The sequence below is a fragment of the Bacteroidia bacterium genome (assembly GCA_026932145.1).
Lineage (GTDB): Bacteria > Bacteroidota > Bacteroidia > J057 > JAIXKT01 > JAIXKT01.
Genome location: JAIXKT010000054.1, coordinates 1 through 115,343, shown reverse-complemented (window position 1 = coordinate 115,343; position 115,343 = coordinate 1). Strand labels below are relative to the sequence as shown.

At 38.6% G+C, this 115,343-nt stretch carries 80 protein-coding genes (1 of these 80 running past the window's edge); 39 read left to right on the top strand and 41 right to left on the bottom strand.

The window, feature by feature from the left end:
• From rplC to gatB, 8 genes are all read right to left on the bottom strand, one after another.
• Nucleotides 1–592 carry the 5' portion of a 50S ribosomal protein L3 gene (rplC, locus tag LC115_12270; protein MCZ2357440.1) on the bottom strand. It extends 26 nt beyond the left edge of the window, so 592 of the gene's 618 nt are visible here — the first part of the coding sequence; it begins with the start codon at nt 590–592; its stop codon lies off the left edge, out of view.
• A 5-nt stretch (nt 593–597) separates the two neighbouring features.
• Nucleotides 598–903 (bottom strand): 30S ribosomal protein S10, encoded by a 306-nt coding sequence (rpsJ, locus tag LC115_12265; GenBank protein MCZ2357439.1) that lies wholly within the window; start codon nt 901–903, stop codon nt 598–600.
• Nucleotides 904–908: 5 nt separating this feature from the next.
• On the bottom strand, nt 909–3,035 hold the full coding sequence (fusA, locus tag LC115_12260) for an elongation factor G (protein ID MCZ2357438.1): 2,127 nt from the start codon (nt 3,033–3,035) through the stop codon (nt 909–911).
• Between the two features lie 6 nt (nt 3,036–3,041).
• On the bottom strand, nt 3,042–3,509 hold the full coding sequence (gene rpsG / locus LC115_12255; GenBank protein ID MCZ2357437.1) for a 30S ribosomal protein S7: 468 nt from the start codon (nt 3,507–3,509) through the stop codon (nt 3,042–3,044).
• Nucleotides 3,510–3,528: 19 nt separating this feature from the next.
• A complete protein-coding gene (gene rpsL, locus LC115_12250) occupies nt 3,529–3,930 on the bottom strand; it encodes a 30S ribosomal protein S12 (GenBank protein ID MCZ2357436.1) in 402 nt (133 codons plus the stop codon).
• A 145-nt stretch (nt 3,931–4,075) separates the two neighbouring features.
• Entirely contained in the window at nt 4,076–5,212 is a 1,137-nt protein-coding gene (locus tag LC115_12245; GenBank protein ID MCZ2357435.1) for a hypothetical protein, read from the bottom strand.
• Nucleotides 5,205–6,350, bottom strand: coding sequence for a DUF819 family protein (locus tag LC115_12240; protein MCZ2357434.1), 1,146 nt, complete (start codon nt 6,348–6,350; stop codon nt 5,205–5,207). The genes LC115_12245 and LC115_12240 overlap by 8 nt, the downstream gene beginning before the upstream one ends.
• A gap of 28 nt (nt 6,351–6,378) precedes the next feature.
• Nucleotides 6,379–7,821, bottom strand: coding sequence for an Asp-tRNA(Asn)/Glu-tRNA(Gln) amidotransferase subunit GatB (gatB, locus tag LC115_12235; protein MCZ2357433.1), 1,443 nt, complete (start codon nt 7,819–7,821; stop codon nt 6,379–6,381).
• 141 nt (nt 7,822–7,962) lie between these two features.
• Here gatB and LC115_12230 point away from each other — a divergent pair, with 141 nt between their 5' ends.
• Nucleotides 7,963–8,868, top strand: coding sequence for an OmpA family protein (locus LC115_12230; GenBank protein MCZ2357432.1), 906 nt, complete (start codon nt 7,963–7,965; stop codon nt 8,866–8,868).
• A 48-nt stretch (nt 8,869–8,916) separates the two neighbouring features.
• On the opposite strand, the gene LC115_12225 is transcribed toward LC115_12230, so the two are convergent.
• Both LC115_12225 and LC115_12220 read right to left on the bottom strand, forming a co-directional pair.
• The gene (locus LC115_12225) at nt 8,917–10,287 is read right to left on the bottom strand and encodes a 2-oxo acid dehydrogenase subunit E2 (GenBank protein MCZ2357431.1); all 1,371 of its coding nucleotides are present in this window, start codon (nt 10,285–10,287) and stop codon (nt 8,917–8,919) included.
• Nucleotides 10,288–10,435: 148 nt separating this feature from the next.
• The gene (locus LC115_12220; protein MCZ2357430.1) at nt 10,436–15,004 is read right to left on the bottom strand and encodes a GEVED domain-containing protein; all 4,569 of its coding nucleotides are present in this window, start codon (nt 15,002–15,004) and stop codon (nt 10,436–10,438) included.
• A 249-nt stretch (nt 15,005–15,253) separates the two neighbouring features.
• Here LC115_12220 and LC115_12215 point away from each other — a divergent pair, with 249 nt between their 5' ends.
• Together LC115_12215 and LC115_12210 are read left to right on the top strand one after the other, a co-directional pair.
• Entirely contained in the window at nt 15,254–17,281 is a 2,028-nt protein-coding gene (locus tag LC115_12215) for a thioredoxin domain-containing protein (protein ID MCZ2357429.1), read from the top strand.
• Between the two features lie 125 nt (nt 17,282–17,406).
• The gene (locus LC115_12210) at nt 17,407–17,610 is read left to right on the top strand and encodes a PLDc N-terminal domain-containing protein (GenBank protein MCZ2357428.1); all 204 of its coding nucleotides are present in this window, start codon (nt 17,407–17,409) and stop codon (nt 17,608–17,610) included.
• Between the two features lie 232 nt (nt 17,611–17,842).
• On the opposite strand, the gene LC115_12205 is transcribed toward LC115_12210, so the two are convergent.
• On the bottom strand, nt 17,843–21,049 hold the full coding sequence (locus tag LC115_12205) for an ATP-dependent helicase (GenBank protein ID MCZ2357427.1): 3,207 nt from the start codon (nt 21,047–21,049) through the stop codon (nt 17,843–17,845).
• 161 nt (nt 21,050–21,210) lie between these two features.
• Between LC115_12205 and LC115_12200 the strand changes: the two genes are divergently transcribed.
• The 7 genes from LC115_12200 to recN all read left to right on the top strand — a co-directional run bounded on the left by LC115_12200 (nt 21,211) and on the right by recN (nt 38,968).
• Nucleotides 21,211–22,422 (top strand): exonuclease SbcCD subunit D C-terminal domain-containing protein, encoded by a 1,212-nt coding sequence (locus LC115_12200; GenBank protein ID MCZ2357426.1) that lies wholly within the window; start codon nt 21,211–21,213, stop codon nt 22,420–22,422.
• Complete coding sequence (locus LC115_12195) at nt 22,419–25,295, top strand: AAA family ATPase (protein ID MCZ2357425.1); 2,877 nt, start codon at nt 22,419–22,421, stop codon at nt 25,293–25,295. Before LC115_12200 ends, LC115_12195 begins: the two co-directional genes overlap by 4 nt.
• 79 nt (nt 25,296–25,374) lie before the next feature.
• The gene (locus LC115_12190) at nt 25,375–27,105 is read left to right on the top strand and encodes a tetratricopeptide repeat protein (protein ID MCZ2357424.1); all 1,731 of its coding nucleotides are present in this window, start codon (nt 25,375–25,377) and stop codon (nt 27,103–27,105) included.
• Nucleotides 27,106–27,111: 6 nt separating this feature from the next.
• On the top strand, nt 27,112–31,152 hold the full coding sequence (locus LC115_12185; GenBank protein MCZ2357423.1) for a DUF4011 domain-containing protein: 4,041 nt from the start codon (nt 27,112–27,114) through the stop codon (nt 31,150–31,152).
• Nucleotides 31,153–31,296: 144 nt separating this feature from the next.
• On the top strand, nt 31,297–31,767 hold the full coding sequence (locus LC115_12180; protein MCZ2357422.1) for a nucleoside deaminase: 471 nt from the start codon (nt 31,297–31,299) through the stop codon (nt 31,765–31,767).
• Nucleotides 31,768–32,024: 257 nt separating this feature from the next.
• Complete coding sequence (locus tag LC115_12175; GenBank protein ID MCZ2357421.1) at nt 32,025–37,229, top strand: PAS domain-containing protein; 5,205 nt, start codon at nt 32,025–32,027, stop codon at nt 37,227–37,229.
• An 8-nt stretch (nt 37,230–37,237) separates the two neighbouring features.
• Complete coding sequence (recN, locus tag LC115_12170) at nt 37,238–38,968, top strand: DNA repair protein RecN (protein MCZ2357420.1); 1,731 nt, start codon at nt 37,238–37,240, stop codon at nt 38,966–38,968.
• 35 nt (nt 38,969–39,003) lie between these two features.
• Here recN and ispG read toward each other — a convergent pair whose 3' ends face one another.
• The 4 genes from ispG to rplS all read right to left on the bottom strand — a co-directional run bounded on the left by ispG (nt 39,004) and on the right by rplS (nt 44,125).
• The gene (gene ispG / locus LC115_12165; protein MCZ2357419.1) at nt 39,004–40,938 is read right to left on the bottom strand and encodes a (E)-4-hydroxy-3-methylbut-2-enyl-diphosphate synthase; all 1,935 of its coding nucleotides are present in this window, start codon (nt 40,936–40,938) and stop codon (nt 39,004–39,006) included.
• A gap of 158 nt (nt 40,939–41,096) precedes the next feature.
• The gene (locus LC115_12160) at nt 41,097–41,888 is read right to left on the bottom strand and encodes a sulfite exporter TauE/SafE family protein (protein MCZ2357418.1); all 792 of its coding nucleotides are present in this window, start codon (nt 41,886–41,888) and stop codon (nt 41,097–41,099) included.
• Between the two features lie 15 nt (nt 41,889–41,903).
• Nucleotides 41,904–43,718 carry a DEAD/DEAH box helicase gene (locus tag LC115_12155; GenBank protein MCZ2357417.1) on the bottom strand — a complete coding sequence of 605 codons (1,815 nt, stop codon included), beginning with the start codon at nt 43,716–43,718 and terminating at the stop codon, nt 41,904–41,906.
• A gap of 56 nt (nt 43,719–43,774) precedes the next feature.
• Nucleotides 43,775–44,125 (bottom strand): 50S ribosomal protein L19, encoded by a 351-nt coding sequence (rplS, locus tag LC115_12150; GenBank protein MCZ2357416.1) that lies wholly within the window; start codon nt 44,123–44,125, stop codon nt 43,775–43,777.
• Between the two features lie 364 nt (nt 44,126–44,489).
• Between rplS and LC115_12145 the strand changes: the two genes are divergently transcribed.
• From LC115_12145 to pyrH, 6 genes are all read left to right on the top strand, one after another.
• Entirely contained in the window at nt 44,490–46,499 is a 2,010-nt protein-coding gene (locus tag LC115_12145) for an OmpA family protein (GenBank protein ID MCZ2357415.1), read from the top strand.
• 71 nt (nt 46,500–46,570) lie between these two features.
• Nucleotides 46,571–48,463 carry an ATP-binding cassette domain-containing protein gene (locus tag LC115_12140; GenBank protein MCZ2357414.1) on the top strand — a complete coding sequence of 631 codons (1,893 nt, stop codon included), beginning with the start codon at nt 46,571–46,573 and terminating at the stop codon, nt 48,461–48,463.
• 69 nt (nt 48,464–48,532) lie between these two features.
• Nucleotides 48,533–51,118, top strand: coding sequence for an AsmA-like C-terminal region-containing protein (locus LC115_12135; GenBank protein MCZ2357413.1), 2,586 nt, complete (start codon nt 48,533–48,535; stop codon nt 51,116–51,118).
• 118 nt (nt 51,119–51,236) lie between these two features.
• Nucleotides 51,237–51,941, top strand: a complete 705-nt coding sequence (locus LC115_12130) for a T9SS type A sorting domain-containing protein (GenBank protein MCZ2357412.1) — start codon at nt 51,237–51,239, stop codon at nt 51,939–51,941.
• A gap of 117 nt (nt 51,942–52,058) precedes the next feature.
• On the top strand, nt 52,059–52,895 hold the full coding sequence (gene tsf, locus LC115_12125; GenBank protein ID MCZ2357411.1) for a translation elongation factor Ts: 837 nt from the start codon (nt 52,059–52,061) through the stop codon (nt 52,893–52,895).
• A 12-nt stretch (nt 52,896–52,907) separates the two neighbouring features.
• Entirely contained in the window at nt 52,908–53,615 is a 708-nt protein-coding gene (pyrH, locus tag LC115_12120; GenBank protein MCZ2357410.1) for a UMP kinase, read from the top strand.
• A gap of 1 nt (nt 53,616) precedes the next feature.
• On the opposite strand, the gene LC115_12115 is transcribed toward pyrH, so the two are convergent.
• From LC115_12115 to LC115_12105, 3 genes are all read right to left on the bottom strand, one after another.
• Nucleotides 53,617–54,504, bottom strand: coding sequence for an NAD kinase (locus LC115_12115; GenBank protein ID MCZ2357409.1), 888 nt, complete (start codon nt 54,502–54,504; stop codon nt 53,617–53,619).
• Entirely contained in the window at nt 54,501–55,790 is a 1,290-nt protein-coding gene (locus tag LC115_12110; GenBank protein ID MCZ2357408.1) for a hypothetical protein, read from the bottom strand. The genes LC115_12115 and LC115_12110 overlap by 4 nt, the downstream gene beginning before the upstream one ends.
• A 120-nt stretch (nt 55,791–55,910) precedes the next feature.
• Entirely contained in the window at nt 55,911–57,245 is a 1,335-nt protein-coding gene (locus LC115_12105; protein ID MCZ2357407.1) for an aminotransferase class III-fold pyridoxal phosphate-dependent enzyme, read from the bottom strand.
• 391 nt (nt 57,246–57,636) lie between these two features.
• Here LC115_12105 and LC115_12100 point away from each other — a divergent pair, with 391 nt between their 5' ends.
• From LC115_12100 to LC115_12025, 16 genes are all read left to right on the top strand, one after another.
• Entirely contained in the window at nt 57,637–58,200 is a 564-nt protein-coding gene (locus LC115_12100) for a cytochrome b/b6 domain-containing protein (GenBank protein ID MCZ2357406.1), read from the top strand.
• 156 nt (nt 58,201–58,356) lie between these two features.
• Nucleotides 58,357–60,462 (top strand): enoyl-CoA hydratase/isomerase family protein, encoded by a 2,106-nt coding sequence (locus tag LC115_12095; GenBank protein ID MCZ2357405.1) that lies wholly within the window; start codon nt 58,357–58,359, stop codon nt 60,460–60,462.
• Nucleotides 60,463–60,590: 128 nt separating this feature from the next.
• On the top strand, nt 60,591–60,911 hold the full coding sequence (locus tag LC115_12090) for a YtxH domain-containing protein (GenBank protein MCZ2357404.1): 321 nt from the start codon (nt 60,591–60,593) through the stop codon (nt 60,909–60,911).
• Nucleotides 60,912–60,944: 33 nt separating this feature from the next.
• On the top strand, nt 60,945–61,421 hold the full coding sequence (locus tag LC115_12085; GenBank protein ID MCZ2357403.1) for a DUF1573 domain-containing protein: 477 nt from the start codon (nt 60,945–60,947) through the stop codon (nt 61,419–61,421).
• A 3-nt stretch (nt 61,422–61,424) separates the two neighbouring features.
• Nucleotides 61,425–61,739 carry a preprotein translocase subunit YajC gene (gene yajC / locus LC115_12080; protein ID MCZ2357402.1) on the top strand — a complete coding sequence of 105 codons (315 nt, stop codon included), beginning with the start codon at nt 61,425–61,427 and terminating at the stop codon, nt 61,737–61,739.
• A 6-nt stretch (nt 61,740–61,745) separates the two neighbouring features.
• On the top strand, nt 61,746–62,750 hold the full coding sequence (locus tag LC115_12075) for a hypothetical protein (GenBank protein ID MCZ2357401.1): 1,005 nt from the start codon (nt 61,746–61,748) through the stop codon (nt 62,748–62,750).
• 132 nt (nt 62,751–62,882) lie between these two features.
• Nucleotides 62,883–66,674: a T9SS type A sorting domain-containing protein gene (locus tag LC115_12070; GenBank protein ID MCZ2357400.1), complete on the top strand. Its 3,792-nt coding sequence runs from the start codon at nt 62,883–62,885 to the stop codon at nt 66,672–66,674.
• Between the two features lie 379 nt (nt 66,675–67,053).
• A complete protein-coding gene (gene asnB, locus LC115_12065) occupies nt 67,054–68,937 on the top strand; it encodes an asparagine synthase (glutamine-hydrolyzing) (GenBank protein ID MCZ2357399.1) in 1,884 nt (627 codons plus the stop codon).
• A 62-nt stretch (nt 68,938–68,999) separates the two neighbouring features.
• Complete coding sequence (locus LC115_12060) at nt 69,000–71,936, top strand: insulinase family protein (protein MCZ2357398.1); 2,937 nt, start codon at nt 69,000–69,002, stop codon at nt 71,934–71,936.
• Nucleotides 71,937–71,939: 3 nt separating this feature from the next.
• Nucleotides 71,940–72,164 carry a CDGSH iron-sulfur domain-containing protein gene (locus LC115_12055; protein MCZ2357397.1) on the top strand — a complete coding sequence of 75 codons (225 nt, stop codon included), beginning with the start codon at nt 71,940–71,942 and terminating at the stop codon, nt 72,162–72,164.
• A 60-nt stretch (nt 72,165–72,224) separates the two neighbouring features.
• The gene (locus LC115_12050) at nt 72,225–72,872 is read left to right on the top strand and encodes a 7-carboxy-7-deazaguanine synthase QueE (GenBank protein ID MCZ2357396.1); all 648 of its coding nucleotides are present in this window, start codon (nt 72,225–72,227) and stop codon (nt 72,870–72,872) included.
• Between the two features lie 282 nt (nt 72,873–73,154).
• Nucleotides 73,155–73,490, top strand: a complete 336-nt coding sequence (locus LC115_12045; GenBank protein MCZ2357395.1) for a PUR family DNA/RNA-binding protein — start codon at nt 73,155–73,157, stop codon at nt 73,488–73,490.
• A gap of 11 nt (nt 73,491–73,501) precedes the next feature.
• The gene (gene speB, locus LC115_12040) at nt 73,502–74,428 is read left to right on the top strand and encodes an agmatinase (protein MCZ2357394.1); all 927 of its coding nucleotides are present in this window, start codon (nt 73,502–73,504) and stop codon (nt 74,426–74,428) included.
• Nucleotides 74,425–75,234 (top strand): YmdB family metallophosphoesterase, encoded by an 810-nt coding sequence (locus tag LC115_12035; GenBank protein ID MCZ2357393.1) that lies wholly within the window; start codon nt 74,425–74,427, stop codon nt 75,232–75,234. Before speB ends, LC115_12035 begins: the two co-directional genes overlap by 4 nt.
• Before the next feature lie 109 nt (nt 75,235–75,343).
• Nucleotides 75,344–76,597 carry a cystathionine gamma-synthase family protein gene (locus tag LC115_12030; protein ID MCZ2357392.1) on the top strand — a complete coding sequence of 418 codons (1,254 nt, stop codon included), beginning with the start codon at nt 75,344–75,346 and terminating at the stop codon, nt 76,595–76,597.
• 2 nt (nt 76,598–76,599) lie between these two features.
• Nucleotides 76,600–77,544 carry a hypothetical protein gene (locus LC115_12025; GenBank protein MCZ2357391.1) on the top strand — a complete coding sequence of 315 codons (945 nt, stop codon included), beginning with the start codon at nt 76,600–76,602 and terminating at the stop codon, nt 77,542–77,544.
• Nucleotides 77,545–77,632: 88 nt separating this feature from the next.
• Here the strand turns inward: LC115_12025 and LC115_12020 are convergent, their stop codons facing one another.
• The gene (locus tag LC115_12020) at nt 77,633–78,397 is read right to left on the bottom strand and encodes an IS5 family transposase (protein MCZ2357390.1); all 765 of its coding nucleotides are present in this window, start codon (nt 78,395–78,397) and stop codon (nt 77,633–77,635) included.
• A 177-nt stretch (nt 78,398–78,574) separates the two neighbouring features.
• Between LC115_12020 and LC115_12015 the strand changes: the two genes are divergently transcribed.
• Together LC115_12015 and LC115_12010 are read left to right on the top strand one after the other, a co-directional pair.
• The gene (locus LC115_12015) at nt 78,575–79,846 is read left to right on the top strand and encodes a T9SS type A sorting domain-containing protein (GenBank protein ID MCZ2357389.1); all 1,272 of its coding nucleotides are present in this window, start codon (nt 78,575–78,577) and stop codon (nt 79,844–79,846) included.
• A gap of 90 nt (nt 79,847–79,936) precedes the next feature.
• Complete coding sequence (locus LC115_12010) at nt 79,937–81,136, top strand: acetyl-CoA C-acyltransferase (protein MCZ2357388.1); 1,200 nt, start codon at nt 79,937–79,939, stop codon at nt 81,134–81,136.
• Here LC115_12010 and LC115_12005 read toward each other — a convergent pair.
• From LC115_12005 to LC115_11965, 9 genes are all read right to left on the bottom strand, one after another.
• Entirely contained in the window at nt 81,122–82,258 is a 1,137-nt protein-coding gene (locus LC115_12005) for a cystathionine gamma-synthase (protein ID MCZ2357387.1), read from the bottom strand. The two genes, LC115_12010 and LC115_12005, sit on opposite strands and share 15 nt — an antisense overlap.
• A gap of 135 nt (nt 82,259–82,393) precedes the next feature.
• Complete coding sequence (locus tag LC115_12000) at nt 82,394–83,674, bottom strand: glycosyltransferase family 39 protein (GenBank protein MCZ2357386.1); 1,281 nt, start codon at nt 83,672–83,674, stop codon at nt 82,394–82,396.
• A gap of 103 nt (nt 83,675–83,777) precedes the next feature.
• Nucleotides 83,778–84,887, bottom strand: a complete 1,110-nt coding sequence (locus LC115_11995; protein ID MCZ2357385.1) for an FIST C-terminal domain-containing protein — start codon at nt 84,885–84,887, stop codon at nt 83,778–83,780.
• Nucleotides 84,888–84,912: 25 nt separating this feature from the next.
• Complete coding sequence (locus LC115_11990; protein MCZ2357384.1) at nt 84,913–85,125, bottom strand: hypothetical protein; 213 nt, start codon at nt 85,123–85,125, stop codon at nt 84,913–84,915.
• An 18-nt stretch (nt 85,126–85,143) separates the two neighbouring features.
• Entirely contained in the window at nt 85,144–85,527 is a 384-nt protein-coding gene (locus LC115_11985; GenBank protein MCZ2357383.1) for a SpoIIE family protein phosphatase, read from the bottom strand.
• A 2-nt stretch (nt 85,528–85,529) separates the two neighbouring features.
• Nucleotides 85,530–86,597 (bottom strand): transposase, encoded by a 1,068-nt coding sequence (locus tag LC115_11980; GenBank protein MCZ2357382.1) that lies wholly within the window; start codon nt 86,595–86,597, stop codon nt 85,530–85,532.
• Nucleotides 86,594–88,012 (bottom strand): response regulator, encoded by a 1,419-nt coding sequence (locus LC115_11975; GenBank protein MCZ2357381.1) that lies wholly within the window; start codon nt 88,010–88,012, stop codon nt 86,594–86,596. The genes LC115_11980 and LC115_11975 overlap by 4 nt, the downstream gene beginning before the upstream one ends.
• A gap of 10 nt (nt 88,013–88,022) precedes the next feature.
• Nucleotides 88,023–88,415, bottom strand: coding sequence for a response regulator (locus LC115_11970; protein ID MCZ2357380.1), 393 nt, complete (start codon nt 88,413–88,415; stop codon nt 88,023–88,025).
• Between the two features lie 6 nt (nt 88,416–88,421).
• Nucleotides 88,422–91,418, bottom strand: coding sequence for a GAF domain-containing protein (locus tag LC115_11965; protein ID MCZ2357379.1), 2,997 nt, complete (start codon nt 91,416–91,418; stop codon nt 88,422–88,424).
• A 270-nt stretch (nt 91,419–91,688) separates the two neighbouring features.
• On the opposite strand from LC115_11965, the gene LC115_11960 reads away from it, so the two are divergent.
• From LC115_11960 to LC115_11945, 4 genes are read left to right on the top strand one after another with little or no spacing between them, the layout of a single operon-like run.
• Nucleotides 91,689–93,338, top strand: coding sequence for a DUF6029 family protein (locus tag LC115_11960; GenBank protein MCZ2357378.1), 1,650 nt, complete (start codon nt 91,689–91,691; stop codon nt 93,336–93,338).
• Nucleotides 93,339–93,752: a Holliday junction resolvase RuvX gene (ruvX, locus tag LC115_11955; protein ID MCZ2357377.1), complete on the top strand. Its 414-nt coding sequence runs from the start codon at nt 93,339–93,341 to the stop codon at nt 93,750–93,752.
• Nucleotides 93,749–94,330: a peptide deformylase gene (gene def, locus LC115_11950; GenBank protein MCZ2357376.1), complete on the top strand. Its 582-nt coding sequence runs from the start codon at nt 93,749–93,751 to the stop codon at nt 94,328–94,330. Before ruvX ends, def begins: the two co-directional genes overlap by 4 nt.
• Nucleotides 94,331–94,340: 10 nt before the next feature.
• Nucleotides 94,341–96,437, top strand: a complete 2,097-nt coding sequence (locus LC115_11945) for an alpha-glucosidase (GenBank protein ID MCZ2357375.1) — start codon at nt 94,341–94,343, stop codon at nt 96,435–96,437.
• A gap of 190 nt (nt 96,438–96,627) precedes the next feature.
• On the opposite strand, the gene LC115_11940 is transcribed toward LC115_11945, so the two are convergent.
• The 7 genes from LC115_11940 to atpD all read right to left on the bottom strand — a co-directional run bounded on the left by LC115_11940 (nt 96,628) and on the right by atpD (nt 104,907).
• Nucleotides 96,628–97,467 carry a universal stress protein gene (locus LC115_11940; protein MCZ2357374.1) on the bottom strand — a complete coding sequence of 280 codons (840 nt, stop codon included), beginning with the start codon at nt 97,465–97,467 and terminating at the stop codon, nt 96,628–96,630.
• A gap of 67 nt (nt 97,468–97,534) precedes the next feature.
• On the bottom strand, nt 97,535–100,162 hold the full coding sequence (locus tag LC115_11935; protein ID MCZ2357373.1) for an AAA family ATPase: 2,628 nt from the start codon (nt 100,160–100,162) through the stop codon (nt 97,535–97,537).
• A gap of 129 nt (nt 100,163–100,291) precedes the next feature.
• Nucleotides 100,292–100,696, bottom strand: a complete 405-nt coding sequence (locus LC115_11930; GenBank protein ID MCZ2357372.1) for a diacylglycerol kinase family protein — start codon at nt 100,694–100,696, stop codon at nt 100,292–100,294.
• 5 nt (nt 100,697–100,701) lie between these two features.
• Nucleotides 100,702–102,216 carry a bifunctional phosphoribosylaminoimidazolecarboxamide formyltransferase/IMP cyclohydrolase gene (gene purH, locus LC115_11925; GenBank protein MCZ2357371.1) on the bottom strand — a complete coding sequence of 505 codons (1,515 nt, stop codon included), beginning with the start codon at nt 102,214–102,216 and terminating at the stop codon, nt 100,702–100,704.
• Nucleotides 102,200–102,817, bottom strand: a complete 618-nt coding sequence (locus LC115_11920; protein ID MCZ2357370.1) for a phosphoribosylglycinamide formyltransferase — start codon at nt 102,815–102,817, stop codon at nt 102,200–102,202. Before LC115_11920 ends, purH begins: the two co-directional genes overlap by 17 nt.
• Before the next feature lie 315 nt (nt 102,818–103,132).
• A complete protein-coding gene (atpC, locus tag LC115_11915; protein ID MCZ2357369.1) occupies nt 103,133–103,393 on the bottom strand; it encodes an ATP synthase F1 subunit epsilon in 261 nt (86 codons plus the stop codon).
• 2 nt (nt 103,394–103,395) lie between these two features.
• Nucleotides 103,396–104,907 (bottom strand): F0F1 ATP synthase subunit beta, encoded by a 1,512-nt coding sequence (gene atpD / locus LC115_11910; GenBank protein ID MCZ2357368.1) that lies wholly within the window; start codon nt 104,905–104,907, stop codon nt 103,396–103,398.
• Nucleotides 104,908–105,150: 243 nt separating this feature from the next.
• Between atpD and LC115_11905 the strand changes: the two genes are divergently transcribed.
• Nucleotides 105,151–107,199, top strand: a complete 2,049-nt coding sequence (locus LC115_11905; protein ID MCZ2357367.1) for a putative porin — start codon at nt 105,151–105,153, stop codon at nt 107,197–107,199.
• A 44-nt stretch (nt 107,200–107,243) separates the two neighbouring features.
• Here LC115_11905 and LC115_11900 read toward each other — a convergent pair whose 3' ends face one another.
• The 6 genes from LC115_11900 to LC115_11875 form a co-directional block, all read right to left on the bottom strand.
• Nucleotides 107,244–109,550 (bottom strand): TonB-dependent receptor, encoded by a 2,307-nt coding sequence (locus tag LC115_11900; protein MCZ2357366.1) that lies wholly within the window; start codon nt 109,548–109,550, stop codon nt 107,244–107,246.
• Nucleotides 109,534–110,103, bottom strand: a complete 570-nt coding sequence (locus tag LC115_11895; GenBank protein ID MCZ2357365.1) for a type 1 periplasmic binding fold superfamily protein — start codon at nt 110,101–110,103, stop codon at nt 109,534–109,536. Before LC115_11895 ends, LC115_11900 begins: the two co-directional genes overlap by 17 nt.
• A 217-nt stretch (nt 110,104–110,320) precedes the next feature.
• Nucleotides 110,321–110,893: a hypothetical protein gene (locus LC115_11890; protein ID MCZ2357364.1), complete on the bottom strand. Its 573-nt coding sequence runs from the start codon at nt 110,891–110,893 to the stop codon at nt 110,321–110,323.
• Nucleotides 110,894–111,159: 266 nt separating this feature from the next.
• Nucleotides 111,160–112,194 carry a hypothetical protein gene (locus LC115_11885; protein MCZ2357363.1) on the bottom strand — a complete coding sequence of 345 codons (1,035 nt, stop codon included), beginning with the start codon at nt 112,192–112,194 and terminating at the stop codon, nt 111,160–111,162.
• Nucleotides 112,195–112,204: 10 nt separating this feature from the next.
• Nucleotides 112,205–114,082 (bottom strand): penicillin-binding protein 2, encoded by a 1,878-nt coding sequence (gene mrdA / locus LC115_11880; GenBank protein ID MCZ2357362.1) that lies wholly within the window; start codon nt 114,080–114,082, stop codon nt 112,205–112,207.
• Between the two features lie 10 nt (nt 114,083–114,092).
• A complete protein-coding gene (locus tag LC115_11875) occupies nt 114,093–115,112 on the bottom strand; it encodes a Gfo/Idh/MocA family oxidoreductase (protein ID MCZ2357361.1) in 1,020 nt (339 codons plus the stop codon).
• Between the last annotated feature and the right edge of the window lie 231 nt (nt 115,113–115,343).

The window sequence follows — 115,343 nt, the reverse complement described above, 5'->3', positions numbered from 1 at the left end:
CATTAGCACCGGGGATATTTCCGGAAACAATAATTACGTTTTTATCTGACAAGACACGCAGTACACGCAGATTAGATATTGTAGTCCGTTGATTACCCATTCTTCCGCCGAGTTTTTTTCCTTTAAATACCCGAGATGGATCTGAGCCTGCGCCCATAGAACCGGGGGCGCGTAATCTATTATGTTGGCCGTGTGTTTGGCCTCCAACGCCCGCAAAACCGTGTCTCTTAACTACTCCTTGAAAACCTTTTCCTTTAGAGGTACCAACAACATCAACTAAATCACCCTCTGTAAAGGATGATGCAGACACAGTGTCTCCTAAGGCATAAGTAGTTACATCTAATTCAAACTCAGCGAGTTTACGCTTTGGAGTCGTAGTAGCTTTCTTAAAATGCCCTAATAAAGGTTGGGAAGTATTTTTTTCTTTCTTATCATCAAAGGCCAACTGAACTGCTTCGTAGCCATCTTTTTCATTTGTTTTGATTTGCGTAACAACGCAAGGACCTGCCAAAATAACCGTACATGCTATTTGTCGGCGATCTTCATCAAATATGCTGGTCATTCCCAGCTTTTTCCCTATTATTCCCGCCATGATTACTAAACTTTAATTTCTACATCTACACCACTTGGAAGCTCTAACTTCATCAGAGCATCAACTGTTTTACTACTTGAACTTAATATATCTATAAGTCTTTTGTGAGTACACACCTGAAACTGCTCACGAGATTCTTTGTTTACGTGTGGTGAGCGGTTTACGGTAATAATTTTCTTCTCTGTAGGCAGTGGTATTGGGCCGCTAACTATAGCTTGGGTACTCTTTACTGTTTTAACAATTTTTTCTGCTGACCGATCTACCAGAGTATGGTCGTATGATTTTAATTTGATACGGATGCGCTGCTTCATGAATTTTATGCTTTTTGACTTTCTTTAATTCCCTTTGATTTAGCAACTACTTCTTCTTGAATATTTCTTGGAGTTGGTTCATAATGAGAAAACTCCATTGTAGAAATAGCTCTTCCCGAAGATAGGGTTCTAAGTTGTGTTACATAGCCAAACATTTCTGATAGTGGCACTAATGCAACTACTACTTGCATACCATATCGAGATGTCATTGAATTAATCTGGCCTCTGCGGCGGTTTAGGTCTCCTACAATGGGACCCATATAATCGTCTGGGGTTTCTACCTCTACCTTCATAATAGGTTCAAGGATAATCGGGCCGGCTTCTGAGCAAGCTGCGCGCACTGAATAACGTCCGCAGAGTTCAAAAGATAAAGCATCCGAGTCAACCTCATGATAAGAGCCGTCAAATAGCCGAACGCGAATTCCTTCAACTGGAAATCCTGCTATTACTCCGTCTGTAAGTGCGCCTCTTATACCTTTTTCAATAGACGGAATATATTCTTTGGGGATTACGCCACCTTTGATTTCATTAACAAATTCAAATCCTTTATAGCCTTCAATAGGGGAATATTCTACGTGAATATCGGCGAATTTTCCACGACCACCAGATTGTTTTTTGAATAGTTCGCGGTGAACTTTATTTTTAGTTATAGTTTCTCTGTAAGCAACCTGTGGTTGGCCTTCATTAACCTCTACTTTGAACTCCCGCTTCATTCTATCCATGATAATCTCGAGGTGAAGTTCACCCATACCGGATATAATTGTTTGTCCAGATTCTTCGTCGGTTTTTACTCGGAAAGTTGGATCTTCTTCTGATAGTTTTTGGAGAGCTGTGGACATTTTGTCGGCATCAGCCTGAGTTTTAGGCTCTACTGCAAGTTCTATAACTGGTTCAGGGAAAGATATAGATTCTAAAATAATGGGGCTATCTAATGCACACAAGGTGTCTCCTGTCCGTATATTTTTAAATCCTACGGCTGCCGCAATATCTCCAGCTTCTACGCTATCAATAGGATTCTGTTTATTAGCGTGCATTTGTAAGATGCGGCTGATACGTTCTTTTTCACCCGTGCGGGTATTTAAGACGTATGATCCACTATCTAATGTGCCGGAATATACCCTAAAAAATGCTAAACGTCCTACATACGGATCAGTCATAATCTTAAATGCTAATGCTGTAAAAGGCTCATTTTTGTTGGGGTTACGAGTAATAGATTCACCGGTTTTAGGGTCGCTTCCTATCGTTGGTGGCATATCCAAAGGAGATGGTAGAAACTTAATAACTGCATCTAACATCGTTTGAACTCCTTTGTTTTTGAAAGAAGATCCGCACATTACAGGTGTAACCTTAAATGCATGGGTCGCTTTTTTTATTGCTTCATTTAGTTCATCTTCGGTGATGGTAGTTTCATCTGTAAAATATTTTTCCATCAAGGAATCATCGAATTCGGCTACTTGTTCGATTAGGAATCTTCTCCAATTTTCTACATCTTCAACGAGGTCTTGTGGTATTGGAACTACTTCGTATGTCATTCCTTTATCATGCTCGTTCCAGATAATTGCTTGTTTGGTTATTAAGTCAACAACACCGCGAAAGGTATCTTCACTGCCAATAGGAACTTGTAGTGGGATTGGATTAGCTTTTAGGCGTTCTTTAATTTGTGTTACTACTTTAAAGAAGTCTGCGCCTGCTCTATCCATTTTGTTCACGAAAGCGAGCCGTGGGACTTTGTATTTATTAGCTTGTCTCCAAACTGTTTCTGATTGTGGCTGAACTCCGCCTACGGAGCAGAATAACGCTACTGCGCCATCTAATATCCGTAAAGAACGCTCTACTTCAACGGTAAAATCTACGTGTCCGGGAGTGTCTATTAGGTTAATTCGATAAGGTTTATCTCTATATTTCCAGTAAGTGGTAGTAGCTGCCGAGGTAATTGTAATTCCGCGTTCCTGTTCCTGTTCCATCCAGTCCATAGTAGCTGCGCCTTCATGAACTTCTCCAATTTTATGAACAAGTCCTGTGTAATACAAAATGCGCTCACTAGTAGTTGTTTTGCCGGCATCAATGTGCGCCATAATCCCAATATTTCGGGTATTATGCAGGTCAACTTTTGAGAATTTATCTTGGGACATATTTGGTTAGAAACGAAAGTGGGAAAAGGCTTTGTTAGCTTCGGCCATACGGTGGGTATCGTCTTTTTTCTTTACTGATGCTCCTTCTCCTTTGGAAGCGGCAATAAGTTCGGCAGCGAGGCGATCTTGCATTGATTTTTCACCTCTTTTGCGGCTGTAGTTGATAATCCATTTGATACCGACGGATATACGGCGGTCTGGGCGGATTTCGGTAGGTACTTGGAATGTTGCGCCTCCTACTCTACGGCTTTTTACTTCAACCAAAGGCATCACATTTTCTACGGCTCTGTGAAATATTTCTAAGCCGGGTTGTTCTAATTTACGCTCTACAATATCTATTGCGTTACAAAAAATACGGTATGAAACACTTTTTTTGCCATCAACCATCATTGTATTAACGAATCTTGCTACAAGTTCGCTGTTGTATTTCGGATCTGGAGTAATTTCTCGCTTAATAGCTCGCTGCTTTCTCATGGAAATTAATTATTTAGGCTTATTTTTTGCTTCCGGGTTTAGCGGCTGGTTTAACATTTTTCTTTGTTCCGTATTTAGAGCGGCTTTGTTTACGGTTATTTACACCTGCAGTGTCTAATGCACCGCGAACGATGTGATAACGCACTCCTGGTAAGTCTTTTACCCTACCGCCACGAATCAATACTATTGAGTGTTCTTGTAAGTTATGACCTTCGCCGGGAATGTAAGCAATCACTTCATAGCCATTGACCAACTTTACTTTAGCTACTTTGCGTAGGGCTGAGTTTGGCTTCTTGGGAGTGGTTGTGTAAACACGGGTACATACTCCACGTTTTTGTGGGCACGATGCTAACGCCGGAGACTTCGTTTTCCACGTTTTTGTCTCACGACCCGTACGAATAAGTTGTTGTATAGTTGGCATATATTCGCTTCAAAATCAGAATATCCACTTTCGGGATTTGGACTGCAAAGTTACAGACTTATTCTGTTTAAAGTCAAATTATTTTTATTTTTTTATTCACTTTTAAAAGTATTCTAAAAATTATTAGCTCTATTAATGCAATTTACTAATTAACAGTATTTTGGAGTTCTGTATATTGAGCTATAATCTCTGCTGCAATATCTGCGGTATGATTAGTGGGTACATAGTTTTGAGCATTACGGCAAATTTTTTTTCGTACTTCAGGGTTTGCTATTAAGGGAAGTATATTTTTTAGTTGGGGAATAATTTCTTGTTCTGGGTTTACTAAGAAGGCTGCTTCTGATTCAGCTGCGCGTTTTGCTCGAAAATATTGGTCATCCAATCCTCTTTGGCGCGGGATAAAAATAGTCGCTATTCCGGCGTGTAGTAACTCATGAAAGGCGTTGTAGCCTGCTGCCGATATTGCCCAATCTATTCCGCTATACCATTCTGATAGCGGAAAATAGTTCGTTTCTATAATATTCTTGGAGGTTATTTTTAAATTTTGGCTATCTAAAGGGCCTCTCCCTAATAATATTTTGGTATTTGGTAAAGCCGTTATCAGCCGCAGAATTTCTTGAAAAAGTTCTTGATTAGAGGTATCTCCGCCGCCACCTAAGGTAATGAGCACTATATTTTCATCTGGACGGGCATTTAGGTAGTTTCTAACGTCTGGTCTTGATACTGGATTCCCTGCAAAAAATAACGGCCCGCTCCAGTATAAAGGTATGTCGTGTTCTATCGGTAAAGGGATTATCTCGCTGCCTCGATAATGCGGTGCTATAATTAAGTCATAAAACCGTTGAGCTTGAATTGTTCCTGCATCGTATGCGTCTTGTTTGCGTGCACGGTGTACATAAACTTTGTAAGCATTACCAAAGCGCAGCAAATTTGCTAAGTCAAAATGAGAGCCTAACACCAACGTATCTACGATAAGTATATGCGGGCGAAATTGGTCATATACATCATTCACTAAGGCTTGATAGAGTCTTCCAATAGCCCGATAGCCCCACGTTGGGTTTTGAGAGACGGCTGTTTTAGATGGAAACTGTACATAAGGTATCTTATAGCGGCATAATAAATTACTCGCGTGTGATGTAGTTAAAAAAAAAGGTTCTATCAAATATTTCTGCTGATGCAAAAACCCCTGCCATAAAGACATCATCCGCGTAAGATGCCCTAAGCCTAAGCCGTTTACGGCATAAAATAAAACTTTCAGGCGAGGCTTAGATAACTCATCCATTTGATAATATTGAGCGAAGCCAGAGAGATAATGTTATTCCAAGATAATTTCCGATAGCAAAGCCCAAAAGCCCCATTGCAATTCCAGAAAAAAGCATTTCCGGCTTCTTAATAGCCTGAACTACCGGAGGAACAAACGCCGGATTAAATATCGCCGCTACGTTTGTAACAATAGTAACATCAGAATCTATACCTACTATCCAACAGCTTATGTAGTGAAAAATAATTGACAGCAATAGTACACTGCCCATAAACTGAGCTACTTCTCCGCCCATATTACCCATTTGCTCAAGGCTAACCATTCCGCCCATACCTACACAAAACATTAATATTAAGTATTCTCCCGCAATGTGTGTACCCGGTAATTTGTGAATAGCCGGAATTAGCGAAAAAGCTATCGCTACGGAAGTAATCCCCAAAATCACAAATACCGGATTTAATGACCCATAAATCAGCTCCGAAGCCCCAAGTGTTATTCCCGCACCAATAGCAGCGAGTATGATACCTAATACATAATGTTTCCAAGAAGGGTTTTGGATAACATTATTATCCAAAATTTGGTTAGTTTCTTGGTTAAACATCGTTTTTCCCCGAAATTCAAATATTTTTTTCAGTACTTTAGGTAATGGGCCTAATAACAGCAAAAAATACCCTCCGCCAATCAGTACATCCACCGTATTCATGTTTACCAATAATGTTTCCGGAACCTGAAGAGCCTTTCCGATAGCAATTAAATTGGGTGTGCCACCGGTATAATCTCCTACTAACATACCCGCCATTTCTGCATTATCTATATAATTTGGAAAGATTACTATACAAGTTATGATTGCTGAGGCACATACCGCTACAACCGCCAGTGCATATCCCACTAAAAACCGGCGGCTTTCCATAAACCATCTACGAACGCTTACTGAAAATAGTAAGCAAGGCATCCCTAATGATAGCGCAACTTCCGAAATCCGCTGGGCTAAATCCGTTGAAGCCTGAAATATTTGGCTTAACATAAATCCGGCAGTATAGCATAATACCACAGGGCCTACGGCATCTAAATAAACCCAACGCTTACAAGCTTTCTGGATAAAGTATGGTGAAAATATCCAGCATAAAATATAAAATACCTGACTAACAGTACTATACATTAGCTATGCAATTTAGCATTGATATTTTTTAGCTATCAAGTGCCTGCCGAACAAGCTGGTTAATCACTTTTGGATCTGCTTGCTTTAAGGTTAGGTCCATAACTTTACCTACAAAAAACCCCAATAAGCCTACCTTCCCAGCCTTAAACTCCACTACTTTTTGGGGAAATTCTGCTAAAACCTGCGCTATGGCAACTTTTATGGCATCTTCATTTACCGATAACAGCCAATTATTTTCCTTCGCAATTTCAAAAGGCGTTTGTGTAGCATTAGGTAACAATGGAAAAATATATTCTTTAGCAATTGTTAAGCTAACTTTTCCCTCTGATACCAAATTGATTAAACTGGCTAATATATTTGGTTTAATTGTTATTTGGTTAATGTCAATGGCTTGTTCATTAAGATAGTTTTTTACTGGCCCCAGAATCCAATTTGCAGCTATTTTGGGTTCAATATTATGCGTTAATAAGTCTTCAAAGTATAAAGCGACATCTCTTTGCTCTGTAATTACTTGGGCATCAAAGTCTGAAAGTCCTAATTCTTGGGTATATTTTGGATAAAGGACTTCCGGGAGCGGAGGTAAGGTCTTTTCTACTGCTATAATATCCTGCTTACCCATAAAAACGGGTAGTAAATCCGGCTCTGGAAAATAACGGTAGTCGTCTGCGGTTTCCTTATCCCTCATGATCATCGTTACTCCCTTCGCCACATCCCAAGTGCGTGTTTGCTGTAAAATAATATTACCGGATTCTATTTCTTTTATTTGTCTTTCTGCTTCATAATCAATTGCTTTTGTTAAATTAGAAATTGAGTTCATATTTTTGATTTCAACTCGTTTTCCAAATTTTTGCTCACCTTTTGGGCGGACGGATACGTTTACATCTACCCGCAGGCTGCCGTCTTCCATATTTCCGTCACAGATACTGATGTATCGCACCAGCTTTCGTATTTCTGAAACATAAGTTGCCGCCTCCTCCGGGCTTCGCATATCCGGCTCGCTCACAATTTCTATCAGCCCCACGCCAGCCCGATTTAAGTCTAATAATGTGTCATACAAATCTTGGTCATGTAAACTCTTACCGGCATCTTCTTCTATGTGAATGCGCGTTATACCTATTCTCTTAGATGAATTATCTTTTAACCGAATATTAATGTAACCACCTAACCCTATGGGAGTTTTATCTTGGGTAATTTGATAGCCCTTAGGGAGATCGGGGTAAAAATAATTTTTTCGGGCAAAATAAGTAGATTCCGCCACCTTGCAATGGGTTGCTAAGCAGGCACGAATCGCATATAAATACGCATTGTAGTTAATGGAAGGCAAGGCACCCGGATGCCCATAAGAAACGGGCGATAATACTGTATTGGGTTGCTCTCCATACAAAGCTGCTTCAGGGCAAAACATCTTACTTTCAGTCAATAACTGGCAGTGAATTTCCAACCCAATTATCATTTCATAACCTTCTCTCATATTTTTTTAAGTTCCGCGCTGCGAAGTTAGTAAGTTTGAATAAAAGTAATTCTACTTCGTAAAAAGGTATTTTAGGATTCTGCTTTCTATCTTCTTGTGCAAATACCAACTAACTTTGTGTTTTATCAATTTAACTAAAAAATGAAAAAGTCTATTTCATTAAGTATTGGGTTAAAATGGGGGTTCTTTTTCATTATTTGCATATTTGCATCTGCCGGATACACCCAAAACAGCAAAAAAGTCCCTTCCTTGCCAATATCATTATTAGAAGGCTTAGCGCCTCCGGCTAAACGAAGTGCTTTTCCCAGAAATGCTGTCTGGCGCGGCGAATGGCGCGGCGATAAAGACTATAACAATCAATTCCTATTCATTTTTGAAGTTCACCTGCAAGAATTAGAAAACAATAAAATAGAAGGCGCTTTTTATTGGGAACTAAGTAAAATGCCTTTCCCCCCTGAACCGCCCTACTCTCTTTCTGATATAGGAAAAAAAGCCACTGAATTTGTGCGTGGAAGTTATGACCCACTTGCTAAAACCATGATTCTCAATGGATCTAAAAAAGATGATCCAGATACTATCATCGGCTTAGCTCGATATAAATTAACTTTTAGCAAAGATTTTGGTGAATTTAATGGTGTTACATTAAATCTTGCTTATCAAACGAATGTTGAAACTGATGGTGTCATCTGGACTAAAAAAGCAGAAGTTTATGCTTTTGAAAATGTTGTATTTAAGTCTGCATCAGATGAAATGCTTCCGGAATCCTATCCTGAACTTGACAAAGCTGCCAAATGGCTTAAAGATAACCCTACTATCCGAATTTATCTAAACGGGCACACTGATAGAGGTAACTCTGACGAATCAAAAAACAATCAACTTTCGCTACAACGTGCTCAGGCAGTTACAAACTATTTGATTAGCAAAGGAATAAATTCGGATAGAATAACGCCAAGAGGTTTTGGAAACACACGCCCCATCGAAAGTAACGAAACCGAAGAAGGTAGAAAAAGAAACAGAAGAGTGGAAGTGGAAATCAGAACTGACTAAGTTAGCAACCCTAACATCAGCATTTTAGTAGTTTTTCCGAACGTTTTCTTAGACTTCTCTATTAATATCCCACGCTTCTAAGTAGTCAGCCACTCTACGAACGAAAGTTCCGCCTAATGCTCCGTCAATAACGCGGTGGTCGTAAGAATGGGATAAAAACATCAAATGCCGGATTGCGATTACATCTCCTGTGGGGGTTTCCAAAACAGCCGGCTTTTTCCGAATAGCACCGGTAGCCAATACCGCACACTGCGGCTGCATAATTATAGGAGTTCCCATAACATTCCCAAAAGTACCTACATTAGAAATTGTAAAAGTTCCATCTTCTAAGTCAGTAAAAGACAACTTGTTGATTCTCGCACGGTTAGCTAAGTCATTCACGCTGGCAGCTAAACCGGCTAAGTTTAACTTATCTGCGCGGCGCAAAGTAGGAACAATCAAGTTATTCGTAGGTAGCGCAACCGCAACGCCTATGTTTATATCTTTCTTAACAATAATTTTATCGCCATCTACCGAAATATTAACCATCGGTAAATCCCGAATCGCCTTGCAAACGGCCTCTACAAACATCGGTGTGAAGGTTAGCTTTTCCCCATATTTTTTCTCGAAAATAGATTTATTTTTCTCTCTCCACAAAACCAAGTTGGTAACGTCTGCCTCTACAAATGAAGTTACATGCGGGGAAGTCTGCTTAGAATACAGCATATTTTCGGCTATCACTTTCCGCATCCTGTCCATCTCGATTATTTCAAAATTACCATTAAAGGAAAATGATTTTTTGGGAGTAGAGACTGGAGTAGCAACTGATTCTGTAACAATCTTTTGGGTGTTATTTACCGGTTTGTCTAACTGAATAACCGGTGGAACTGTTGAAGCATTCGTTCCGGTAAGATTACCGGCTTTTTTAAGTTCTAAATATTGCAGAATATCTTTTTTCGTAACTCTACCTTCATTACCTGTTCCGGGGATTCTATCCAGTTCGTCTGTAGAAATTCCTTCTTCTTTGGCAATATTCATAACTAAGGGAGAATAAAACCGGCCGGACTGTGGTTTTTCTAATAAAAGGTTTGTCAAAACGGGTTGTAACGCATCGGAAGAACTGGCAATCTTAGATATAACTTCCTTATTTGTGGTGAGTTCCGGTTTTGTATTAGTCTTTGAAGCTGTATTGTTAGTGGCATTGGTTTCAAGCACTGCAATAACAGTTCCTACTGGAACAACTGCACCTTCCGGAAATAATATTTCGGCTAATGTTCCGCCACTTGGGGAAGGCACCTCTGAATCTACTTTATCAGTAGCAATTTCAAGAATAGATTCATCGGTTTCAATAACATCACCTATCTTTTTTGTCCATTTAAGAATAGTTGCTTCCATGATACTTTCGCCCATTTTGGGCATTACCATTTCAACGCGGGCCATAGATTAACTCCTATTTTGATTATTGACGCAAAGTTACAGTTTAAATTGGCACATACAATATGAAAAAATCCGCTATTATTTAAAAGCCAGTAAAACCATAAAGCCCGCAAATGCGGGCTTTATGGTTAATAACACAAAGTGGTTATGATTACTCAACAACTACTTTATGATTAAAGGTAGATTCGCCACATCTTAATGATAGGTTGTAAACGCCTGAGGATGCACCATTTAGGTTTACTAATATATCATTGGAGAGTTCGGCTGTGCCGTTTTGAGTAGCTATTACGCGACCGGTTACGTCTGTTACCAAAATATTGTAACTCATACCGGCTTCGCCTTGGAAGCGAACAGATACATATCCGTTACGGGTCGGAATAGGATACACAACAGCATTTAAGGCAGTAGCTCCCATAGTCTTGGTATTTACGTGTGTAAACGTATTTATGGATGACCATGGACCATAGCTGCCATTACAATTGGTACGTACACGCCACTCATAGGTACTGCTTTCAGATAAACCACCTAAATTACGGGTCGTATCTACATTATTCATAATAGATATCCAGTTAGGATTACCTTGTAAACGCCACTGTATATTGTAGCTCGATGCTCCTGATATAAGATCCCAAGAAAGTTTCCGCTGAGTAGGTGAATAATAAGCATTTGCTAAATTAGTTGGTATCTCACAAGTAGGTAATGTAGTGAAGTTATCTAAATTAGAAGTAGTATTAATAACACCATTACAGTATGTCTGAGCTTTCCACTCATAATTAGTTGCTTGCCAAAGGCCAGTAAGTGCAACATAAGCATTGGTAGTGGTTACAGAAGCCCAGTTGTTACTTCCCGTTCTACGATATAGTACTTTAACGCTATCCGGTGTCCCTGATGTGAGCCAGTTAAGCGTAGCAGCACTGTCAGTTACATTAGTTTCGTTAGTTCCAGTGAATGAAGCGCAGATTCCGGCAGTAGTAAAGGTTGATGTAGGCCCCCAATATCCGGTTCCATTATAGAATGTCTGGCATTGCCATAAGTAGTTTGTATTTGCCTGCAATTGTTGACGTTGGAAATTTAGTGGAGCACCAGATAACGTCTCAATCTTAAACCAGCTATTAGCTATGGATTTCTTGATATACACTTTAACTGAATCACAAGGAGTATTTCCATTGTAAGTCCAATTAAGTGAAGCACCATTATGGGTGATGTTGATTGCTGTCATCGTGTTTACGACATAAGGAAGCATAACCGTTGCAGTAACTGCGGTGCGTGTAGGTGATGCACAATCTCCGAAAGCCTCTACATAATAAGTTGTAGTATTACTAATAACTTGGCTATAAGAATTTCCGGTAAATAATAAAGTGCCTCCGATAAGTTGGTCATACCATCTAACGCTGCCAAAAGATGAAGTGGCACCTAAATTAACGACACCTGCACCTATGCGGCTATCCGGTGTAGTTGAGGTAATGATAGGTGGTACACCAAGAGTACCAGTTACACAAACAGTAAAATTACCTTCGCTACCCGGTATTGACCATACTCTTACATAGTAATCTGTATAACGTACTAAGCCAGTGTAGTTTAAAGTACCTTGTGAAGTATTACAATTACTGCCAACTTGTGTTCCGCTGCAGTCTGAATTCAAATTAAATCCATGAGTTCCGGTAGAAGTAGCTACTGTAATGCCAATATTGGTATTACAGCCGGTATTGAACTTGTACCAAACATCGTTCTTAGCACCGTACATATTACAACTTGCAGAGGGATTTGCACCTGAAGAAGCTGCAATTGTAGTTCCATTGGTTGAAACACAGCTAGGATTTACATTCAACATAGTAGCATTGATACACTGGTCGTTTGGTGGTGGAACGGGGCATGGTGTGGTCTCAAAGATAGCCAAACTACAAGTTCTGCCTACAAGGCCAGTAGCCCATGACCACAAACGTACATAGTAAGCATTTCCGGGTGTTAAGCCGCAGAGGTCAGTTAGGGGCATAAGATTATTTCCGGGGCCATCATCAGAGCAAGCTATTACGCTCCCTGAACCCGGACAACCATCCCATACTTCCATAACCCAGTCAGAATTATTACCCGGATAGGAACGAACACGTAACTTGTTAGTCGTATTCGGAGCAATAAACTTAACCCAACGGTCATCATCAGGGACATTTCCACTACCACTGGAACAATTTGCATTCGGGCCATCTTGGGAAGCACCAGAGTTAATTACTGTAATAACAATAGATGCTGAGTCCTGATAAGTAGCTATAGTAGAGGCAGTTACGCAAGATTCACCGGGAGTTTGTGTCTGGAAATTACTCGGGCCGGTAACAGTGCTCAAGCCGTCAATACCGCAATCTTGCCGTACATAGAAAGAATAATCAGTTCCGGGATTCAAGCCACTTAAAGATACCGGAGAAGTAGCCGGATTAACGGTAGTGCCGGTACCCTGAACAAAACCAAGTGGTCCCCATTCTAAAATATAGCTTCCTTGACCGGAGCCTGACCATGTCAAATCGGCAGTCGTCAAAGAAATGTTAGTAGCGGCCAACGCATAAGGAGCAGGGCAGGCAGGTATCGTGATGTTAATCTTATAATCCTCAGTCTCTCCGTAAGATTGATTATCACAAGAGGTAAAGGTAAGATTACCATAAACACAACGAACGCGCATCCGGTGAACACCCGCAGGAGCATTACCCGGAATAACGATCGTACCACTAACAGAACTTGTAGCTTGCAGGCTAAATACCATTTCTCCGGCATCTTCAAAACTACCATTGTCATTGAAATCTACCCAAACCTTACAACCTTCACTATAAGTATTATTACCAAATGTAACAGACACCGGATAAGAAGAACCAGCAGCCGCATTGGCCGTTAAACCGGAATAGTAAGTATAATATGACGGGCCAGGAGAACAGGTAGAAGTATTGTTAATGTTAGAAAAAGTAAAATTAATAATATCATCATCATCAGTGCAGCCGGTTGAATACGTAGGCGTGCAGTAGCAGTTATTCGGGGCTTCCATATCTACAAATACAGAAACAGATGAAACCGTTGAACCACAGGTTACATTGCAACGATAATAAGTAGCTGATGTCTGGGTAGCAACCCTAAATGTATCGGTAGCTCCGGTGATATTTGACCAAGAAGAACCATTCGGAGAAGACTGCCACTGATAAGTCTGGTTTAAACCATTAGAATTACCCGTGAGATATACTGAAAATGATGAACCGGAACAAACCTTAGGTAAAGTACTGTTAGCAGTACCGGCAGTAGGGGGATCCACACAAGGAGAACCCGCTACTATGTTAATATTATAGTCTTCTGTCTCTCCGTAAGATTGGGCACTACAAGAGGTAAAGGTAAGGGTGTTCCAAACACAACGAACGCGCATCCGGTGAACACCCGCAGGAGCATTACCCGGAATAACGATCGTACCACTAACAGAACTTGTAGCTTGCAGGCTAAATACCATTTCTCCGGCATCTTCAAAACTACCATTGTCATTGAAATCTACCCAAACCTTACAACCTTGACCTGCATAGCCAAAGGTAAATGATGTTGGATAAGATAAGCCGGTATAAACATTGGCCGTCAAACCGGAATAGTAATTATAATTCTGTGGTGAGCAATCGGAAGTATTATTAATGTTAGAAAAGGTAAAGTTCGTGATTTTATCATCACTGGTACAAGCGTTTGAATACGTAGGCGTGCAGTAGCAGTTATTCGGGGCTTCCATATCTACAAATACAGAAACAGATGAAACCGTTGAACCACAGGTTACTTTGCAACGATAATAAGTAGCTGATGTCTGGGTAGCACTATACGGAACAGAAGTAGCTCCACTAATATCTGACCAAGAAGAACCGTTCGGAGAAGACTGCCACTGGTAGGTCTGAACCCCACCGGACTGGCCAGTTAGGTTTAAGGAAAACGCAACGTTAGCACAAGCCTTAGGCACAGAGCTAACAGCCGTACCTGCCGTAGGCGGATCCTGACATGGCGGCGGCGTAAACAACACATAGGGATAATTTGTCCCATTATAGTTAGTTATAGAGGTAGTAAAAACGGTTGTGCTGGGTACACGAGCAGCATCTAAGCTGATAAAGTCAGTAGTGCTCGTAGAAATCCCGATAGAAGCACCTGACATTCCGTCCGTTGCTGTATTCGGTGAACCATATACATATTGAATGGTGTTAGTGCCCTCTGAAAGAGTAACCTGAAACTGAGCATTGGCGGCAGCACTTGTGCTTCGCGGAATCGTAACATACCACTGGATTACCAACTTCCGGTTAGGGGCTGTACCAAAAACCTGATACCGAATCTCCCCGCCTAAACCAGATCCCCCCAGAGCCAAATCATTCCACCAAGGAAATAGTTTAGGCTGGTTCGTAGCACTATTCGTATTCGTGTACTGAGAAGAAGCAGCTATCCCGCCAAACTTCAAAAAACCGTCCGGTGATACTGAATACTGGGTGTAAACAGTGCCCCCGAAGTTAAAGTTAAACCCAATGTTCTGAACCACTGAAGGAATATCGTCATTAGAAGCAGACATAATAATGGTTCCACCACTTAGGTTTTCCCAAGTAGCTCCCGTACCGGTAGTAGCGGTGTAACCATTTACCTGAGCTGTGGCAGATGAGGCTAAGCCTAACGAAACCACAGCAACCGTCAGCGCCAAACGCCAACTTCGCAATCGTGAAAAAATAAAATTACGCATAATAAAAAACCAGAGCTAATAGAAACTCTTGAAAACAAAATTAGTAAAAAAACGTACTTGTCAAGAACTTTTAAAAAAAATGTCTAATTATTCAAGATTTTTTACGTTTTATCAGCCAAAATTGATAGTTCGGCTGATAAAATATAGGTGATTTATGCTATTCAGTGTATAGTCCCGCCTGAAAACGCAGCTATATTCGGGTTAGTTTCTTAACTTAGCAGTTTTTTTAGGTCGAGGTGTTCTATTTTTATGTCTAATCTTTTACCAAATTCATTGATTCATTCGAGGAGTATTTACTTAAAGCAGCATGCTTACAATCCCATTCATTGGTTATCTTGGGGGGAAGATTCGCTGGCTCGTGCAGCTAAGGAGCAAAAATTGGTTATCGTTAGCATTGGCTATGCTGCCTGCCATTGGTGCCATGTAATGGAAAGAGAATGTTTCAATGATCCGGAAGTTGCAGAAATCATGAATGAACATTTTATTTGTATTAAGGTAGATAGAGAGGAACGACCGGATGTTGATGCAGTATATATGGATGCTGTGCAGGCACTGCATGGAAGCGGCGGATGGCCTCTAAATTGTATTTGTTTACCCAACGGGAAACCCATTTATGGAGGAACTTATTTTCCTAAAAATCAATGGATTAAAATTTTGTTAGATATATTAAACTTGGTTACGGCAGACCCAGAGCGAGCTTTTGCTTATGCTGAAGAAATTACGCAAGTAATTCAGCAAAATGAAAAAAAAGTTTTAACTTCCTTAAAGCATATTTCAACAGATATAAATTTTGTAAAACTCATTTTTCAAAGTTGGAAAAGCTACTTAGATTTTGAATTTGGCGGAAGTTTGCACACGCCTAAGTTTCCGCTTCCACATAATTGGCTGTATTTATTGCGGTTTGGAGTACTTTCTCAGGATTCAGCGGCACTTAGCATTGTAGAAACAACCTTAGATGCTATGGCTTCCGGCGGTATTTATGACCAGATTGGCAGTGGCTTTGCCAGATACTCTACCGACAATAAATGGTTTATTCCCCATTTTGAGAAAATGCTCTATGACAATACCCAGCTAATTTCCTTGTATGCAGAGGCTTATAGATATTTTCAAAAACCTGTTTATCAGGAAGTTGCTGAAAACACTATTCGGTTTATTCAACGAGAATTAAAACAAAGAAAAGGTTATGCATCTTCGATTGACGCTGACAGCGAACATATAGAAGGGTTATTTTACGTCTGGAAATATGCTGATATTCAGGTAGTTTTGGGAGGTTTAGCAGCTATTGCCTGTGATTTTTACGGCTGTACCGAAGCCGGAAATTGGGAACACGGAAATAATATTTTGGCACCACGTTATTCAGATTCTGAAATGGCAAAAAAACTGGCCATTAGCGAACAAGAATGGAAAACTAAGCGCTCCCAAATAAATCATGTACTATTTGAAAATCGAAAAAAAAGAGTTCATCCAACTATTGATGACAAAATCATAACATCTTGGAACGCTCTATTTATCAGTTCTTTAGTAGAATCATATAAAAGTTTTCAAAAAGAGGAATATTTGTTTGAGGCGATGGCCTTAGCAGATACGATTGTTGAAAGTTCCTGCGAAGACTTTCAGGTTTTTCGCTGCCCTATTGCAGAATCCGACAATATTACAGGCTTTTTAGATGATTATGCCTTTTTAATCCGTGCTTTTATAGATTTGTATCAAGTAACGTTTGAGGGTTATTACTTAGAGCAGGCAAACAATTGGTTGCTTTATGTGGATGCCCATTTTAGGGATGAAACTACCGGTTTTTATTGGTTTAGCTCTACACTAATGCCTCCGTTAATTGTTCGTAAGCAAGAAATTCATGATACGGTGATTCCGTCCTCTAATGCACAAATGGCTCATAATCTTTGGGATTTGGGGATATTTTTAGACAAACCGGAATGGAAAGAACGGGCAAAAAAAATGCTGCTGCAAATTGCGCCCAAAATAGAAACCTATCCATCTATCTACTCACATTGGGCAATTTTATTGCTAAAGCAGGCTTATCCGGATTTTCAGGTAAGTATTGTGGGAAAAGATGCCCTAACTAAAATGCAATTTCTATGGAAAAAATTTATTCCTAATATTTTGTTTTCAGGAAGTTACCAAAAATCATTTTATCCCTTATTGCGAGATAAGTTTGTTTTAGACAAAACATTGATTTACACTTGCCAAGGAGAAGTATGCTACGAACCGGATACCTCTTGTGAAAATGCTTTACAAAAAATACAAACAAATTTCCGATAAAATAACGCTTATTTTTTTAGGATTAATCATTAAAATATAGTTTTCTAAACTATTTTTCAGTATTATTTTGGAACCTTATTACTTCTTCTGACGTATAAGGGTTTAGTTATACTTAAATATAGATTATGAAAGTCTTTTTTATTGATATATTGCAGTACCTGCTGAACCCATTAGAGAGCCATTTTACGATAGCGTGGGTGGCGTTCGTTCTTCTGATAATGGTTCAGTTAGTTCGCTCTAACCACACATTGTCCTATAAGACAATTTGGTTTTTGGTAATCTTAGGATTTCCTTTTCTGGGGGTTATTGTTTATTGGATTTTTGGATAATCTAAATTTGGCGATATTCTACATTATTAATATTGAAAAATAGTGGATTTATCTACTTTTTAGCTTTGTATCGCATATTTTTACTCAAACCGTCTGGAATACTCAAAAAAAACAATTTATGTTGTCAGATTTTGTAACCTTATCCATTAAAATACCGTAGAAACCTTTGTTCACATACTTATGGTGAATTTACTTTTTGGGTTATGGGTGCAGATTTTTCTGCACCCATTTTTTATTTCCAGCAAATATTTTTGAAGTTGCAGTACGAACAAGGTTCTTTGTCTTGAAAATCACTTGTTTTTTGGGGAAATTCAAATTTTAATAAACTTTTGTAAAAGAAATAAATTTGCTTTGTAACAATATCGGTACTTGTTGTAGAAATTTCTATTGGTTGGATAACTTCTTCAACATCTTGGGATTCAAGGAGATGGAATTGAAAAACGTTATTTGTATTAAAAATAATATGCTGTGAGGTTAAGATTTGATAGAAAACCATTTGTCGCCAGTAGTTACCTCCAAATTTATTTGTTTGTTCTTGGGCGATGTCTGAGATAGAAAGAAGTTGATAATCAATATCTTGTTGTGGTTCTTGGGTTCGTTTTTTGAATGCAGTTTTATCTGCTTTTCCGGTTTTATAATCTACACAAATCCATTGGTTTTCAATAGTTTGCAATATCAAGTCTAATTTTCCGTTTAGTTCTATAAAGTTTTCCTTGATGGGTAGTTTTGCGTTTAAACTTTGCTCTGTCCACCAGTTTTTTAGGTTATGCCAAGTTGGCAGCATCTGGTTATAATAGTTTTTGAGGATAATTTCTCCGCGCTCTTGATAGGTTTTGAACTTGGGGTCAGAAAAAAGATAACGATAGGTTGTGATATTTTCTTTGAATTTTTGGATAAATTCATCTTCTGTGGGGAGAAGTTTGTGGCTTTTATAGTTTTCCATGAGGCTGCGCAATGCTTCGTGAATTGCCGTTCCAAAGGCAGAATCCGGCGTAAAGGAAGTCGGTAATTTGATGATGTATGCTAAATAAAACTTTCTGGGGCATTCAAAAAAGGTATTTAAGTGCGTTACAGATAGTTGAAATTCTTCTATTCTTTTTGCGAAGTATTGAGCGGATAGTGTTTCAAAATTTTTTAGGAGCGGAGCGTTGTAATAATTCGGTAGGTGCTCTTGGATTAGTTTTTGGACTGTTTCAGTTTCTATGGATTTTTCTATACACTGTTCAACATCAATTAGTTCTGATAGAAAAGATAGTTGAGTATCTTGGTTTTCAGTAGTGTATGTAAAGGTAAGGGAATATTTTGCTCGGGTAATTCCTACATAAAAGAGCCTTCGTTCGTCATTTTTAGTTTGCTGGTTTGCTTTTGGGTTATTCAGTGTTTGTTTATTTGTCGGGTTATTTTTCAGGTAATCTACCGGTGGCAGGAATGGTTCAGCTCCGGTATATGGTTTCCAGTATTTTTCGGAGCAATTTGCCATAATCACGTGGCTATATTCTTCCCCTTTGGCACTGTGTAATGTAGAGATTCTGACACCGCGTGAGCCTCCCAAGAGGGTCGTTACTGGTACAGAAATTTTTTCTTGGCGCATTTTTTGGATTTTTTCCAACACCAACATTGCGTTGGGTTCGGCAGTATATAGTTCTTGTAAAAGTGTAAAAAACGTTTTTAATTGCTCTACATAAGTGAGTTGCGTAGGGCTACGAAGTGAAAAAGCGATAATGCCGCTCTGATACCAAACACGCTCAAGCCATTCCTCAAAAGAATATTCCTGAAAGTCCTTGACCCAAAAATCTATAGAGCGAGCTACTTTGGTTATCTGCTCCTTTATCTGAAAATCCTCGCTTTTTTCCGCCGATAAAGTATGAATAAAATCATAAAAATTCTTTCTTCGTTTATCTTCATTTCGTTCGTTTTGCTCCCAGATTGTATAACTCTGCTGAACAGAAAAGGCATCTAACTCCCACCAAGGGCACAATAATAACTGAAAGAACAATGTGTTATTTTCTCCCGGCAAAAATGTTTGGTGGTAAGATTTGAGTAAATATTCTAAGAGTAATAAAATATTATCTGTAAATTTTTCTTCCAATAAATTGGTTGTTTTGGACAAAGAAGCTGGAATCTGTTGGTTTTCAAGCAGCCTAAATATTCTTTCGGCGTGTTTGTTTTTCCGTACCAATACCGCTATTTCACTGGGGTCTGTGTTTTTTTCTAATCTTTGCTGGATAAGTCTGATAATCCAGAATAGCTCTATTTCTGCTGATTCAAGTTTGTAGCATACAATTTTTTCATCGGATATTGGAGTTACGTTACTTTGTAGGTCTTTATGCAGTTGATATTTTTGCTGAATTGCTTCAACGTTTATCAAGCGTTCTGTCAGTTTTTGGATTGTTACGGCGGCGGCATTTAAGATAGGTTGGGTGCTGCGGTAGTTTTGGTTCAAAACAAGAAAGGCTTGTGGCGGAAAACGTTCGATAATCTGGAGCAAATTGTAGGTATTAGCTCCCTGAAAACGATATATGGCTTGGTCGTCATCACCCACCACAAAGAGATTTGGGTTTTCCCAATAACCCATTAAAAGTTCCAGCACTTTATTTTGTGCGCCATTGGTATCTTGATATTCATCAACTAATACATATTGATAACGCTCTTGATAGCGAGCTAAGAGATTTTCATGCTGCTGAAAGGCATTTATGACTTGGCTAATCATATCGTTATAGTCATAGAAACCGGCTTCCTGTACCGCAGTCAGATATTGATTAGCGATTGTGATTGCTGTTTTCCATTTTTCTATATCTTCTATTTCTTTGTTGCCGGCTTGGTTAATTTCTCCCGGTAATTTATCCCGATACTTTCGTTTGTAAATAAATTTTTCTATATTGGGAATATCTTCTTGGTAATTTTCAAACCACTGTTGTAAGTCATCTATTTGCAGGCCTTCTTCAGCTATTATTCTAACTAATTTGAGTAACCGCCCTCTGGTATTGCTTGAATATTCCTCTCTTTTGTTTTTAAATGGATGGCTTAACGGCAACTGAAACAGGATATTATCCATAATTTCTATTTTGTCAAGTTCCTGAATCTGCCGTAAGATTTTATTGTTTTCAAAAATGGCTGGATTTTCAATGATAATTTGGTTGCAAAATGCGTGGAATGTGCTGACTGTAATTTGGTATGCTTCTGGGCCAATTAATTGCAGCAGTCGTTTTTTCATTGCAGATGTTCCGGCATTGGAATACGTCAAACACAAAATATTGTAGGGAGAGACATCCGGTTGTAGCAATAAATTAGCGATTCTCATAGAAAGCACCTGCGTTTTTCCGGTTCCCGGCCCGGCAAGTACCACTACTGTTCCATTTAATACATCCACAGCACTTCGCTGCACTGCATTTAAAGACTGATATTGTATCTTAAATGAATTTTGACGAGGTTTCTGCATAGCTACCAATATTGCACAAAAATAAAAGTCTTGTAGCTTAGAAAGTATAAAGGCTCTAATTTCGTTCTTGAAAACATCCAGATTATGAATAACCATTTTTTGCCAAAAAATCTCCGGATAATCTCTTCTGCTTTCTAAAACACAATTAAACTTAAAAAACAATGAAAATACTGCATACTTCTGACTGGCATTTAGGTAGAACTCTTTATTCTAAAAAAGAACGGCAAGAAGAACACGCCGCTTTTTTAGAATGGTTGCTAATAACGATACAAGAAAATGCTATTGAATTACTATTGATTGCCGGTGATGTATTTGACACTGCGTCCCCCAGCAGTACTTCCCAAAAAATGTATTATGACTTTCTCTTGAAAGTAAAAACTGCAGGTTGTGGAAATATAGTTGTCGTGGGCGGAAATCATGACTCACCCAGCTTTCTCAATGCACCCAAAGATATTTTGGCAGCATTAAATATCTCCGTAATTGGCTGCACAAACGAAAATATTGAAAATGAAATTATTATCATCAAAGACAAAGAAAAAAAGCCAATTATTGTTTGCGGGGTTCCTTTTTTACGGGAAAGAGATATTAGCCGTTTTACTGATAGAGAAAATTATGCTGACCGCTCAAAACGCATCAATGAAGCAATCCAAAAACATTATGAAGCAATCGCTAAACTTGCTGAAAATAAACGACAACTATTAGGAACAAACGTTCCAATCATTGCAACGGGCCATTTGTCAGTACTTGGGGGCAAAAGAAATGAAGATGACGGCGTTCGGGAAACCTACATCGGAAATATAGAAGCAATTGGTAGCGACATTTTTCCCCGCATTTTTGATTATGTTGCTCTTGGGCATTATCATCTGCCATCTAAAATCAAAGAACATATTCGCTACTGTGGCTCACCAATCCCAATGGGTTTTGGAGAAGCAACACAAAAAAAATGTGTTTATATCATTGATTTTAAGAACGAAAGAACCATTAAAACAGTAGAAATTCCGGTTTTTCAAAAATTAGAATCTATTGCCGGAAACAAAAATCATCTAACAAAACGCTTAACAGAACTAAAAGAAATGAATGAATCTGTTTGGGTTGAAGTCATTTACAACGGTGATGAAATTTTTCCTGATTTTTCTACTTGGGCTAATGAACAAATAGCTAATTCTAAAATCGAAATCTTAAAACTACAAAATCGCCAATACCGAAGCAGTGGCTTAACAACAGAAGACACCGCAGAATCACTTGAAGAACTCAATGCCTTCAATGTTTTTGATAAACTACTCGAAAAAAACAACATTCCTAACGAACAAAAAAACGAGATTACAGAATTATACAAAGAAATTGTTGATAGTTTAGAAAATAGCCTTTTATGAGAATCTTAAACCTTAAATTCAAAAATATCAATTCGTTATCGGGTGAAAATGAACTTGATTTTACCCAGTCTATTTTTACAAACGATGGGCTTTTTGCCATTACGGGCAAAACAGGTTCCGGTAAAACTTCTATTCTCGATGCTATTTCGCTCGCTCTCTATGGAAAAACACCCAGAGTAGAAATCACCGGAAACGAAAACGCCGTAATGACAAAAGGCGAAAAAGATTGCTATGCAGAAATTATCTTTGAAGTAAATGGCAAAAAATGGAAATCCTCATGGAAACAAGAAGTAAATAGAAACGGAAATTTAAAACCCGTAAACCGGCTAATAGCTGATATTGAAGATAAAATCATCGCCGACCAAATACGTTTCTGTGATACCAAAATTGTTGAAATTGTGGGACTTACCTTTGAGCAATTTACCAAAGTAATTATGCTGGCGCAAGGCAGTTTCGCAGCCTTTTTGCAAGCTGATAAAAACGACAAAGGTGAACTCTTAGAGCAAATAACAGGAACTGAAATCTATGGAGAAATCTCAAAAAGCGTTTTTGAACGAAATAGAACAGAAAAAGGAAAATTAGATAAGATTTCAATAGAACTGGAAGCAATAAAAACGCTTTCAGCAGCAGAAACCGAAACCCTTAATACAGAAATCATCAGCTTTGAAATAGAAAAAAATCAAATTGATGAAAATTTAAAACAGATTGACACAGCTCAAAAATGGCTTACTGATTTAGCCAATTTAAAAAATCAAATTTATACAGCAAAAGAAAAACTGCCGGAATTGGAAGAAAAAAACAAAACAACACAAGAGATTTTAAAAAACGCAAGCGATAAACTAACTGCGGCAAAAGAAGAATGGAAACTGCAAGAACCGGTGTTCAAACAAACCAGGGAGCTGGATACCAAAATTTTATCTAAAAAAGAACTGCTAAAACCTCTTGAAAACACCCTTTCTGAATTGAAAAAAGAATCTAAAAACACTGAAACAGAACTAAATACAAAAATAGAAAACCACAAACAATTAGAAACAGAAATAACAAATAAAAAAAACAGCTTAAAGCAAAAACAAGATACACTCCAAAACCTGAAAAATGAGTTTAACAGCCTTTTGAACGGAAAAGAAAAAACAGACCTACACACCCAAAAAGAAAATATCGTTACCTGCGGAAGAACCGTAAAAACCATCATTGATACACTTAAAGCTACATTACAGAATAAAGCAGTAATTGTTCAGTATGAGCAAGTTATTTCCCAAAATACAAACAAGATAGCAGCACTTTTCACAAAAATCAAAGCACATAAAATAACTGCCGAAAACCAAAAACGAGAACTCAATCTTTTAAGAGAAAACATTAACTTATTGAACACCATTAAAAGCTTAGATGAGCACAGAAAAACGCTTCAAGACGGCAAAGAATGCCCACTTTGCGGCTCAACAGAGCATCCTTTTGCAACAGAAAATATCCCTGAATTGGGAAATAAAGAAACCGAACTAAAACAGCAAGAACAATTAAATGAACAACTTCTAAAACAAATTTCTAATGATGAAAAACTATTGGCAGTAGCCCAAAAAGACTGCGAAAACGCACAACTACAAATAATTAAAGAAAATGAAAAATTAGACGATAACAGAAAATCAGCGCAACAAACTTATAATGAAGTAGTAACCATCGGGCTAATCATCCCTGAAATTACAGAAAACGAAAGCTATCTAAGTCAATTGGAATTGATTAGGTATGAAGAACGAGCAAAATACAAAGAAGTAGCCAACACACTTGAAAAAATTGAACAACTTGAAAAACAAATTGCCCAGTTAAGAGATGATGAAATCCCTACAATCATTTCAGAAATTGAAACTAAAAACACAACCTTCAATACCCTCAAAGAAAGTATAGCATCGCTATCAACAAAATTTGAAGAATTAACCAAACAGCAAAATAATAAGCTACAAGAGCAACAAAGTATCGAAACTGATAAACAAAGTTTATCGGCAGAACGTAAAGAAATCTTTGCCGAAAAATCCGTTGATGATGAAGAAAATCACTTAAAAAATTTAATAGACAAATTAGAATCAGCAAAAACTAATGCCGAAAAAAAGACCTTAGAAACCAATACAGAACTTGAAAAGTACATTGCTATTATTGCTGAAAAAGAAAGAGAACTTGCTGAAAAACAAGCACAAAAGAGTACTGATAAAACAAAAGAAGAACTCCAAACCATGTTTAACGAAAATAGAATTAAAGCAGATGATTTTTTACAAAAGATTGGATCTAATCAGCAAAAACTAAAAACTAATGCCGAAAACGTAACGTTTAATGAAGCAAAACGCAAAGAACAAGAACAGCAGCAAGCTGTTTGTAGCAAATGGGCAAAACTAAATGAACTTATCGGCTCCGGAGACGGCAAAAAGTACCGCAACTTTGCCCAAACGCTAACTTTTGAACATTTAGTCAGCCTATCAAACAAGCAGTTACAAAAAATGTCTGACCGTTATACCCTGAAACGTATAGGCGAGTCTTCCAATCCCTTTGAGTTATCTGTAATGGATAAATTTCAAAATAACGAAGAACGAACGGCACAGAATCTTTCCGGCGGCGAAAAATTTATAGTGTCGCTTTCTCTTGCACTTGGTTTGGCAAATATGGCAAGCAAAAATATGCGCATAAATACCTTGTTTATTGATGAAGGCTTTGGCACATTAGATTCTGATTACCTTGATGTAGCATTAAACGCTTTGTCAAATTTACAAAGTGAAGGGAAAATAATAGGTGTAATTTCCCACCTGACAGAACTCAAAGAGCGAATTGCAACACATATTGAAGTTACGCCAAGCGGTAACGGGTATTCAAAAATCCAAATAACCAATTAACGAAAAAAATAAACAGCCTAAGTATTTCGATTAATGCGTATGTTTGTAGATAAATATGGGATGTTCGGCAAAAAGCCAAGTGCTACGATTACATATCTGGATTTTATTAGGCTGTATAAGTATCTCGTGCATTACTTATGCCCAAAAAAGCCGCAAAAATAAATCGGCAAATCAATCAGTTAAAGAATCTTCAGCTTCTAATTCCGGTAAGTTTAATGCTCTTTTTTTTGATGCCGTTCTAAAATATCAACAGCAAAAATTGCCCGAATCTGCCCAATTATTTCGTGAAGCCCTCAAAGTAAACCCAAAATCGGCTGTTTCATGTTATCATTTAGCAAAAATATATCAAGAGCAGCAAAACTTAACGGAAGCATTAGGCTATGCCAAAAAAGCCATAGACCTTGATCCAAAACAATATTGGTATCACCAAACGGCAGCAGAAATTTACGGGGCTTTATTCAAATACAGCGAAGGTGCCAAATTATTAGAAAAGTCTGTTCAACTTTTTCCCGACCAACTAAACATCCGGTTTCTATTAGCCGAATTTTATCTACGTCTCGAAAAATATGACTTAGCATTAGACCAGTTTGATGCCATTGAAAAACAAGTAGGCTTTTTTGAAGAACTTTTTGCCCAACGTATCGCTATTTACCAAATCGCTAACCAAACACAAAAAATCGAAGCAGAATATCAAAAATTGATAAAAACATTTCCGTATGAAGCGCGTTATTACATGATGTTTTATCAATTTTTGCAAGAAACGGGCAAAGAATCAGAGGCTATTCAGTTGTTAGAAGACCAGCTACTACCCATGAAACCCAATGACTTGTTTGCTATTTTAGAACTAACAAAATACTACCAAAAAAAAGATAATACCGCAAAAGTTCAGTACTACGTCCAAAAAATCATTTCCAACAACCAAGTAGAAGTTGAGCATAAAGTTGAATTTGTAGGAAGTTTACTCCCTTATTACCAGAAAGATAAATCTATAAAAGAGCAAGTTGATAAGATTTCTGCTCAGATTTTTGCTGATAATGCTGCACATCCTTATGCATTAGCCTTGCGTGGAGATTTATGCGCCCTAAACAACCAACCGGATTCTGCCAGATATTATTACCGAAAAGCCTTAGAACAAGAAGAGTTTAACGTTCATCTATGGGAGCAATTACTCAATCAGGATTTAGAGGATAGCCAATGGGAAGCCTTAAAAACCGATAGTGAAGGTGCCTTAGAGCGATTTCCCACGCTGCAAATATTTTTGTATTACAATGGAATAGCTAATTTTAGACTACATAACTATGCGCCAGCTATTGCTGCCTTAGAAAAAGTGCTGAAAATCGGCTCACCTGACCCCGCCTTTTTGGTTCAAGTACTTTCTATTTTGGGAGATACTTACCACTATGCCCAGCAATATGCTAAATCAGATGAAATATTTGAGAAAATATTACGCTTAGACCCGGACAATACATTTGCTTTAAATAACTATGCATACTACCTATCCGTCCGTAAAGAACGTTTACCCAAAGCCTTAGAAATGATTGAGCGCGTAATTCGGCTAAGCCCGGATAACGCCTCTTACCAAGATACCTATGGCTGGGTTCTATTTCAGATGGAAAAATATGGTGAAGCCCGCCGATGGATAGAAAAAGCCTACCGCGCCTCCCAAAGCGGTGAAGTAACAGAACATCTGGGAGATGTACTCTATAAATTGGGAAACAAACAAGAAGCACTTGATATGTGGAAAGAGGCAAAAAACAAAGGGCAACAATCTCCCGAACTCGATAAAAAAATTCAAACCGGTATTTTGTAATCATTAGTGCAACTTATTGAGAATTATTTTCAGCAATTAAAGCTCCGCTTAACGGATATAAGCCAAAGAAACCGTTCACTCAAGCTGCTTAGGCTTTCCCCACTTCGTGATTTCGACTTAGAATCAATCAGCCTCCTAAACAACCAAACTTGTTTTGGAATGATTGATAAACTAATTAAAAACCAATCAGTTGTACTTATAAAGCAAGTTGATCCGCAACTTCATGATATTATTGCCGGAGATATTCGCCTAAACCGGATTCATCGAACGCTACACACTATTTACGAAGAATCCGGCACCTATGACTTAAAATTAGGATTTCCTTTTGTTTTTGGGAAACTATTAGATAACACCATTGTTCGCAGCCCGTTATTATTTTTGCCAGCTCGTTTGGTCAAATCTTCGGATACACGAAGCCGCTGGATTTTAGAACGTAACAACACAGAAGAGATTCATCTAAACCCGATTTTTTTTCGCGCTTATGAAAAAATCAATCAGCATCTATTTCCAGATGATTTTTGGGAAATAGATTTTTCAGAAAGCGACCATTTACAAGCCGTAATTTTACAACTTTATGAAATCATTAACCAATATAATATTTCCATAAAGATTGATTCTCAGCTATTTACAGATAAAATACAGCGATTTAGTGATTGGACACAGGAATATGCTGCTACCTTACCTCTTGGTGTATTAACGGCTATTCCTGAGGTTGTTTTGGGGATTTTTCCGCAGGCTGATGCCGCCATCGTGCAAGACTATACCACTCTTTCCAGCACTTATGCCGGAAAAATACCGGATTTTTCTAACATAGCTTCATCATTAGAACCTATATTAGCGGTATGGCCGGGCATTTTACCGCAGGATTCAAGCCAAGAAGAAGTCTTGCAAAGACTGCGGCAAGGGGTATCCGTTGCTGTAAACGGCCCTCCGGGAAGCGGAAAATCACAGATGATTGTCAATGCCTTAACGGAATTTTTAGCTTTTGGGAAAACAGTATTAGTAGTATCCCAAAAACGCTCTGCATTAGACGTTGTGCTGCGCCGCCTACAAGAAATCGGAATTGCACCGTTTGCTTTGTGTATCCACGATTATCAAAATGATAGATCAGCCGTCTATAAACAGTTGACTTTCCAAATCGCCCAAATTCGACAATATGAAACCGAAGTAAAAACCCTCGAACAAGTTAATTGGGAATCCAACTTCTTGATAAGCTGCCAGAAACAGCAAAATCGCTTTGATTTCCATGAAAATATTTACTCAGAATTATTGAAGGTTCAGCCATGCGGCTTACGCTTGTTCGACCTATATTGCACACATCCAAAACCGGAAAACCCCATTCCACTACCTAAAACACTACAAACAAGTACTTGGGCAGAATGGCAAAATGTATATCAAACAATCAGTAGATTATCTGAATTTTGGGAAATTTTAACCCAAAATAGCTTCTGGAAAAATAGAAAAAATATTCATAATCAACTAATTACGGATATTACACATAATATTCAGGAAAGTGTTGATTTGGCTTGCGCACGGGAAAGTTTGCCTGTAATTTCCCCCGAAATAACAAAACTCACCCAAACGCAAGCACAATCTTTTTTGAAATACGCTGAATTTATAGACCCTGCGTTTCGCAATAAACTTACAACTTATATTCGTTCTGATAATTTAGATATTGTTAATCAAGCATTTGAAAATATTCCTACCCTTGAAGCTATTCAAAACAAACTCAATCAAGTAGTTTTACTGCCGCTTGAAAACGTTCCTAAGATTATTGAATTTTTGAATCACTTGGATGTTTTGGATGACCTGCAGGATTCTATATTCAAGATTCTTAAAAGCTCTTGGCATACTTCTACCGGTTTTGTAAACCAATTTTTACAACGATTTAATCTGGGTCAGCATCAATTAGCAGAACTCCGGCAAGAAGCACTTATCGTTCGAGAATGTGCCCCTAAATTAGCTGTTTTAAAACGAAATCCACTACTTCAAGACTGGCCTGAAATACCTAAAAAACATCTTTGGGAAAAACAACTCTCTGATTTCAAGAACTATAAGATATTTTGGCTATGGTTACTTAGCTGGGAACACGAGACCCAATTATTTGCCCAACCGGATTCAAATTGGTGGGAAAATACATTTAAGCAGGCAAAATCTGCCTTAGATTCATCCCACATAAATCAAAAAATCCAGTCCCTTTTAGAGCCTTTTTTAGCTAATATTTCTCAAAAACCTCTTTATTCAAGCACAGAACTTAAAGAAGCGTTAGTATTTCTGGGGCAGCATAGCGAAACTTTACAACTTGCAGATAGCTGGTATGCTCGTTTAAATAAACCGGAACAGGCTTTTATTCAGTGGTTTATACAAAACCCTGAGTGCTTACCAACGGAAAAATACTTGAAACAAATAGAGCAAACCTTAGTATTTATTTGGGTTCAAGATGCAGAAATTAAGAAACCCTTTTTGCGAGAAGCCAGTACCACTATTTGGGAAAATCTTTCCCATGAAGTTTTTCAAGAAGATAATAATCTACGTTTTTTTGCCTTAGAACTGCTTCGGCACCATTTAAAGCAAAGAATTTTAACTCAACTAAAATACAATCAGCGGAATAACTTACTAACGTTCAGGGACTTAAATCATCAAATTACGAAGAAGTCAAAAATCTGGCCGATACGGAAGCTGTTTCAGCATTTTTGGGAGTCAGAAATTCAATATTTAGCTCCCTGTGTGTTGGCTTCTCCGGAAACGGTTTCAGCCATTTTTGAGATGAAACCGCATCTATTTGATTTAGTGATATTTGACGAAGCTTCGCAATGTTTGGTAGAGCGAGCTATTCCCACATTTTTACGTGGAAAACAGGTACTCGTTGCCGGAGACGAGCAGCAGCTACCACCTTATGATTTGTATCAAACCAAAATAGAAACCTTTGATGAAGACTCAGAACTTACTGATGATAACGTAATTACATCAGAATCGTTATTGCAATTTGCGCATAGTAGCTTAGAAACAGTGCCTTTACGCGGGCATTATCGTTCACTATTTCCAGAGCTAATTATGTTTTCTAACCAGCATTTTTATGACGGTCTGTTAGAAACCATTCCCTTGGCTAAGCCGGAAAAAGCCTATGAACCGGTAATTTCCTATATTAAGATTGAAGGTTCTTGGGAAAATCTACAAAATAAGTTAGAAGCCGTAGAGGTGCTCAACCAGCTACAATCAGCTTTAACCCAGTATCCTAATGATTCAATAGGAATAATTACGTTCAATTTTATGCAGCAAGAGCTTATTCTGAATGAGTTAGAGAATCATCTTACAAAAATTGGGGATGCTGTGGCGCGGGAACGGATATTTCATCTGCTTAACCAAGGAATTTCAGAAGAAAAATTATTTATCAAAAATATAGAAAACGTTCAGGGAGACGAGCGGGATATAATCATACTTTCAACGGGATATGCACCGGATAAAAACAAGAAGTTGCGTTTTTTATTTGGAAGCCTTAGTAGAGCCGGCGGTGAAAAACGGCTGAATGTTGCCATTACCAGAGCGCGAAAAAAACTCATTTTGGTAACTTCTCTATCTGAAAGTCATTTTGCAAGCTATGCCGGAAATATGCCCGGAGTCCAATTACTGGGAAAGTTTTTGGGCTATGCCCAACAAATTAGTCTATCCTTAAACTATTCTCAAAATCGTGATAATCATAGTATTAGGAATAATTTAATAGACCCAATTATCACCTTCTTAATAAAGTCTTTGCTGGCAAAAAACGTTCCGGTAGCACAGCAGGTTGGCGTAGCAACCCAACAAGTAGATTTAGCATTAATGCACCCCAAATTTCCAAATCATTATGTTTTAGGGATATGGGTGGACGGCTCTTTTCTCTTTAGTAGAAAAAATTCTTACGACAGAATACTATTTCAACCTGCTGTTTTTCAGTACCGTAAATGGAAATTGTTATTTATTTCCGCCAGATCTTTTTGGCTCAATCCGGAATCGGTAGTTCAAAAAATCATTCATCAATGGGAAGCTAATCTACAGCATGAAGATTAAGTTTTTTTCAGAAGGCTTTATTTTTTGCGTATATTGCATTTCGTAACTTTTAGGTTTAATATCTTAGTATTTATGATTAACTTAATCTAATTAGGTAATAACCAATATGTTACAGTTTTTATAGAATACACAAAAAATATATCTATGTACCAACAAGAATTTATGGATAGAGCTATCCAATTGGGGATAGCGGGGATGAACCGTAATGAAGGAGGGCCTTTTGGAGCAGTTGTTGTGCAAAATAATGTAATTGTAGGAGAAGGAAATAATCAGGTTATTTTGCTCAATGATCCAACAGCTCACGCCGAAGTAGTTGCGATTCGAAATGCCTGTAAAAGTCTGGGAGTCTATCAGTTAACAGATTGTATCATCTATTCTTCCTGTGAGCCGTGCCCAATGTGTCTCGGCTCTATCTATTGGGCACGGCCGCTAAAAGTATTTTTTGGCTGCACACGTGAAGATGCTGCTGACGTTGGCTTTGATGATAACTTTATCTATGAAGAGCTCAAAGTTCAGCACCAGTATCGAAAAATCCCATTTTTAAATCAAGGTAGAAAATCTGCCCTCAGTGCTTTCCAAATCTGGAAAAACAAAATAGACAAACAGCAATATTAGAAACTGCGTCTTTGCTCAAAAGACGTACAGAAAATTTAGTAAAAAAACACCAATATTCTGCTGAATAATACTTGGTTAATACAAAAAACGTAACGTAAAACAACAGAATCAAGTTATTACTTTTTTTCAACATAATTTTTATAACCTATTTACTATCTTTTTTTTAAAATTATCCACAGCGATAAGAATTTAAGGTTTAGAGATTGTACTTTTGCAGGTTAAACAGTAACATCGTTTATGTTATTTTAGCTAAAAAGATGACTCCGCTTACTAATAATAAGGAAAATACCACCCACCGTAAGGCAAATCCCAAGATTTCGCCTGCCAACCCAAAGAATACCGGGAAAAATGGGTTTTATTCTAATGAAATTTCAATCCGAACTCGGTTAATATTATTTATCTTAATTACGTGTCTTTCAATAATTTCTATTATAGCTGCGGGGCTTTTAGGGCTTGGTGATTTCCGCAATGACTCAAAAACCATCATTACCCAGCATCTAATACCAACTAACAATATTGCACAAATCAAAGCACTTTTAGCCGATAACGTTTTACAAATTCAATCCATAAAAGCCTCCCCCACATTACAGAACATAGAAATATCCAGCCAAGCAATAGACCGAAATTCCGAAAAACTAAACTCTATCTGGAAATCATTAAAAGACAGTTTAACCACATCTACCGAGTTAGATATTGCCCTTAGAGTAGAGGAAAATGTAAAAAGTGCCCAAATATCTACCCAAAATTGGCTTGATACATTAAAAAATCGTTTAGAAGAAAAACATACCGAAAGTAATGACAAATATAAACTCCAACAGCAAGTACGTATTTTTGACAAAAGCTTAGAATTAATACTGAAAGATTTAACATCCTCTATTAAAGAATCTTATGATTCTTTGAACCTACTTACCGAATATTTTATAGAAGATGCTAAAAAACATAGCGGAAAAGATGACCTTGAATACAAAAACCTTCTTATGGTCTTTATTTCCATTGGTTTACTTGGCCTTGCAGTAATTATAGTCTTGAGTTTTTATATTGTTTCTCGAATCACGAAGTCTTTATCACAAATTATCAGTGTGGTAGATGCGTTAGAGCATGGAGATTTAGATAAAAAGCAGCTTCCAATTCCCGCTGATGAATTTGGAAATTTATCAGAAAGTATTAATAACCTTACTGTTAGCTTACGTAGAGTTGCAGATTTTGCTACCGAGATTGGGGAGGGTAATTTTGAACAAGAATTTGAGCCTTTGGGTGTAAATGACCAATTAGGGGTAGCCCTAACTTCTATGCGGGATAAATTACAGACCGTAGCGGAAGAAGAGCGGCTTAGAAATTGGGCTATCGCCGGATACGCAAAATTCTCAGAAATGCTCCAGATGAGCGACAGCTTAGAAGTGCTGCCAGAACGGCTAATTTCTAATTTAACAAAATATATTGACGCAAATCAAGGTGCTTTTTTTCTCGTAAACGACGAAAACCCACAAGAACTATCTGTAGAAATGGTGGCAAGCTATGCCTACAACAAACGAAGCCTCTCCAACCGTTCATTTAGATTCGGAGAAGGCTTTGTAGGTCAAGCCGCCGCAGAGCGAGAAATTATTTATATCACAGATGTGCCCGGAGACTACGTTACAATGACATCCGGACTGGGAGAGGCTACGCCTAAATCGTTGTTAATAACTCCATTAAACTATAATAATGTTCTTCAGGGCGTTATTGAGTTTGCCTCATTCAGTTATTTTCAAAAACATGAAATAGAATTTATCAAAAAAATATCGGAAAATATTGCCGCTACCTTTTCTATGTTGCGCGCAAGCAAAAAAACACTTAGACTGCTTACGGAATCTCAAAAACTAAGCAACGAATTACAAGAAAAACAAACTGAAATTATGGAAAGCAACCAAAAAATGCAGGTTGCACAGCAGGAACTATTAGTGGCTCATCAAGAGTTAGACGGCCAAATCCGAGCACTAAACAACGCTGCCATAGTTTCCGAAACAGATAAAAACGGCGTAATTACCTTTGTTAATGACAGTTTTATACAGATTTCCCGCTATTCACGCCGAGAACTAATTGGTAGTAAACACAGTATCTTACGCTCTACCTACCAGTCTGCCGAATTTTATGAAGATATGTGGTCAAAAATATCCTCCGGAAATATCTGGCGCGGTATCTTAAAAAACAGAACCAAAAACGGCACTTATTACTGGGTAGAAGCCTGTATCACACCGGTTTTAGATATAGAAGGAAATATATCCAAGTTTATCAGCGTCCAGATAGACATAACAACCCAAAAGAACCAAGAAGAAAAATTAAGTGAAGCCTTAGAAGTTTCTATGGCTCAGGAAGAAGAGCTAAGGCAAAATGCCGAAGAATTGGAAACGTCAGCCGAAGAAATGAGGCGTACCCAAATCGAACTTACCGGGCAAATCACCGTAATTAACCAAGCTGCTATCGTATCCGAAACAGATACAACCGGCAGAATAACATTCGTAAATGACTATTTCTTAGCTACTTACAAATATTTTAAAGATGAATTAATTGGCCAAAACCACCGAATACTAAAATCAGGACATCAAAATGATGATATTTTTTCAGACCTATGGCAAACCGTAACCAAAGGTAGAGTTTGGAAAGGAGAGCTGAAAAACAAAACCAAAGACGGAGGCTTTGTTTGGGTTAATATCACGATTGCTCCGGTTTTAGGAAACGACCAAAGACCGATTAAATTTATCGCCGTATCATTTGACATTACCCAGCAAAGATTACATGAAGAGCAAATAAAATCTGCTTTAGAGATTTCCCGCGCCCAAGAGACCGAACTTCGCAGAAATGCCACAGAAATGGCGGAAACCCAAAATGAAATGCGCAAAACCCAAGTAGAACTTCGGGGGCAAATTGGTGCCTTAAATAACGCTGCCATAGTTTCCGAAACAGACTTAAAAGGCACTATCATAATGGTTAATGAAGAATTTTGCCGAGTATCCCAGCACGCACGCGAAGAACTAATCGGTGAAAATAGCCGAATCTTAAAATCCGGCAAACATCCAGAAGACTTCTTCGCCGATATGTGGAAAACAATTAGCAAAGGTCGTGTGTGGAAAGATATTATCATCAACAAGGCCAAAGATGGCTCTCTCTATTATGTAAATACAACTATAACGCCGGTACTAAACTTTGAAGGGAAACCGGTTAAGTACATCAGTGTAAGTTTTGACATTAGTGCCCAAAAAGAGCAAGAGTTACAAATCACAGAAGCTCTTGAAGTTGCTCAAATGCAGGAAGATATTCTCCGTGAAAACGCAGATTATATGCAGCAACAACAACAGCAGCTACTAAAATCCCAAATTGAATTAGCCGGCCAAATCGGCGCGTTAAATAATTCCGGCTTGGTTTATGAAATGGACTTAGACGGAAACATCACCTTCGTAAATGAAGCCACCGTTTCTCTTTGGGGATATTCCCGCCAAGAACTTATCGGCAAAAATTACCAAATCATTAAATCTGAATACCATCCGGAAGAGTTTTATCAAGAAATGTTTGATACCATCAAACAAGGCTCTGTTTGGCAAGACGAAGTATGCGGAAAAAATAAAGCAGGCGTAGAATTTTGGATTCTACTAACCATAACACCGGTTTTAAACGAAAAACAGCAGCCCACCAAGTACATATCTGTCTCTTTCGATATTACCCGGCAAAAACAACAAAGTATCCGGATTAAACAAATCTTAAAAGAATCTCAATCTCAAGAAGAAAAACTCAGAAGTTATTCAGTTAATTTAGAGAAAGTTCAACAAGAGATGCTTAAAGCACAAGTAGAACTCGCCGGACAGATTGAAGCCATTAACAGAGCAGCCATCGTATCCGAACTTTCTCTCGATGGATTAATTATCTATGTAAATAAAGAAGCCTGCCAAATTTGGGGCTACTCTTCAGAAGAACTGATTGGGAAAACACACGATATATTAAGAACAAACGAACATCCCCCAGAATTTTATGATGAAATGAACCAGGTTATTCATTCCGGGGAAGTTTGGCAGGGAGAAGTTAAATATAGAAGCAAAGACGGAACTGAATTTTGGGTACGCCAAACAATCACACCGGTAAAGAATCAAGATAACGAAATTACTAAATTTATCGTTATTTCTTTTGATATTACCAGACAAAAACTTCAATCTCAAAGAATTAAAGAAGCCCTAAACCTTGTTAAACAAGAAGAAAAAGAATATCAAGCTCAAATAGAAGAATTAAAACTACGGGTCTCCCTCAATTCCAAAAATGCAGAAGAGGCTAACCAAAAAATTTCATTGCTCGAAAACTCATTTGCAATTTTAGAATATGACCTAAATGGAAAAATCCTCTTTGCAAATCAACCGTTTTTAGCCGCAAGCGGTTATTCTTTTGATGAGCTTACCCAAAAAACAATCTGGGACTTATTGCTTCCTGAAGAAATTCCTATCAGTAATTTAGCTTTTATTTGGGAAACACTGCAATTAGACCAAACCATCCAAACAGAATACGTTCGATTAGATAAAACTGGACAAGTAAAACGTTTTTATGGTTTACGGTATCCCGTAACTGACCCGCAAGAATATGGGAATATCGTTAAATTTATGGAAATCGGATTGGTATTAAATCAGTTTAGTATTTCTGCTGAAAAGACTACCGATAACTATGCTTTGTATCCTGCAACTCCTCAATATCCCGGAGAACTGCGTTTTGACTTTTCAACTTCCGGGGAAATCACCTATATTTCCCCTTTTCTATCCGCTATTTTGCCCGCAGATGTTTCTCATTGCATCGGAAAGTCCTTTATTTCTCTATTCAAACCAACTGATTTTAACGCCATAGTCTCAACATTAAACTCTGGTGAAGCATGGTCAGGAGACTTAGAAGTCCCCATTGTAGATGGATATTTCTGGGCAAGAGTGTCCATATATCCCATACTAAACGAAGAAAGTGAATTGATTCAGTTTATTGGCCAAATGACTGATGTAACAAACCTAATGGAAATCAACCACTTACTAAATCAAGCCTTAGAAGATGCTTCTATAAATGAAGAATCATTTAAAGGAAGTATAGATTCCTTAATCCTGATTATGAATGATTTACGAAAATCCCATGAAAAGTCGGATAAAATCTTTGCCGGAATGGTTCGTTCAAACTTAGTATTGGAAGTCAATATGCGAAACCAAATTTCTTTTCTAAATGATAGTTTGCTTGAGATACTTAATTTTCATAAGACGGAACTTATTGGTAAGCCATGTTCGTTCATAAAAAGTGAAGGTGGCGGATTTGGACAAGCTGTTAGCAATGTACGCTCATTGGGAATTTGGAAAGGTTGGGGAGTCGTTTATGATAAATATGGAAAGCAAATTATGTTGAGCATTGTGGGAACTCTATTAGACAATGATTACGTGCTTTTCACCTGCCAAGACTTAGGCTTACCGGCTAATTAAAAGATTTTATGCTTAGTCGTTTGGTTATAAGCAACTTTGCGTTGTTAGAATCTGTTGATATACGGTTTGAAGCCGGCCTGAATATTTTGACGGGAGAAACAGGTTCAGGAAAGTCTATCTTGATGGAAGCATTGGGATTAGCATTAGGAAGTCGAGTAGAATCAGCCTCGATATTAAGGGATCCAACCCAAAAATGCTGGATTGAAGCAACTTTCAACCTCCCCCAAAATGAGTTTATTAAAGATTGGCTTGCCGAAAACGCCCCCGAAATAGAAATAAGCATAGAAAACAGTCCAGAAGTCATCATTCGCCGAGAAATATTACCCAACGGAAAAAGTCGAGCTTTCTTAGAAGACTCCCCTATCACCCTGCAAGCCCTCAAAAACTTCTCTGCCTTTCTAATTGATTTTCATCGCCAACACGAAAACTTAAAAATACTTTCCCCAAGCGAACAACTTCTCTTACTTGACCAATTCTCTGAAAACCAGACAGATATAAAAGAATTGAAAAGTTATTTCTATACTTTTAACCAAAAACAACAAGAACTTACCCAGCTAAAACTAACAGAGCAAGAAGGAATACGAAAAAAAGATTACCTCTCTCATCTGGTAGAGGAGCTTAATGCCGCAAAACTCTCGGCATCCGAAGAAGTTGAATTAGATACCGCTTTGCAACGTTTAGAAAATTCCGAACTCTTAACAACAAGTTTAAAATCAGCAGTTTTTGACTTTTATGAAAGCGAAACATCCATCCAGACCTTGCTTTCCAAACACATAAAAGCCATCCAAAAACTTACTACGATTGATTCCTCTTTTAAAGATTCAGCAGAGATATTAGAAAATTTACTCGTTCAGTTAGAGGATGTTACGTATCAATTACAATCAAAATGCGATGAAATAGAAACCGACCCACAGCGGCTTCTATACATTAACCAAAGAATAGAAACCTATCAGCGACTAAAACTAAAGTACGCTACCAAAAAAACAGCAGAGCTAATACAGATTCTATCAAACAGCCGGCAAGAACTCTCTCAAATAGAATCTATTTCCGAAAAAATTGAGCAAACAGAGAAAGAGTTAGCCCAAATAGGCGAAAAATTTCTTGAAAAATGCTATCTTTTAGAGAAAAAACGCAGCCAGACAGCAGAACATCTGGGTTACACAATCAATCAAATACTACCGGAACTTGGGTTGCCTAATGCTCAATTTAGTATTGTGGTAGAACGTATCAATCATTCAAAATATTCATTATCAATAGGGAACAATACTACATTTTTTCAGTCAAATGGCATAAATACTTGTTCTTTTATGGTTAGTACAAACGTTGGTGTTTTGCCGGCGAGCTTAGAATCTGTAGCTTCCGGCGGTGAAATATCTCGAATTTTATTAGCCATCAAAACTGCTTTAGCCCAAAAGATGCAGTTTCCATGCTTAGTTTTTGATGAGATAGATACCGGTATTAGCGGGTCTGTTGCGCTTCAGGTAGGGTTAGTTATGGAAAAATTAGCGCGATATTCTCAGGTTATTTGTATCACTCATCTACCGCAGGTAGCATCACGAGGGCTTAATCATTATTTTTTATACAAAACGAGCGATGAAACCAGCACTCGTTCACATATTTGTAAGCTAAAAGAAGAAGAGCGGGTTCGAGAAATTGCTGTTATGTTGAGCGGAAATCCGCCTTCCAACGCAGCCATAGCTAATGCAAAGGAATTACTCAGCGAATTTTCTCCCAAATAAAGAAACACAACTTACAGTATATAAGGTAGTTAATTTTATTCGGGAGGGTCTATCCATGCGCCATATCGTTTGATGAGGGCGATTAATTTTTCAACGGCTTGGTCTTCGGGTATGTTTTTTTCTATAATTTCATGGCCTTTGTATAGCGATATTAGCCCCGGTCCTGTACCTACATAGCCGAAGTCTGCATCGGCCATTTCCCCCGGCCCGTTCACAATGCAGCCCATAATTCCGATTTTTAAACCCTTTAAATGCTCCGTAACCCGCCGAATGCGAGCAGTAGTTTCCGGTAAGTTAAATAACGTTCGGCCACAAGAAGGGCAGGATATATATTCCGTTTTACTCATTCGATTCCTTGAAGCCTGAAGCAGGCCAAAAGTTAATCTATTGGCAAAAAACAAAGACCAATTGGGTGTATTTCCGGTAAGCCAAAGTCCGTCTATTAGACCATCTACCAATAATCCGCCGGTAATACAAGCTGCCGTTAGCTGTAGCTGCGCTTCTTCGGTCTGAGAAGTGTAAGCTTGTGTAGAAATTTGACTTTGTAAAACTACCGGCTGCTGAAACCCTCTTTGACGTAAAGCCGTAATCAAATTCCGAACCCAAGTAGTTATCTGTGAATCTTGTGTTTGTATTACCCAAACTACTGTATTAAATGATTCAGAAGGCTCTAAAAACGCTACATTCTCCGGACGCACTGATACAAAATTACATTCCGGATGCCTTTTTCCGGTAATTGTATAACTTTCCAAAAACCTAAACCACGGATAAATGCTACCCTTTTCAGATTGCTGCCACAAAGAACTATCACAAATCAGCCTAACGGATGCCGGAATCTCAATATCAGGAATATTTTTACCCACATAAATATAATCACAAGCAAGGTCTGTTTGCATCCATTTATCGTTTTTAGGCAAATAATAGTAACCGACTTGGCCTAAAGCTATTGTATCTATGGATTTGTGAGCCGCATCTATAAACACTCTGGGAGGATGAATATTCCCGATATTTTGGATGTTGTTATTTTTTAACCTCCTAAAAGAAAAAGGATTATGCTCTACTTTGTTGATTTCAACTGACGTTGGGGCGGGTATTTGGTAATGCTGAATGATATACTTAGCTACCGGAATTTCATATTCGGGTGGCTCTGTTAGGGAAACGCGAACAGTATCGCCGATTCCATCTGCAAGTAGTGCCCCAATTCCAATAGCTGATTTTAGCCGTCCATCCTCTCCTTCACCAGCTTCTGTAACTCCTAAATGTATTGGATACAAGAGGTTACGATTTAACATCGTCTGAGCCAATAAACGGTAAGCCTCCACCATTACTTGAGTGTTAGAGGCTTTCATAGAAAGAACTATGTTATGAAAAGATTCATCTTCGCAGATTCTGACAAACTCCATTGCTGATTCAACCATCCCAGCCGGAGTGTCTCCATACCTATTCAAGATTCTATCTGATAATGAGCCATGGTTTGTGCCAATCCGCATTGCTGTTCCATATTCTTTACAGATTCTAATCAATGGCAGTATTTTTTTTCTAATTCTGTCTATTTCTGCATAATATTCTGAATCAGAATATTCTTTGGTTTCAAATTTCTTTTTATCGGCATAGTTTCCGGGGTTAATCCGTACTTTTTCAACGATGCGGGCGGCTAATTCTGCAGCATTGGGGGTAAAGTGAATATCTGCAATAATGGGCGTTTTAAAGCCGGCTAATTGCAATTGATGTTTTATTTCCCGTAAATTTTCGGCTTCTTTTAGGCTTGGAGCAGTGATACGCACTAACTCACATCCGGCTTCTATCATCCGAATCGCTTCTGCTACTGTGGCACTCGTGTTCATCGTATCCGTAGTAGTCATGCTTTGAATACGAATAGGCTGGTCTCCACCCAAAATAATATCTCCAATAGAAACCCTTCGGGTTGGAAGGCGTGTTAATTTATTCAGCGAAATACAGTAAGGATTCATATAAAACTTAAAAAAATAGCTATTTGTAAATAGATACTATTTTGAGCTCCAAAATTAGAACTTAACGCTATTAAAAAAACTTTTGTTCCACCGGCTTAATTTTTAGGTACGGTTGTTCTGAATACCGAATAAAACGGACTATTTAAGTAGTAAAAAGATTAAAGCCGAGCTATTTCTTCAAATATTATGGAAATTCCGGCAATTAATACAAGCCAGCCGAACATACGCTTCAATACTTCGGTAGGAAATATTTTATTAAAATGATTTCCAATAAATATTCCGATAAGTGAACAGCCTGAAAATAGAAATAGCAAATTCCAATTCAGGTCTATTCCGTGCTGAATATCTCCCATAAAACCAATTAAAGATTTAAAGGTGATAATTAGCAGCGATGTTCCAACCGCTTTTTTCATATCTAAACCAATCCAGTGTACTAAGGCTGGAATCAGTAAAAAACCTCCTCCAGCACCCACTAATCCAGTAAAAGCACCAATAAATAACCCTTCTACAAACAGCAAAACAGGTCTTTTATGGATAGAAACAGTCGGTTGAGATTTCTTGTAAAGCATTGATACTGCTGCTATTAACATTAGGATTGCAAATAGCAACAATAAAAAAGAATCTTTACTTAACGTAAACCAGCTATTGGTTATTAGTTGGTTTGGAATTAATGGAAGTAACCATATTCGTGAGCAATATACCCCCACAATAGAAGGTAATCCGAATAGAATTGCAGAAGCGTAATCTACATTTTTACGTACAACTTGCTGGAAGTATCCAGCCAGAGCCGTAACTCCAATGATAAACAAAGAATAAGAAGTAGCCTTAGTTGGCTGAATATTAAATAAATACACCAAAATAGGGACAGTCAAAATCGAGCCTCCCCCGCCAATAAGTCCTAACAGTAGCCCTATTCCAACAGCGAAAAAGTATCCTAAAGCTACTGCCATGAATTAAGAACGTCCTTAAAATTGGGATTTATATTTTTTCTTAGGCTTAGGGCGGTCTTTGGAATATTTATCTGAGGAATGAAGCGGGGGGTCATAGTCAGAATACTTAGTCTTACTACGATAAGAATCTCTTGAAGAGTAAGAAGAATCCGAGTATCTTGAAGAGTTTGAGCGACCAAAAGATTTTCTACCTCTATTATTGTCCGATCTTTTGTCAGGGTCAGCAATTTCTATGTGAACTTTGCGGCCAGCAATATCTTTTCCTTCTAATAATTCGATTATTTTTTCTGATTCATCGCGATAGGCTTCAAAGAAAGAAAAAGTATCGCACACCTGCACTCTTTGGATTCTTTTTCCGGGGATGCGGGTTACTTCGCTGACAAAATCTATGAAGTCAAACTTTTCAAAGCCATCTCTACTTCCAATATTAATATGGAATCGTATAGTACGGCCTGCTTTTTCTGAATCTCGTTCACGACCACCGGGTGCCTCATAAACGTTCAAGTCTGGAGCACTTTGGTAATAATCCATAAAACGGCGAAACTCTAACCACACAAAACGGCGAAGTAATTCATCTCTTTCAATACCTGAAACTTCTTGTAAAATCGTAGGGAGGTAGTTTTCAATAAGTTCTTCTTGATATTCTGTGGAATGAAATTCCTGAAAGAACCGTAATAACCGGCGTTCAATGACTTCTGAAGGTGATGGGATTTTGCACCGTTCTACGGAAATTTTCAATGTTCTCTGTAGAGTAAAAATCCGGCTTTGTTGTAGTTGGGTTAGAATAACTATGGAATATCCTGATTTACCGGCTCTTGCAGTACGCCCGGAACGGTGTATGTAAGATTCGATGTCGTCTGGGAGGCCGTAGTGGATAATGTGGGTAATATTGGGAATATCCAGCCCTCGTGCAGCTACGTCAGTAGCGATTAGTAGCTTCAGGCTTTGTTCTCTAAAGCGATTTAAGACCTTTGTTCGGGCTGCTTGGGTCATATCACCATGTAAGGCATCTGCGGAATAACCGTCCCGAATCAGTTTCTCAGCTATTTCCTGAGCTTCAGCTTTGGTTCGGGTGAAAATCATACCGTACATATCTGGATAGTAGTCAATTACACGCTTTAATGTATCTATTCTGGCGTTTAGCTTGCAGAGATAATAGCGGTGTGTAATATTTCCGGCTGTTGTATTTTGGCCGCCTGCCGAGATTTCAACCGGATTTTCCATATAACGCATACCAATCTGCCGGATTTCCGGAGAAAGGGTTGCAGAAAAAAGCCACGTAGTTACTTTTTCCGGTATGAAGTCGAGGATAGCTTTTAAGTCTTCTTCAAAACCCATATTCAGCATTTCGTCTGCTTCGTCTAAAACTAAAGTAGTCAAATCGCTTAAACGGGTTGTTTTGCGAGTCAGGTGGTCAAGAAGACGACCCGGAGTTGCTACTATTACGTGTACCCCGCGATTTAGGTTATCTACTTGTCTATCAAAACTTACGCCCCCATATAAAGATTCAACTGAAATTTTGGGTAAAAACTTTGCAAATTGAACTAAGTCGCGAGTAATTTGCATACATAGTTCACGGGTTGGGCAAAGAATTAGTGCTTGAGAACGGCGTAATTGTGGGTCAATTTTCTGTAGCAACGGTAAGCCATAGGCTGCTGTTTTCCCTGAACCCGTCTCAGCTAAAGCTATTAAATCCGTGTTTTTTTCAGTCAAAACGGGGATAACGGCTTCCTGAATCGGCGTAGGCCGTTCATAACCAATCTCTTGTAACAAAGACAACAACTCAGGCATTAAGCCTAAGTCGGAAAATAAAGTGTCTGTAGTGCTCATTGTGTAAAAAAATGGCAGATGAAATTCATCTGCAGTTCAGGAAATTCCTGTTAAAATCAAGAAAGTTTTTCTTCGATTCGGGCTGATTTGCCGCTCAATTTACGTAAATAAAATATACGTGCGCGCCGAACCAAACCCCGTTTTAAAACTTCTATCGAATCAATTATTGGTGAATGAACTGGAAATATCCGCTCAACTCCAATACCATAAGATATTTTACGAACCGTTACTGTCTCTGTAAGGCCAATTCCTCGGCGCTGAATTACAATACCACGATATTGCTGCACACGCTCTTTATTGCCTTCCTTAATTTTTACATAAACATTAACTGTATCTCCGGATTTAAAAGAAGGTAAATCTGTTCTGAGAGCATCTTTGTTAATCTCTTTAATAATAAGCTGATTCATTGTTACACTAAAAATAAAATAACCCGGGTTGTCTGGTTTTTAGACGGGACTGCAAAATTACAACCTTTTTTAATAATTCAGATATTTTTTTAGGTTTTTTAATAATAATTTAAACGATAGCTAATCGTTATCACAAACATAACTCCCCAGTACTACGCTTATTTAAGGATTGGCACTACGAACTACTATGGTGTGGATAACAAAAAAATAGATTTTAAAAAAAACAATGTTTTTACTTTGGAATAACCAAAGAAAATTGTCTAAGTTTGCGGTGATTTTGGAAAGCAAACAAAATATTGAGCAACCAATAAACTTGCCAATGAATTCAATGTTAAGATTTATAGTGATCGGATGTGTCATTTTTATGACCACGATGTCGTATCTTGCTTATTCTCAGGATACTAAAAAAGTTGACCAGAAAAAGGTAACGAAACTGCTAAAAGAGGCGGATTATCTTTTTCAAGCACGCGAAGCCAAGTTAGCAGAGCAAAAGTATCGCGAAGTGCTGAAATATGATCCGTCAAATTATAAGGCGGTTCGCAGGGTGGGACGTTGTAATTTCTTCTTAGGAAACATGGAAGAAGCTATAAATTGGTATCAATCAGCATTGGATATTGACCCAAAATATAACGATACTACTTGGTTTGATTTAGGGGTTGCTTTAAAAATGTTAGAGCGTTATGGCGAAGCTAAAAACGCCTTTACCTCTTTCTTAAAGTACCATACAACCAAAGATTATATTCGTACCCATGCCGAAACAGAAATTAAAGGCTGTGAATTTGCAGAAAAATACAAACCCGAAGATAATGTTTGGACAGTTACAAAATTAGGTTTTAACTCCAAAAATGGAGACTTTAACCCATGGTTGTATGAGATAAAAGGTGATTCTTTTATCATCTTTACCTCCCATAGAAAAGGAGCCAGAGGCAAATTAGCTTTTGCAGAAAACGGAGAAGAGCACCGCTCAGACATTTGGATTGTTCAAATGGATAATGACACGACCTATGGTACTCCTGAAAATTTAGGCAAAAAGGTAAATACCAAAGTTAATGATGGTTCATTATGTGTAACTTCAGATGGCTTAACGATGTATTACACCATCTGCGGACGCGGAAAATCCAAAAAATATCATGGCTGCTCCATTTATGAATCTCAATTTAACCCAGATGCTAAAACATGGGGTAAGTTTAGAAAAGTAGAAGGCCTCCAAGGAAAACGCGAAGTAGTTGTAAATTCAAGAGGTAAAACCAAAAAAGTGGATACTTATGATGCACAACCTTGTGTTTCTGAAGATGGTAACACGATGTATTTCAGTTCAGATAGAGATGGTGGGCAAGGAGAAACAGACCTTTGGTACAGTAAAAAACAAGGTCAAGGTTGGACAACTCCCGTAAACTGCGGTCCCAGTGTTAATACCGAATTTCATGAGATTTTCCCATTTATCGCAAAAGACAGCAAAACGTTATATTTTGCATCTAACGGGCACTTAGGCTTCGGCGGCTACGACTTATTTAAAACGCAAGGCGCAGGATCTTCATGGTCTCAACCAGAAAATCTTGGCAAAGAAATCAACGGTAGTTATGACGATTTTGCCTGTTATTGGCTAACTCCAGATACTGTTGCATTATTTAGCTCAAACCGCCCGGGCGGTGAAGGTAGCGATGACATCTATCTTGCACGCAGAATTGTGCGCCCAGTTATTGAACTATCTGTACACGGAACTGTTCGTGATAAAAAGACCAAGCAACCAATTCCTTTCGCAACAGTAACTCTCTACAAGAAAAAAGATGGCGTTTTGATACCCGTTGATACTTTCCGGACAGACCAAACCGCAGGATACCGCTTCCCATTAGAAAAAGATTTTGACTATAAATTAGTCGGTAACGCCCCTGAATATCTTGCTAATGAAGTGTTCGTTTCTACAATCGGCGTAAAAAAATCGACCGACTTAGAAGCAGATATTGACATTTATTTGGAGCGTATTGTTATTGACCAGCCAATAGTTCTACAAAACATCTACTACGACTTTGACAAAGCTGATTTACGTCCTGAATCCATAGAAGAACTCAATAAGTTAGTGAAAATATTGAATGATAACCCCACTATTTCTATACAACTTGGTTCTCATACAGACACAAATGGGTCAGAGCAATACAACATAAAGTTATCTCAACGCCGTGCTGATTCTGTGGTTAAATTCTTAATTGCAGCTGGAATCGCAAAAGATAGATTAACGTCCTTTGGATTTGGAGAATCTGAGCCACTAATTTACCCTGAATTATCTGATGCTGACGAGCAGGCTAATCGTCGCACAGAGTTCCGTATAAAGTCTATGAACTACACTCCTAAGGCTGCCTCTAATAAATCTAAATAATCATTTTTAAAATCACTTAAAGAGACGGCTTTTAAATTTAAGCCGTCTCTTTTTTTTATATCTTTGTTGTTGTGATAACATTCACAAATACTTCTTTTGAATTTGGAGGTAGATTTTTGTATAAAGACGTTTCTTTGTCTATTAATCTACGTGAAAAAATTGGTTTAATCGGTAAAAATGGGACAGGAAAAACCACACTGCTTCGTCTTATTACCGGAGAATTTCAGCCAAGTAGCGGCAGCGTTACTCGGCTGGGTAGTTTAAGTATAGGTTATTTAAACCAAGATTTACTATCTATCCAGAGCCAAGATTCTATTTATCAAGTTGCTATGCAGGCTTTTGACCGAGAGCTGACTATTCAGGCAGATATTGAGAAAGTCTTGCAGCAATTAGAGACAAACTATTCGGATGCTCTTGTTAGTAAATTAGGTCATTTACAAAGTGAGTTCGAGGCGTTAGGCGGCTACGAGTTAGATTCTCGAGTAGGGATGGTTTTGGCTGGGTTAGGTTTCAAAAATGCCGATTTAGAGCGTCCACTATCATCGTTTTCAGGAGGCTGGAGAATGCGTGTAATGCTTGCAAAAATGCTTCTGCGCCAGCCGGATTTACTGCTTTTAGATGAGCCTACAAACCACTTAGACTTGCCTTCTATCCAATGGCTCGAAGGTTATTTAGAGTATTACCCCGGTACTTATATTATCGTTTCTCATGATAGAGAATTTTTAGATAGAGTAATTACCAGAACTTTGGAAATAGCTCAATTGGGAATTCATTCTTTTTCAGGGAATTACGCTTTTTATCTAAAAGAGCGTGAACTACGAAATCAAATCAGGCAGGCTGAATATGAAAATCAGCAAAAATATTTTGCTGACCAAGAACGCTTTATACAAAGATTTCGGGCAAAAGCGAGTAAAGCTACTCAGGTACAGAGCCGCATAAAAAATCTTGAAAAAATAGATATAATTGAGCCGGTTATAGATGATAACGCAAGTATAAAACTACAATTTCAGGTAAAAACACAACCGGGGAGGGAGATTTTATCACTTGACCAAGTTTCCAAAAGCTATGGAGAAGTTAAGGTTTTAAACAACACTTCCGCAACTATTTGGCGGGGAGATAAGATCGGTTTAATTGGTGCTAACGGAATTGGAAAATCTACAATTCTGCGGATGCTGGATGGCCGAGAACCGTTTCAAGGAGAAAGAAAACTTGGTTATCATGTGGTAATGTCCCTTTTTGCCCAACATCAATTGGAGAATTTAGTGCCCGAAAATACTCTGTTAGAAGAGCTTTCACAATATGTTCACGAAAAAGGGGAAACCTACATCAGAACTATATTGGGTTGCTTTTTATTCACCGGAGATGATGTAGATAAAAAAGTCAAAGTTCTCTCCGGCGGGGAAAAATCTCGACTCGCCTTAGCCAAAACACTACTCTCTGACGCAAACTGCTTATTGTTAGATGAGCCAACCAATCACCTTGATTTACAGTCAATTCAAATTTTAATTCAAGCATTACAGCAATATTCTGGAAGTTATGTTGTAATTTCGCATGATAGGCATTTTCTACGACAAACTACTGAAAAAATTTGGTTTATCGAAGAAGGTCAAATTCAAGAGTACCCCGGAAGCTATTCCGAATTTGATACATGGTATCAAACTAAGAAAAATAAACAAAATGTAACTGTCAGTAAACTTTCTAAATCAGTAACCCAAAAGACGAAAATGGCAAGAAACCTCGAAGATATTCGTCAAGATATAGAAAAAATTGAAATCCTAATCGAAGAAATGGAACTCAGATTAGAAGAATTAGAGTTTAAAATGAACTCCGAGGAATATGCTGATTATCCTGATAGGATTACTCAATTTGAAAAAGAGTATAAACGAACGGAACTCAAGTTAGAGCAAACAACGAAAGAATGGGAAAAACTAATTGAAGAACTTGAGCAAACTCAATCTAAATAGCCTTGACGAACAAACAGTATTGCTACCCACCAGCACTGCCTATTATTCGTTAATTTGCAGCTATAAGAGATGACGTGGTTAGTTCGGATATTGTGGCTGCTGCTATTAATTGGAGCACTTATTTTAACAGCTTCTGCAACACTTACATTCCTATACAAAGATAAAATTCAGCAAATAGTATTGCAATCTTTGGCTAAAAACCTAAATGCCAAAATTATCATTGGCTACTTAGATGTTTCTTTTCTGAAAAGTTGGCCAAATATTGAAGTAGAACTCGCAGATGTTCAGATTTCCTTATCTCCCAAATTAGCTCAAAAACAGCATTTTTCAGAGAAATCTTTTGCCTCGTGCCAAAAAATATACCTTGTTTTTGATATTATTGGGTTTATCAAAAACGACTATACAATCAAGGCAATAATCCTTAAAAAGTCCGATTTAGTATTTGAGCAAAATAAACAAACTCTTTGGAACGTTGAAGCAGCCATTTCAAACTTATTACAACCTGACCCCACCAAACCTCCGTCTCCAATCCATTTAGCATTAGAAAAATTAAAAATTACTGATTCTCATATTGTTGTAAAAACGCCAACAGCTACAATACAATGTAAACAAACCGACTTTTCTTTATCTGGAAACTTTAGCAAAACGATGTTTGACTTAGAAGCATCCTTAGCTACCAATATTCAAAAATTAAAAGTCGGTACATTTTCATATTTAACAGGGAAAAATATTCATGCTTCAACAAAGTTATTTGTAGATCAAAATAAAAAACTATACGAAATAAAAAATGCCAAAATACAGTTAGGAGACCTTCCTATTTATGCTGCCGGAAATTTTCGCATCGAAGAGTTGGGGATTAATTTCGACCTAAGTTACGGCAGTTATGAAGCTACCGTAACAGAGTTTCTATCCCTTATGCCGGAATATATTTCTTCAAAAGTTAGTGAATATAAGGCTTCTGGAAAATTTCAGACAGAAGGTTATCTGCTTGGTTATTGGGGAAAAAAGCATCTGCCTGAATTTAAGTTAGCCATAGAACTCTCTGATGGAGAAGTTACTACAAATGAAAAACTGGGGAAATTGAGTAAGCTAAACGGAAAAACTACGTTAATATATTCCGGTGATGAGCCGGAGAAAGCACACTGGGAAATCGAAAAACTCAATGGCCAATGGGGCAAAGATACTTTTGCTCTTAGATTTGTGTACCATGACTTTGTAACGCCACTCATCTTATTAGATGCCCACGGAAAGTTAGATATTGCTCAGGTGAAAGGTCTTTTACCGGGATTTCATCCCGAAGATGCCATTAGCGGAATTGTTGATTTTAGCTTAGTAACCCAAGGGATGTTATCAGACTTTCGCATCGGAAAATACCACAAAACAAGCACTACCGGCTCCTTATCCGGCTCAAAGTTGTGTTATGAAACCGAACATATCCCCAGCCCCATCCGAAATATGAACCTCGATATAACCTTTTCAAACGAAAAACTTCATATAGATAGATGTATCGGCACTATCGGCCAAACAGAATTTCAATTGTTGGGAAATATTCAAAACCCAATCCCCTATCTTTTTGACACAACAGCGTTATTATCAGGAAATTTACTTTTTCAATCTCCTTATTTTTATCTTTCAGACTTTATTTCTAAGCAAAATTTATCTTCTAACTCATCAGGAACGACTTCTTCCTATAAATCCTCAACTAACGTACTTTCAATCCCCAAAAATATTTCGTTTAACTTAAAAACCGAGTTTGAGAAATTTACAATAGAAACCATTTCCGGTAGCTCTTGGGTCGGTGAAGTTCACATAACAAATCAATGTTTGTATCTTGACACGCTAAGGCTTCATGTTTTTGGTGGAAAAGTGAACACCAGCGGTGTCTTATGTATTTCTCCTAACAACGAACTCCAAGTAGCTTGTAATGCCAAATTATCCCAAACTTCTTTAAAAGAGCTTTTTAATGCAATACCAACCATTCGGGCAGTAATTCCACCTGCAAATTACCTTAGTGGAGAAGTCAATTTAGACGTAGCACTCCAAACACGATTAAAATCAGACTTCACTACCCTACTACCTTCGTTTAGTGCTACCGGAACTATTGAGTGGCATAACGGATCTCTTATTGGATACCCAACGTTACATAAGTTAGGAACATTTGTAAAATTAGCTAAACTAAAAGATTTGACTTTTGATTATGCACGTGCTTCATTTTCAATTAATAATGAGATATTTAACTTAGGTGAATTAGATGTTTTAGCCAATAAATCATGGAAAGTTCAGGCAAGTGGAAACCATACTTTTGACCAAAAACTGAGCTATCATGTGAAATTATTTTTGCCTAAAAATAGCTGGCAAGAGCCAGACCCACAGGTTAATGAATGGATAGAAACCAGCCCCGCACCCGGCGGAAATACAGCTCTCTTGGTTCATGTTAGCGGAACAACAGATAACCCAAACTTCTCATTGGATACCCAAGCCATGAAAAAACAAGTGCAACTTGGCTTCAAAAAGGAAAAAGAAGAAATACAAAAGGCTTTTCAGCAAGAAAAAGAAGAAATCTTCGGAAAACAATCCTCCGAAAACGTTGAAGACTGGATAGATGAAAAACCAATATCCAAAAACAAGAAAAAAAAGAAAACTACGGATAAATAACCAGATTGCCTCAATAAACTTGATTCGTTTTATCCAGAAAAAATCCCCTAAATAAGTTTAAATTGAAACAATAACCTATAGTATTTCGTACATTTGTGCGAGTTTGATAACTTTCACTATGAAGAAATTTATTCTGTTTTACGGACTTATTGCATTAATAATAACTACACAAGCCCAAAGCCTCCAACTGATAAATGTACCTACAACCACTATTTCAGGAGATGGTAGCCGGCTTTTAGTAGCTGCTATTTTAGTTAAAAACATATCTACAGACACAGTTGTCGTAAAAGTGAGACGTGTAATTCACCAAGTTAGCCCTGACCATGATTTACAGCTTTGTTTTGGCCCTACTTGTTATCCTGAAGAAACCGAGATAACTCCCAATCCAGCAATAATTGCCCCTGGAGATACTAATAAAACTTTTAAAGCACAACTTGAATCCTACGGGCTTCCGGGAAGTGCCTCTGCAACCTATTATTTCATCAAAACTAACGGAACTCCTGATTCTGTAACTGCCACCGTAAACTTTAATGTAGTTACTAGTTTGGAAGATTTAATAGCACAAAACAAACTTGCAGTTCAAATAAGCCCAAATCCGGCAGTAAATTTGGCTAGCATAAACTATACTCTTCCCAACCCAAATTCAACTGCCCAAATAAACATCTATGACATCTTAGGCGGTTTACAAAAACAACAACTTATCAAAGGGCAGCAAGGCTCTATTTCATTAGATTTATCTAATTTAAAATCAGGAGTTTATTTTTATAGCTTAGTGATTGACGGCCGGCCATATATCACCAAACGCTTAATTGTTACAGATTAAATTGTAACTATTTCCCAAAAATACAGAAAAAAAAATCAACTCTTATATTTTTAAAGCTATTTATGTTAGCTTTAAAAGCAGTACCTTTGCGCCCGAATTAAATTAAGTTATTAAAATATGGCAATATCCGCTCAAGACGTAAATAAATTGCGCCAAATGACTGGTGCAGGGATGATGGATTGTAAAAAATCCTTAGAAGAAGCAAATGGTGATTTTGAAAAGGCAGTAGAATTACTTCGGAAAAAAGGACAAAAAGTGATGGCCTCCCGTGCCGATCGTGATGCCCGCGAAGGAGCTGTTTTCGCAAGAGTAAATGCAGACCACACAAAAGCAATCATTATTGAATTAAACTGTGAAACTGACTTCGTGGCTAAAAATGCCGACTTTATAGCACTTGGAAATAGCATTGCAGATGCCGTCATTAATACCCAGCCGGCCACTTTAGACGATATTTCTAAATTAACAATCAACGGTAAATCTGTATCAGATCTACTTGTAGATAATATGGGAAAAATTGGCGAAAAGTTAGACGTTAGTAAATATGAAACACTATCTGGTTCATTTGTAGCAACATACACCCACTTAGGAAGTCGTTTAGCTGCTGCTATCGCTTTTGACAATGCCAATGGAGTTGATTTAAAAGAAGCCGGAAAAGAACTCGCTATCCAAATTGCTGCCATGAATCCCCTTGCCTTAGATAAAGAAGACATCCCAAAAGAAATTATTGACAAAGAATTGGATATAGCAATGGATCAAATTCGCCAAGAAGGAAAACCAGAAAATATGGTTGAAAAAATTGCACAAGGCAAATTGCGCAAGTTCTTTGACGAAAATACCTTATTAAACCAAAGCTACCTTAATGATAACAGCAAAACTGTTAGTCAATACCTCAAAGAGATTAACCCAAAAGTGCGAGTTATCGGGATGAAACGTGTGCAATTAGGGACAAAATAAACAGACATTGTAGTGAAGTATTCCCGTATTCTCCTTAAACTTAGTGGAGAAGCATTGATGGGTGATAAGCCCTACGGCATAGATCCGGCTACAATTCGGGCTTATGCGGAAGAGATTGCCAAAACAACCGCCCAAACAGGGGTTCAGATTGCACTGGTCATCGGAGGTGGCAATATTTTTAGAGGCGTTCAAGGAGTAGCCGGCGGAATGGATAGATCCCAAAGTGATTATATGGGAATGCTCGCAACCGTGATAAATGGTATGGCTATGCAGGACGCTTTGGAGCAGCTAAATGTTGCTACGCGCCTGCAATCAGCCATTAAAATGGAGCAAGTATGCGAGCCTTTTATACGCAGGCGCGCTATCCGGCACTTAGAGCGCGGCAGAATTGTGATTTTCGGCGCAGGAACCGGAAACCCATACTTCACAACGGACACCGCCGCCAGTTTACGCGCCGTTGAAATTAACGCACAAGTAGTGCTTAAAGGAACTCGTGTGGACGGAATCTATACCGCTGACCCCGAAAAAAATCCCGAAGCTACCAAATACGAAACGCTAACCTACAACCAAGCTATCCAAAACCGACTGAACGTTATGGATATGACTGCCTTCACCCTCTGTCAAGAAAATAATTTACCTATCATCGTCTTTGACATTAACACACCCGATAATCTACTAAAAATAGTTTCCGGTGAATCCATCGGGACATTGGTATGCTAAATTAATTTCTGGGGTCTAACCCCCAATTCAAACGGGAACGTAAAGTACTAAAGAAAGTACGGGAACCGGCTCTTACTAAATGTAATTTGTGAATTGATTTCCGTACAGCGAGCTCTATCTTTGCTGGAACAATTTCTGTACGGTTATCAATTGCTACCAAAGCATTTCCGGATCGGCTTTCTATCTGAAACGAAATAACACTGGAATCAGCTACAATAATCGGGCGTACTGTTAAAGAGTGCGGTGCAATTGGGGTTAAAACAAACGTCCCTGAATTGGGGCTTATTAATGGCCCCCCACAAGCAAGGTTGTAGGCCGTAGAACCCGTGGGCGTAGAAACAATCAAGCCATCACACCAATAGGAATTTAAAAATTCCCCATTTACAAAAGTGTGTACCACAATCATTTCATTAGAAATCGCCTTATGAATGGTGATTTCGTTTAGGCCAAAATTCCAATCTGCAAAAATTTCCGGATAAGATGAAAGTTCTATCAAAGAACGCTCATCTAATTTCCAAGCATTATTTAATAGTTCTACCGTAACTTCCTCAATAGCTTGCTGCTGAATAGGAGTTAAAAAACCTAATCTACCGGCATTTACGCCTACTACCGGAACTGTAAAATGCTTTAGAAACCGAACTGCATTTAAAAGCGTGCCGTCTCCGCCAATGCAATAAAAGAAATCAATGTCCTGAATATCAGAAATATCTCGAAAAATGTTTTGGATAATTCCCAGATGTTCTTTGAAAAATGGCTGCGAACGTAGTTCGGAAGCATACTCTTCATGAAGTACATAATCAATTTGTTGGGAATGCAGAAAGTACAAAAAATCTCCCAATATTGTAAAATTGGTGTTTTTGGTAGTCTTTCCGTAAATAGCAATTTTCATCGAATGGCTAATAAAAAATTTAGAACTATACTGGTTTCAGAAAAACGGTTTCGGCTTATTTCTACCCGAAAAAAAGTGTCGTAAAGAAACAAAAAATTAGCCCCAATTCCAACACCCGGCAGCAAACTATTATGTAGCCGAGAGGCCAATATCTGATGATAGCTGTAACCAACATCTCCAAAAGCCGATAGATAAAATGCCAACGGCCAATCCTGAAACTTTTTGGGTAATATCCTGAAATGAACCATCTTTCGCGGAATAATTCCGTATTTTAGCTCTGATTTAAAGCCCAATAATGCCTGCCCTTCTATTAAATATTGCTCATAACCTCGAATAAAATATTGCTTTTGCCCCCAAAAAAATCGTTCATAATATGGCATATTTGAGCCAATACAAGAATAAGCATAAGCTCCGGCAGCAATATTCCATCTATGTGTAATTGGATAATGCTTAGATAGTTGTGCTTCAATTTTTATATTACTGATAACTTTTGGCCAATAATTAGCCTGAATACTTCCCTGAACTTTGAAGCCGGTTAGCGGGAAAGTGCGCTGGTCGCGAGTGTCATGCCAATATTTAACAGTAATATACGGATAAATTGATGATTTATCTTGTAAAACAAATTCCGGTTTTACGGTCTTTAAGGTATCTGCAATAAAGTAACCATTAATTCCGACAACATAGGTAAAACTTTTTCTGGGATTAAAGCGTCTGGCTAAGGCAGCTTCTATATTGAATAACTTTAGTATTGGGAAATTATCTACTCTCAGGTAAGTTGGGTGGTCGTTTTTATCTGCAAATAGCACCTCATGTTGCTGATAAGCCTCTATTTCTAAACTTACGTCCCAAGGCTTTATTGACCAAAGATAGGGTTTATTAAACCGGATTAAGGCTCCGGTCGTGTAGCCTAATTTTGCAAAAGCCTCAATCGTTTCATTATGTCCGGCTACATTTTGCCAGAATAGGCCGGTAGTCAAAGTAGCCCTGTATAGGCTTGGTTGCGCAATTAAGTCATTCAAGGTTCGTTCTTGTAGCTCTACGTGCGCACGCGGCGTATAATACCAACGCTCCTGAAAATCAAATACTTGTATTAAAGTATCTGCAAATATGGAATCCTGTGCATTTACCCGCGTAAATAACCGTAGGTTATAAAGCGTTTGACGATTTAACTCTAAATCAGCCTGCCGGTTTTTCGTAGCTATCTTAGATCCAACTTTAAGAGGAAGTTCCCGCAATAAATACTTTTCATTGGTTTTATGAAGGCCGATAAAAACAACATTTCCCAAAAATAAAGAATCACTTTGAGCTAAAATATTAAAAAACAATAAATTAGCAATTACGAAAGTAATTATTTGATACAGAAACAAGACGAAATGAATGCTTAGAAAAAGAAAGAGAATCGTAGCTTATTCTTTGTAGTAAGAATCTGCTATTTCAAGGGCTTGTGAAATCATTTGAAGTCCTTCGGATGCTTGTTCTTGGGTAATCGTTAGCGGTGGAGCTATGAAAATGTAGTTCCAACGAACGAATGCATAGAGGCCAAGTTCTTTTAGTTTAGCGGCTATTTGGTTTATGGGTCCCATTTCTTCGGGCTTAGTATTGAAGGGCACAAGCGGCTGTTTGGTTTTTCGGTTGGTTACCAATTCTATGCAGCCCAAAAGGCCGGTATTCCTAAAGTCTCCAATAGAAAGATGTTTTTGGGATAGTTTTTCCATTTCTTGGTTGATAAACTGCTCTATGTTTCGGGTATTTTCGATGAGTTTATCAGATTCATAGATTTGTAAGACGGCCTCTGCTGCGGCTAAAGATACCGGGTGGGCAGCATAAGTCAGCCCAATCATCAATGGGTTTTCATCAAAGTGGTGTGCTATTGTATCCGATACCATAACGCCTCCAAGCGGTAAGTAGCCACAGGTTAAGCCTTTAGCAAAGCACATAATATCGGGAGAAACGCCGCTGCGGCTGATACCGAACCATTCACCGGTACGGCCGAAGCCGCTCATTATCTCATCACATATCAACAAAATATTGTATTTATCTGCGATTTTTCTCAACTGTTGCCAATAATCCAGTGGATATTTAATGCAACCTGATGACCCTGATTCGCCTTCCATGAGGATAGCGGCGATATTTTTAGGGCCTTCAAATTCGATAATTCGTTCTATATGTTGAACACATTCTCGGTGGCAGGAGTTGGGTTGCTGCCCCCAAGGACACCGGTAGCAATATGGGTCTTCTACGTGAATTACGCCGGGCATTTGTTGGCTATCTGCGGGCAGTTTGCGGGGGTCTCCGCCGGCAGTCATCGCACCGTAAGTAGCACCATGATATGCCCGATAACGAGCTATAATTTTGTGCTTTCCTGAATACATACGAGCAATTTTTATAGCATTTTCAATGGCTTCAGCACCGCCAAGGGTAAAAAAAGTCTTTGTCAGTCCCTTGGGAGCAATCTTAGCCAAAGCCTTTCCCACCCGACCACGCACCGCAGTAGCTATAGCCGGATTCAAATGGCTAAACATCTGCATCTGCTTCATAATAGCCTCCGAAACACGGCTATCACCATGCCCAATATTCATATTTACCAATTGGGAAGAAAAATCTAAATAGCGTTTCCCAGAAGGCTCATACAAATAAACTCCGTTAGCACGCTCTATCACCAAAGGCACTATCTTTTGTTTGCTCCAAGGAAATAATGTATAATTGAGGTTATCCTGAATGATTTGCTCTGTATCTTTCATATAATCAGCTAATTTAGTTAATATTTTTTAAAAAAGAGTGGCAAAGAAAAGGATAAACCTATTCACCAAATAGGTTATCCAACTCCTTGTTTGGGCGAAGTTACAAAACTTTTTTGCGTAGGCATGGATTCATATCCAAAACTTTTTGATTCAAATCATAAAAACATGGTTGTTAAATAGTTATATGATTTTTCTTTTGAGATTGTGGTGTTAAGAATGGATACAAGTTACTTTTACTTCAAGCATAAATATAAAGCTGCTCTTAGAGGCTTCAGAAAGCACAATACAGTTTCGTTATTGGAGTATATTTCCGCCTAAAGTGATTTTTAATATCTCTACCGAATGATAATATTGGTTAATTTTATGCACTAAAATTCAATATCTATTTTTAATGAGTTCAACTCAAAAATTCACGGCATTACACCGGCTATTGCATTGGCTTATCGCAATGGCAATGCCTATTCTCTTCATTACCGGATTTCTAAGAATGTACTGGATGAGCGGAAATTCAATTGTTGGTGCCATTCAAGACAATATTCCAAATGTAGAACTCAGTAGAGAACAGATGCGGAATATCGTAGGCAGCATTCGAGAACCTATGTGGGAATGGCATGAAATATTTGCTCACGTTGTGATATTTTCATTTATTGCTCGCATTATCTATATGTTTGTCAAAAAAATCCAATTTCCAAACCTATTTACCGCAAAGAGCATAAAAGAAAAGATGCAAGGATTTACGTATGTTTTTTTCTACTTATTTTTATTTCTTTCTGCCGTTACCGGAGTATGTATCGAAAAAGATTTTTTTTCTGAATGGGGAGAAACCATCGAAACAGTTCATAAATGGGGAATTTATTGGTTTCCCATTTTTATATTGCTGCATCTATCCGGGATTGTAATAGCAGAGTTTACAGATAAAAAAGGTATTGTATCCAAAATGATTGGTGGAGATTAACTTTTACTTAAAAGCAGGCTACTATTTTCGATCTATTATTGCTTCTCAATTATAGCACACACACTTAGAATATTGCTTTTATCGTTTTAAATAATCTTAGTAATTTCAAGTAGAAAAAATGCTTAACTTCGCGCAAATTTCATTAAGTTTTCTTTTATGTTGCAGTACGAAGTTGATAATGACGGGGTTGCGATTATTCGCTTAGACCAAACAAACAAAGCTACAAATGTTATTAACGAGGCTACTATGGTTGCTCTTGGGGAAACCCTTGAGCGAGCTATTACTGATAATCAGGTAAAAGGAATCATTATTACTTCTGCTAAAAAAGATTTTTTGGTAGGTGCAGATTTAGATATGCTGCTTCCGCTTACTCAGGCATCAGAGATTATGGAGATGACGGGCAAGTTAAATGGGTTGTTTCGGCGGTTAGAGACCTGCGGAAAGCCTGTTGTAGCGGCCATCAACGGAACGGCTTTGGGCGGCGGCTTAGAATTATGCTTAGCCTGCCACCACCGCATAGCCTTAGACAAGCCGGATATTCAGTTAGGCTTGCCGGAAATCATGCTGGGATTACTTCCCGGAGCCGGTGGCACCCAACGCCTACCACGCCTGATTGGCATCCAAAATGCTCTTTCACTTATTTTAGAAGGCAAAAAACTACGCCCCAGCCAAGCATTAGCGCAAGGCATTATCCATAAATTAGCCCAAACTCCTGAAGAACTACTTTCGTCCGCTAAAGAATATATTCTGCAAGGCGGAACTTCCACCCAACCTTGGGACCAGCCTAAGTTTAAAGTTCCCGGGGGCGACATTTTAACCCCCAACGGAGTTATGGTAATGACTGCCGCATCTGCCTTGATGCGCAAAAAGACTTACGGTAATTATCCCGCTGCCCAACATATTTTATCTTGTGTCTATGAGGGGCTACAGCTTCCTATTGACCGCGCATTAGTCGTTGAATCACGATACTTTACAGCCTGCTGCTTAAGTAAAGAATCTAAACACATGATTCAGACACTTTTTTTTGCACTCAGCAACGCCAATAAAGGAGCCGCCAGACCGGTAAATGTACCGGAAACAAATATCCAGAAAGTAGGTGTATTCGGTGCCGGAATGATGGGAGCTGGTATCGCTTACGTATCCGCTATCGCCGGACTCCAAGTAGTGCTAAAAGACGTTAGTAAAGAAAATGCCGAAAAAGGAAAAGCCTATTCAGCTCGTATATTAGGCGAAAAACTACAAAAAAAACATATTTCTTCGGCAGAACATGACAGCATTCTAAACAGAATATTCGCCACCGAAAACTCCAATGACTTAGCCGGATGCGACCTGATAATAGAAGCCGTTTTTGAAGATAGAGGACTAAAAGCCCGAGTTACCCAAGAAGCAGAATCTGTAAATAAACCAACCTTAGTATTTGCTTCAAACACATCTACTTTACCCATTTCCGGTTTAGCAGAATCTTCTACAAGACCAGAAAACTTTATTGGATTACATTTCTTCTCTCCTGTTGAAAAAATGCCCCTTGTAGAAATCATTATGGGGGAAAAGACATCGGATTACGCCTTAGCTTTATCTATTGATTACATCAAAAAAATCAAGAAAACGCCTATCGTAGTCAATGACGGTCGGGGTTTTTTCACTTCACGGGTATTTGCAACCTATGTAAAAGAGGGTATCGAGATGCTGGCGGAAGGTATTCCACCTGCTGTGATTGAAAATATCGGAAAAGCGTGCGGTATGCCAGTAGGACCGTTAGCCCTCGCTGACGAAGTTAGCTTAGATTTACTGCATCATATTGTAAAACAAACCGAAAAAGACTTAGGTATTAAAATCGAAGATGCAGCGGCAAAAGTCGGAGAGCTATTTGTAGAAGTTTTAAAGCGCCCCGGAAAAAAATCCGGAAAAGGATTTTATGAATATCCCGAAAACGGAAAAAAACATCTCTGGAAAGGTCTTGCCGAGCATTATCCGCAGAAATCTGAGTATCCCGATGCTGAAATTCTAAAAAAACGATTTTTGCACGTTCAAGCCTTAGATGCAGCCCGCTGTTTAGCCGAAAATGTACTTACTAATACTACCGACGGCGATGTCGGCTCAATTATGGGCTGGGGATTCGCACCCTTCACCGGCGGCGTAATGTCTTATATCAACTTTGTTGGTGCCGAAAAGTTTATCCAAGAATGTAACCAACTCGCACTGCAATATGGCAAACGTTTTGAAGTACCGGAAATTGTACACCAAAAGTTTACTGCAAACTAAGAATCAAAATATTGATTATTAGGTAATTACGTAACACTATCTAACTAAGAGTTAGTGTGTAAAAACAATCCATTCAAATTCAGAAAAATATAATTTTGTACACGGCAAATATGTAATTTTGCATCGTTATGAGTAATCGTGCATTTTGGAGTTTTTTAGGCGGTTTAGTTACAGGTTTGGCTATCGGAATGTTATATGCACCAGATTCCGGCAAAAATACCCGCGACAAACTCAAACTTAAATTAGAAGCATACTGGACTGAACTTAAAGAAATGGTAAAGAAAAAGCAAGAAGACCTCTTGAATGACAATCCTTTAGACAGTACATTAGCCTCCTCTACCAGAATAGGTAAAAATGAAACCTCAATTCCCCCCACCGAAGATTACACCCGAGCAGAAGAACTACTGCGCGAAGTCGAAACCTTATTGGGAGATATGAAAAAAAGCTAAATTACAATTTTAAGACAACATAAAACATAATATATGAACATAAAATACCGAAACCTGCTATTTGGGCTACTAACCGTAGGCTTACTGTATTCTTGTAAGCAAGAAACCACTAAGACAGAACAATCAAATTCTGCTACACAAACAACTGCTACACAAGAAAATAAAGACGCAGAAAAAGAAAATTTACCAACAACTACCTACATAGTAGATTCCGAAACCCACGACTTTGGGAAAATTACCGAGGGCGAAAAAGTATCCCATACATTTAAGATTAAAAATACAGGACAAAATCCATTGGTTATCAATGATGTAAAGCCATCTTGCGGCTGCACAACTCCTAATTGGACAAAAGACCCGATTCCTCCCGGAAATGAAGGAAAAATTGAGGTTGAATTTGACTCGCAAGGAAAATCCGGCAACCAATCCAAAACGGTTACAGTTACCGCAAACGCAGATCCCAAAATTAAAATATTAAAATTTACAGGCGAAGTAGTATCCGCTAAAAAGTAACCTATGCAATTTCTGTGGATTTTATTACAGACCCACGTGCCCGGGTCGTCTTGGTATTCCCAACTTATTTTGATGGGAGGAATCATTTTAGTATTCTACTTCTTTATGATTCGCCCCCAACTTCAAAAACAAAAAAAGGAAAAGCAATTTCGCGAGAGCTTGAAAAAAGGTGATAAAATAATTACGGTGGGAGGGCTTCACGCCCGCATTGTGCAAATAGACACCAATTCTGTGCTCTTAGAAGTTAGCGATAATATAAAACTACGATACGAACGCTCTGCTATCCTGCGCTTAGCAGACACCTCTCAGGAGTCTTAAAATCAGATGCTTAGAAGCCGTGTATTTTGGCTGCGAGTATTCATAGCAATTTCACTGTCTTCCTTTCTATGGTTACTCGTAACGCTTGCCAGAACCTATGAAGTAACAATAGAATATCCGGTTACCTTTACCAATATTCCGCAAAAGTCTATCTTTAATCAAAAATTACCCACAACAGTTCATGTATCTGTAATTGGAACAGGGCAGCAACTTCTGCTGCCTTCCCTGCGAAGTGTTCAAGATACATTACAACTACATATTGATAATGAGGCTGTTGCAAAAGGGAATATCTCTTTACATACATATATCCCAACAATCAAAAAGAATTTGAACTATGCTCAGGCAGTTACCAGAATAAAGCCGGATACCATCTATTTAGATTTAACAGAGCCTCTTTCAAAACGCTTAGCCGTCATCCCGGATATAACCCTAAAACTGAAAGAGGATTATTTACTCATAAAAAAAATAGACCTTAACCCAGATTCTCTCTGGTTTATTGGTTCTGAACACGGACTTTCGCAGATAAATCTCTGGAAAACCCAAAAGGTTGAAATAGACCTAAGAAACTACCAAGAAACCCCCGCTAATCAAAGCATTGACCCATTTGAACTTTCTTTTGATGATTTACAGGATATAGAAGTTGTTAAGCCTATTCGGAAAAAAGTTCCCTTAGAAAAACAGCATGGGATTTTCTGTAATACAGATGACGTAGAAGCTGTTATCTACATAGATAAATTCACTCAGGCAGAATGCTGGACAGACATTGAAATAGTTAATGTTCCGGCAAATAGACAGGTTCGGCTTATCCCAAATCGGGTATTGATTAAATTCCAAGTACCCTTTAATCAATATGAAAAAATTAATTCTAAAAATTTCCGACTGCAAATTGACTATGCAGATTTACATGAATTAGGCAAACAAATAGTCCCCATCTTGGAAGCTAAACCCGAATTTGTAAATCACTATTGGCTTGAACCAAAGTCTGTTAAGTATGTAATCCGAAATCTATAGCTACTCTTTAGCACACTACGGCATACTGTAATCCACAAAAAGCAAAAAAAGGCTTTTTTTACTTTTTACTAAATAAAATTTTATCTGATAAAGTTTTATTTAGTACTTTTGCGTATAGTAATTCATTGGGTTATGAAACAAATTTACAAACTATTTTTGATTACACTTGCTTGCCAGTTCTTATTTCGTATTGGTTTAGGGCAAGTTACAGTTGCCGTTCAAGATTTTGAAACAATACCGGCAACTCCTACATGGAACATCACAGCAGGAGGTGGGAATATCGGTACAGCCGCTGGCGGCGGCGACACCCCCGCTACCCAACGCATACGAGGCGGCGCTCGCTCTTGGCAGGTAAACAACGGCACAGCAACCTTAGACTTAGATACCTTTAATGTATCCAGCTATTCTAATATAGCTGTGTATGTTAGAATTTCCAGTACCTCTACAACTACTGGAAATGGTGCTGATGCTGGAGACTATCTACGTGTATTTGCAGCCCTTGACAATGCTGCCTTCCTAACAAACACACAAGCTAACGCCGATATTGCCGTCAATGGAGACAATAATGCCCGCTGGAGCTATAATAATGCCGAAAATGCAACTACTACCGCCGGCACAAACTTAGTGGTTGCAGGAACATCCGGCACAAACGCAGGAACCATCTACTCTACCCTCAAGATTAACATCCCTAACGGAACCAATAACGTAAAACTACGCATCATTGCACTCAATAATGCAACACAAGAAGTCTGGAACGTTGATGATATTACCATAGTTGCCGGCTGCAACAGTGCTCCTACCACACAAGCTACTAACATTAGTTTTTCAAGTGTAACAACCACATCTATGACTGTTGGCTGGACATCCGGTAACGGCAATCGCCGGATATTAGTAGGCCGTCAAGGAGGCCCAGTTTCTTGGACACCCACTAACGGAACACCGCCTTCCGGCGTAAACGCAAACTTCACCTCCGCTACTGACCAAGGCTCCGGAAACAAAATACTCTACAGCGGAACCGGTAACTCCATTAATATCACCAATTTAACAGCTAATACTTTTTATTACTTCCGCGTATATGAATTTTGTGATGCTACCAATCAATACCTAACTTCTGCCGGAACTAATAATGATGGGAACCAAAATCAACAAACGAACTGTAATGCAGAACCGACAACCCAAGCCAGCAGTATTTCCTTTGGGACAACAGGCCCTACCAGTATGGTCATTAACTGGACAAATGGCAACGGACGAAAAAGAATTGTGGTTTTGCGTGCCAGTGCCAGCGTTTCCTGGACTCCCACAGATGGATCTGCACCCACCGGCGTTAACTCTGTATTCTCATCAGCTACAGATAAAGGCAGCGGAAATAAAATCGTTTACAACGGAACTGGAAATACAGTAACCGTTACCGGCTTAACTGCCAACACCACATATTACGTGCAGGTATTCGAGTTCTGCGACGGAAATAATGACTATTTAATTACTTCCGTACCTACCAATAACGGCACTCAATCTAACACTACTTCCAACGCAGGTGCTCCAACTATACTTTATATGGGAGATTTAGCCTTAGTCGCTTTGGATGCTAACTATACTTATAATTTAGATAATACCTGTGATAAAATTAGTTTTGTAAACTTTGTGGAACTAAATCCCGGAACCGAGATTTTGTTTACCGACAATGGTTATGAGCGTGGTGCGGCAGCTAATGTTCAAACACGCCGGCATGGCGGCGGAGAAGGTGTCGTAAAACTAACATGGAACGGCTCCAGCCCACTCGCAAAAGGCACAGTTACTGAATGGAAACCCTGCGAATCAAATACCCCTACCCCTGATTGGACTTATACTGATATTAAAAATGGAACCACTTTTGATTTGGCTAACGCAGGAGATGAACTATTTATAATGCAAGGTACATGGAATACTTCAAGAGATTCCTTAGAAGGACGTTATATTTTTGCTGGCTCTACTTGGGACGACTGGCTGCCGGTTTCTAGTGCTGTTCCAGACAGAGCCTCCGGCACAGGTCAATCGAGATTACCAGAGGGTTTGGAATGTCTTAATCTTCAGGTAAATTTTATTGGTGGTGGAGAAGGACGCTATAAAGCTACCGAAACTTATACAGGCACACAAATGGCTCTGTTAGGTTATGTAGTAAATGACAATACTCGGTGGGATGCCGGCGCTGGCAAATACTCTAAACCAGCGGACTTTACCGTTACCGGACTTGGAGGCGTTATTGGTAATTGGAACGGTGGCACAGATACCCGCTGGTTTAATGGCTGTAATTGGGACGTGTACCGTGTGCCGGATTCTACCGTAAATGTTACGTTCTCCGTATCTAATGTTGTTAATGCAAACAGTATCGTACTTTTACCTAACGAAACTGCTAAATGTAACGACCTTACCATTTCCGGCGGCAACGGCATCAACTCAACCAGAAGAATTGTCGGAAAAAGTAGTGCAAATAGAGTTCTTTCAATATACGGAGACCTCACTTTTAACGGCCAAAATGCCCTTGATTTTGATGACGGAAACAATGGAACATCAGACGGAACTATAAAATTGAAAGGAAATTGGGTAAACCAAGGATCAGAAACAGACTTTATTGAAGGAAATAGTACCATAGTATTTGACGGATATTCTACACAAACCATTTCAGTAGCAACCGGCGATAATGAGTATTTCTATAACTTGGTTTTTAATAACAATGCTGGCTTCTCCCTATCCGACTCTATCTCTGTATCAGGCACGTTGGCACTAACTCGCGGAGTTGTTAATACTAACGGAAAAACCGTCTCCGTAACTAACCCTTCAGAAACTTCAATTACAGACGGAAATTCAGTTGTTTCCTACGCATCTTCTTCTTCATGGGTAAATGGTAACTTAAATCGTTCAATATCCAATACCGGCGTTTTCTATATGTATCCGGTTGGTAGTGCTTCAAAATATCAGTTAGCAGGTATTAAAATCAACAGTCATACGGGTTTATCTCGGATAAATATGTTCTTTACAAGCGGTTCACCCGGTGCTGCGACCTTAGCTTCTCCTTTTGCCGAAGGCGGAGCATACTTCACGAAGCTACTACAAGACGGGAAATGGACAACCTCAGCTAACGCCGGAGTTTCAAGCATAAATTATAATTTAGAACTTTTTCCCAGTTTTGATTGGGGAAACTCTTGTGGAAGCGGCCTTCCTTGTGCTGCCTATACCATCGTAAAAAGACCAAACGACTCCAGCCCATGGGATAATGGAACGTCCGCACCTTCATTTACCGGTGGTTATGCCGGTTCAGGACGCAATAACGTATCCGGTGGAATCCTCAGAACAGGCTATACCTCCTTTTCAGAAGAAGGAATCGCCGGCAGCGAAGACTCTCCTTTCCCTATTGAATTATTGAGTTTCAATGGTTTATACATAGGAAATCATACTGCATCTCTATCTTGGCAAACGACTCCTCAATCTACGGCAAAAATATTTTATATCGAAAAAGCCACAGATGCTACTAATTTTGTGATGATTGGTTACGTTGCTTCCAATGCCTCAAATTCTTATAATTTTAAAGACTTCAATATGCTTGATAGCCGCGTTTTCTACCGCCTTCGGATGATAGACAATGACGGAAGTTTTACTCTAAGCCCAGTAGTTGAACTCACTCAATCTTCCTTAGAAGAAACAGCTTATATTTTCCCCAATCCAAGTAAACCTGGAGCCTCCTTAAATTTGTTTGTGCGAGTTGCACAGAGCCAGACTGCTAATGTCGAAATCTATAATACATTAGGTCAAATTGTTGATAATCAGGATATAAACATTAAAAGCGGTTCTGGAAACTATGTACTGCATACAGACTTATCCGGCGGAATTTATTGTGTTAAAATATCCGGAAAAGGTTTTGAAACAACTCAACGAATCGTTGTAGAATAAGTTTCTCTTACTACATTAAAAAGGCCGCAGCATCTGCGGCTTTTTTAATGTAATTTCCCCATAGTTAAAAAAGAAAAAATAATATAACTATCTGATTATAATAATGATAACTATTTAATAGTTGCTGATTTCTCTACGTAATCCGTTTGTTTTGAAGCAAAGTAAAAAGAAAATTCGCTGCTAAAAAGTTGTAACATACTCAAATTAGGTACTTTTGCAGTAAATAAAGCAGATAAAATAGCTGTGATTATAGAACAAATAAAGAAATCAAGGTCTCTTATAGATGCGAAAATAAGTATTAAACTTTTGGGCAAAATATCCCCTTTTGCATTAGGTGGTTTAGTTATAGATACCAAATTTTACGCATAATTTCTTTTGTATGTGTGGGATTTTAGGATGGATAGACTACGGCAAATCGGTTTCCGATAGTTTATTTAACCAAGCATTAAATCATTTAGCGAAACGAGGCCCTGATTATCAGGCTATTTATCGCCACCAAAGAACGTGTTTAGGCCATGCCAGACTTTCTATTATTGACCTAAGTGCTGCCGCTAATCAACCTATTTTTGACAAAACCGGCCGTTATGCAATCATTTTTAACGGAGAAATATTTAATTATCAGGAACTTAGACACAAATTAACACAATTCAGTATCCAGCTTCAAACCAATTCGGATACTGAAATTTTGCTTTACCTATTTATCCAATACGGAGAAAGTTGTTTGTCTTTTCTAAATGGTTTTTTTGCTTTTGCCATTTATGACCACCAAACTCAAGACTTATTTATTGCCCGAGATCGGTTTGGGATTAAGCCACTAAAATATTTTCAAGACGAAAGTTATTTTGCTTTTTCTTCCGAAATGAAGGCACTATTAGCACTTCCCCTGCCGCGTTTGTTAAATATAGATGCTGTCAATTTATACTTTCAATACAGCTATCTGCCTCCGGGGGTTTCTATGCTACAAGGATTTAAACAGCTACTACCCGGAGAATGTTTATGGATACGTAACGGACAGGTACAGGTGAATCGCTGGTATGAGCTACCACGCCCTTCACTATCTAACTCAAAAGAAACCATTTCTTATCAAGAGGCGCAGCATAAACTGCTAAATCTTTTGGAAGATGCGGTTCAAAAACGGTTAATTGCGGATGTTCCGGTTGGCGTATTTTTAAGCGGTGGAATAGATTCTTCGATAGTAACGGCTCTCGCCGCAAGGAATCAAAAAAAACTATCTACGTTTTCTATCAGTTTTGATAATCCATTATACGATGAGCGGAAATACGCACTGGCAGTTGCCAAAAAATATCAAACAGAACACACCCTCTTTGAGGTTCAAACCGAAGATTTATTTTCCTGCGTTTCAGATGTTTTAGATTATCTGGATGAACCTTTTGCGGATTCATCTGCGCTGAATTTTTTTATTTTAGCCCGCCAAACACGGCAAAAGGTAGTTGCAGCATTATCCGGAGATGGTGCTGATGAAGTCTTTGCCGGCTATACAAAACACGTAGGACTTTTAAAGGCGGGGCAAAATTCATTGGTAAACAATATATTACGATTTTCACAGCCAATTCTAAGAAAATTACCGGCTAACCGAAATTCTTCTTTGGGAAGAATTTTATACCAAATAACCAAATACGCAGAAGGACTTCCGCTACCGGCAGCAGAACGTTATTTAGCTTGGTGCCGTATAGCTGCTCAACAAGAAGTAACCCAAATTCTTCAACCTAAATTCCAATCCCTAAATTCTAACGCAGCAATATTAAAAACTAAAATAACTGATAATCAGGACTTCAATGATATTTTAGCCGCAGATGTTCAGTTGGTTTTAGCCGGTGATATGCTGGTAAAAGCAGACTTAATGTCTATGGCAAATTCGTTAGAAGTGCGTGTGCCTTTTTTGGATTATCGAGTAGTAGAATTTGCTTTTTCGCTTCCGGCTAACTATAAGATTCAGGGCACTCAACGAAAGCGGATTTTGCAAGATACTTTTCGAGATTTATTACCTCCGGAATTATACAACCGCCCCAAACAAGGCTTTGAAGTTCCGCTAAGAGATTGGTTCTTAGGGCCATATCGCACAACTATTGAGAAAAATATCTTAAACAAAAATATAATTGAATCCCAAGGTATTTTTCAATATCCGGCAATAATGCGCCTTTGGAATAATATTTTACTCGGTAAAAACACCAAAGAGGACTGTACCTTGTGGGCATTTATCGTATTCCAACATTGGTATCATCGGTATATCAGCCAACCCTAATCCCAAAAAAATCGAAAGTATCCTAAGTAACAAATACTTTCGTTATGTAACTTCGCAGAATTATGCGAAAATTAACTTTATGGTTATTTGTCTGGTTTTTAGGAACCAGTTCTTGGACAGCTTTTACCCAGATACGGGACTGGTCCATTGATAATGACGGAAAACGAAAGTTCCGCTATATGCACGGCGACCCTACCAACACTCGTTGGTATGAGCTTGATAACCAGCTTACTGTATTTATTTCGGTTAATAAAGCCGAGCCTCGTGTAGAAACGGCCATAGCCGTTCGCGCAGGCTCTAAGCATGACCCAGAAACCAATACCGGCTTAGCCCATTATCTTGAACACATGTTATTTAAAGGTACGGATAAATTCGGAACAAGAAATTATACCGAAGAAAAAAAATACCTTGACGAAATCGAAAACCTCTACGAAAAATATAACCACACCACAGACCCAGAAAAACGAAAACAAATTTACCACCAAATCGACTCTATATCCAACATAGCCGCAAAAGTTGCCATCCCTAACGAATACGACAAAATGGTATCTGCCATAGGAGCTACCGGAACCAATGCCTACACCTCCTTTGAACAAACGGTTTATGTAAACAATATTCCCACAAACGAAATGGAACGTTGGCTAAAAATTGAAGGTGAACGCTTCCGAGCACCTGTACTCAGGTTGTTTCATACCGAATTAGAAGCCGTTTATGAAGAAAAAAATATCTCATTAGATAATGATAACCGGAGAGTGAATGAAGTAATGCTCGCAAACTTATTCAAAAACCACCATTACGGTACCCAAACAACTATCGGTACAGTAGAACACCTCAAAAATCCGTCATTATCCAAGATTAAAGAATACTTCCAAAAATACTATGTTCCCAATAACATGGCTATCATTATTTCCGGAGATGTTGACCCTGCAGCTACGATGGATTTAATCGAAAAGAATTTTGGCTGGATGACCCCTAAACCAATTGAACCCTACAAATTCAAGCCGGAAGATCCTATTACCAGCCCTATTGTTAAAACCGTTTCCGGCCCTGATGCAGAATCAGTATTATTAGGTTTTCGCCTACCCGGCATCGGAAAAGATGATTATTACGGCCTAACGTTTATTGATGCATTACTATCCAACTCTACTGCCGGCCTCATTGACCTCAACTTGGTTCAACAACAAAAAGTGCTTTCCGCAGCCTCCTTTATTTGGGATTTACAAGATTATTCCATCCATTTTTTACAAGGAAAACCCAGAAAAGGCCAAGATTTAGCCGAAGTATCTAAACTATTATTAGACCAACTCGAAAAAATCAAACAAGGCCAATTTGAAGAGCGACTAATGAAAGCCGTTTTGAAAAATATGATGATTGAGCGCACACGCTCTTTCTTAGAAAATAAAGGCCGGATATACGCCTTAGTAGATGCCTACACCTCCGGCAGAGGCTGGGAAAACTATTTAGCTACCTATGATTATATGCAACGCTATAACAAAGATAAAATCATGGAAATAGCGAAAAAATATTACGGACAAAACTATGTGATGGTGATTAAAAAGAATGGCCCTAAAGACGAAATTGTAAAAGTTCCCAAACCCGAAATCACACCACTTCCCGTAAACCGTGAAGAACAATCCAGATTTACCGCAGAAATATTTGAAAAAACACCCGCTGCTATAAAGCCGGAGTTCATAAACTATAAAACAGACATTGTAACCGATAAAACCCAAAAAGGAATCCCTATATTATACAAGAAAAATGACGAAAATAATCTGTTCAACCTATATTATATCTTCGATTTAGGCAAAAACCACGACAAAAAGTTGGCCTTTGCTATCAAATATTTGGAATATTTAGGTAGCGGAACAATGTCTGCCGAGCAGTTTAAAATGAAAATGTATGAGTTAGCTTGTGATTTTGGTGTATCCAGCACTGATGACCAAAGTTACGTTTACCTTCGCGGGCCGGAAGATTCTTTTGAAGAAGCCCTAAAACTATTTGAAGGTCTCTTAGCTAACCCCAAACCAGATGAAGCAGCACTCAAAAACTTAGTAGAAGGCGAACTAAAACGCCGAACCGACCTAAAACTCAATAAAGGAGCTATTCTGCAACAAGCTATGATGAATTATGCTGCCTATGGCTCCAAAAGCCCATTTACAGACATCTTAAAAGCCGAAGAATTAAAAACACTTACCGCCGCCGAATTAATTACCAAAATCAAGCAACTAACTACCTTTCAGCATCGTATCCTTTACTTTGGGCAAAATTCCGTAGAAAAAGTACGGGATTATATGAATAAATACCACCAAACCCCTGCAACCTTAACACCTCTCCCCAAAGCAACTACCTATGTGCGCCAAGATATGACCAACCCAAGTGTTATATTTGTTAACTACGAAATGGTTCAGGCAGAATTATTATGGGTTTACAAAAGCAAAGACTACACCCCCGAATTAGTGCCCACCGTTTCAATGTATAATGAATATTTCGGAAGCGGAATGTCATCAGTAGTATTCCAAACCATCAGAGAAGCCAAAGCCCTTGCCTACTCAACTCGGTCTGTGTTTAGAATACCCACCAAAAAAGAAGACCCATTCTACAACATTGCCTATGTAGGTACACAAGCAGATAAAATGAATGATGCCTTCAACGCTATGGAAGAACTTCTAAACGGAATGCCTCTCGTTGAAAAAAATTACCAAATCGCCAAAGCCTCTCTCAAAAACCAATTAGAAACAAATAGAATTATCAGAGAAGATGTTCTGCTCAACTTTGAAAACGCTAAAAAACTCGGCCTTGACTACGATATTCGTGAAAAAATCTATGCTGCCTTAGACGGTATGAGACTAAACGATATTCATAAATTCCAAGAAGAGTATGTTTCTAAAAAACCTTACACACTCTTGGTACTTGGGTCGAAAGATCGTGTTGATATGAAAAAATTGAACCAATACGGGAAAGTAACCGTTTTAACCTTAGAAGAAGTCTTTGGTTATTAAAAAATGGCAAAAACAATTATTAAAATAACCCCAAACGGATCTATCCGAGTAGAGGGGGACTTTACCTTAGTTGATGGTGAGGGCAAAGAATTTGGCTTAGCCGGTAGAACATCAGTTTATCTGTGCCGATGCGGGTTGTCTAAAATAAAACCTTTTTGTGATGGCAGCCACAAGGGTCATTTTTTCGATGCAGGTACAGCTTTCGACTTAGCACCCCCAAAATCTTGACCTCTTTTTCTCGCCTTAAAGCCTGCTACCTCTTGGTAGTAGGCTTTTTTTCAATATTTTATGAATAGTTTTAATGGAGCTTTATCACTCATTCCAGATGAGTATTTGCAACCTACCTATCCTGTAATGGAAACTTTTTACAGCCTGCAAGGAGAAGGATATTGGAGCGGCAGTGCTGCTTTTTTTATCCGATTAGCCGGCTGTGATATCCAATGCTTTTGGTGTGATGTACAAGAATCATGGGAACAAAATACCTACCCAAGCCGAACAGTCAAACAAATATTACAAGAAATACTTGAAAATAAAGCAGATAGAGTCGTTATTACCGGAGGTGAGCCAACCCTCCACAACCTTACTCCACTAACAAAAGCCTTACAAACAGCTAACCTTAAAGTACACTTAGAAACCGCCGGAAACCATGAAATCACCGGTTTTTTTGACTGGGTTTGCCTTTCTCCCAAGAAGTTTTGTCCCGTTTTAGCCCAAAACTATCCACTTGCTAATGAACTAAAAATAATCGTTCGGAATCAACATGACCTCGAATGGGCAGCCAACCAAGCTGAATATTGCACACCTAAAACCCTCAAATATCTACAGCCTGAATGGACTAATTTTGAAAAGGCAATCCACTGGATTATTCCCTATATCCAACAAAACACCGGCTGGAAACTCAGTTTACAAATACATAAATACCTAAATATCAGATGATTTTATATTGTACTTCCTTCTAATTCACATTGAATTTTTGGTTATGGCCCGAAAAATACGATGAAATTCTTAGTAATAAGGAGTAATTTTACGATTAAAGAAAGCCATAGTTCCTTGATTGACAACAATACATCAACGAGAAACCATAACCTTCATACTTTCTGAACTATAATCCCCCAAAAACAGCAAAAAGTATTAGCAGATCTTGTTGATATTATTTTTTGTATTGAAAATAAATTAGTTAGAAAAAACAGATAGTTTTATCTGGTTGGAGGTTTACCTTTGCATATTATTTTTGAGTTTGGAGGTTTAGTGGATACTTATCGCGATCAGTCTGAGGTATATTCTTTAAAAATCAAAGCCGGTAAAAGGACATATTTGTTTGATGTTCGTTCAACAAAAGGTCAGGATTATTACATAACGATTACAGAACGCCACCGGAATAGTCAAGGAGACGGCTTTGAAAAACAAAAGATTTTTTTGTATAAAGAAGACTTCAATAAGTTTGTACATACACTCAATCAGGTAGTTTCGTATGTAAAAGAAGAACTCCTGCCGGATTACGATTTTGAAGAATACGACAGACTTCGCCGTTCAGGAGAAGATGAATATGATTAATATTTTTGCCTATGAAAGTTTGGGGAATCAAAAAAAACTTTTTAGCTATTGAGCCAGAATACTCTGATATTGACCGTTCTACAGTAGCAATTCAATCTTTTCCGTATGAGCATACGTCCTCTTATCACAAAGGTTCTGCCCGTGGGCCGGAGGCTATTATCAGCGCATCTCGGTTTGTGGAACTTTATGACGAAGAGTTAGACTGGGAGTTATACCGCGAAGTCGGAATCTGCACCTTAGCTCCCTACAATTTTCGGGGAAAAAAAGATACCGAAGCTATGCAGTTCATCACCCAAAAAACGATTGAACTGCTCAAAAAAAATAAGTTTATCGTTTCGTTAGGTGCGGAGCATACTGTAACCTACGGAATTGTGCGGGCATTTCAGCAGCATTTGTATCCCAATTTTTCCATTCTGCAAATAGATGCTCATTCAGATTTACGGGCATCTTACCAAGACAACCCTTGGAGCCATGCCTCCGTTATGGCTCGATGCCGAGAATTAGACCTACCGATTACACAGGTAGGCATCAGAGCACAATGTATTGAAGAAAGTATTATTTGCAAAGAAGACCCGGACGTTCACACTTTTTATGCACACCAAATTGATGAAGATGAAAAATGGGTCAAGAAAGTATTAAAAACCTTACAACCATGTGTTTATATTACCATTGATGCAGATGGTTTTGACCCGTCAGTAATTCCTTCTGTGGGTACTCCTGAGCCTAACGGTCTTAACTGGAAACAAGTACTCCGCTTGCTTAAAAAAGTAGCCAAAGAAAAACAAATTATCGGTTTTGATGTCGTAGAAGTATTGCCACGTGCCGAAGACACCATCTCAGAATACACCTTAGCTAAGCTGATTTACAGACTGTTAGGCTATATCTACAAAAACAAAACAGATTTTTCCGTAAGCTCATCTGATTCGTCTTCTGTATGATACTTTCTACACTGCTAATTGGAGATATTGTAACCCAAGGAGGAGTAGAGTTAGTTTGCCGGTTATTGCCGGGTATTCGCCAAAAGTTTAAGCTAAACTTTATTGTTGCTAACGGCGAAAATATGCATGAAGGCAAAGGATTTAACGAGCCGCAAGTAAAGCTATTATTAAATGCTGGCGTTGATGTAGTTACCGGCGGAGACCATTCTTTTGATAAGCATCTTATATTTCCTTTTATGGCAAAAGAGCCGCGTTTATTACGTCCCTATAACTATCCGCCGGGAGTTCCAGGTAGAGGATATGGAATTTATCCAATAGAGAATAGTTCCTATTCAGCAGCCGTAATCAATATGCGTGGCCAAGCTTTCTTTACCAGCCCAATACAATGTCCATTCAGAACCATTGACCAGTTATTGCCGGAAATTGTCCCTAAGACACCCATAATCATCATTGATTTTCATGCGGAGGCTACGGCTGAAAAGTACGCCTTTGCATGGCACTTACACGATCGGGTGAGCGTAATTGTAGGCACTCATACACACGTGCCTACGGCAGATGCCCAAATATTTCCGGGTGGAATGGGATACATCACAGACTTAGGCTTTACCGGCCCGCATCACTCCGCAATAGGAATGGACATAGAAACATCCATTAACCGAAACCTATTGCAGATTCCCCAAAAATACAAACCCGCCGAAGAAGGCCTCCGGCTAAACGCCTGCCTATTCAAAATTCAAGCACAAACCGGAAAATGTGTTTATGTAGAGCAAATATCATTTCCAGAATACGAACGAAATAAAACCTAAAATACGGATAGAAAATAAATTAAAGCCTGAAAATTTTCTCATAATAGATGTATTTTTTTCTGGTAAGCAAAAAAATTCTTATCATTGTATTAAATTTCATGCGAATCCCATGAGCCGAAAATTAAATCCGGAAAGTTTGATGATGTCTTATGGATACAAACCGGAACTATCCGAAGGATCTATAAAGTGCCCGATATTTCAAACTTCAACCTTTGTTTTTAAAAGTGCAGAAGAAGGTAAGTCTTTTTTTGAAGTAGCATACGGTCTTCGCCAGCCAAATGCAGGAGAAGAATTAGGCTTGATTTACAGCCGAATTAACAACCCTGATTTAGAGATTTTAGAAAACCGACTAACACTCTGGGACGAAGCGGAAGACTGTGCTGTCTTTGAAAGCGGAATGTCTGCTATCACCACAGTATTATTGGAGTTTTTAGCTCCCGGCGACCTATTACTCACCAGCAACCCACTTTATGGAGGAAGCGACCACTTCATCAAAAAAATACTCCCCAAATTTGGTATCCAAGTAATATCATTCACCGTTGGACAATGCAAAGAAGAGGTCATCGAAATTGTGAATCAAAGCGGTAATGCCGCAAAACTTGCCCTGATTTATGTAGAGACTCCCGCAAACCCAACAAACGACCTTATTGATATTCAATGCAGTAAAGAAATAGCACGCCATTTTTCCACACCGGAAAAAGAAGTATATCTCGCCGTAGATAATACCTATATGGGGCCTCTATGGCAGCACCCTCTCAAACACGGTGCTGATTTGGTTCTTTATTCTGCCACAAAATATATCGGGGGGCATAGTGATGTTATCGCCGGAGCTTGCTTAGGCTCAAAAAAATTAATCAAAAGAGTGAAAGGTCTCCGAACCTTTTTGGGAAATATGGCAAGCCCAAATACCGGCTGGCTACTCCTGCGTAGCCTCGAAACACTTAAAGCCAGAATGGATATTCATGCAGCAAACGCAAATCATGTAGCGAATTTCCTGAGTAATCACCCAAAAATCGAAAAAGTGTATTTCTTAGGAAATATTACCCAAAAAGATACAGAACAATTTACTATCAAACAAAAGCAGTGCCTTTCCAATGGCGGTATGATTTCTTTTGATATTATTGGAGGCGAAAAAGAGGCTTTTCAATTCTTAAATTCCCTGAAGCTCATCAAATTAGCCGTTAGCCTCGGCAGTACAGAGAGTTTGGCAGAGCACCCCGCCACAATGACCCATGCAGATGTTGATGCCGCACTAAAAAAACAACTTTCTATTTCCGAAAAAATGATACGTCTTTCTGTTGGAATAGAAAACTACGAAGATATTATCTACGACATATCTCAAGCATTAGATTCAATTTCGTAATTGTGCCCCAAAATAGCTGGATTCTTGCAGATCCATTTTCTGATTGGCTTCCCCAAAAATTAGCGGATATTGGTATTTCGTTATGGGATTTTTCTTCAAAATCACCGGCATTCATCGAAGAAAAACTCACAGATGCCGAAGGCTTAATTTTAAGCAGTAAAATAAAACTAAGTGCTTCATTATTAGAGAAAAGTAAATCTCTGCGATATATTATTCGTGGAGGGTCTGGTTTAGAAAATATAGATGTTTCTGCTGCTAAGAAACAAAATATCCGTGTAATTTCTCTGCCGCAAGGAAACCGCGATGCCGTTGCCGAACACGCCGCAGGGATGTTACTTATGCTACTCAATAATTTACAACGTTCTGATAGTGAGGTTCGTAACTTTTTATGGAATCGAGAGCAAAACAGAGGATCTGAATTGTGGAATAAAACCGTAGGTATCATCGGCTTTGGAAATACCGGCAGTGCTTTTGCAAACCGGCTAACAGGCTTTGGGTGCCGCATTATTGCTTACGACAAATATAAAACCGGAATAGACAACCCTTGGGTTGAACAAGTGAGCTTAGAAACCTTGCAGCAACATACTGACATCCTAAGTTTTCACGTTCCACTAACATCAGAAACTTATCATTTGGGAAATAATTCATTTTGGGATAAGTTTGCCAAGAAAATATGGGTGATTAATCTATCTCGCGGTGCCGTAATTGACACAGCCGCTTTATTGCAAAACTTAAAAGCCAATAAAATAGCGGGAGCAGCATTAGATGTTTTGGAAGATGAACCATTAACCAACCTAACGGAACAAAAACAAACTCTTTATCAACAGCTTTTTACGCAAAACGTGGTACTCAGCCCGCATATTGGCGGATGGTCTTTTGAATCAAAAGAACGTATATCAAAGCTGATTATTGCAGAAGTAGCGCAGCTATATGCTAAACTGCTGTAAAAGTTGATATGTAACTCTGGTCTTTTCTGTACCCCAAAAATAAAAAAATCTGTATTTTTATCTAAAAAATTAAGAGGTTGTTTAAAATTTATTTTTTTATTCTGTTAAGCATAATTCTAATCATAGCTAAGTGCACAAAGCTTGTACTGCATTCGGGGTGGAATTCATAGTCATTAACCAATCTTCGTTGAAAACCAAGCCATCCAAAAGTTCGTTCAACTATCCATCTCTTGGGTAAGACATTAAATCCACTAATTCCTGCCACTTTTTTTACAATTTCCAAAGTGTAATTCAAACTTTTTAAAATCCATTCAGCTAAGTTACCGGTATAACCTTGATCTGCCAATATTTTTGTCAATCTAGGGTACTTATATCTTAATTCTTCAAGAACATATTTAGCTCCTTCTCTGTCCTGAATATCAGCGTTATGAATCACAATAGCTATAATAAATCCGAATGTGTCAGTAATAATATGTCTTTTTCTTCCTTTAATTTTCTTGTTTCCGTCATAACCGTTTGATAACGAGAAAGAACAAGTTTTAACAGTTTGACTATCAATTAATCCAAGACTTGGTGAAACATGTTTTCCTTTTTCCTTTCTTAACTTATCACGCAAAAAATCATGTATTTCTTCAATAAGCCCTTCTGCTGTCCATTTTCTGAAATAATAATAAACGAGTTGCCACTTAGGGAAATCTTTAGGCAGCAATCTCCATTGAACACCAGTTTTGGTGATGTACAATAATGCGTCTACAATACATCTTAAAGGATGCTTTCTTTTCCTGTTATCATTTACTATTTTTTCAATAGCTTCGTACTGAATATCAGTTAGGTTGGTTGGGTAGGCTTTCATACTTGCTTAATTATCTGATTAATAATCAGCAATATACAAATAAATATGTATTTAACCATGTGATATTAAATAATTTAACAATTTTTACACCATTTTTAAACAACCTCTAAGTTTAACACTAAAATTTAGGCGTAACTTTGGGACAATACCGGCGGCAAAAGTCCATAGGTTAATTGTATGATAAAAAGATCTATATTTCTGATTATAGGCGCGTTATGTATCTTTCGCGTAGCTGCTCAATCACCGTATTGCACAAGTAACACACGTTTTACCGAATTACCGTTTTTTAGTGCAACAGACATTATTTCAGACACCGGTGTAGTTTACGGGTCAGCTCTAAGCTATCAAGGAAACACCCAAATCTTAAAGTTAAATATATTTTACCCGAATTTAGCCCTTGATACTTTTTCAAAACGACCGCTCATCGTTTTATTACATGGTGGCGGCTTCATAAATGGAACTTTAAAAGGACTTAATAACGAGTGTATTGAATTTGCGAAGCGCGGCTTTGTCGCTGCTACCGTAGAATACCGGCTGGGTTGGAACTACGGAACATCTGGCTGCGGCGGAGATCCCGCTTCTCAACGCTTAGCCGTATATCGAGGAATACAAGACGAGCACGCTGCCATCCGATATTTAGTAGCTAATGCCAACACTTACAAAATTGACACCGCATGGATATTTGCCGGCGGTAATAGCGCGGGCTCTTTTGCCTCTGTTAATTTGGCCTTTGTGAGCCAACAAGCTATGAACATCGCTTATCCAGACTTACAGCAAACATTAGGAGACATAAATGCATCCGGAAACTCTTTGACGAATACTTTTTCCCTAAAAGGTCTTTATCACAACTGGGGCAGTATTTTAGATATAAATGCAATCAACAGCAACAACGCTATACCGTTAGTGGGCTTTGCCGGCGACCAAGATAATATTTCACCCATTGATTCAGGATATTGGAGAGGCTGTACCAACTATACCTTGACTTGGGGATCAAGAGCTATCTACAATAAACTCACCTCTTTTGGAGTATGTGCCGACCTAAGTGTGCAATTAGGCAGCGGACACGGCGTTTGGAAAGATACCCCTGCACAAGACTTATTCAGAATTCAACGGGCTACCTGCTTTTTTAAAAGTTTATTTTGTAATACCTGCGCTACAAGTTATCTTACTGATAGCATCCCTGCAAACTGCTCTATGAATACCACCAGCATTGAATCTGGATATTCCACCCAAACAACTAAAATTTTTCCAAACCCATTTTCAAACAAAATCATATATCAAAATTCTGGTGCAAAACAAGTTTCATTCAAATTATTGAATAGCCTTGGGAGTATTGTTTGGAAAGGAAATCATATTGAACAGCAGGACTTCTCGGCACTGCCTTCAGGTATTTATTTCTTAGAAATCGAAGACTCAAATCATAAGCAAGTCGTTAAGTTAGCCAAATAGAATTAAAACAGAACTACCTCGGAATATACCGGATAGACCGCTGCTTGATATTAATTTCTTGTATTTTTGGCTGCTTAATTCTTATTCGTGATGAAAGATGTTTTTATTTATGATGCCTGCAGAACTCCAATAGGGAAGCATGGTGGTAGTTTATCTTCGGTTCGGCCTGATGATTTATTGGCGTTAGTGCTTCGGGCATTGGTTCAGAGGAATCCAAACTTGCCCTTAGATTTATTAGAAGATGTTTATGCCGGTGATGCCAATCAATCCGGTGAAGACAATCGAAATGTAGCCCGAATGGCATTGTTGTTGGCTGATTTACCGATAACGTCCGGAGGTGTAACCCTAAATCGTTTATGTGCTTCCGGTTTAGAGGCCGTATCTGCTGCATATCGTGCTGTAGCCTGCGGTGAAGGCGATTTATTTTTTGCCGGTGGCGTAGAAAGCATGACCCGTGCCCCATACGTTTTATCTAAATCAGAAACGCCTTTTGGCAGAAATTCAATGCTTTTTGACACAACTATTGGCTGGCGTTTTACAAACCCCGAGTTAGCAAAACGTTTTTATCCCTATTCTATGGGAGAAACCGCCGAGAATTTAGCCGAAAAATACCAAATTTCAAGAACTGCCCAAGATGAATTTGCCTATCATTCTCAACTAAAATATCAGCAAGCTCACCAAACCGGAAAATTTGATGCAGAAATCATCCCTGTATTAATTCCTCAAAAAAAAGGAAACCCTATTTCGTTTGACAAAGATGAACATCCGCGTTTGGCTACGGTAGAACAACTGGCTGCATTGCAGCCAGCTTTTAAAAAAGGAGGTACCGTAACTGCCGGAAACTCTTCCGGTATCAATGACGGTTCGGCTGCTCTTGTTATTGGTAGTGAACAGCTGTACAAAGAATTTGGAATGAAGCCATTAGCTCGTTTTGTAACGGCGGCTGTTTCCGGAGTCAGTCCAGACATCATGGGAATTGGCCCTGTGCCGGCCACCCAAAAAGCCCTAAAACGTGCCGGAATATCCGCAGCAGACTTAGACTTAGTAGAACTCAATGAAGCCTTCGCAGTTCAAAGCCTAGCCTGCTTGCAGGAACTAAATATTGACAGCCAAAAAGTCAATGTAAATGGCGGAGCTATTGCTCTGGGGCACCCATTGGGTTGCTCCGGTGCCAGAATTATCGGTACATTAGCACATGAACTCCATCGGAATCCTAACTTCCTGTACGGCTTAGCAACCCTGTGTGTAGGTGTAGGACAAGGCCAAAGCGTTATCTTAGAGCGCGTTTAGAATATCAGCCTTTAAATCTTTAATATCTTCAATGCCAACAGAAAGCCTGATCAGAGAATCTGTTAGGCCGGCTTTCAGCCGTTCTTCCTTAGGTATTGAAGCATGGGTCATGGTTGCCGGATGGCCGACTAACGACTCTACGCCTCCCAAACTTTCTGCCAAAGTAAAAAGATGTGTAGAGGTTAAAAATTTCATAGCGGCTTCGGTGGTATCGTCTTTTAGCGTAAAAGAGATCATACCGCCGAAGTCTCTCATTTGAGTTTTGGCTACTTCGTGGCCTTGATGAGTAGTTAGTCCGGGGTAATATACACGCGAAACTTTTGGATGATTGCTCAACATTTCGGCAATAGCACGTGCGTTTTCACAATGCCGCTGCATACGCACACATAAGGTTTTCAAGCCTCTGAGAACTAAAAAACAATCCTGAGGACTGGGAACAGCACCACAACTATTTTGCAAAAATTGTAATTGCTCCGCTAATTCAGTGTTATTAGTTAGCAATGAACCCATTACAACATCGCTATGTCCGGCTAAATATTTAGTAACCGAGTGCATCACTATATCTGCGCCCAAGTCTAATGGATTTTGAAGATATGGCGAAGCAAATGTATTATCTACTACCGTTAAAATATTTTTCTGCGCAGCTATACTGGTAATTTTCTTAATATCAATAACATTAAGTAATGGGTTTGTGGGTGTTTCGACCCAAAATAGTTTTGTTTTGGGCGTAATTGTTTGCCGAACGAGTTCTAAGTCGTTCATTGGAACGAAGTGGAAGCGTATTCCATAGCGTTGAAATACGCGGACAAATAGGCGGTAAGTGCCTCCGTACAGGTCGTTGGTTGCAATAACTTCATCTCCTGGGTTTAATAGCTTGATTACGGCATCTATGGCACCCATTCCGGAGCTAAAGCAGAGTCCAAATTGGGCATTTTCGAGTGCAGCTAATGCTTTTTGTAAGGCAGCTCGGGTAGGGTTTTGCGTCCGGGCATACTCGTAGCCCTTATGTTTGCCGGGAGCTTCTTGCGCATAGGTTGATGTTTGGTAAATCGGAGTCATTACGGCTCCTGTTAGTGGATCCGGCTCAACACCGGCATGAATTACCTTAGTTCCAAATTCCATATTTTGATGATAGTATTAATAATGTAGCTTAATGATAAAAATATCCGTTTTCAACCGGCAAAGTTAGCGGCTTTTATCTCTTATTTATCACGTAAAAACGATATAGTTTTATAGTAAAACTTCGTTTTTGAGGCATTATTTTTCGGTAGTTTTATTCGGTTGTATTTTAGTGGGAATATTTAACGCCGTGAGTACACATAACAGTGGCTCAATTGGCAATCTAAACCGTCCGTCTGCCCAACCTACAGCGGTAGCGGCAAAATGAAGCACGATAATTACCAAGATAAAATGACTTATCAAAGGCTGCTGAGAAATCGTTTGAAAATATTTTACTATTGTGAGAAGCCAAATTCCGGAAACAACAACTTGCATCGCTGCAAAAATTATACTAATTATCTTATTATGAGTAATTTGAAAAGAGGTTTCGTATCCTAATCCAGATAGTTGCTGAAAGATAACTTCTATCAGCCAGATACAAAAGCCTAATGGATTTTGAAATACCAGTTCTATAAACGTTGTTGTTATCGGGATACTGATTATTTCTGTTTCTTGGGTGCAATACGTAGCGGAATATGTTTTGATGGTTTTATCCGGATAATTTTTGCAGGCGATAGAATCTGCAGCTACAAAGGTAATTGCATCATCACGTTGGTTTTCTCCAACAAGCCAAGCCGAAAAGCCACCTACCCTGCCATAATAAGCATTTGTTTCAATGAGTGTTGATAAACCTAACTTTCCGGTTATTGTGTAGTAACGAATGCTCCAAGGTAATAACATCAAAATAGGCAAACAGATTACAGCTAAGGCTACCGTTATTTTCCTTCTGTAAATCATTAAACCTGAAATACTTATCGTAATTATCGGGAGATATGCCAGTGCTATTGGTTTCACATAAAAGAGTAAAGTTGCCAGAATGACAGTGATAACTCCGTATTTAACTTTATCTTGTCGGTGATATTTTGCCCAGAACCATATTACCCAGCAAATTCCCCAGATACCTAAAATTTCGCTTAATAATAAATTGGAAAACACAATCGGCATTGGCAGCAGGATAAATAACCAAGCTGCTTTTCGCGCTGCTTTTGGCGGCAGATATAAAGAAACTGCTTTATACAGTATAATAGCAGATGTAAACACCAAAATATGCTGAAGCAATAAAACTACAAATGGGCTGAAAAAACCCATTATTAGAAATATTGGATAACCCGGAAGCCTCTGTATATCAGCAATTAACGGTTCAAAAAAAGATTGGCTGAATGTTCCTGATTTCCATAAGTTTTTGGCTATTGTCAGGTAGAATACAGAGTCATCCTGATAAATATCAGCCGTTCGGTTAGCTTGGATGAACGTAACTCCATGCAATACTATTGCTATGCAGAAAACTACCCAACCTAACCGAAACCTTGCTGCTGCCATAGCTTAACCTATTGTTAGGAAGACTATTATTCGCAATGAATTAGCTGACAATAAGTGCTTTACTGTAGTTAGCAAAAACGGTGCTGTATTTCGATGATGTTTTCTAAGCGAAAACAAGCATCGTAGAAGTTTGGTTGATGTGCCCTACGTAAGACTCTCCATAAGTAGAGAAACCGATAGTAGGGATTTCGTTAAATAGAGTGGCGTAACTTGCCTCTTGTTTTTTTGCCCTAAGTTCCAAGGTTCTCAGGATACAATGAAAGTTAAAAAGACAAGCGATTGGGCCAAATTCTGCGATTTTTGCGTTTAAATCTCTCCGTGTGTCTTGTACAATATCTCGGGATTGAAGCAGCGAGAGTTCCATTCCTTCTAATACTTGGCAATAGAAGCAGACGGCTTGTTCTTGAATTTGTTGTGGACTTCTGACGTATGGGTCTCCGTCAGAGACTAAGCCTAAGGGATTGCTCATAAAGAAGTCCGACAAGTTTTCTGGGTTTGTTCCGATTGCTTCGGCATACGCTACTGTGGCGGGTTTTCCGTTAAATTCTAATACCTTTCGGCTCGCTTCATCAACTTTGGTAGCTGTTAAAACGGGTTCGCAGATGTCAAAACTTTGGGTTTTAAGGACTTCAAAACGAGTAGCTGCCTTAAACACAGCTAATACGCTGGCATTTTTGTGTGCAAAGCCATTTGCAAAGATATAGGTCTCTTTAAATTGTAGGTCATCACCGGACGAACCACCTATAATTGTGATATTGGTTAAATCACCAAGCTTATCCATCACTTTTTCTTCCCCAAGGCTCATTCCGTCAGTAAAAATAAAACCCCCGTATTGAGCGAAATCAAGGTCGCCAAACGAAGTACCAAAATGTTGTTCTATTAATCCAACAGACTTACTAACAGATGGTTCTGAACTTATATTTTCGATTACGGTAACGAATACATCTTCAAAAATAGTGTTATCAGCAGCTAAGGCCACAAGGGAGTGTTGTCCCATATATCCGGTAGAGAGTTCTCCGGCAGTAGTGCAGCCAAAAGTTTCTGCTTCTGGAAAGGCTATTTTCATTGCCAATGCAAGTTCTGTCTGCGGATATATCATGGATGAAAAGTACATTACCAACTTTGGGTTTTGGCAGCCGGATAGCTTTCTTTTAACTTCTGCAACAGCTTCGATAACAGTCGGACGCTGCGAAAATCCTGTAGAAACACGCATATTTTTTAATTTTAATTTCTGATTTTTAAATAGCTACACCTAATTCTTTTGCAATTAACAGTAGTTTATGAATAATAACTGGGTCATCAGAGGAAGTCTCTGTAAATTTATTTACGTTAATTCCTTTGAGTAATAATTTGGTTCGGGTAACGCCCACCAAAAGTGGATTTCCTTTAGATCTTTTCAGAATGATTGTATCTATCATTTGCTTAATATTGCCTCTTGCGATATTTTCCATAAAGTTAGTTGGTTATTGTTAAGTTATTCTGATTCCGATTACTAAAATGTCATCTGTTTGCGGGCGCTGGCCTCTCCAGTCGTCTAATGTGCCGGTGATTTTTTGGCTTTGTTCAGCCATTGCATCTTGAGCTATTCCGGTTAAGAGTTTCATAAATCGGTTACGGGAGAATTTTCTATTATGTGGTCCACCGAATTGGTCTGTAAAGCCGTCTGAGAGCATATAAAGGCAATCTCCCGGCTCTGTATAAACCTCTAAGTCAGTAAAATGAACATCTTTGAAATCATGTGGGTTGCCGCTGATTTGGATTCTATCGGTATCTATTTTGATAATTTCTCCTTTTCGTTGCATCCAAACCGGCCTTCTGGTGCCGGAAATAAATATTTTACTGATGTTACGCAATATTAAGTAGTATTTTTAAGACTTGGTGTTAATAAATGCTGTAATTCTTCCTTTGCTTTTCGTAGTGCTACTATGTTCAAATAATTTTTCAGTGCAAAATGACTTTTGTTTTTTCTTACTTTCAGTAATTCAAACCGATTAAACGCTGTCAGCGAAGCAATGAAATGACTTTTTTGTGTTGTTATTGTGCGTGTAGGTGATTTGGCAAACGAAGCATTGCTCTTGATGGATTTGTGATACTCTTCTACTTTCCATCGTTTGTGATAGATTGCAGTGATTTGCTCGTATGACAAATTTAAGTCGTTAGAAGCCAGATAGAGCGCAGCAGTATCATTCTCGTTTGTGAAAATTTGGCATGCAATGAGAATTGGGAAATCCAACTGCTCAACCCACACCACCGCAGTGCGCCCTTCCGGCTTCAGGGACTTAATACTTGTGTAACGACCGTTTTGCTTATCATCCAGTGTCAAGGCAACTTTCCGATTTGACTTGAGAGCAAAAATAAATTTCCCGTTGTGTTTTTGAGCAATGAATTTCATGTTCTCGCTGTTGCCGAACCAACTATCTGAAAGTACATATTCAAAATCTAAATTCCAAAAAGCATGGTTCACCATTTTTCGAAACAGTTCATTTTTTCCAATGCGGCTTTTTCTCACCTGCTTGCCTTTTGCATTCACTGTTTTAATTGGCTTGGTAATAAATTCTACTCCCGCTGGAACACTCATCTCATTGCTGTGATACAATGCAGTGAGCATAGCAACTCCTTTTACATTTCTTCTACTGGCGTGATCAAAATGCCAGCAGATTAATTCGTTTTCATCCGTGTATGGTTTGCCTTCTATGGTTTCATCTATGATTAGAACGGCATCCTTGCTCCTGATTTCATAGCAAAGTGGTTTGGCGCGCTTCCATAAATATTCTTCATTCAAATTTCCACTCGATAAAAGTCGTGTGAATCTATCATGGCTGAGGCTGCCTTCCATCAGTAAAGATATTCCCGTGCAGGTTACTTGTCCCTGATATATCATCAGAGATTGTTGGTATAGGTCGGCTATGTTTTCAACATTCATACAGCTAAATTAATGATATCCTTGCGTAACATCAGTATTTTATTTTGTTTTGGTAAAAACAAACAAACGCTAATATCAATTCCTTCTGAAACAATTTCTCCTTGGCTATTCAGGGATTGATAAACTGCAACTCTAAGGTGGTTAAGTAGTTCCGAAGGTCTTAGAAACGGGTTTGCTTGATAAATTTGGTTTAGGAAATTTGCGCCAAGCATTGAAAGCATAGCTCCGGGGACGCCATGTCCTGTGCAATCTGCTACGGCAAGCATTAGGCTGTTTTTGTCTCCCCCAAACCAATAAAAATCGCCGCTTACAATATCACGAGGTAAATTTAGGATAAAAGAATCCGGAAAAATTTCTTGCAGCATATTTTTATGCGGCAAAACAGCGTGTTGTAAGCGTAAGGCACTGTAAATGCTATCCGTTAAATCACGATTGGCATCGGCTAATTCCTTAGATTTATGCTCCAATGATGCTGTTCTTTCTGTAACTAAATCTTCTAAGTTTTTGTAAACCATAGCATTATCTATAGATATTGCCCCTTGTGCAAGAAATAGTTTTAAAAATTCTTGTTTATTAGTGTCAAAAAAATCAGTTTTTGTGGCGTGTTCGAGGTATAGGCAGGCTATAAAGTGGCCGTAGTTGGACATTGGAGCAGCATAGATGCTGCGAACTTTTCTACTGGCAATGGTTCCTAAGGATGACCAGTCCCCAATGCGCCAAGCATTTTTCAGCACACAAGTATTTTGGGTAGCAATCACGCTATTGATAAGTTCAAAAGGAATTGTCTCAAAATCAGACGAGAAAGAGGGTTCTCCGTCTATGATTTTACATTTAATAGAAAGGGATTCATTCGGGTTTGTGAATATAATTGCGCCGGATTCTGCGCCGATACTTTTTATTGCATTGGAAAGCAATAGCGGGATGAGTTTATAGGGGTCTATTTCTGCTGATAATTGCCTTCCAACTGTGTTTAAATCCCCTAATATTTTAATCTGTGCTTCTAACTGTTTATTAGTAAGATAGCTTTTGATGGCTTCTCTAACCGTTAAGAGTAAGTCTTTTTCTTCCCATGGTTTTGGGATGTAGCGATATAGTTTAGCTTGGTTTAAGGCTCGGCCTACGGAGTCTGCGCTTGCTTGGCCGGTCAGCATTATTTTTTGGGTTTGTGGAATCTTTTTGTGTGCTTCAATTAAAAATTGATCGCCTTTCATACCTGGCATTAACTGGTCTGAAATTATTACCGGAATATTACTATCCCCGCCTTGCGTTAATTCATCAATAATTTCTAAGGCTTCTTCGCCGCTTTGGGCGATTTCAAAAGAGCAATCTTCTCCCAGCCCAAATCTAAGCTCTTGTTCTAAACTTTGTAGAACTGTTATTTCGTCATCAACACACAGGATTGTTAGTTTAGCCATAATTTCGGAGCTATTTTTCGAGTAGCGTGTCTATTTCTTTTAAGATACTAAGTTCGTCCCAAGGTTTGCGAATAAATCTATCTAAGTGGGCCTCTTTAAATGCTTTATCAACAGAGGCTTGGTCTGCATAACCTGAAAGCATGATTATTTTTGCATTAGGTAGTTTTTTACGTGTTTTTACTAATAGCTTATCTGTATTTTCGGGTGGTATTAGCCAGTCAAATATTAAAAGTGCTATCTCCTGTCCATTGCTAATAAACTCATCAATGAGTTCGTCGGTTTCTGTAATTGATTGGGCTATTTCGTATTGATATTTATTTCCGAGATGGCTTTTTAGTTGGTAAAGTAAACTATCCAAAACGGTCATCTCATCGTCTGCAAGTAGTATTATGGGCTTATTCATGAGCAATTAATTATTGGATTGAGGTAATGTGATTGTAAAGGTTGTGTTTCCGGGTTCAGATTGGAGTGAAACTGTGCCATTGTGTTTTTCTACAATTTTTCGGCAAATATCTAATCCTAACCCTGTTCCTTCGCCTTGTGGTTTTGTGGTAAAGAAAGGCTCAAATATGCGGTGCTGAATATCTTCAGGGATACCCGGCCCTGTGTCCGATATTTTAACAATAACATTTTCTGTATCTGATTCAATACCAATAGATAGTGTTCCGTTATACTTCATAGCATATAGAGCATTGTGAATAATGTTTGTCCATACTTGCCCAATTTCATCTGGATAAACCAACACGGAAGGGCATTTGCTGTAGTTTCTATTTATTGTTACGCCGTATTTTGTTTGGTTACTGTATAATGTTAAGATATTATCAATACTTTCAGCGAGTTGCATAGGAGTAGCTGTATCTTCTTGGCTAACGTGGGAGTAGTTTTTGAGGGCAAAAACGATTTTAGAAGTTTTATCAGCAGCGATGGAGATATTATCCATATTCACTTTCATTTGGCCAAGTTTATACGCATTATCTATTAAGCGGGTTGCATCTTTATTTAACAAAAGTGGTAAAATATTTTCTACGTTTTTGTAAATACGAACTTCGGTTAAATTTGAGGCGATAGTATTGGCATTATCCACTCCTTCTTCTTCGAGAGTGCGAACAATTTCTCGTTGTAGTGTTCTGCGGTCACGGGTACTTTGAATGGGTTCATTATTAAGTGCTTGCTCTATCATTTCTAAGAAAACTTTTTTGGTAGCGTCATCCATTTCACTTAAAATAATCGGTGCTTCGATGATAATTTCGGGTAAAATTCGGATCATATTTCTGACAGAGGCTTTAATAGCCGCAATGGGGGTGTTTACTTCGTGGGCTACACCGGCTACCAATTGCCCCAGTGATGCCATTTTTTCACTGATAATCAGTTTGTTTTGAGCTAAACGAAGTTCTTGGGTTCGTTCTTCAACTATTTTTTCAAGGTTTTCGTTTAGGTTTCGGATTTCTTGTTCTTTTTGGCGGCGAACATCGGCTTCCAATGCTAAGGAAATAAAATCAGCAATAGAAGTAGCGAAGTTTACTTCGTCCGGGGTCCATTGGCGTGAATTAGCTTTATGTTCATTACAAAGCACCCCCACGGTTTTACCTCTATATCGAATTGGGGCATCTAACATTGCGTTAATACCCAAAGGAGTTAGATAGACTTCGGAAAACTCTGCTGTAGCTGGATCTATATGGGCATCTTCAGCGGATATAACGCGCTCTTCTTTAAGTGCTTCAAAATATTTGGGGAAATCTTTTGCAAACAAATCCATCCCTTGCGAATGCCCTTGAACATCTTTATCAAATAAATCCAATAATGATATTTTGGTTTGTGCATCATCGTAAAACCAAACACTCGAACGGTCTGTTTCCAATGTATCCACAGCAGCTTCGGTTAGTTTAGCTAATGTTTCAGCAAGAGGAATAGATACTAAGTCTTTTTGGGTTAGAGAAAGTAGAATCTGATTGTGCTTTTCAATACGTCTGTTTCTTTCTTCTAATTCAATTTCAACCTTACAAATAGTATCAATATCTTGGGTTGTGCCTGTTAGTTTTTGGGATTCTGCATCATAGGCTTGTAAGCGGGTATTGACGTAAATATATTCACCATCTACACGGCGCAGTCTGTAAATAAATGAGGCTAAATCTGCTTCAGAGCCTTGAGATAATATATTTTGTAACGCCTCATTCAGAATTGGGGTATCTTCCGGATGTACCCATTCATTTATGTATTGGTTAATAGGGATTTCTATGGCTTCTTCCATACCCATAAGATGGGCATACTCTAAGCTTAGTATCAGTACTTGATTGGCTATATCAAGTTCCCAAGGGCCAATTTGCCCAAGTAATAGTGCATTAGAGAGGGCTTCTCGCTGTTTTTCCATTTCCGATACAGCTCCTTCTAACAGTTCGATGTTCGTTATACTTTGCTCTTCGGTAGCTTTAAACAATGCTTCCATTTCCTGATAGGATTGGATAGCCGTTATGGTTTCAGTAAAATCTGTTCCTAAGATTTGAATACTCGTAATATTTCCCGATTCATTTTGAATGGGTGTAATTTGAGCAAGCAGCCAAGTTAGTTCTTTATTTTTTCGGGAAAATGCCAAGTGTACTCCGCTGATAGGCTGCTGAGAGAGATTTTCCCAAAGAAAGTTGAAGTTTTGTAGTTCCTCATCAACATCTGCTAAAAAATAGGTTATTTTTTTTCCTTTTAGATGTAGTATATCTGTTCCTAACAGGTTGCAGAATATGGTGTTAGCCTCTACTATTGTGCCGTCTGGATGCAATGATATAGAGGCAAAGGTTGTGTCTATGGCTTGTATTTTTTGTTTAAAAGTTTCAAACTGCTCTGCTATTTGCGGAGACAGCGCCCCGCCGGTATTTAAGCCGGTTCTGACTTGTAATATTAAGCCTAAAATCCCTGATTGGGTTGTTAGCCATTTTTGGGTTTTTTCATCAATTGTTTTTAAACTAAATAGTTGTATAAATCCGACTACTTCGTCGTCAAAAATTGCGGGTAAAATCACCATAGCTTGAATAGGTAGGGTAATTGCCCCTGCTTCGATGGTATAGCTATTTTCCGGCAGTTCATTGTAAACGAATAATCGTTTACTTTGAATAGCCCCCCCAACTAAGCCGTCTTTGCCGGAAATCTCTTCCGGCTGCTCTGTTAATGCTGAAAATCTACCCGAAAGGGAATATAAATCATCATTTTGTCTTTGATATAATGCTCCACTAACAGCATTTGCAGAGAGCACAAATTCTGAAGTCAAATCATCAAGGGATAATTCCGGACGAATATAGCGTATTGGTTGCCAGCCATTTGTAGCGGTTAGCGTATCCACATTTATTCCATACAAATCACTATTACCGGTAGTCTTTTGCGGCGTAAGAGATTTCCATAGACTTTCAAAATTCCACATAAACCAATTTATAGTGTAACAACCCGCAAAGTTAAAACGAAAACAACTACTTGTATATTTTTTTATCAACCATACACCAAGTAAATATAAGGTTTTTACCCTATTTTCTCTAAGTAAAAAAGCGTTTTAATACTTTATTTTAGGGAGATTTAATAGCGTTTTTGGGTTCTTAGTAAGCTATATTATTTTTAGTCTGTTCCAAAAATCTTTTTTATTTTATTTTGTGATTTTTAAGGTTACTTATAGCCAGTTTTTTTCAATTTTGTGGTAATGCTACGTACACTTTTGGTCATCATAATTTCAGGTTGTATTCATAGGTTATATGGTCAGTCTGAAATGGAAACTCGCATTCAGGAGATAACTTCTCAGATAGGCACTGTAACGGGAAATATGCAGTTTGACGCACAAACTTACCAATATGATTCAATTATTGGAACGCCAAAAGTTCCGGAAAAGGCTCGTTCTAATATGTTTACGAATATTTTATGGTACAAAGGGCATTTTTCGGCAGGGTTTCGTTATGAACATTATTTGAACCCGCTTTTGGGATTTGACCCGCGCTACACCGGAAGCGGAATTCCATACCGCTTTGCTAAGTTTACATCTGACTTTTTGGAGGTAACTATCGGTAATGTGTATGAGCAATTCGGCTCCGGCTTGATATTACGAACTTTTGATGACCGGTCATTAGGCTATGATAATAGTGTGGACGGTTTTGGGGTTCAAATCAGACCTGTTTCAGGGGTTACGGTAAAAGGTATTTGGGGTAGGCAACGGTCGTTTTTCACTTTAGGGCAAGGAATCGTACGGGGCGTTGACGGAGAAGTGTCTCTTAATGAATTGTTAGACACCAGCGGCACTTGGAAAACCCAAATCTCCGTAGGAGGCGGCTTTGTTAGTAAATATCAACCTGACCAAGACCCCGTTTATCGCCTGCCGGAAAATGTAGGTACATGGGCAGCCCGGCTAAACTTTAAAGTAGGAAAAGTAAACCTCTTTGCTGAATATGCCCATAAAGTGAACGACCCCTCCGCCGTAAATTCATTCATCTATAAAAATGGAGAAGCATTACTCCTAACCTTATCTTATGCCCGTAAAAACCTTGGGTTCTCTCTCAATGCTAAACGTTTAGATAATATGGACTTCCGTTCTGATAGAACCGCTTCCGGCAATAACCTAAACATCAACTTTATGCCCCCAATCGCCAAACAGCACACTTACCGATTAAATACATTGTATTTATATGCTACTCAGCCACTTGGTGAAATGGGATTGCAAGGAGACCTTTACCTGAACCTTCCCAAAGAAACTTCTCTCGGCGGAAAATATGGCACCAATATTACCATGAACTTTTCTATCGTCCAAAATATTGATACCACACAGCTATCCAACGGACTGGGCTATGAATCTAAGTTCTTTAGCATCGGAAAACGAATGTTTTACCGCGACTTTAATATAGAAATTAACCGAAAAATATCCTCTAAATTAAAACTTACCGCTGCTTATTTCAACATAGTGTATGACAAAGATAAGATTCAAGGGCTTTCTGGAGTCGGAACTGTTTATGCAAATATGTGGGTTTTAGAGGCATTGTTTAAGATTAATGCTAAACACAGCATCCGCATGGAAGCCCAGCAACTCCTTACCAAGCAAGATATGGGCAATTGGATGATGGGTTTACTGGAATACACAATTTCACCCCATTGGTTTCTGGCTGTTTTTGATGAGTATAATTACGGAAATAAAGAAAAAATGCAACGTATTCACTACCTTAGCAGCCAGATAGGTTACCAACGCGGTAATTCACGATTAACCGTAGGTTATGCGAGACAACGTGCCGGCTTAGTTTGTGTTGGCGGGCTTTGTCGGGTAGTTCCCGCCTCTAACGGATTTCAAGTTTCAGTAACAACTTCATTCTAAATGCCCAGAATCCTCGCTATTGACTACGGCTCAAAACGCTGTGGATTAGCTCATACAGACCCACTTAAGGTAATCGCAACTCCGCTACACGCGTGCGCCACAAACGAACTCTTCCCATTTTTACATCACTATTTATCACAACAAAACGTAGAAAAAATCATCCTTGGCTACCCCAAAACACTCCAAAACACAGATACGGACGCAACCCAAGCAGTAAGACAACTTGAAAAAAGTCTTCAAAAACGCTATCCCAATATCCCTATTTTACTTTGGGACGAACGCTTTACCTCCAAAATGGCACATCAAACTATGCTGGCTGCCGGCTTAAAAAAATCAGACAGACGAGATAAACTGCTTGTAGATAGAACCGCAGCCGTAATTTTGCTCCAATCTTATCTAAATACACAATTATGATTCTTCCAATAGTAGGCTATGGCTCTCCAGTACTTAGAGCAAAAGCCAAAAACATTACATCAGATTATCCTAACCTATCTCAACTCATTGATAATATGTATGATACAATGTACAATGCTCATGGAGTTGGGTTAGCAGCTCCCCAAATAGGGCTGGATATCCGCCTGTTTATTGTGGACGGCACCCCAATGGACAAAGAAGATAAAGACCCAGATACCCCCAACGAAGATATGTCTAACTTCAAAAAGGTATTCATAAACCCAACCATTATTGAACAAAGTGGACAAAACTGGGCGTTTAACGAAGGATGCCTAAGCATTCCAGATATTCGTGAAGATATATCCAGAAAACAACTTATTCATATTCAATATTTTGACCAACATTGGGTACAATATACAGAAACCTATTCAGGAACAAAGGCACGAATTATTCAGCATGAATATGACCATTTGGAGGGAGTTTTGTTTACAGATTATCTTAGCCCGCTCAAAAAACAACTGATTTATACCAAACTTCAAAAAATTCAAAAAGGAACTATCCACGTTGGCTATCCAATGAAATTTGCAAAATCTAAATAACGTACCTTAAATGCGGCAATTTAATTGGTTATTAATTGTTTTGCTTTATACTTTTTGCAGTTTTAATATTGTAAACGGGCAAATTTGGTGTGAACTGAAAGATGCCGAAGTAACGGTATTTCTGGATAGTACATCCGTATTTTCTATTCCCAGAAGTTATCCGATGAGTGCTTACCGAAACACTGTAAAGACTTCTTTTCGGTCAGGAATTATTGAAGTGAGCCAACGGGTAGAAACAGCTTGGGAATATTCCCGCTTGTTGGATACTTTTTCAACCGAAAACTCAGTCGTTATTCGGGGTGAAGTACGTAATTATCAGGGAACTTTTCGGTTCTATATCCATCTATCGCAATCTTCCAATAAAACAATAAATATACAATTTATAGATTCAATACCGGCCAATAAACGCACTCTTCGTTTTAGTAAAACCAAACGAGAACCTTGGTTTGGTGGCGGGGAGCAGTATTCTACCATACAAGTCAATGGCCATGAAATCCCTTTATTAGTTGAAGAACAAGGCGTTGGGCGTGGCGACCAGCCAATATCAAGAATTGTCTCAGTTGCCGGAGCACAAGGAAGCCAATATACGACATACGCACCAATACCTTTTTTTCTCAGCCAAACGAGAGCCGTTTGGTCTAATTTATCCGGCTATCAAATTGCCAACTTTCGTTATCCTAACTTGATTGAGTGGTCTTTTTGGGATGAAAAGCCAAATTTAGAATGGGCAGTAGCCCAAAGCCCCTTAGAACTTATTCAAACTTATACAAACACTACCGGCAGAATGCGCCCCTTACCTTTTTGGGCTTACGGATCAATATTGGGAATTCAAGGTGGCTGGAAAAAAGTCCTTCCTGTGTTAAAACAATCTCTTGCAGCAGAAAATCCGGTAGAGGCAATCTGGATACAAGATTGGGTTGGCAGCCGAAAAACCCAGTTAGGAACCCGTTTATGGTGGAACTGGCTGCCTGATGAAGCACGTTATCCGAATTTTAAATCAGTATGCGATTCATTATTAGGTGCCGGAATTCATGTTTTGGGATACATAAATCCTTTTTTTGCACCCGAAGGAAGCATCGGCAAAGAAGTTATTACACGTGGTTTTGCCATCCAAACTCCTTCTAATGAACCTTTTAAACTATCTGTCGGTGGCTCTAAAGCCGTACTTTTAGATATTTGGAACCCTAAAGCAAAAGTTTGGTTTAAAGAATTAATAGCCAAAAATCTCATCGGAAATGGGTTATCAGGCTGGATGGCTGATTTTGGAGAATGGCTCCCGCCGGGAAGCCGTTCCTACAAAAGAATCTGCACCTTATCTGACCACAACGACTATGCCGATTTATGGATAGAACTCATGGCTGAAATAGCAGCAGAACATCCTGATTTACTGATATTTAATAGGTCAGGATTCCGTAATTCCGTCAAAAACAGCCAGTTATTTTGGGCAGGCGATCAGACCACCTCTTTTCAAACCAATGATGGATTAATGGCTCAGTTTCGGGGTATTCTTTCCGGTGGCTTTAGTGGAATCAGCCAAAATCACGGAGATATTGGCGGCTACACCAACTTACATTTACCACTTCTTCCCGAATATCGCCGTGATTGTAATATGCTGGAAGTTTGGATGGCTTTTTGCGCTTTTTTGCCGGTTTTTAGAACCCATGAGGGACTTATTCCTGAAAGAAATTGCCAATTTTATACCCATGATTCGTTACAACGCCAACTTGCCCGTTGGGCAAGGTTTCATCGAAAATTGATTCCCTATTGGTTAGCGTGTGGCAATGAAGCTACCGAACTTGGATACCCTATCATTCGGCATAGTTTTTTAGTAGCATCAGACGCACCGGAAGCGCTGCAAGCCCAAAAGCAGTTCTTTGTAGGAAACGATTTACTGGTCGTTCCCCAGCTTACAGAAACGCCCAAGTCGGTTTCTTGCTGGCTACCACCCGGAGAATGGATTAGCTTATTAACAGGAGAGATATTTCAGGGCGGAAAATTTGCCGTTACGCCTAAACCTATTGTAGCTTTTGTCCGCGTAAATTCTCCTTTTCAAGATTTAATCTTAGAAGCAGCCCATGAAATCTGGCAACCTAAAAACGGGTTATAATCCAGAACGTATGATAAAGAGATTGGCCAAGAAAGAATGGCCTTACAACAGACATTATGAACAAATGGTGTTTTTAGGAGAAATTACCTAAAAACACCACTGAAAATCAAATAGTTAATTACTTTTGAAATTTATATTTATAGTTTTTATTTCCTAAATCCCAATAATTATTTTTATTCGTTTTACAGAATTAGCTGGGTTTAAAGGTAAGCAGAGGGGTTTTGATGTTTTTTGAAATGCTTTCGGCAATACTTCCTTTTATGAGTTGCAATAGGCCGGTGCGACCGTGTGTGAGCATCGCAATTAAGTCAATATTTTCATCTGCACAGATATGAGCAATTCCCTCTTCTACCGAAACATCGTTATAGATAAATCCGCGTAAGTTAGCATCGGGATATTTTGCTTTTAGGATGCTGTATTGGTCATTTGCATATTTTGAAGTAGCATAATTTGCCGGTGTGATAATACAAGCTACATCAATTCTGGCATTAAAAAAGTTGGCAAAAGATATTATTTGCGGGAAGATTTCGTCTAAGTCATCCTGAAAGTCGGTAGCGAACAAAATTCTTTTTATAGAATCTATTACAGCTCCTACGGGAATGCTCAGGACGGGAATTTTTGCTTTTCGGATAACTCTTTCCGTGTTAGTTCCCATCCACGAATTCCAGATATTTCCTTTAGAGCCGTGAGTTCCCATAGCAATTAGTCCGGCATCAATTTTAATGCGATCTACAAATTCCCATGGTTCCATATCTGCTAAAAAGTGTCTATCACTTTTAATCCCTTGCATATAAGGTTCTGCCATAAGCGCGTCCATTTGGGCATTTAGTTGCTCTCTTATTTTGGTGTGAGCGGCAGAATCAATCGTTAGGCCAGCATCAGGGGTGCCGGAATGTGCGTAAGGAACGTTATAGATATGCACAAAATGGATCTTAGCATCGGCTTTTTTGGCAATAATAGAAGTAAATTGTAGTGCTAATTTTGCAGATTCCGAAAAATCTGTAGGCATGATGATGTTGTTCAGTTTCATGATCTGTTTAAAAAACTGTGCAAGTTACAAAGTAAGTTGCGAACTTTCAAATTGTTGTTATTATCTGTTACTGGGTTTGGCCAAATCCGATGCTGCTGCGATTTTTGCCGGGCTCTTCCAGTACAAGGTCGTCCACATCGTCTAAAATCAGCGTGTATAATGCTTCAGGTGTACGTAGGGAAGGCGATAATGTAGCAAGCCGTAAATGTTGGTTTTTGATGGAGGCTTCGATCACCTTTCGTACTTGGCGGCCGTTTCCAAAGTTTTTACCTTTTCTGGATACTATTTGGGTGAAGAATCGTTCTAAGTATTCTTGTGCTTCGGCATCCGGTTTTAACTTTTCTACTGCCAATAAGGATAATGCCATTTGCATTAATTGATGTTCATCGTAATCTTGGAAGAAGAAATGCCTATCAAAGCGGGAGCGTAGGCCGGGGTTAGAGTTTAGAAACTGCTCCATCTGGTCTGTATAGCCGGCTACAATTACAACAAATTGGCCGCGTTGGTCTTCCATACGTTTTAAGATAGCTTCTACAGCTTCTCTGCCGTAGTCATCACCGCTGGTAGTGAGTGCATACGCTTCATCAATGAATAAAATTCCGCCGATAGATTTGTCTATTACGGCATTTGTTTTTTCGGCTGTTTGGCCTAAGTAGCTGGCTATGAGTTTTTGTCTATCTACTTCTACTAAGTGGCCGCGTTCTAAGATTCCCAATGCTTTATAGATTTTGGCAACAATACGGGCTACGGTTGTTTTTCCGGTACCGGGGTTTCCTGAAAAAACAGCATGTAGGGAAAAGGTTTTGCGAACATCTCGTCCAGTTTCTCTGTAAAAACGCACTAATTTAACTAACTCATCAATTTCTTTTTTTACGGAGTCTAAGCCTACCATAGCTTTAAGTTCAGCAAGGGATTCGCGCAGCAAATCTTCATCTATGGGAATATCAGCAACAATTCTGTCTTTTTGAGCAAATATCTTTTTAATATCTTCAACTTTAATGGTAGCGAAATCTTCTTTGGTCAGGCTTGAAATGTCTGGGGATTTCATTAGTCTGAGCCCTAAGTTCATTTTTGCTTCTTCTATCAGGGAATGCACTAATCTGGCGTTTCCGAAGGTTTCGTCTCTATTGCGGTAGTCTTCTACAATTCGGGTATATAAAAAGTCTCTGGCTTCGGTTTCTAAGGTAACGCTGCGTTTGTTGGCGGCGTAGTCTGCTATCAAGATAAGTTCTTGCGGGGTGTAATCCAGAAAATGATAGACGGCAGTGAATCGTGATTTTAATCCGGGATTAAAATCTAAGAATTTTTCCATGAGTTCTGGATAGCCGGCAACGATGACTGCAAAGTTATTTTTGGGGTCATTCATTTCTTTTACTAAGATTTCGATTACTTCTTGCCCGAAGTCTTTGCCGTCTTCTTTATTTCGTGTTAGGGAGTAGGCTTCATCAATAAAGAGGATTCCGCCTTGCGCTTTTCCGATTGCATCTTTGATTTTTGGGGCAGTTTGGCCTATGTATTCTCCAATAATATCGCTGCGGTCAACTTCGTGAACGTGCCCGCGTGGGAGTAAGCCTAATACTTTATAAATCTTACCAAGTAGGTTTGCGACCGTTGTTTTTCCTGTACCGGGGTTTCCTGTAAAAACGGCATGTAGGTTTATCTGGGTGCTATCACTAAACCCTTTTTCGCTGCGAATTTTTAAAAAGTTTAGATACTGGATGTATTCTTTTAACTTTTGTTTAATATTATTTAAACCAACCATAGATTCAAGTTCTTCGGTTACTGATTCTATGGTTTCGGGAGGTGTTATCGCAGCCGTAGTGCTACCGGCGGTAGTTAAGGTATTTAAGCCTGTGTAGGGAGTATATTCTTCTAATGAGATGAATGAATCTGCTACGGTGAATGGCGCCACGGCAACTACTTGGTCCATAAAGACAACGGCCATGCGGAAATTATCTTTACCCCAAGTACCCGCTGTTTCAGAACCCCAACCAACACTTAGGGTATATTCTGTAGTATCTAAATTAATATCTATATTTCGGGTAACTGTTCCTTTTAGTCGGCCGGTATCATCGGAGTAGTTGAAGAAAAGTTCACCTTTCCATGACTTACTTTTGGTAGGAGAATAGTTGAGTTTATTTTCAAAAGTAAATTCTACCCACACATAGCGAGTTCCTTCTGAGTCAAATTGGCCGTAATAAACTCGGTCATTGATAGCGGGTTCATTGTAGCCGGACTCAAAGGTTTTAATATGTTTTACGGTAAAATAAGGGTTTTCTTGTGCCGTTACGATGCCATAGTTGTTTACGGTAAATTCTGTGGTGGTAAAGAGTTCGTCATTTATCCATGCCTCCCAGCGATAGCTGCCGGCAGTCCAGAATGCACCAGCACTCTCCATCCCCCAGCCCTTTCTGATATAAACGATGTTAAGCTCTTTAACAATCTCCATGCTGGCATCTTGGTCGCATATCAAACTGTTATCAGAGTTACGAAAAGCTTTGATGCTACAACTTAAATTCCAATTTCTTTCATCAAAGAGTTTATTGTAGAATGAAAACTCTGTCCACACATAAGTTGTTTCCATCTGTTCAAAAACGGTACGATACTTCTTTTCATCATTTGCGTACCATTCATCTGTACCATATACTTTAAACTCTCTAAATTTCAGATAGTTACTTAATTCGCTTTTTTTCATAGAAAAAAATACCTGTTAATGAATTTTGTGGCTAAGTTACGTTTTTTTGTATAATGAATTAGGCTTAACTTTTATAGTTTGTGAAGTCATGATGCCTAAAATATTTTTAAATGTGGCTGCTGCAAAGGATTAATATAAGCTACCGAGTAACGCCCAAAGTCTTGGCCCTAAGACAAATAAGCCGACACAAATAGCGGCTGTGGCAGCTAATAAAACGCCACCGGCAGCTACATCTTTAGCTTTCTTAGCTAATTCGTGGTAATCAGGGCTAACCAAATCTATCATAAACTCAACTGCTGTATTTAAAGATTCCGCTACCCACACCAAGCCCATACACAAGCTAATCAATGACCACTCTAACCAATTTAAGTGCATCAATATCCCTAAAAAAATCAGAAAAACAGAAACGACAAAGTGGATTTGTGCATTTGGCTGGGTTAAAATCAGGGTTTTAATTCCAGTTAAAGCATAACGAAAACTGTATGTTCTGCGAATAAAATAATTTTTTTTAGGATATTTAGCGTGCTTTTTCATGGCTATTAATGGTGAAAATGGCGGTTTCCGGTAAATACCATACAGATTCCGTTTTCTTCACAATATTCAATCACTTCTTTATCTCGTACAGATCCGCCGGGCTGTATTATCAACTTGATACCGGCAGCGTTAGCTACACGAACTCCGTCCGTAAACGGAAAGAAAGCATCGGATACTAAGGTCGCGTTTTCCAAAATAAATCCCATCGCTTCGGCTTTGTGAATGGCTTGGTTTAACGCATCTATACGAGAAGTTTGCCCAATTCCGGAACCAATAAGTTGCTCTTGATAAACAATTGCAATGGCATTTGATTTTAAATGCTTGCAAACTTTTTCCCCAAAAATAATATCTTTAAACTGATTTTGGGCTGGCTTCTTTGTTGTTACTATCTGATAATCAATTGGTTGTGTGTATCCGGCATCATATTCCTGCATCAAAAGTCCGTTTAAGCAAGAACGATAAACTACTCCGGGTAGGTTTACGGGTTTAGATTTTAAGAGAATACGATTTTTTTTCTGTGATAGAAGTTCTAATGCTTCTTTAGAAAAATGAGGTGCGATGAGTACTTCGTAGAAAATTTCATTGAGGGATTCTGCAACAGTTAGGGGAATGTCTTGGTTGGTAATGATAATCCCGCCAAAAGCCGAAATGGGGTCGCAGGCTAAGGCATCTTCCCAAGCATTTAGCGGGGTGGAACGGCTGGCTATCCCGCAGGGATTGGTGTGTTTTATGATTGCAAAAGTAGGAGCAGTGAACTCACGAATCAAGCGAAATGCCGCATCTATATCTAATAAATTATTGTAAGAAAGCTCTTTACCGTGTAGCTGGGTAAAACACTCCTGTAAATTTCCAAAAAATGTAGCTGCTTGATGGGGATTCTCACCATAACGCATCTTAACCTTAGGTTCATAATGTAAGTTAATCTGCTCTACAGGGCTTTCAAACCAATCAGCGATAAGTGAATCATAACGAGCAGTTAGCTGAAAAGCATATCCGGCATATTTTCTTCTATCTATTTCAGAAAAACTTCCTTGTTTGGAAATATATTCTGCTAAAAACTGTTCATAATAATGAGTAGCCGGAATAACCAGCACATCATGAAAGTTTTTTGCAGCAGCCCGAATCAATGAAACGCCTCCAATATCTATTTTTTCAATGATTTCTACTGGGTCAGCAGTATTTCTCAAAGTCTCTTCAAACGGATATAAATCCACAACTACTAAGTCAAATAGCGGAATATCATGCTTCAAGACTTCTTCTTCATGGGTAGAATTTCCCCGAATAGCTAAAATACCCCCGAATATCTTCGGGTGTAACGTTTTTACTCGACCTCCTAAAATAGCCGGAAATCCCGTAACCTGACTAACATCCTGAACGGGTAATGAAATTCCTTTTACATAATCTAAGGTACCACCAGTGGCATACAACTGAACGCCGTTTGCGTGTAATGCCCGTGCAAGTGGTTCTAAATTGGTTTTGTCATAAATAGACAATAACGCAGTTTCAATACGTTTTTCCATCAGGAGTTAAATTAATTTGTTGATAAATAGGTTCTGACAAGGACTCAATAATCCTTGGAAAATATTGATGTTCAAGTATTTGTACTTTTTTTGCAATTTCTGTTGGGGTTGTGGGGTAGGTTATCGGTGTTTCGGCCTGAAATAAAATTCGGCCTTGGTCATAGGCCGTATTTACGATATGGAAAGTAACTCCCGTAACCGGCTCTTGGGCTGCCATAACGGCCTCATGGACTTTTAAGCCATACATATCTTTGCCGCCAAATTTAGGTAATAATGCAGGATGCACATTTACAATTCTTTCCGGATATTGCTGGATTATTTTTTCCGGTATTAGCCGTAAATAGCCGGCTAACACAATTAGCTGAATGCGATACTGGTGTAGCTTTTCCAGCAAGTAATCCTCATCAGAAGCCTGTTGGTTATTGAATATAACGCAGGAAAGGTTAGATTTACGGGCGCGTTCACACACAAAAGCATCTGCACGGTTGCTGAATATTGCAGCAATTTCAACAGTCGTTGAATTTTGAAAATAATCAATTAACGTTTGTGCGTTCGTACCGTTTCCCGAAGCAAAAATCCCAACTTGTACCCGCTTCTTCACGCGGCAAAGGTACGTGCATTTCTGTTATCAAGTTTCAACAATGGCATAGAATCTACACTAAATGATAACAAGTTGAATCACATTTAAAATCAAATACGACTAATTCTGTAGATGACACAATTGTATATTTTCTATCCTGTAATAAAATATCTATTTTATTAAAAATAAGCAACTTATTTATATTTTTAGCGGAATATTGCCCTTATTTATTGCCAATCTTTTTATTATACTTTCTGAGCTATAACCTCAAAATGCAGCAAGAAATCTATTCCTTGCTGCATTTTGGGTAAGTAATGTTGCTTTTTAGAATTTGTATTAGAAAAACTGAATGTTTTCAGCTAATACAATTACTTTATTTGAATTTACTTCAAGGGTTCCGCCCTGGATTTGGAAGTATTTTTCTTGTTGGTCTGGTGTGCGAATCATCAGTTTTCCTGTTCCCAACAAAGAGATCATAGGTGCGTGGTTGTATAGAATTTCAAAGCTACCTTCTGTTCCTGGGGCTACTACCGCGATTGCATCGCCGCTATAGACTTTAGAAGTCGGGGTTACCAACTCTAACGTTAAGGTTTTCATGCTTAGGCTTCTTGAAGTAGTTTATGTCCTTTAACGATAGCATCATCAAGGCTTCCTACCATATAAAAAGCATTTTCTGGAAGGTGGTCAAATTCACCGTCAATGATTGCGTTGAATCCTTTGATGGAATCTTCTATTTTAACGAAAACGCCTTTCATACCGGTAAACTGTTCTGCTACGTGGAATGGCTGGCTGAGGAAGCGTTGTACTTTACGTGCGCGTGTTACGGTGAGTTTATCTTCATCTGATAATTCATCCATACCCAGAATTGCGATAATATCCTGTAAGTCTTTGTACTTTTGGAGTATCATTTTTACTCTTTGGGAGCATTTATAGTGTTCTTCGCCCAAAACATCTGCGGATAAAATTCGGGAAGAAGATGTTAGCGGGTCAACGGCGGGGTAAATACCCAACTCGGATATAGCGCGGGAAAGTTCTGTTGTGGCATCTAAGTGGGCAAAAGTGGTAGCCGGAGCTGGGTCAGTATAGTCATCTGCCGGAACGTAAACAGCTTGTATAGATGTGATTGAACCGCGTTTTGTTGAGGTGATACGCTCTTGCATTGCGCCCATTTCTGATGATAATGTGGGCTGGTAGCCTACCGCAGAAGGCATACGACCTAAGAGTGCAGAAACCTCAGAACCGGCCTGTGTGAAACGGAAAATGTTATCAATAAAGAATAGAACGTCCCGTCCGCCGGTTTCTTCTGTTCCATCTCTAAAATATTCTGCAATAGATAGTCCTGTTAAAGCTACTCGTGCCCGTGCGCCGGGAGGTTCGTTCATTTGGCCAAAGACCAATGTAGCTTGTGATTCTGGTAATAATGCTTGATCTACGGCTTCTAAATCCCATTTACCGGCTTCTAAAGCGTGTTTAAACTTCTCTCCGTAGCGAATAACGCTGGATTCAATCATCTCACGTAATAAGTCATTTCCTTCACGTGTGCGTTCTCCAACGCCTGCAAAAACAGATAAGCCTGAGTGGTGTTTAGCAATATTGTTAATCAACTCCATGATTAGCACGGTTTTACCAACTCCTGCGCCGCCAAATAGTCCGATTTTTCCTCCTTTTAGGTACGGAGCTAATAAGTCAATAACTTTAATTCCGGTAAAAAGTACTTCTTGGTCGGTAGCTAATTCCTCAAACTTAGGTGCCGGTTTATGGATAGGGTAGCCTCTATCGTACTTAGGTTGTGGTAGGCCGTCAATAGCTGTTCCCACAACGTTAAATAACCTTCCCTTAATTGTGTCTCCGATGGGTACTTCAATTGGGTGGCCTAAATCTTCAACAAGAAGTCCACGGCTTAACCCGTCAGTAGCATCCATAGAAATCGTTCTGACTCGACTTTCTCCCAAATGCTGTTGCACTTCTAAAAATAGCCGGGTATTATCCGGACGGTGAACCACTAATGCATTGTAGATTTTGGGTAGCTCGGTATTGGCGTCACTAAAATCAACGTCAATTACAGGGCCTATTATTTGAGCTATTTTCCCGATGTTCTTCTTTTCAGACATGAAAACTCTGTTAATTTCAATTAGCCCGCAAAGTTACATTATGTTGCCCAAATAATAATACAAGAATTAATAAAAGTTTAAGAATATGATATTTTTAGAGTTGTGGTTCAGAAAGTATGCTAAAATTTTTGGCAATCAGGAGTAACGTTATCGGTTATGCCAGAAGTCAAAATTTATTTCTAAAAATAGGGTGTTTTTCTAAAAGCCTTCATTCGATAACGTTTGTCCTAATAATTTTGCCCTGTGTTTATAGCTCGTTATCTTTCCCTTTTTTGTGGGCTTATTTTGGTTCTTGGGAATACGCTTTCGGCAGTTGCCCAAAATCCTACTCAAGCAGATTCTACTAAGCAAGATTCTGCCCAAAAGAAAAAAATGATTACCCCTAAGGCATTTATTATCAACCCAAACCAGTGGGTAACTTTTGCTGCGGATTCTCAACTCTACAATCCAAATTTATTAACGGTTGGTTATTGGGACGAATGGGCGTACCTTGCTGGTTTTAGCTGGAATCTTGGGCAGGTCGGAAAACCTTATAAACACCTTAGCGGTGCTTTTTCTGATGAATACCAAAATACGCAACTTTTTAAAAACCCTTTTACTCGGCAATATGACGTTTATAGCCTAAGTGCCACAGCTTTAAAATATTTTGACACTAAAACCCCCTATTTAAGAGGCCGTTTTGACCAAGCCAGCCGGAAAACACAACTCTTAGAAGCAGAAGTATCTCAAAATATACTGCCAATCTGGAATTCTACTCTAACGTTTAAACGCAGGACTGCCTCCGGAGCTTATCTAAACAACACTACTGACCACGTTACGGCATCTTGGACAAACTGTTTCCGGAGCTTTGACCGTAGGTATAAAGGTACTTTTGCCGGATATTATTCTCAGCTGAATGACGAACTTAACGGAGGCTCTGTTTTGGATAGCAACAAAACTCTTGAAAATGCATTTCTCAAGCAAGCGCAGGTCGTAGCACTATCCGGCACAAAGTATAGTCGGAGAACTAAAGGCATCCAAACCCATCACGTATTACTGCTTAAACCGGATTCTATGCCTAATAATGTGGGGATTTTACTAAATGCTAACTGGCAACAATACTTTCAGCAATATGCAGACCCTACAATTTCTCCCAAAGATACCTTATCATCAGGGAGTTATCCATGGAAAGGAGATTCTGTTTTGTTTATGGATTACCATGCCAATGTTGTAAGCCAAAATGTGAGTCCCGGATTTCTATTAAAGTTTGGCAAGCTAATAGCCAATTTTAATGTTGGTATGCAACAAGATGTTTTTCGGTTAGAACAAAACTCTTTTACGCAATATGTGCATGAATATCAAACAAACCTCATTTTTCGTTCGGAACAATTGGGTACATTGAGTGGTAACGTCCGTTTTGCACAAAAAACTATTCAGGGTAAAGAATCCCGCTTACATTTTGATTATTTGTTCGCACCCGAAAAAAGCACAGAAATAGTAATTTCAGATACACTTAAAAAAAACTTAAAAAACGCAAATAAATCACATCTATCTGTATTTCAATATATTCCCCATAAAATACAGATTGTAGCCGATGTTGCTAATACGGCTCCGGCAATTATTCACTTACGGAATTTCGGCAGCACGATATTATCTGATGGAAAAAAATTCAACCCTGAAAGTTTGTATCAACTTCAAGTCGAGTATGCACTGAACACCAAACCGAAACTACAGCAAAATAGATATATTCAGCAGCAAAAATTTTCCATAGGTGCTTATTTTCAGCAATTAATGAACCAAATTTATCCTGATTTTAAGTTAGAATACCATCAAAGCCAAACGCCTACTTCTGTTGCAACGGTTTATTTAGCCGGAAAGTGTCAGTGGCGTTCTTGGCATATAGAGCCGGAGTTTAAGTACCTTCATTTTTTGCAAAAAGATTCGGCGGCTTTTGCTGTTAATCAGACTCAACCTAAGTTTCGGGCAACCTGCAATTTTTACTTTCAAAGAGATGTTTTTAAGCACGCAGCTAACCTAACGTTTGGGTTAAGAGGACTTTACCTTGATTCATTCAGTTTAATAAAATTTGACCCTTCTTCCCAGCAGTTTTTCCCTGATAGAAATCCGGTAACTATGTGGAGTTATTTACAATTAGATACTTACGCAACCTTAACTATCAAAACAGTAATCGTTTATCTTCGCCTGAGCCATTTAAATGAGGGTATGCCTAAGCCCGGATATATGACCACATTGGGGTATCCAATGTTAGAAAGAACGTTTTCCTTTGGGGTTGATTGGCGTTTCTTTGACTAAATCAACAATTCTTATTAAGGATAGTTTTTGGGGAATATATCAATCTAAAACGTATAAGAGCAGCCCACAATGCAGTTGATTCCTAAGTCGTCTGCAAAATACCGTAGCCGGTTTAAATAATCGCGATACCGAGTATTCAAAAGATTATCAACTTTAACGTAAAAATTAAAATTATGTGTTTTCAGCAGTTTTTGTGCGGTTATTTTCAGCCCCAATAAATTGTAGGCCGGCGGTGGCGGTGCAAAATCCTGCTCAGGAGAAAGGCCAACTTGCTTAAAAACATACTTATTGCTAAGCTCGATTCCCAGATTTTCTAAAAAGAGAAAATGCCCTGCTTGGTATGCTATTGCAGCACCGATATTGGTCGGCGGAGTATAAACCAACGTATTTTTAGATACCTGATCATAACCTTTCACAAAACTACATTTGAAAGATGTATATAGTTGAGGGTTAATATAATAAGAAGCGTTGTAATCTATTCCCCAGATAGTTACCGGTAACTGTTCGTAACGAAAGACCGGAAATGCGCCGCGAATAGTTAAACGAAACTCATTTTGGGGCTTCAATAAAATAAACTGCCGAATATTTTGATAATAGACCAACAATTCGCTAAAAAATTTTTTTTGGATAATTTTCTCCCAAGAAATAGTTGCTTTAAAACTTCTTTCTGAAGATAATTCGGGATTACCTTCTTCAATACTGCTAAGCCCTTGGTGAAGCCCAAAACTATATCGTTCATTTATTTCGGGGCTTCGGGAGGCAAGGCCGGCATTCGCCGTCATGGTAGAGTTCGGGCTGAAGCGATAAGCTGCTCCATAAATAATAGAAAAATTATGAAAATGGTTATTGTATCGAGCAATAGCTGGCGAGATGCCTCTGGTTATGGTTACAACTTTCTGGTTTTCATATTCATAGCGGCTCCCTAATTCTAATTGCCACCGAAGATACTGTTTTTTTAACAATGAGAAAAAGCCAAATTTATGTGTTAGATAATCCGGAATAAGCGGCAAAATGCCGGTTTCCGGCTGGTTGGTGTTGTCTATGCGCAATAATTGAAAGCCTGTTTTTAGGTCTAATTTTTGGGCAAATTGTTTATTATACTTAACTTCAATACATTGTGAAACTTGGTTTAGACTCAATGCAGGTATTGAACTTTTCCCGGAACGCCGAATATCATATTCTTTACGGATGTTAATTTGCCCAAAATAAGCAACGCCTAAGTATGCTTTTTCAGAAAAAAAGAAGGTCGTTTTCCCTTTCAATAAATGGTGGCTAACGGCTTGATACGGGGCAGAAATTTGGTATGAAAAATCAGGTTCTGTAAAAAAGGGCACTTCGCGCTGCAAGGCTTCTTGTAGGTCTGTAATATTTCCAATATGTGAACCCCTTAAAATCCCGATAATGGTGTTAAATGAACTGCCATAGATTTCGGTATGAATCTTTTCTGACCAGTTTTTTTGGATTTTCAGATGAATATTTGCTTCTCTGCTTCCTGTATTTCGGAGGAAGTAAGATGCTGTTTTTTTGTCTCCTTGATTTTTTAGAGTGCCGCTTATCCGCCATCCCAAGATTTTATTTTTTTGATATGCTTGAATATTAGCACCTTGCTCCATTCCGTTTGTTCCAAAATAGGTATTAATTTTTCCGTGCAGGTGAGGTTCTTCGGGAATATCCGGAAATTCTACCAAGATAGCCCCCCCTAATGAGTTACCGGGATATTCAACGACGCCGCTTCCTTTAACCACCGTTATTTTGCCGGCAGCCAAGGGGTCTATTTCCGGCGCATGGTCATTACCCCACTGTTGGCCACTTTGAAAAGCACCATTGTTATTGATACTGACCCGATTTCCATACAAACCATGAATAACGGGTTTGGCAATACCGCTTCCTGTTTTTAGTGAGCTTACTCCCGTTACCGTTTCTATCAATGTAGATAAATTTTGGTCTGCATTTTCGGCAATAAAAGACTCTTTAACAACGTGTTGATTCTGCATAGGATTAATCCTTTCAGTAATCACAACATCAGAGAGCAGTTTTTGATGATGATCCAGATAAATATTAAATGTAGTATCTCTGTATATGTCTATAAAAAAACGGTCTGGCTCGCAACCTACATGGCTCACCCGAATATGATACCTACCCGAACAAATACCGGATATAGAATAATTTCCCGCACTATCACTTATTGCTCCTTGTTTAGTTTCTTCGATAAAAATTGTAGCATAACTCATTGGGTATCCGGTGCTTATATCACGAATAAACCCAGTTAAATGCTTATTGCAGGGCTGCCCTGATGCCAATATCGGTAGCCACAAATGGATATAAAATATCAGCCTAACGAACCGTAACATTAAAGCTAACTTCTATATCTGTTTCGCCTCCGGCATTCGTAATGTCGCCTGCTACAACTCCAGCAGCAGATTTATTGGGTTCATGCCGAAGTGTAACCCTTAGAATGCCATTAGCTGCGGATCCCGTTGTAAGTTTTGTTATTAGCCCAATCGGGTTTCTGTCTGCGTCAGTATCCTGATACTGAACACTAAGCCCAGCTACGGAAGGCTGGTAAAAAAGTTGATGTTTAGTTCCTTCGGTTAAAACTTCCTTTGAAATTGTATCTGGCGGATTTTTTTGTTCATTGAGCAGAATGACCTGCCCTTGATATACTTTATTTGAAGCTAAAGAATCCGTTATGATTTCCGGCGGTTTTCCTCCTTCGCCATCTAAATCCCTAAAAGTAAACACTGCCGAAGTTCCGCCACCTACCGGATTTAAGTAATAATGGAATGTCGTTATTATTTCTGATTCATTTTGGAGCTTAGGGTCATCTTTTTCTTTTTTGCAAGAAAAAATCCAGACGGAGCAAACCAGCATCCATGATAATGGGACGATATAACGGCGAAACACGTATTGCAGTTTTTATTAAGGCTGCAAAAATATCTTATTTGCAACAATGTTGCAAATTGTTTTATTGCTAAAACAATTTAATTTACAATCCAGAAAGCACCGCTAAAAAGAAACAAGAAAGAATAACGTTAGTAGCCCTTCAAAAACATAGATAACTCATTACAAGTTAGAAATGAAGGTTTAAGAAGAAAGATAAAGAGTTTTCTTTATTTGATGATTAAGTATTTGGGGCTTTAATTTTTTCAGCATAATATTTTTTTATCCAAGAGCAGGCTTCTTCGTTATTATGCAAAAAAAGAGATTTCTTTTGGTCTTTAATCTCAAATAGATTTATAACTCTCTCTTTATCATAAGGTTGCGTATCAATATAAATAATAAAGGTAGTTAAATTGCTTTTGGCGGTATTTAGGCTATCAAAAGGGATATGTTGCATTCTTGATTGCATAAGTGATTCATAAGCAGCAATGTATTGTATGGCCTCTTTGGTAAAAGTTTTTTTTATTTCCCCTCTTTTGGTTGTTAATTCAATCCGATCGGTATAAAAAACCACATTTGTATTATTTATGCCAAACTTCATTAATAAATATCCACAAAGCATGAAGCCAAGCCCTAAACAGGCTACCATTATGCCATCAGAAAATTTCATACCATTAATTCCTCCGGTAAATGCACCTATAAGGCCAAACAAAATGATAATAATACTGAATACATTCAGTATTATAGTAACCAAGTTTAATCCACCTTTACCAGGATTAAATTGTGGCACTGTTATATTTTGAAAATTAGCCATTTTTTTAATAGTTATTGGGGTTTAGTTCAGAAAATCATCATAAAAAGAAGCAAAAAATAACGTTATCGTTTACGGTTAGAGAGAAAGTAACCATTATTTATTTTCGCTACTAAAATACAAAGATATTCAAAAATAGATATAAGGCAACTCATTGCGAATCAGGAACGGGGTATCAGTCCGTAAGAAAAAACGCTTAATGAAGTTGATTATGCTTAAAGTCCGTTAACGAAGCTATATCTTTCTGAGCCACAAGCAACTTTTGGTAATCAGAAAATAACACCATTGGGGACTATCCCTGCCGGTATTGAGCCAATTAGGTTTCCTTCTGGTGAATAGGTTTCCAACTTCCCTATCTGAACATAATCCATAGCGTTGGTAATGAACAGGTTATTGGTATTCGGTTGGATATTTAAACTATACCATTCTCCGCCGGTGTTTTGTATCAGGTATTGGGCAGGAAGAGTGGTATCCATGATACCCAAGCGATATAAATGTTTGTTAAAGAAATAGATATAGCTTTTGTCATTAGAGGTAGCTAAACATCTGGGGCGGGAAGATGCAGATTTTCCAAAGACAAATTTTTGGATAATTTGCTTAGTTTCCGGATTAATTACATACAAAATAGGGTTTTCTATTCCCCCGATGTCTCCTTCACAGAGCACCCAAATTCTGTTCAATTTATCCATTACGATTGAGGTTCCTCCGGTATTTAGCAAAATACTATCTTGAATGGTGTTAGTGAGTGTATCTAATAAGTAGATGTTCTTGCTATGTGGAGCAGTTATCCAGATAATATTTTGGTACAAAAGCATTTGTTCAGACCAGCCCGGAAAATAGATTTTTTGGGTTATTTTTTTCTCGTTTAAATCCAAAACAGAAATTGCATTATCCTTAAAATCACTTAGATACGCTTTTGAGTGTATTGGCAATAAATATCGCGGAGATTTTAGGCCGGAAATGGTGTAAACGGACTTAAATGTCTTGGTATCTATGATTTCTATTTTTCCGGAGTTATTAACTACTGTCCAAAGATAGTTACCTATCTTTTTGGCATCTTGCAAAACATCTCCGATAGGGCGGTTATTGGCGGGCTGAAAAATATCTTTGGTGGTCGTTTTTTGGGTAGAGTCATAATAGGAAATGGATGCATTTCCCCATCCAAAGTTTCCTTCATTGATGATAAATACAGCGTTTTGGGTAGGTGTTGGAAGTGGTGTGTCTGCTGGCTTCTCTGGAGGAGTGCAAGCCACAAAGAGGCCGATAAATATCCCTATAAAATAATAGGTTGTGCGAAAAGTCATATTATTAAGGTTATTCAGTTTTGGGTTTGTTGTCTTTGAGTTTAACTTTATTGGGATTTTTTTCTGGGTCTATAAAGTTAGCTTGTTCCATTCTCTCAAAGAGGGCTTGATTGGTAATTTTTCCTTTTAGGTATTGTTCTATCATTAGGCCGGCTATGGGTGCAGCCCACGCTCCGCCCCAAGTAGCGTTTTCTATGATTACGGCTATTGCTATTTTAGGTTTATCTTTAGGTGCAAAGGCGACAAAAACAGAGTGGTCGTCGCCATGTGGATTTTGAGCTGTTCCGGTTTTTCCGCAAATCGAGATACTATCTACACGAGCTAAATATCCTGTTCCTGCCAAAACGACCTGCTCCATTGCGTCAAAAACTACCGAAAAATAGGTGGAGTCAATCGGTAAATCAATTCGTTTAAATTGTATTGAATCATTGGAGGGAGTGCTGCTTACATAAAAACTTTTAAAAAAGTGGGGCTGAATATACCAGCCTTTATTAGCAATTGCGGCAACACAATTAGCCATTTGCAATGGAGTCATTTCTACTTCTCCCTGCCCAATAGAATTACTAACGATGGTCATTGCTCTCCAGCGATTTGCTTTGTACCATTTATCATAAAATTTTCGGCTGGGAAGCCTGCCAAAACTTTCACCGGGGATATCTACATTTAGTTTTTGCCCAACCCCGAAATATTTACTGTATTTATACCAAACATCATAAGCTTGGTTAAAGCTCCTGAATTTATTTGAGTTTAAAAAGTCCACGTAAGTTGCTGCGAAATAGGCGTTACAGGAATGTTGAATAGCGCCATTGAGGTCCAATGGGCTTGGGTGTAGGTGGCACTTGGGTCTGCCGCCATTCCGGTAAAAGCCGCCACCACAAGGGTAAACAGAATTTGGGGATAATGTGCCTTCTTGTAAAGCTATTAGCGCATTTATGATTTTAAATATTGACCCCGGGGGGTAGCGAGCCATCAACGGGCGGTCAAAAAGAGGTTTTAAAGTATCTGTATTTAGTTTTCTAAAGTTATTTACAACTTCGTAGCCGGTTAGTAGGTTAGGATCATAAGATGGTGCTGATACAAATGCTAAAATTTCGCCGGTTTCCGGCTCAATAGCCACGATACTGCCGCGCTTATTTTGCATTAACTTTTCTCCAGCTACCTGCAAGTCAATGTCTATACCAACTACAATATCTTCTCCTTTTTCCGGGATGGTGTCATGTTTACCATTCTCGAAAGTTCCTACCTGCCTACCAAAGACATCCATAAAAACTTTTCTGACCCCTTTTTTTCCCCGTAAATATTTTTCATAATAGCGTTCTAAGCCGGAAGTGCCGATTAAGTCGCCTTGTGTGTAGTAGTTTTCAAATAATTCTATATCTCGTTTGCTTACTTCACTGATGTAGCCTAAATAATTTGCACCTACGGGGTACAAATAATTACGGGCATTTCTAAGTACGGTATAAACGCCTCTGCATTGCCATAGATGTTCTTGAAGCGGAGCATATAAATCTGCGCTAATTTGTTTTTCTAACAAACTGGGTTTTAGCATAGAATATGCTTTTGCATATTCTATGCGTTTACGGATAGTTTCTCTACTTAAATGTAAATAGCGTTCAAAAATACTCGTGTCCGGAATGAATAGTTCTTTGGGAACAATCATTAGGTCGTATATCGGGGTATTTGTTACATAAACCCGATGCTTTCTATCATAAATAATTCCCCGTGAAGGTTCTAATACAATTCTTTTAACTACATTTCGTTCTGCATCACGGGCGTAATCAGGGCTTAGTAGTTGTAGATACCCTAAGCGCAAGATATAGATAAAAAAAACGAAGGCTATAATTCCCATAAAAACGAATTGTCGCTCTTTTAGGTCTTGCATAGCCATATATTAGCCATTAGGAGGGGGTATCCTGCAAAAATGGATTGCTACGATAAGCATCCTCTATAAGAGCTACTACTGAGGCAACCTCATTGGCTGTTGTCATAATGGAATCATTATGTAATAATGTATTTATTACGTTAGAAAATACCATTGCATGATTATTAGCAGAGCCGACATAATCTCCATAATTATTAGGTGGATTTGTAGGCGGCAATATTGGTGGGTCTATTTGGTGTATGTGGCAGTATTCTACTTCGTTCATATATTGCCCTCCAATTTTAACACTACCAAGTTCAGCCAAGATAGCCAAGCTACTCTCCCAGTTTTTATCCCATGTAGAAGTTGAATACGTTATATTAGCATAACCGCCTGATGGTAGGTCAAATAGTACTATTCCACTATCCTCAAATTCGGTTATACCTTGGTGGTTATGATTCCAGAATGTGCTATGACGCAACGTTAATGGGCCAAAAAGCCATTGTAAAATATCAACAAAATGGCTAAACTGAGTGTATAACGTTCCGCCGTCTAATTTACGTGTACCGTGCCATGAATCTGGCTTATAATAACGTGAATCTCTGTTCCAAAAACAGGTAGCTTGAACAGCATAAATTTTGCCAAATTTATTTTGTTCCAACAAAGTGCGTAACCATTGCGTTGGAGGGCTATAACGGTTCTGCATCACACAGAATACTTTACGGTCTAACTCTTTTGCTCGTTCAATAATATCTACACAGTCTTTATATTTTAATGCTAAAGGTTTTTCGCATAAAATATGCGCTCCCATAGCTAACCCTTTTATACATTGCTCATAATGAAGCCCGTTAGGTGTGCAAATACATAGAACATCAACCGAAATTCCTGCTGATATAAATTGATCAAAGTCTTGAAATACTGGAATACCAACAGGGAAAATGCGGTCAGAAGAAGGCTCGATAATAGCTACCAGCTCAGTCCCTGGTAATGTTTGGATGATAGAAGTATGCCTTCGACCGATATATCCGAACCCAAGAACAGCAAAACGAATTACCATAAATTATTCAAATAAGGCGCAAAGCTACCAAAAAAGAACAATAGGACGCTCAAAAAATCTGATTCTCTAAGAACTACAAACCATTTCGATTGTAGCTCAGAAAGTATGAAAGCTATAATTTCGTTGGTGGAGCATTATTGCTATCAGGGCATCATGGTTTTTTGGGGAAAAGAAAGTAGTGTTATGTTAATCGTAAATTAACGGATAAAGTCTTCTGAGTTTTTGCCTTGC

Bases quoted from the DNA above. Each gene is read 5' to 3' on its own strand.
- rpsJ (MCZ2357439.1), bottom strand. From the start codon at position 903: ATGAAGCAGCGCATCCGTATCAAATTAAAATCATACGACCATACTCTG.
- fusA (MCZ2357438.1), bottom strand. From the start codon at position 3,035: ATGTCCCAAGATAAATTCTCAAAAGTTGACCTGCATAATACCCGAAAT.
- rpsG (MCZ2357437.1), bottom strand. From the start codon at position 3,509: ATGAGAAAGCAGCGAGCTATTAAGCGAGAAATTACTCCAGATCCGAAA.
- rpsL (MCZ2357436.1), bottom strand. From the start codon at position 3,930: ATGCCAACTATACAACAACTTATTCGTACGGGTCGTGAGACAAAAACG.
- LC115_12245 (MCZ2357435.1), bottom strand. From the start codon at position 5,212: ATGGATGAGTTATCTAAGCCTCGCCTGAAAGTTTTATTTTATGCCGTA.
- LC115_12240 (MCZ2357434.1), bottom strand. From the start codon at position 6,350: ATGTATAGTACTGTTAGTCAGGTATTTTATATTTTATGCTGGATATTT.
- gatB (MCZ2357433.1), bottom strand. From the start codon at position 7,821: ATGAGAGAAGGTTATGAAATGATAATTGGGTTGGAAATTCACTGCCAG.
- LC115_12230 (MCZ2357432.1), top strand. From the start codon at position 7,963: ATGAAAAAGTCTATTTCATTAAGTATTGGGTTAAAATGGGGGTTCTTT.
- LC115_12225 (MCZ2357431.1), bottom strand. From the start codon at position 10,287: ATGGCCCGCGTTGAAATGGTAATGCCCAAAATGGGCGAAAGTATCATG.
- LC115_12220 (MCZ2357430.1), bottom strand. From the start codon at position 15,004: ATGCGTAATTTTATTTTTTCACGATTGCGAAGTTGGCGTTTGGCGCTG.
- LC115_12215 (MCZ2357429.1), top strand. From the start codon at position 15,254: ATGTCTAATCTTTTACCAAATTCATTGATTCATTCGAGGAGTATTTAC.
- LC115_12210 (MCZ2357428.1), top strand. From the start codon at position 17,407: ATGAAAGTCTTTTTTATTGATATATTGCAGTACCTGCTGAACCCATTA.
- LC115_12205 (MCZ2357427.1), bottom strand. From the start codon at position 21,049: ATGCAGAAACCTCGTCAAAATTCATTTAAGATACAATATCAGTCTTTA.
- LC115_12200 (MCZ2357426.1), top strand. From the start codon at position 21,211: ATGAAAATACTGCATACTTCTGACTGGCATTTAGGTAGAACTCTTTAT.
- LC115_12195 (MCZ2357425.1), top strand. From the start codon at position 22,419: ATGAGAATCTTAAACCTTAAATTCAAAAATATCAATTCGTTATCGGGT.
- LC115_12180 (MCZ2357422.1), top strand. From the start codon at position 31,297: ATGTACCAACAAGAATTTATGGATAGAGCTATCCAATTGGGGATAGCG.
- LC115_12175 (MCZ2357421.1), top strand. From the start codon at position 32,025: ATGACTCCGCTTACTAATAATAAGGAAAATACCACCCACCGTAAGGCA.
- recN (MCZ2357420.1), top strand. From the start codon at position 37,238: ATGCTTAGTCGTTTGGTTATAAGCAACTTTGCGTTGTTAGAATCTGTT.
- ispG (MCZ2357419.1), bottom strand. From the start codon at position 40,938: ATGAATCCTTACTGTATTTCGCTGAATAAATTAACACGCCTTCCAACC.
- LC115_12160 (MCZ2357418.1), bottom strand. From the start codon at position 41,888: ATGGCAGTAGCTTTAGGATACTTTTTCGCTGTTGGAATAGGGCTACTG.
- LC115_12155 (MCZ2357417.1), bottom strand. From the start codon at position 43,718: ATGAGCACTACAGACACTTTATTTTCCGACTTAGGCTTAATGCCTGAG.
- rplS (MCZ2357416.1), bottom strand. From the start codon at position 44,125: ATGAATCAGCTTATTATTAAAGAGATTAACAAAGATGCTCTCAGAACA.
- LC115_12145 (MCZ2357415.1), top strand. From the start codon at position 44,490: ATGACCACGATGTCGTATCTTGCTTATTCTCAGGATACTAAAAAAGTT.
- LC115_12135 (MCZ2357413.1), top strand. From the start codon at position 48,533: ATGACGTGGTTAGTTCGGATATTGTGGCTGCTGCTATTAATTGGAGCA.
- LC115_12130 (MCZ2357412.1), top strand. From the start codon at position 51,237: ATGAAGAAATTTATTCTGTTTTACGGACTTATTGCATTAATAATAACT.
- tsf (MCZ2357411.1), top strand. From the start codon at position 52,059: ATGGCAATATCCGCTCAAGACGTAAATAAATTGCGCCAAATGACTGGT.
- LC115_12115 (MCZ2357409.1), bottom strand. From the start codon at position 54,504: ATGAAAATTGCTATTTACGGAAAGACTACCAAAAACACCAATTTTACA.
- LC115_12105 (MCZ2357407.1), bottom strand. From the start codon at position 57,245: ATGAAAGATACAGAGCAAATCATTCAGGATAACCTCAATTATACATTA.
- LC115_12100 (MCZ2357406.1), top strand. From the start codon at position 57,637: ATGAGTTCAACTCAAAAATTCACGGCATTACACCGGCTATTGCATTGG.
- LC115_12095 (MCZ2357405.1), top strand. From the start codon at position 58,357: ATGTTGCAGTACGAAGTTGATAATGACGGGGTTGCGATTATTCGCTTA.
- LC115_12090 (MCZ2357404.1), top strand. From the start codon at position 60,591: ATGAGTAATCGTGCATTTTGGAGTTTTTTAGGCGGTTTAGTTACAGGT.
- LC115_12085 (MCZ2357403.1), top strand. From the start codon at position 60,945: ATGAACATAAAATACCGAAACCTGCTATTTGGGCTACTAACCGTAGGC.
- yajC (MCZ2357402.1), top strand. From the start codon at position 61,425: ATGCAATTTCTGTGGATTTTATTACAGACCCACGTGCCCGGGTCGTCT.
- LC115_12075 (MCZ2357401.1), top strand. From the start codon at position 61,746: ATGCTTAGAAGCCGTGTATTTTGGCTGCGAGTATTCATAGCAATTTCA.
- LC115_12070 (MCZ2357400.1), top strand. From the start codon at position 62,883: ATGAAACAAATTTACAAACTATTTTTGATTACACTTGCTTGCCAGTTC.
- asnB (MCZ2357399.1), top strand. From the start codon at position 67,054: ATGTGTGGGATTTTAGGATGGATAGACTACGGCAAATCGGTTTCCGAT.
- LC115_12060 (MCZ2357398.1), top strand. From the start codon at position 69,000: ATGCGAAAATTAACTTTATGGTTATTTGTCTGGTTTTTAGGAACCAGT.
- LC115_12055 (MCZ2357397.1), top strand. From the start codon at position 71,940: ATGGCAAAAACAATTATTAAAATAACCCCAAACGGATCTATCCGAGTA.
- LC115_12050 (MCZ2357396.1), top strand. From the start codon at position 72,225: ATGAATAGTTTTAATGGAGCTTTATCACTCATTCCAGATGAGTATTTG.
- speB (MCZ2357394.1), top strand. From the start codon at position 73,502: ATGAAAGTTTGGGGAATCAAAAAAAACTTTTTAGCTATTGAGCCAGAA.
- LC115_12035 (MCZ2357393.1), top strand. From the start codon at position 74,425: ATGATACTTTCTACACTGCTAATTGGAGATATTGTAACCCAAGGAGGA.
- LC115_12030 (MCZ2357392.1), top strand. From the start codon at position 75,344: ATGAGCCGAAAATTAAATCCGGAAAGTTTGATGATGTCTTATGGATAC.
- LC115_12020 (MCZ2357390.1), bottom strand. From the start codon at position 78,397: ATGAAAGCCTACCCAACCAACCTAACTGATATTCAGTACGAAGCTATT.
- LC115_12015 (MCZ2357389.1), top strand. From the start codon at position 78,575: ATGATAAAAAGATCTATATTTCTGATTATAGGCGCGTTATGTATCTTT.
- LC115_12010 (MCZ2357388.1), top strand. From the start codon at position 79,937: ATGAAAGATGTTTTTATTTATGATGCCTGCAGAACTCCAATAGGGAAG.
- LC115_12005 (MCZ2357387.1), bottom strand. From the start codon at position 82,258: ATGGAATTTGGAACTAAGGTAATTCATGCCGGTGTTGAGCCGGATCCA.
- LC115_12000 (MCZ2357386.1), bottom strand. From the start codon at position 83,674: ATGGCAGCAGCAAGGTTTCGGTTAGGTTGGGTAGTTTTCTGCATAGCA.
- LC115_11995 (MCZ2357385.1), bottom strand. From the start codon at position 84,887: ATGCGTGTTTCTACAGGATTTTCGCAGCGTCCGACTGTTATCGAAGCT.
- LC115_11990 (MCZ2357384.1), bottom strand. From the start codon at position 85,125: ATGGAAAATATCGCAAGAGGCAATATTAAGCAAATGATAGATACAATC.
- LC115_11980 (MCZ2357382.1), bottom strand. From the start codon at position 86,597: ATGAATGTTGAAAACATAGCCGACCTATACCAACAATCTCTGATGATA.
- LC115_11975 (MCZ2357381.1), bottom strand. From the start codon at position 88,012: ATGGCTAAACTAACAATCCTGTGTGTTGATGACGAAATAACAGTTCTA.
- LC115_11970 (MCZ2357380.1), bottom strand. From the start codon at position 88,415: ATGAATAAGCCCATAATACTACTTGCAGACGATGAGATGACCGTTTTG.
- LC115_11965 (MCZ2357379.1), bottom strand. From the start codon at position 91,418: ATGTGGAATTTTGAAAGTCTATGGAAATCTCTTACGCCGCAAAAGACT.
- LC115_11960 (MCZ2357378.1), top strand. From the start codon at position 91,689: ATGCTACGTACACTTTTGGTCATCATAATTTCAGGTTGTATTCATAGG.
- ruvX (MCZ2357377.1), top strand. From the start codon at position 93,339: ATGCCCAGAATCCTCGCTATTGACTACGGCTCAAAACGCTGTGGATTA.
- def (MCZ2357376.1), top strand. From the start codon at position 93,749: ATGATTCTTCCAATAGTAGGCTATGGCTCTCCAGTACTTAGAGCAAAA.
- LC115_11945 (MCZ2357375.1), top strand. From the start codon at position 94,341: ATGCGGCAATTTAATTGGTTATTAATTGTTTTGCTTTATACTTTTTGC.
- LC115_11940 (MCZ2357374.1), bottom strand. From the start codon at position 97,467: ATGAAACTGAACAACATCATCATGCCTACAGATTTTTCGGAATCTGCA.
- LC115_11935 (MCZ2357373.1), bottom strand. From the start codon at position 100,162: ATGAAAAAAAGCGAATTAAGTAACTATCTGAAATTTAGAGAGTTTAAA.
- LC115_11930 (MCZ2357372.1), bottom strand. From the start codon at position 100,696: ATGAAAAAGCACGCTAAATATCCTAAAAAAAATTATTTTATTCGCAGA.
- purH (MCZ2357371.1), bottom strand. From the start codon at position 102,216: ATGGAAAAACGTATTGAAACTGCGTTATTGTCTATTTATGACAAAACC.
- atpC (MCZ2357369.1), bottom strand. From the start codon at position 103,393: ATGAAAACCTTAACGTTAGAGTTGGTAACCCCGACTTCTAAAGTCTAT.
- atpD (MCZ2357368.1), bottom strand. From the start codon at position 104,907: ATGTCTGAAAAGAAGAACATCGGGAAAATAGCTCAAATAATAGGCCCT.
- LC115_11900 (MCZ2357366.1), bottom strand. From the start codon at position 109,550: ATGTTACGGTTCGTTAGGCTGATATTTTATATCCATTTGTGGCTACCG.
- LC115_11890 (MCZ2357364.1), bottom strand. From the start codon at position 110,893: ATGGCTAATTTTCAAAATATAACAGTGCCACAATTTAATCCTGGTAAA.
- LC115_11885 (MCZ2357363.1), bottom strand. From the start codon at position 112,194: ATGACTTTTCGCACAACCTATTATTTTATAGGGATATTTATCGGCCTC.
- mrdA (MCZ2357362.1), bottom strand. From the start codon at position 114,082: ATGGCTATGCAAGACCTAAAAGAGCGACAATTCGTTTTTATGGGAATT.
- LC115_11875 (MCZ2357361.1), bottom strand. From the start codon at position 115,112: ATGGTAATTCGTTTTGCTGTTCTTGGGTTCGGATATATCGGTCGAAGG.